Below are 94,146 nucleotides of genomic sequence, written 5' to 3'. Positions count from 1 at the left end.
GTGATCGTGGCCCCGGACACCGTGTCGATGTCCGCGCTCTGCGCCGCCAGCGTCTCCTCGATCAGCTTCGGCACGGCGGCGGTCGTCTGCGGATGATTCGGCTGCTGGAGCATCCGCACCGAGGCGATCTCATCGCCCTCGAAGGTCACCTCCACCTGCACGGGGCCCTTCTCCGTGTTCACGGTGGATCCGGCGACGGCCTCGGAGGCGGCTTCGGTGGGCGAGGGCGACGCCGACGCGGCCGCCCCCTTCTCGTCGATCGCGGCCTGCAGCGACTCTTTGTAGCCCTCGCTCGTGATCGTGGCCCCGGACACCGTGTCGATGTCCGCGCTCTGCGCCGCCAGCGTCTCCTCGATCAGCTTCGGCACGGCGGCGGTCGTCTGCGGATGATTGGGCTGCTGGAGCATCCGCACCGAGGCGATCTCATCGCCCTCGTACGTCAGCTCCACCTGCACGGGGCCCTTCTCCGTGTTCACCACCGTGCCCTCGACGACCAGGGCGGAGGAACCGGACGACGAGGTCGCCGAAGGGGCGGGGGCCGCGGCCTCGGCCGTGGCGGACGAGGTGTCCGTCGACGGCTCGTAGCGCCACAGCGGGACCAGACCGACGGCGGTCAGGACCAGGACGGGTATGGCTCGCTTCACGGTGTCCCTCTCATCCCGCCAGGCTGAAACGCTCGAAGTGGACCTGCGGCTTGGGCACGTTCAGCTCGCGCAGACTGCCCAGGACCGCGGTCATCATCGCGGGCGGTCCGCACAGGAAGACGTCCCGGTCCGCGATGTCCGGCACCAGCCTGACCAGTTCGGCGGGCGCCAGCTTGTCCGGGTGGACGGGCCCGGTCACCAGGTGCAGCTCGGCGCCCTTGGCGAGGGCCAGTTCGCGCAGCTCGTCGTAGAGGACGGCGTCGCGGTCCGCGGCGACCCGGTAGATGGCGACCGCGTGTCCGTGCAGTTCCTCCAGCAGCGCCCGGATGGGCGTGACGCCGACGCCGCCGGCGATGAGGACGGCCTCGGGGCGGGTGCGGTGCAGGGCGGTGAAGGCGCCGTAGGGGCCCTCGGCGAAGACCCGGGTGCCGGGCTTCAGATGGCGCAGGCCCGCGCTGCCGTCGCCGGCCGCCTTGGCGGTGAGCCGGAGCGTGCGGCCGTCGGGGGCGGCGGAGAGCGAGAAGGGGTTCGCCTGCCACCAGCGGTCCTTCGTCAGGAACCGCCACAGGAAGAACTGTCCGGCGCGGGCGGGCAGCCGGTCCAGGTCGCGTCCGGTGATGTAGACCGAGACCACGTCGTCGGACTCGGGGACGACCGCCGAGACGCGCAGCCGGTGGCGCCGGTTGCGCCACAGGGGCAGGACGGCACGGCCCACCAGCACCGAGCCGAGGGCGACGCCCCACAGGGCGTACCAGTACGTCGTGGCCGCCGACGAGGCCGTGAAGGTCGTACCGACCGCGACCTGGTGGGTGAAGGCCAGCACCACGGCGAGGTAGGTGTAGAGGTGGATGAAGTGCCACGTCTCGTAGGCGAGCCGGCGCCGGGCATAGCGGCCGGAGACCGCGCCGACCACGAGGATGATCACCAGCGCGGCGACGGCCCGCAGCACGCCCTCGACGGTCTCGGCGAGGTCGACCAGCTGGCTGACCGGGTCGAGACCGGAGGAGTCGGCGTAGCCGAAGGTGATGAAGACGGCGTGCGCGAGCAGCGTCCACAGGATGCCGAAGCCGATCCAGCGGTGCCAGGACGTGAGCCGGTCCATGCCGATCCGGCGGTCCAGCCACGGCAGCCGGGCCACCAGCAGCAGCTGGAACGCCATGAGCAGAGCGCCGTAGAGCCCGGCGAGGCGGCCGAGGACGAGCAGCGCGTTGGAGGCGCCGAAGCCCGCGTCGACGAAGAAGTAGGTCACCACGGCCACGTTCACGGCCAGCACGGCGTACAGGCCGGTGCGGGCCACCACCCTGGGGCGTATCGCCGTGGGGGGCGTGGGGGGTGATTGGACGGTCGTCACGGGCGGCAGCTCCTCATGGGGGTTTCAGGGGCCGGGGTACCGAGCTTGGCCGGGTGAAGCTGTCGATCACCTGTCGTACGTCTTTCAAGTGGTTATCGATGTGACAGGGGACGCACGACGGGGCTGTGGTGCGGAGGGCCGGGTGAAGCAGTATGAGCGGGTGGAAAAAGTACGACTCCTCGTCGTGGACGACGATCCGCCGATCGCCGACCTCGTCGCGACGGTCGCCCGCTACGAGGGCTGGGAAGCGGTCACCGCGAACTCCGGTGAGGAGGCGCTGCGCCGTGCCGCCGAGTTCCGTCCGGACATCGTCGTGCTCGACCTGATGCTGCCGGACGTGGACGGCTTCGGTGTGCTGGACCGGCTGCGCCGCTCCGGGACGATGGTGCCGGTGGTGTTCCTCACCGCCCGCGACGGCGTCGCCGACCGGGTGGCGGGGCTGACCCGGGGCGGCGACGACTACCTGGTCAAGCCGTTCGCGGTGGAGGAGCTGATGGCCCGGCTGCGGACCGTGCTGCGGCGCAGCGCCGGGCCCGGCTTCCAGCGCTCGGTGCTGCGGGTCGGCGACCTGACCATGGACGAGGACACCCGCGAGGTCCGCCGCGGCGAGAAGCTGCTCACGCTCACCCCGACCGAGTACGAGGTGCTGCGCTACCTCATGCGCAAGTCGCCGACCGTGCAGACCAAGGCGCAGATCCTCGACCACGTCTGGGAGTACGGCTTCGGCGGCCGCTCCAACGTCGTCGAGCTGGTCGTCAGCCGGCTGCGCCGCAAGCTCGACGACACCGGGCCGCCGATGATCCACACGGTGCGGGGCTTCGGGTACGTCGTGCGGCAGGCCGCGGAGTGATCGGGCGGCTGCGCGGGTCGTACGGCGGACTGCGGCTCGGCACCCGGCTCGCGCTGGGGGTCGGGGCGCTGGCCCTGGTGGTGTTCGCGGTGGTCGGCACCGCGCTGACGACGTACATGCGCGACTATCTCTCGGCCCAGCTCGACACCCAGCTGGCGCAGGCCCAGGTCGCCCAGTCCAAGAGCATCGCGGACCACGGGACACTGTCCGGGAAGAAGTACTACCGCTGGTACTACGCCGTGTACGACGTCTCGGCCGGCGCCCCCGAACTGCGCAGGCCCGAGGTGGCCACCGATCTGCCCGAGGACGTCGACGAGTTCACCACCGTCGCCGAGGAGCGGGTCGCCACCGGCGCGGAGGTGCTGCGCACCGAGGACCTCAAGGGCGAGGGCCGGTACCGGCTGCGGGCATGCGAGGTGGAGCCCGGGGTGGTCCTGGTCAGCGCCGCGCCGATGGACGACATCGACGACACCGTGGGGCAGCTGATCACCATCCAGGCGGTCACCTTCGGACTGGCCCTGCTGGCGCTGGTGGTGGCGGGACGGTCCCTGCTGCGGCGCGGTCTGCAGCCACTGAGCGACATGGCGCACACCGCGCGCGGCATCACCTCGCACGACCTGACGGACTCGGCGCGGCTGCCGGTACGGCATGCCGCGCGCGGCGGCGGGCCCGAGGTGGAGGAGCTGCGGACCGCGTTCAACACGATGCTGGAACACATCGACGAGTCCCTCGCGGTGCGCACGGAGGCGGAGCAGCGACTGCGCCGCTTCGTCGCCGACGCCTCGCACGAACTGCGCACCCCGCTGATGTCCGTGCGCGGCTACGCGGACCTCTTCCAGTACGCCGCCGCCAACGCCCCCGAGGAACGCGACAAGCACCTGGCCCGGCTGCGCGCCGAGGCGGCCCGCATGGGCTTCCTGCTGGACGACCTGCTGCTGCTGGCCCGCCTGGACGCGGCGGAGGTGGAGACCCCCTTGCGCCCTCGCGAGACGGACCTGGTGGAACTGGTGGCGGAGGCCGCGGACGCCTTCCGCGCGAGCCACCCGGACCATCCGCTGACCCGGCCTCCCGGCCCGTCGACGCTGCCCGCCCGCGTGGACCCGCAGCGCGTCCGCCAGGTCCTGGACAACCTCCTCACCAACGCGGCCGTGCACACCCCGCCGGGCACGGAGGTCTCGGTCACGGTGTCGGTCGCCCAGGACACGGCCCGCATCCGGGTCGCCGACGCCGGCCCCGGCATACCGGCGGCCGACCGCGCCCGCGTCTTCGACCGCTTCTACCGCGTCGACAAGGCCCGCAGCCGCGACCGCGGCGGCAGCGGCCTGGGCCTGGCCGTGGCGACCTCGCTGATCCGCGCCCACGGCGGCACGATCGACCTGACGAGCGAACCGGGCTCGACGGTCTTCACGGTGACGCTCCCGTCGGCCTCGGACCGGGCGGACCTTACGGACCCGTGACATGCCGGGTGGCGGGGCGCCGGAAACCCCGGTCGCCGTCCTAGCGTGGGGCCATGCGTGTACTGGTCACCGGCGGTGCCGGGTTCATCGGGTCGCAGGTCGTGCGGGTGCTGGCGGAGCGGGGGCACGAGCCGGTGGTGTACGACGTCCGCGCCGATCCGGAGTCGGACGTACGGGATCCGGACGCCGTCCGGCGGGCGCTCGCCGGGGTCGACGCGGTCTGCCATCAGGCGGCGATGGTCGGGCTGGGCACCGGCTTCGGGGACGCGGCGGAGTACGTGTCCCGCAACGACCTCGGTACGGCCGTCCTGCTCACGGCCATGGCGGACCTGGGCGTCCGGCGGCTCGTGCTGGCCGGGTCGATGGTGGTGTACGGCGAGGGGCGGTACACCTGCGTGCGGCACGGTGTCGTACGGCCGGGGCCGCGGGCAGTCGCCGATCTGGACGCCGGGCGGTTCGAGCCGCGCTGCCCGGAGTGCGGGGAGGAACTGGCGCCCGGGCTCGTCGGCGAGGACGCCCCGGCCGACCCGCGGAACGTGTACGCCACGACCAAGCTCGCGCAGGAGCATCTGGCGGCGGCCTGGGCACGCGTGACGGACGGTCAGGCGGTGTCCCTGCGCTATCACAACGTGTACGGCCCGGGCATGCCCCGGAACACCCCGTACGCCGGGGTCGCCTCCTTCTTCCGGTCCGCGCTCGCCCGTGGCGAGGCCCCCCGGGTCTTCGAGGACGGCCGTCAGCGGCGGGACTTCGTGCACGTACGGGATGTGGCGGCGGCCAACCTGGCGGCGCTGGAGGCCGGTTCGCCCGCGGGCGCGCTCGTCGCCTGCAACACCGGCAGCGGGGAGCCGCACACCGTCGGCGAGATGGCCCGCGCCCTGGCGAGCGCGTACGGCGGCCCCGAGCCGGTGGTGACCGGGGAGTACCGGCTCGGCGACGTACGCCACATCACCGCCGACTCCGCCCGGCTGCGGGACGGGCTGGGGTGGAAGCCGGAGGTCGGATTCGAGGACGGGATGCGGGAGTTCGCGCGGACCGAGTGACGCCTCAGCCCTCCGCCGCCGGCAGCGTCACCTCGAAACGGCAGCCCCCGGGGATGTTCCGTACCGTGGCTCTGCCCCGGTGGGCCTCCACGATGCCCCGGACGATCGCCAGGCCGAGTCCCGCCCCGGCGGGCGGGGTCCGCGCGTCCGTGCCCCGCCACCCGGTGTCGAAGACGCGCGGCAGGTCCTCCTCGGGAATCCCGCCGCAGCCGTCCGTCACCGACAGCACGACACCCGCGCCGTCGCGCTCGGCGGCGACCGCGACCGTCCCGTCGGACGGCGTCCGCCGGATCGCGTTGACCAGGAGGTTGCCGAGCACCCGGCTCATCTCCTTGCCGTCCACCTCGACCGGCACCGGGTCCACCATGTCGCCGATCAGCCGCACCCCGTGCTCCCGCGCCAGCGGATCCGCGCCGGCCAGCGCGTCGCCGACCAAGTCGTACAACGAGACCCGGGTGGGGCTCAGGGCCAGCGCGCCCGCGTGGATGCGGGACAGTTCGAAGAGGTCGCCGACCATGGCGTTCAGGCGCTCCACCTCGGTGCGGATCTGCTTCAGATAGCGGTCCGGGTCGGCGGCGACCCCGTCCTCCAGGGCCTCGGACATCGCCCGCAGCCCGGCCAGCGGGGTGCGCAGGTCGTGGGAGATCCAGGCGACGAGTTCCCGGCGCGAGGTCTCCAGGGCGCGTTCCCGCTCCCGGGACTCGGCGAGCCGGGCGCTGGTGGCCTCCAACTCGCGGCTCAGGTCGGCCAGTTCGGCCGCCGCTGGGCCGTCGGGGGAGGTGAAGGCGCCGCCGTCGCCGAAGGAGCGGGCGGCGAGCGCGAGGGCGCGGCTGCGGGCGACCACCCAGCGGCCCAGCAGGTGGGCGGTGGCGAGGGAGACCACGGCGGCCATGGCGACGACCAGCGTGACGACCTTCAGGTCGTGCTCGGACAGGAACATGGCCTGAGCGACGACGAGGGTGCCCGCGAGCATCGCGGTCACGGCGACGGCGGCGACCGCGGTCAGGTGCACGGCGAGCGACCGCCGCCGGATCAGCCGGAGGACACCCGCCCCGACGAGACCGGCCGCGGCGGCGCCGAGGAAGGCGCACAGGGCGATGAGGAGCGTGTCGTTCACGGTCGGCCGCCCTCCGTCGCGCCGGGGCCGTCGGAGCCGGGGCCGGAGCCGTCGGAGCCAGTGCCGGAGCCGTCAAAGCCGGAGCCGTCAGGGTCGGAGCCGGAGCCGTCAGGGCCGGAGCCGGAGCCGGAGCCGTCAGGGCCGGAGCCGGAGCCGGAGCCGTCGAAGCGGTAGCCGACGCCCCAGACCGTCTGGATCAGCCGCGGCCGGGCCGGGTCGTCCTCGACCTTGCCGCGCAGCCGCCGCACATGGACCGTCACCGTCGACAGGTCGCCGAAGTCCCAGCCCCAGACCTCGCGCATCAGATCCTCCCGGCCGAACACCCGGCCCGGGTGCCGCACGAAGTAGGTGAGCAGGTCGAACTCGCGGATGGTGAGGGCGAGTTCGGTGCCGTCCTTGACCGCGCGGCGGGCGACCGGGTCGACCGAAAGACCCCCGGCGCGCAGCGGTCCCGAGGGCTGCGCGGGGCGGGACCGGCGCAGGACGGACTCGACGCGCAGCACCAGTTCGCGGGGGCTGAAGGGCTTGGTGACGTAGTCGTCGGCGCCCACCTCCAGACCCAGGATGCGGTCGTCCTCGTCGCCGCGGGCGGTGAGCATGATGACCGGCACGGGTCCGCGTCCGCGCATCCGGCGGCACACCTCGAGGCCGTCCATGCCGGGGAGCATCAGGTCCAGGACGACGAGGTCCGGCCAGTGCTCGGCGGCCCGGGCGAGGGCGTCCGGGCCGTCACCCGCGCGGTCGACGACGTATCCGGCCCGGTCCAGGTACCCGGAGACGACCTCGGCGACGGTCGGGTCGTCGTCGACGACGAGGACCCGGGGCTGCTGCTGTTCCATGCCGCCAGCCTCGCACCACGCGCGCGCGGACGGGCCCCTCCCCTGTTGACGTCCTTGTTTCGTAAGCAGTCGAGGCCCGATATGCCCTTTTTGCACTCGTAGGGTGAACGCTGTGACGACCTCTTCCGCCGCAGAACCGCACCCGCCGTCCGTCGACGTCGTACTCCCCTGTCTCGACGAGGCCGAGGCCCTGCCCTGGGTGCTGGAGCGCATCCCGCCCGGCTGGCGCGCGCTCGTCGTCGACAACGGCTCCACGGACGGCTCGGCCGGGATCGCCCGCGCGCTCGGCGCGACGGTGGTGCGTGAGGAGCGGCGCGGTTTCGGCGCCGCCTGCCACGCGGGCCTGTCGGCGGCCACCGCCGACATCGTCTGCTTCTGCGACTGCGACGCCTCCCTGGACCCCGCTGACCTGGTCCCGTTCGTGGACCGGGTCCGCACGGGCGACTCCGACCTGGTGCTCGGCCGCCGCCGTCCGCAGGGCCGCGGCGCCTTCCCGGCGCACGCCCGCGCCGGGAACCTCGCGCTCTCCGTCCTGCTGCGCCGCCGCACGGGCCTGCGCCTGCACGACCTCGGCCCGCTGCGGGCCGCCCGCCGCGAGGGGCTGCTGTCGCTCGGTCTCACGGACCGGCGCAGCGGCTATCCGCTCCAGATGGTCGTGCGCGCGGCGGACGAGGGCTGGCGGATCTCCGAGTACGACGTCCCCTACCGCCCGCGCACGGGTGCCTCGAAGGTCACCGGCACCTGGCGCGGGACGTGGCAGGCGGTACGGGACATGAGCCGCGTGCTGTCGGACCGGGAGGCCCACGCATGACGGCAGCTGTCACGCTCCTGGTCATCGCCAAGGAGCCGCGGCCGGGCCGGGTCAAGACCCGTCTGACGCCTCCCTTCACCCCCGAGGAGGCGGCGGCACTGGCGGCGGCCTCGCTCGCGGACACGCTGGACGTCGTGGCCGCCACGCCCGCGCGACGCCGGGTCCTGGTCCTGGACGGGACACCCGGCCCCTGGCTCCCACCGGGGTTCGATGTCGTACCGCAGAGCGCGGGCGGCCTCGACGAACGTCTGGCCGCGGCCTTCGGCGCCTGCGACGGGCCCGCGCTCCTGATCGGCATGGACACCCCCCAGGTGACCCCGCCCCTCCTCACGGTGGACCTCACGACCTGCGACGCCTGCTTCGGCCCGGCGGAGGACGGCGGCTTCTGGGCCCTGGGCCTCGCCGACCCGGACCCCGCGCTGCTGCGGGGCGTGCCGATGTCGACCCCGTACACGGGCGCCGCCCAGCGGGACCGGCTCGCGGGTCTGCGGGTGCGGGACCTTCCGGTGCTGCGGGACGTGGACACCGCGGCCGACGCGCGCGCGGTGGCGGAGCAGGCGCCCGGCGGGCGGTTCGCCACTCTGCTGGAGCAACTCACCGCGGTGGGCCGCCGATGACCCCCGGCACCCGGACCCCGCCCACGCCCACGTGGTCGGCCGACCCCTACACCCACGCCCTGCGCACCGGCCGCGGGCCCTTGTTCCTGCGCAGGGCCGACGGCCGGCTGCTCCCCCTGGACATAGAGCGCTGGTGCGGGCGGGCGGACGCGGCGGACATGGAGGTGCTCCGGCACTGCGAGGGCGCCGTCCTGGACGTGGGCTGCGGCCCGGGACGCCTGGTGGCGGCCCTCGGTGAGCAGGGCCGCCCCGCCCTCGGCATCGACGTCAGCGCCGCCGCCGTGGCCCGCACCCAGCACCTGGGCGCCCCCGCCCTGCACCGCTCCGTCTTCGACCCGCTCCCCGGCGAGGGCCGCTGGGGCACCGCCCTGCTCATCGACGGCAACGTCGGCATCGGCGGCGATCCCGGCGCGCTCCTCGCCCGGATGGCCCGGATCCTGTGCCCCGGCGGCCTGTTGATCGTGGAGACCGTGCCGGGGCTCGACCTGGACGAGAGGACCCTGGTGCATGTCACGGACGCCCGGGGCGCCGAGGGGACCCCGTTCCCGTGGGCCCGCCTCGGCACCCCCGCCCTGCTGCGGCACGCGGGCCGGGCCGGCTGGCGTGCCGTGGGTCAGTGGACGGCCGGCGGCCGCTCCTTCGCCGCCCTGCGCAACCGCAGCGCGAACAGCACCGCCGACGCCCCGAACAGCACGGCCGTCACCAGCAGCCAGCGGGCGAGGAAGCCGTCCGGGGACAGTCCGGTCACGGAGCTGTAGCGCTCCGACACCCGGCCGGCGATCAGTGGGAACCACACGAGCAGCAACAGCAGCGACAGGCCGGCGGGGACCCGGACGTACATGACATGCCGGCCCGCCGCCGTCCCGAGCGCCCGGTCCGCCGCCGCGTACAGCGGCAGCAGCACCAGGTCGTGCACGAGGGCCGCGCCCACGAACCACAGCGCGATCTGAAGCCAGTCGTCCCCGTCCAGCAGCCGCACCCCCGCGTATCCGGCGAGCGCGAACGAGCAGGCCAGCAGCAGGATCTGGAACGGACTTCCCCACGGGATCCGGCGCATCACAGGTCTCCGAACGTCAGCCGGGCCACCCATTTGGTGTTGAGCACCCCGGGCGCCGCGGGCACGATGACCCGGGCCGGGTGGCCGTGGTCGGGGGACAGCTCCTCGCCGTTGACGAACAGGGCGAGCAGGGAACGCGGGTCGGCGGCCTGGTTGGCCCGCAGGGCGGCGCTGCGGAAGGCGCCGCGCCGCTGCAGGGACTCCACGAACACGTCGGGCGGATCGTCGTACCCGACGAGCGCGGCGAGGTCGCGCAGCCGTACGCCACGCCACCACTGGTCGGAGGTCGACCAGCCCTCGACGCAGGCGATGGGCAACGCGGCGTTGTGCAGGGGCATGCGCAGCAGGTCCGCGCGGCTGAGCCGGACGGTCCCGGTGCGGCCGGTGACCACCAGCCGCCAGGCCTCGTCCGAGGTCTCCGCCGGACGGATCCCCGCGTAGGCGGCCGTCTTGTTGATCTGGAAGCCGTTCGGCCCGTCGCCCGGGTCGGCGGGGCCGTGCGGGGCGAGGACGGCCGTCCAGCGCAGGCCGTCGAAGTTCTGTCCGACGCTCGTCGCGAACAGCAGCAGCGAGCCGCCCCCGACGAACCACAGCGCCCCGCGCCGCGAGACGGTCGGCTCGGCCGGCGCGGTGGGGACGAGGTCGTTCCGTTCCTCCCTCATCCGCCGCAGATTGCGCAGCACCGTCGGCGTCTTCAGCACGACGTGCGCGACGAACGCGGCGAAGAACACCCAGGCGCCGTAGAAGTGCAGCGGGTAGAAGGAGCCCGGGAAGAGGTAGTCGAGCTGGACGTTCAGCACGCCCGTCACGAACTCGAACAGCGCCCCGCCGACCAGGAGCAGCAGCGAGATCCGTTCCAGGGCGTGGGCCAGTGACCGGGCGGGCGGCAGCGTGAAGAGCCGCGGCACGACCGACCAGAGCTTGGCCAGCAGCACCGGGATCAGGGTGAGGCCGAGGGTGACGTGGACGCCCTGGTTGAGCCGGTACAGCCAGTGCGGATCGGTCGGCCAGGAGAAGAGGTAGAAGCCGAGGATCCCCTTGTCCGGGGTCTTGTCGTTCACCGGCGACAGATCCGGGTTGTAGGCGGCGTACGACACCAGGCCCGTCACGAACAGCACCGTGATCCCGCCGAGCAGGACCACGCCGAGCACCGAGGTGAGCCAGGGGCCGCGCAGGGGGCTGCGCCAGAAGCCGGGCGAGAAGGGAGACCGTTCCAGGGCCCGTGCCGGAGTCCGTTTCATGCCCCGACCGTAGGCCGCGGGCACCCCCTCGAAGGGCTCACGAACCATGACGAATCTCTGACGTCCACGCCTGTCAGCCGTCCGGTCGAGGCCGGCCGCCCTAGCGTGCAGAGGTGACCCGCGCACCCTCACCCGACCTGCCCCGTGACACCTCCCGCGATCTGCCCGGCACCCCTTCCCGAGACCTGCTCCGCGACCTGTACGCCGCCACGGCCGCCGCCCTGCTCTTCGCGACCGCCGCCCTGGTCGGCACCGCGGTCGAGCACCGCGACGGCACTCTGTTCGTCAACTGGCCGCCGCTGCTGGCGGACTGGGGCCCGCACGTCGGCCCCGGCACGGCGGCGGCGATCGTCGTCGCGGTCGCGGTGGTGGCGTACGGCCCGCCCCTCGCCGCCCGTCTGCCCTGGCGCGGGCTGCTGCTCGTCGTGTGGGGCGCGGGCACGGCCTGGACCTTCTCGCTCGCCCTGGTCGACGGCTGGCAGCGCGGCATCGCCCGCCGGCTGACGACCCGGTACGAGTACCTCCAGGTCATCGACCGCTTCCACGACATCCCGGCCACCCTGCGGGACTTCACGAACCACATCCTGATCGGCTCCCCCGACCACTGGCCCGCGCACATCGCGGGCCATCCTCCGGCGGCCACCCTCACCTTCGTCCACCTGGACCGGATCGGTCTGGGCGGCGGGGCCTGGGCGGGTGTGTGGTGCATCGTCACCGGCGCCACGGCGGCCCTCGCGATCCTCGTCACCGTCCGCACCCTGGCCGACGAGAGGCTCGCCCGCCGGGCCGCGCCGTTCCTGGTGCTGGCGCCGGGCGCGGTGTGGCTGGGCGCCTCGGCCGACGCCTGGTTCGCGGCGGTGGCCACCTGGGCGGTGGCACTGCTGGCACTCGCGGTCACGGGCCACCGACCGCGCCGGACCGGCCTCGCCTCAGGTCTCCTGTTCGGCCTGACGGTCTATCTGTCGTACGGCCTGACGCTCTACGTCGTCCTCGCGGCGGCGGTGCTGTTCCTGGGCTCGCGGCGGGTGCGGCCACTGCTGTTCGCGTCCGTCGGGTTCCTGGTGGTCCCGATCGTCTTCACCGCGCTCGGTTTCTCCTGGTGGGAGGCGTACGACCTGCTGGTCACCCGTTACCACCAAGGCGCCGGAGGCACCCGGCCGCAGGCCTACTGGGTGTGGGCCAACCTCGCCTGCCAGGTGCTCGTGGTGGGCCTCGCCTCGGCGGCGGGACTGCGGCGGGCCGGGGTGGCGCTGCTGCGCCGGGAGAGCACGCCGGAGTTCCGGCTCGGGGTGCTGGTGTTCGCCGGTCTGCTGGCGATGCTCGTCGCCGATCTGTCCGGGATGAGCAAGGCGGAGACGGAACGGATCTGGCTGCCGTTCGCGCTGTGGCTGCTGCCGTCGTGCGCGCTCCTGACCGGCCCGCGGGCCTGGCTCGCCGTACAGGCCGTGCTGGCACTGCTCGTCAACCACCTGCTGTGGACGGGGTGGTGACTGCTGGCGAGGTCTCACGGCAGGGGCTGTTCGGTCCAGATGACCTTGCCGTGCGGGGTGTAGCGGGTGCCCCAGCGCTCGGTGAGCTGGGCGACGAGGAACAGGCCGCGGCCGCCCTCGTCCTCGCTGCGGGCCCGGCGCAGCCTCGGCGAGGTGCCGCTGCCGTCGGAGACCTCGCAGATCAGCGCGCGGTCGCGGAGCAGGCGCAGCTGGACGGGGCCGGTGGCGTGCCGGATGGCGTTGGTGACCAGCTCGCTCGCGACGAGTTCCGTGGTGAACGCCAGCTCCTCCAAGCCCCAGACGGCGAGCTGCTCGGTGACCGCGGCCCGCGTGCGGGAGACGACCGCCGGGTCGCTCGGCAGGTCCCACTGGGCGACCCGGTCGGGTCCGAGGACATGGGTGCGGGCGACCAGCAGGGCCACGTCGTCGCTGGGCCGGGCCGGGAGCAGGGCGTCGAGGACGGCCTCGCAGGTGTCCTCGGGGGCGCGGCCGGGACGGGTGAGGACGTCGCGGAGCCGGTCGAGGCCGGTGTCGATGTCCCGGTGCCGGTCCTCGACGAGCCCGTCGGTGTAGAGCACGAGCTGGCTGCCCTCGGCGAGTTCGACCTCCGCCGTCTCGAAGGGCATCCCGCCGAGGCCGAGCGGCGGCCCCGAGGGCAGGTCGACGAACTCCACCGAGCCGTCGGGGGCGACGACGGCGGGCAGCGGGTGCCCGGCGCGGGTGAGGGTGCAGCGCCGGGACACCGGGTCGTAGACGGCGAACAGGCAGGTGGCGCCGATGCCGCCGGTCTCGGCGGGGGCGCTCGCCTCGTCCCAGCCCTCGCTCCGGTCGAGGCGGCCCACCAGGTCGTCGAGGTGGGTGAGGAGATCGTCCGGGGCCAGGTCGAGGGAGCAGAAGTTGTGCACGGCGGTGCGCAGCCGGCCCATCGTCGCGGCGGCGTGCAGCCCGTGCCCGACGACATCGCCGACGACCAGGGCGACCCGGGCGCCGGAGAGCGGGATGACGTCGAACCAGTCGCCGCCCACCTCGGCCTGGGCGGGCAGATACCGGTAGGCGACCTCGACGGCGTTCTGCTCGGGCCGGCCCCGGGGCAGCAGGCTGCGCTGGAGGGTGAGGGCGGTGTTGTGCTCGCGGGTGAAGCGGCGGGCGTTGTCTATGCACATCGCGGCGCGTCCGCCGAGTTCCTGGGCGAGGGAGAGGTCGTCCTCCTCGAAGGGCGTGGGGTTGCCGCAGCGGTAGAAGCTGACCACGCCGAGGGTGGCGCCGCGCGCCCGCAGCGGCACGGTGATCAGGGAGTGCGTCCCGGCGGCGAGCACCCGTTCCAGCCGTACCGGATCCTGCGCGAACCAGCCGCTCGCCTCGGACAGGACCGGTTCCAGCACGGCCCGGCCGCTCTCCAGGCTGCGGGCCTGGGGAGTGGAGGCGAGGTAGGCGAAGCCGTCGCCGACGTGGTAGAGCCGCGGCTCGTCGTTGCGGCTGCGCAGGGCGACGCGGCGCAGCGGCACGTCCGCCCCGAGCCGGTCCGGCTCCTCGCCGCTCAGTACGGCGTCGGGCAGGTCCAGGGCGGTGAAGTCGGCGAACCGGGGGACGGTGACCTCGGCCAGTTCCTCGGCGGTGCGGGTGACGTCGAGGGTGGCGCCGATCCGGGCCCCGGCCTCGTGCAGCAACTCCAGCCGCTGGCGCGCCAGTACGGCCAGCCGGCCGACCCCGGGCTCCCCGACCAGCACCACCCGTCCGTCGCCTCCGTCGGCGGGGGCGACGGCGAGGGGCGGGACCACGGGTACCGGTGGGGGCGGGGGTGCCGGCGGGGTGAGGGACACGGTGTCGCCGAGCACCCTCGCCTCGACGACGACGCCGTTCTCCCCGGCCGCGCCCACGACCTTGCGGCGCAGCAGGCTGGCGACCCGCCCTCCCGTCAGGGTCACCTCGTCCAGCGTGCGGTGGGGCGAGGCGAGCAGGGCCTCGGCCCGCTCGCGCAGCACCGCGAGGTCGATACGGTCGAGCCCGGCGCCGCCGTCCGGCACCGGGCCCCTCGGGTGACCGGCCCGTCGGTAAGCCGCGAGCAGCGCTCGCTCCCGCTCGGTGGCCTGGCCCAGCAGCCGGGCCTCGATGGCCTGGGCGGCCTCCCGGACCAGCCGGAGCATGACCGGGTCGCCGTCGTCGCGCAGACAGGTCAGGTCCAGCACCGCCTCGATCCGCCCGCTGAGCGGGTCCCGGACGGGGGCGCCGACGCAGGCGAAGGGCTGCAGGCAGTCGGCGAAGTGTTCCCGGCCGATGATCTGGACGGGCCCGCGCTCGACCAGCGAGGTGCCCACGCCGTTGGTGCCGGCCGACTGCTCCGAGGCGTCGAAGCCGGGGGCGAAGCTGACCGCGTCGAGCCGGGCGAGCAGGCGCCGGCCGCCGCCGAGCCGCTGGACCATCCGCCCCTGCCCGTCACAGAGCGCGATAGTCGTGCCGAGGTCGGTGAGGGTGTCGGCGAGCTTGCGCAGAACCGGTTCGGCGGCGCGCAGGAACCGCTCGTCGAGCGCCACGTCGGGCTCGTACGGGATGAACAGCCGGTGCGGCTGGAGCCCCGCGGATCGGCAGCGCTTCCAGGAGGCCAGCACGGCGTCCCGGACGTCCGAGTCGACGTGGACTCCGGCGAGGAAGCGTTGATGGGCATCGACGAGTCCGCCGATGTCGTCCCAGGCAACGGACAAAAGCCTCACTTCCCTCGAGCGCTTTCACCCTAGACCCTTTGTGACCCACATCACAACACACCGTGAAGGGGCCGAAGCGCTGGGCGAGTGTGACGCAGGACACGCCCGACGGAGGAGAGATTTTGCCCGTCACGATGATTGTTCCGCCCGACACGCCCGTATCTCCTGTTGTCCGAGCCGTTCGCCTACAGGAGGTCCGATGCGCATCTCGCGCAGCACGGCGGGAACCGTCTTCGTCGGCGGCGCCCTGGTGCTCACTCTCTCCGCCCTCGCGTACCCCGCGATGCTCGGGGTGGAGAACACCTCGTCCGACACGTCCCGCATCATCGCCAACACCCAGTGGGGCCCCCTCACCGAGGCGGACCGGGACTTCGTGGTGAAGGTACGGGCGGCGGGGCTGTGGGAGTACCCGCTGGGCGAGATGGCGCTGGAGCGTGGCACCACCACGGAGATGAAGGAAGTGGGCAAGCACCTGCTCGTCGGCCACTCCGGACTCGACGCGCTGTGCCGCAAGATCGCGCCCGACCTCGGCATCACCCTGCCGAACCAGCCGAGCCCGCAGCAGCAGCAGTTCGTGGCGACCGCGGACTCCAAGACCGGCAAGGAGTTCGACTCCACCGCGGTCACGATCATGCGGGTCGCCCACGGCCGGATCTTCCCGGCCGTCGCCAGCATCCGGGCCAACACGCAGAACTCGCTGGTGCGGCAGTTGGCGGACCTGACCAACGACACGGTCCTGGACCACATCACCGTGCTGGAGAAGACGGGCCTGGTCAACTACGAACAGGTCAACTTCCAGCAGACCTCGTCACCGAAGCTGCCCAACGAACAGCTCACCCCGCCCCCGCCGCAGCCCGGCTCCCCGGTCCTGGTCCTCAAGCCCCGCCCGGACCTGAACCTCAACACCGCGAACCCGACGCCGACCCCGGCCCCGAGCCCGAGCGGAACCGTCGGGTGAGCGGTGCTCACAGGGGCTTGGCCGGCCAGTCCAGCAGTCGGGCCCCGATCACCGCGGTCTGCAGGGTGTAGCGCTGCACCGGGTCGGCCGGGTCCGCACCGGTGAGCTGGCGGACCCGCTCCAGGCGGTAGGTGAGGGCGCGGACGCTGAGGGACAGCCGGCGGGCCGCCTCGGCGGCCACACAGCCGGAGTCGAAGTAGGCGGCGAGGGTGTCCAGCAGCGGCCGCGCGCCTCCACGGGCCTGCCGCAGCGGGCCGAGGACGCTGGCCACCAGGTCCGCCATCGCCTGCCGGTCCCGGGTGAGCACGGGGTAGACGAGCAGGTCGGCGGCGTGCAGCACCGGTTCGGTGAGCTCCAGGCGCTCGGCGAGGTCCAGCGCGTTCAGCGCCTCCTCGTAGGACTGGACGACGCCCACCGGTCCGGGGTGGGCGCGGCCGATCGCCACCTGGCCGCCGTCGGTGGCGGCATGGGCGTGCTTGGCGAAGTGGGTGAGCACCTCGGCCTGGTTGCCGGGGGCGATGCAGACCATCCGGCCGTCCTTGGTGGTCAGCAGGATGCTGCGGTCCCCGAACCGGCCGATCAGCGCGCGTTCCACCTCGCGCGGGACGGGGTCGCCGTCGTCGTAGCCGGTCCGCCCGCGGGCCACCGCGACCGCGTGGGCGTGCGAGAGCCGCAGCCCGTACCGCTCCGCGCGCTGCGCCAGCCGGCCGAGGTCGCTGCGGCCGTACAGCAGATCGTCCACGAACTCCCGGCGCGCGGCCTCCTCCTGGCGTACGGCGTCCCGCTGGGCCCGTTCGTAGCCCTCGCCGAAGGCGTCCAGGGCCTGAGCCAGGGCGGCGAGCACGGCGTCGGCGGAGTTCCCGGTCGGCCAGTACGCGCGGGTTTCGGCCAGGTGCGCGGCGACCATGGCGCGCAGTCCCAGCCCGGCCTCGGCGGCCCGTTCGCCCAGGCCCCGGCGGGAGTCGAGCTCGGCGCGGGTGAGCCGGCGGCCCGTCGCGGAGGCGTCGGCGAGGATGCCGGGGAAGCCGTCCAGGTACTCCACGAACACGTCCGGCCCCGCCATCCCTGGTACCCCGCTCTCCGCCGCGCCGTGCACCGGGCTGACCGACATCGTTTCCCCGCGTTGTTTCTGACGCCTTTCTAACGCATGGGGCGGGGCCGCGTTAAGCAGGACGACGGGGGCGGACCACACGTCCCGCACCGCGCTCAGCCGGTCTTCCAGCCGTTGCGGGTGTCGATCCGTTCCCACTCCAGGGCCCACTGCTCCAGCCGCCGCCGCTCCATGAACTGCCGGACGGCCCAGACCGAGCCGAGGACGAGACCGGCGGTGCACAGCGCCGCCAGCGTGCCGCCGGAGACGGCGTGCAGCCGGATCTCGCCGCCGCTCAGGGGCTCGGCCGTGACCTGGCCATGGCCGTCGGTCCAGACCCGGACCGTGGCCCCGGCCTTGGTCCTCGGGGCAACGCGCGCGTCGTCGGTGTGGGTCTGCCCGTCGGGGCCGGTCCAGCGCACCGTGGCCCACACCCGGTAGTCGGCCGGGACCCGGGCGGGCACCTTGTCGTCCGCGTTCTCCACCAGCACCGCCGACACCTGCCGGCTGCGCGACCGCTGCTCCTCGGCGGACCGCTCCACCACGCCGACCGCGACGAGGCCCGCCAGCGCCCCGCCCACCAGCGCCAGCACCCAGCCGCAGAGCACCAGCCAGGCCTCGACCAGGTCGCAGCGCCGCCTCAGCGGGCTGCGCCGCCACCGCCACATCCGTATCCGCTCGCACCGTGCCTCGTCCATCGGCCGACACCCCCTGGAGAGCACCGACAGCACATTCCCAGTGTGCGCCCGACCGGCCGACAGCGCGCTGGGGGGCGTCTGCGCCCGTGCCGGGACCGCGATCGAGGTGGCCGAAAATCGACTGTCCGCGGGGCTTCAACCGCCCAAGCCGCGTACGGCGAAAGTCAGTTCGCCTAAGTTGGGCTCCACCTGATCAACGAAGCCACCGCAGGAGGCCGCACCGTGTCGGACGTCGATCCCCAGATCCGCGCGTCGATGGAGATACGCGCCCGCATCGACACGACGAAGCCGCACTCCGCGCGCTTCTGGAACTACTTCGTCGGCGGCAAGGACAACTACGAGGTCGACCGGGAGATCGGCGACGAGATCAAGGAGATCTTCCCGGGCCTGGTCGACGTGGCCGTCACCAGCCGGCACTTCCTGGGGCGTGCCGTGCGCCATCTGGCCGGGGAGCAGGGCATCCGCCAGTTCCTGGACATCGGCACCGGGCTGCCCACCGCCGACAACACCCACGAGGTGGCCCAGCGCGTCGCCCCGGACGCGCGGATCGTGTACGTCGACAACGACCCGATCGTGCTGGCCCACGCCAACGCCCTGCTCACCAGCACCCCCGAGGGCCGCACGGCGTATCTGGACGCCAACCTGTACGACCCGAAGGCCGTGCTGGAGGCCGCCGCGGAGACCCTCGACCTCTCGCAGCCGGTCGCCCTGATGATCCTCAACACCCTGGGCCATGTCGCCGACCACGCGCAGGCCCGCGACCTGGTGCGGCAGCTCATGGCGGGCCTGCCCGCCGGCAGCTACCTGGTGATCAGCGACAGCACGGCCACCAGCGAGGGCATGATCGCCGCCTCGGAGGCGTACAACGCGAGCGGCGCGGTGCCGTACTACGTGCGCAGCGTGGGGGAGATCGGCGCCTTCTTCGACGGCCTGGAGCTGGTGGACCCGGGCGTCGTCCAGGTCACGAAGTGGCGGCCGGAGGAGACCGGCGCCCAGACCGCCGAGGTCGCCGTCGACGCGTACTGCGGAGTGGGCCGCAAGGTCTGACATCACAGCCGGAGGGGCCGTCCCACAGGCGCGGGGCGGCCCCTTCAGGACATGATCACCGGTGTCGCACGGGACGCCGCCGCGGGGGCGCGGCGCGCGTCCTGTTCCGTTTCTTCGGTGAAGCGTCGGTTTCAGGACTCCGCGACGTCATGTCGGGCGGGCACCTTTCGCTCGTCCCCACTGCTTCGCCCTGAGATCCGTCCGCCCTGCGCCGCGTGGGCGTGACGCGGAAGGACGACGTGCCCCATGTCCCTTCTCCCGCTCCCCGCCGCCGCTCCCGCCAGTGCCGCCCAGGTCCCCTCCCCGGCCCGCTGGTACGCCCCCTCCCCCACCCGTCTCGCCCGCCATGTGCTGACCGTCCTGCCGCTCCTGCTGATCGGCGTCTGGCTCGCGGCCGACTGGCGCGGCCTGTACGACGGGGCCGCCCGGCTGACCACGGCCGATCCCTGGTGGCTGCTGGTCGGCGTCGCCTTCACCTGTCTGACCTGGGTGGCCGCCGCCGTGGTCCGGCAGGGGGCGCTCCCCGAGCGGCTGCCGCCCCTGCTGCTGGTCGCCTCCCAGTTCGCCGCGGGCGCCGCCAACCATGTGCTCCCGGCGAGCATCGGCGCCCACGCCGTCACCCTGCGCTTCCTCCAGGGCCAGGGCATACCCCTGCCCCGGGCCGCCGCCTCGCTCGCCCTGTACTCCCTGGTCAAGCCGATCGCGAAGACGGTCGTCCTGCTCGGCCTGCTGCTGGCCGCCCCGGAGCTGATCCGCCTGGACGGCCTGGTCCCGGACGGCGGAACGCTGCTGCTGGTCGGCGTGATCGTGGGCACCGTACTGACCACCCTGGCCCTGCTCTTGGCCTTCGTACGGCCGCTGCGCCACGGCTGTCTCGGGTTCGTGCGCACCGCGCTGACCGACGCCCGGCGGCTGCACACCATGCCGAGCCGGGTGCTGGCGCTGTGGGGCGGGGCGGCCGCCACGCCGTTGCTCCAGGCGGGCGTGGTGGCGTCGGTCGGGGCCTCGCTGGGGCTGCCGCTGTCGTGGGCGCAGATGGTGTTCGCGTTCCTCGCCGCGAGTACCGCCGTCGGGGCCGTGCCGGCGCCGGGCGGGATCGGTCCGGTGGACGCGGCCCTGGTGTTCACGATGGTCGCCATGGGCGCGGCCCTGGGCCCGGCCACGGCGACCGTGATCGGCTACCGCGTCCTGACGGTGTGGCTGCCGCTGGTGCCGGGCGTGCTCATGCTGTCGGCGCTGGTGCACCGGAAGGTGCTCTGACTGAGTACGGGTACTCATCCGGCGCGGCGGAAGGCCCGGCACAATCGCCCCATGGCCACCTCGACTCCCTTGCGCCGCGCCTTTCTTGCCCTCGCTCTGACCCCCTGTCTCGCCCTGACCGCCTGCGGGGAGCTGCGGTCCCCCGACGCGGCGGCCACGCCCACGCCCAGCGCCTCGGGAGCCTCCCCGTACGTCGAGCCGGGCGCCGGGGACGGCGCCCCGCACTACAACGAGAACAACGCCCACCGTCAGCCCCGGGACATGTCCGCCGCGCACGAGGAGGACGCCCGGCGGGAGGCGGCGCGCATCGAGCCGGTGCTCGAGAAGCTGTGGAAGCAGGGGAAATGGGACCCCGAGTCGGTACGGGCGGCCCTGCTCCGGCTCGGCTACGAGGAGCGGCGCGTGACGCGAAGCGGCAAGCTGCTCGGCGGGACCCTCGAGGTGCGGGAGCTGCGCTCGCGGTACGAGAACGGTGAGTACGTCACCCCGGAGGGCGCCATGATCGGGCTGTGGGTCCATCCCGACGCCTGCGTCACGGCGTTCGTCCAGGAGTCGAACTACGGCGCCTCGGCCAACGGGCCCTACCTGGAGACCGGCTGTTTCACCCCGCCGGTCGGCCACTGACGGTCAGGGCGGCGCGGTGGGCCCCGAGCGGTGCTGGAGGCGGGCGGCGAGGACCGCGACGTCGTCCTCGGCGTGCCGGGCGTCGAGGCGGGCGAGCACGGTGTCGAGGACGTCCTGGACCCCGGTGGAGGGGGAGAAGCGGAGCCGGGCGAGCCGGTCCAGGGAGGCGTCGATGTCCTCGCCACGGCGCTCGACGAGCCCGTCGGTGAAGAGCACGAGCGCCTGGGAGGGGTCGAGACGGTGGGTGGCGGGTTCGTAGCCGCCGAGGCCGGTGCCGAGCGGCGGGCCGACGGGCACCGGGATCAGCGAGACCGTGCCGTCGGCGTCGATCACGGCGGGCGGCAGATGGCCGGCGCTGGCCAGGGTGACCAGGCCGCGCACGGGGTCCACGCGGGCGATGAGGCAGGTGGCCGGGCGGCGGTCCGGCTCTGCGGAGGCGATGTCGTCGAGCTGGCGCAGCACCCGGTGCGGCGGGAGGTCGGCGGAGGCTATGTAGCGCAGGGCCGACCGGTAGGCGGTCATGTCGTGCCCCATCACATCGCCGACGACGAGGAGCGTACGGCCGAAGTGCAGCCGTACGGTCTCGCACCAGTCGCCGCCGACCAGGGCGCGCCGGCCGACCGGCAGATAGCGGATGGCCACGTCGAGGTTGGGGTGCGGGCGGCCGGGTTCGGCGAGCAGAGCGCGCTGGAGCCTGCCGACGATGCCGCTGACGGCGTCGTGCTCGCGGGCGTGCCGGATGTTCGCGGCGGCGCGCTCGCCGAGGAACGTCACCAGTTCCTCTTCGGCGTGGGTGAAGGGTGCCCCCTCGCGGGCGCAGACCAGGATGCCGTAGCGGTGGGTGTGCACGGCGAGCGGGACGCACAGCGCGGGCCGGGAGCCGCCGGAGGTCAGCCGTACGGCGCCGCCCTTCTCGCCGGTCCTGCGGGCTACCTCGGCGGCCCAGCCGGGGTCGGGCAGCACCGCGGGGTTGCCGACGACGGCCTGGTACTCGCAGCCGGCCTCGCCGCGGTCGCGGAGCACCGCCACCGCGGCCCCCACCTGCCTGGCGACCTCCTGGGTCAGCTCGGCGCAGGTGGTGTCCTCGTCCAGGGTGGTGCCGATCCGGGCGGCGGCCGAGCGCAGCGCGCTCAGCTGGGATCCGCCGGCACCCCATGGGGCCGAGCCGGCGGAATCGGCCGGCTCGGCGGTCGCCGGACTCTGAAACGACTCGAACGATCGCGCCACAACTACCACCCTAAAAGCACCCCGAACCGGAACAGGTAACGACCAGATTTCTTCAGTTCGAACGCCTGTACGTTCTGGGGTGCCCTATGAGCCCTGCACGCCCTCCGAGTCCCGTCAGCCCTCGGCCGGCGTCAGCCGCAGCGAGATGCTGTTGATGCAGTACCGCTGATCGGTCGGCGTCGCATACCCCTCACCCTCGAACACATGCCCGAGGTGAGATCCGCACCGCGCACACCGCACCTCCGTGCGGACCATGCCGTGCGAGGTGTCGCTGAGCAGCTCCACCGCGTCGGTGTCCTTCGGGTCGAAGAACGACGGCCAGCCGCAGTGGGACTCGAACTTGGTGGCCGAGGTGAACAGTTCGGCACCGCAGGCGCGACAGGAGTACACGCCCTCGGTCTTGGTGTCGGTGTACTCACCGGTGAACGCCGGCTCCGTACCGGCCTGCCGCAGCACCGCGTACTCGGCCGGCGTCAGTTCCGCGCGCCACTGCTCGTCCGGCTTCTCGACGTCGTACGACATGAGCCTCAGCCCCTTACTTCGACAGGCGGTCCAGGATCTGCGGGCCGAGGTCCGTCACGTCGCCCGCGCCCATGGTGAGAACGAGATCACCGGGCTTCGCCATTCCCGCCACCACGGACGCCACTTCGCCCTTGTCGCGCACCGGCGTCACGTCGGCGCCCGCCACCCGGGCCGCGTCGATGATCAGCTCGCTGGTGACCCCGGGGATCGGGTCCTCCCGGGCCGGGTAGATGTCCAGCACCAGCGAGGCGTCCGCGAGGGCGAGCGACTGGCCCATCTCCTTGCCCAGCTCCTGCGTCCGGGAGAAGAGGTGGGGCTGGAAGACGACCAGGATCCGGGCGTCACCGGCGGCGGCACGCATGGCCTCCAGGTCCGCCGTCATCTCCGTCGGGTGGTGCGCGTAGGAGTCGATGACCTGCACCCCGGCGGCCTCGCCCTTGAGCTGGAGCCGCCGCTTGACGCCGGTGTACGCGGCGATCGCGGGCGCCAGCTCCGCGGCCGGCACGCCGAGCGCGGCGCCTGCGGCCAGGGCGGCGACGGCGTTGTGCGCGTAGTGCCGGCCGGGCACGGAGACGGTGAAGGTGAGCTCCTGACCGTCCAGCACGACGGTCACCTCGCTCCTGAGCCCCTGGGCGACGACGGAGAGCACCCGCACATCGGCGTCGGCGGACTCGCCGTAGGTCACCACCCGCACGCCCTCCAGGCGCCGGGTCAGCTCGCGCGCGCCCTCGTGGTCGGCGGAGATCACCAGGGTGCCGCCGGGCACGATCCGGCCCGCGAAGGTCTCGAAGGACTCGTAGATCTCGTCCATCGAGGCGTAGTTCGCGTGGTGGTCCAGCTCCACGTTGAGCACGATCGCCACCTCGGGCGCGTACTTGTGGAAGCTGCGGTCCGACTCGTCCGCCTCGGCGACGAAGATCTCGCCGTCGCCGTGCAGCGCGTTGGAGCCGGGCGCGTCCAGGTCCCCGCCGATCGCGTACGACGGGTTCAGCCCGAGCGCGCTCAGCGAGACGGCCAGCATCGAGGTGGTGGTCGTCTTGCCGTGGGTACCGGCGACCGCGATCGGCCGCAGCCCGTCCATCAGCGCGGCGAGCGCGTCGGACCGGTGCACCACCGGAATCCCCAGCTCGGCCGCGCGGACCAGCTCGGGGTTGTCGCTCCGGATCGCCGACGACACGACGACACAGCTCGCGTCGTCGGCGAGGTGCCGCGCGGCGTGCCCGATGTGCACGGTCGCGCCCAGCGCCCGCAGCGCCTCTGCGGTGGCCGACTCCTTGGCGTCACTGCCCGCCACGACGGCCCCACGCTGCGCCAGGATCTTCGCGATCCCCGACATTCCGGCGCCGCCGATGCCGATGAAGTGCGGTCGGTCCATGGCGGGGGGAAGGCCGGGTGCCATGTGCGTATCTCCCAAGATCCGGTACGACGATGAAGGTGCCCCCAGCCTATGGGGTGCGACGGCCCGCCGAGGACCTACGCCTTGCTGTGCGAGAACAGCTTCAGCACCGGCACTCCCACCTTGTGCCGGGCCCGGGAGGCCCAGTCCCGGTGGAAGAACTCCTCGACGTAGTGCGGATCGGTCAGGACGATCACCTCGTCCGCCCCGGTCTCCTCCACCAGGGACTTCAGCGCGTCCAGCGGGTGATCCTCGATCAGCCGTCCGTCCGCCTCGTTCCCGGAGCCCCGCAGCGCCTGGAGGGACACCTCCAGGGCGCGCTCCCCGAACCCCTTCGCCTCCTCGCCCTCCGGCGTCTCCCCCTCCCGTGCCGCCTCGTCCAGCTCCCCCAGCGCCACGTCGTCGATGGCCCGCAGCAGGCGATCGGCCTGGTCGCCGCGCGGCTGGAGCAGCACGTGGAAGGAGACCGGCTCGTCCCCGTGCAACGTGGTGACGAACTCCACGTCCGCGGACGTCAGGGCCTTCTCGATCATCAATACGCTTCTGAACACCAGGCGCCCCTTCTCCTGCAGGGCCGTGGAAGCCCTGCGGAAACCATCCTGCCCCGTGATCGCACGGGGACTGCGAGTTTTAGTGTGCCCGCCGGAAGCTAAACGGAACGGATGATTCCGCCGTTACGGGATCACGCCGTCGAAGCCGCCGTGCCGGAGCGCCCGTACCGGCTGAAGAGAAAGCCCTCCTCCTCCAGCAGGGACACCAGTGCGAAGGTGCGGGGCTCCGGCACCGCGGGACCGTCGGCGATGCGTTGCGCGTTCCCCGCCGTGAGCATCGGAGACACGGTCAGACAGATCTCGTCGAGCACGCCGGCCGCCACGAACTGCCCGAGCAGCCGGGGCCCGCCCTCGGTGAGCAGCCGCCGGTGTCCAAGGCCCGCGAGGGCCCGTACGGCACGGGCGGGCTCGACCCCGGCGCCGTCCCCGGCGATCACCACGCGCGCGCCCGCCCGCTCCGCCGCGATCCTCCGCTCCGCGGGCGCCGCGGCCCCGGTCAGGATGATCGTCGGCACCAGCGGCGAGGTGAACAGCGGAAGGGAGAAGTCCAGGTCGAGGCCGGCCGTGACCACCGCGATGGCCGGCGCGGGTGCCTGCCCGGCGGCCTCCCGCCGCGCCGCGAACTCCGCCCGCGCGCGGGCCGGCCGGTACCCCTCCTGCCGTACCGTCTGCGCCCCGACCACCACGACATCCGCCAGCGCCCGCAGGGTGCCGAAGATCCGCATGTCGGCCGCGCTGGAGATCGGCTGCGACTTGCCGTCGTACTGGGCGGCCCCGTCGAGCGTGGAGACCATGTTGGCGCGCAGCCAGGGCTCGTCGGAGCCGGGATAGGCGTAGGCCTCGGCGAGCTCGTCGAGACCCCACTCCCGGTCGGCGTTCGCGTCGGGGGCTGTCGGATCGGTCACAGGGAACAGGCGTCGCATGCGGGCAGTGTTCCACGGAGGGAAGCACACGTATCCGATGAAAATTTCACACGAGGAACGGACATGAAGGGGCGCGGGGCGGGCACGGGACGGAGCGCTCCTCCCCCCACCCTCTAAAATCGACAACCGTGACCGCCCGCATAGCCGAAGCCGCCCCGATCTCCCTCTGCGCCAGAGAACCGCACGTCCCCGCGGAAAGCCTGGTGGCCGAGATGGTCCCCCCACCCCGCTTCGACTCGGTCCGCTTCGGTACCTACCTCCCGGACCCGAACCAGCCCAGCCAGACCGAGGCGGTCCGGGTGCTGGAGACCTTCGCGGCCGGCCTCGGCGGAGCGCACGCGACCGGCACCGGCAAGCGCGGCTTCCTCGGCTTCGGCAGGCCCAAGGCCCCCAAGACCCCGGCGGGCCCCCGGGGCGTCTACCTCGACGGCGGCTACGGCGTCGGCAAGACCCATCTGCTCGCCTCCCTCTGGCACGCCACCCCCGCCGAGCCCTCCCTCAAGGCCTTCGGCACCTTCGTGGAGCTGACCAACCTCGTCGGCGCCCTGGGCTTCCAGCAGACGGTGAAGACGCTCTCCGGCCACCGCCTCCTGTGCATCGACGAGTTCGAGCTCGACGACCCCGGCGACACCGTCCTCGTCTCCACCCTGCTCGGCAAGCTGGTCGACGCCGGGGTCGCCCTGGCCGCCACCTCCAACACCCTCCCGGGCAAGCTGGGCGAGGGCCGCTTCGCGGCGGCGGACTTCCTGCGCGAGATCCAGGGCCTCTCGGCGCACTTCCGTCCGCTGCGCATCGACGGCGAGGACTACCGGCACCGCGGGCTGCCCGCGGCACCGGCGCCGTTCGGCGAGGACGAGGTGACCAGGGCGGCGCACGCCACCGAGGGCGCCTCGCTCGACGCCTTCCCGCGACTGCTGGAACACCTGGCACGGGTCCACCCGAGCCGGTACGGCGCCCTGACCGACGGCCTGAAGGCCGTGTGCCTGACCGGCGTGCAGCCGGTTCCGGACCAGTCGACGGCGCTGCGGCTCGTCGTGCTCGCGGACCGGCTCTACGACCGTGAAGTGCCGGTGCTGGCCTCGGGGCTGCCGTTCGATCAGCTCTTCAGCGAGGAGATGCTGAAGGGCGGCTACCGCAAGAAGTACTTCCGCGCGATCTCCCGGCTCACCGCGCTGGCCCGGGACGCGAAGGGACTCACCGAGGCCCCCTAGCCCGGCAACTCAGCCCGGTCAAGAGCCCGTTCCCGCCATTCGTGCGCGCATTTCAGGCTCTCTTCAGCACGAAACGTTAAGTTAACCCTGCAAACAACTTTGCAGGGTTAACGTGTTTCTTGACCAGCGGTTGACCAAGTGTTGGGGCGCACAAGAGGTGCGAACTGTCCGGAGGGGGGCGCATGTTCCGAGGTACGACCCCCTGGAGCGTGATGTCGGCCTTCGACGCCGCCCCGCTCCTCCTCCGGTTCTTCACTCCCGGCGCACCCTTCGCACAAGCGCACACGCCCAGTGATGCACAGGCCAGAGCCAAGCCCGGATTCATACGCGCGGCCGGCCAGGTCTTCCGCCGCTGAGAGGCGCAGCGGCACCCCACGTCCCGCTCCGCCGTGTCCTGCCCACACCGACGCGCCATCGCCGCGCGCCAGGAGGATCACCTATGCAGCCCCTCATCGACAACGCCCGTAGCTTCGGACAGCGCCCTGAGGAGTTCGCCAAACTCGCCGAAGGCCAGTCCCCGCAGGTCCTCTTCATCACCTGCTCCGACTCCCGGGTCGTACCGGCCCTGATCACGGGCGCCCGCCCCGGCCAGCTCTTCGAGCTGCGCACCGCGGGCAACATCGTCCCGCCGTACGCCTCCGAGCACCCCACCAGCGAGGCGGCCACCATCGAGTACGCCGTGGAGGTCCTCGGCGTCGACGACATCGTGGTCTGCGGCCACTCCCACTGCGGTGCCGTCGGCGCGCTGGTGCGCGGCGACGACCTGGACGCCGTGCCCGCCGTGCGCGACTGGCTCACCCACGCCACCCCGCGCCCGACCGGAGCGGCCGGGGACCCGGCCGTGGCCGAGGGCGTGCAGAGCCATGTCCTGGCCCAGGTACTGCGGCTGCGGTCCTACCCGTTCATCGAGAAGAAGCTGAAGGAACGTCAACTGACCCTGCACGCCTGGTACTACGAGGTCCACACCGGTGCCGTGCGCGAACACCGGTCGGACACCGACACGTTCGAGGCGCTGTGAGCACGGCGATGACCAAATACCCCCACCTGCGGCAGGACTTCGCCGCCTCCCTGGTCGTCTTCCTGGTCGCGCTCCCGCTCTGCGTGGGCGTGGCCGTCGCCTCCGGCGTCCCGGCCGAACTGGGCCTGGTCACCGGCATCGTGGGCGGCATCGTCACCGGTCTGATGCGGGGCAGCAGCCTCCAGGTGTCGGGCCCGGCGGCGGGCCTGACCGTGCTGGTCTTCGAGGCCGTGCGGGAGTTCGGGCTGCCGGCGCTCGGGGTGATCGTGCTGGCCGCCGGACTGCTCCAACTGGCCATGGGTGCCCTGAAGCTGGGGCGCTGGTTCCGCGCGATATCCGTGTCCGTCGTCGAGGGCATGCTCGCCGGCATCGGTCTGGTGATCATCGCCGGTCAGCTCTACGCGGCGGCCGGTCTCAAGGCACCCGCCTCCGGTCTCGACAAGATCCTCGGGCTGCCCGGCGCGGCGGCCGACGCGCTCGGCGACACCGAGGCCCTGGCCTCGCTCGCGGTCGGCGCGGGCACCGTCGCGGTGATGGTGCTGTGGAAGCGGCTGCCGGAGAAGGCGCGGATGGTGCCGGGAGCGCTCGCCGCGGTCGTCCTGGCCACACTGGCGGTCCTCGTCCTCGATCTGCCGACGGCCAGTGTGGAGGTGCGGGGTCTGCTCGATTCCATTCAGCCGCCCGGCGCCGAGGCCTTCGGGGAGCTCGCCGATCCGGCACTGCTCGGCACGGTGCTGGCGTTCACCCTGATCGCCTCCGCCGAGTCGCTGTTCAGCGCCGCCGCGGTGGACCGGCTGCACGACGGGCCGCGCACCGAGTACGACAAGGAGCTCATGGCCCAGGGCGTGGGCAACACGGTCTGCGGCGCCCTCGGCGCGCTGCCGATGACGGCGGTGATCGTGCGCAGCTCCGCCAACGTCCAGGCGGGCGCCCGGACGAAGGCCTCCCGGGTACTGCACGGCGTGTGGCTGCTGCTGTTCGCGGCACTGCTGCCCTCCGCGCTGGCGCTGATCCCGCTGCCCGCGCTGGCGGGCATCCTGGTCCACGCCGGATGGAAACTGATCCCCTTCCGCGGGGTCGTCTCGCTGTGGCGGGGGCACCGGGGTGAGGCACTGATCCTCGTGGTCACCGCCGTCTCGATCGTCGCGGTGAACATGTTCGAGGGCGTCCTGATCGGTCTGGCCCTCTCGGTCGCCAAGACCGCCTGGGAGGCCTCGCACCTCAAGCTGGAGATCGTCGACAAGGGAGCGGGCCCGGTCCAGGCGCATCTGTCGGGCAACGCCACCTTCCTCCGGCTGCCGAAGATCCTCGACAGCCTGGAGGCACTGCCCCAGGACCGTCCGGTGGAGCTGGACCTGTCGGGGCTGCACCACCTGGACCACGCCTGCCGCACGGCCCTGGAGAACTGGGCGGAACGGCACAGCGACGCCGATACGGAACCGGTGAAGGTCACCGCGCCCTGACCTGAGCGAACCGGCCCGGCGTCCGATCGCGGACCGCACGTGTCCTGAATCCGGGCGCCGGGCATATCGTTACAAGAAGGGCGCTTCGCAGGCCTCTGGACGAGGAGGTCGTCATGCTCGAAGAACTGCTGGTGGCGGCCGCGACGGCGGCTTCCGTGAGCGCGGTGTACCTCGCCGCGGCGGCCAGGGTCGTCAAGCAGTACGAGCGCGGAGTCGTCCTGCGCCTCGGCCGGCTCCGGGGCGATGTGCGACAGCCCGGCTTCACGCTGGTCGTCCCGGTGGTGGACCGGCTCCACAAGGTCAACATGCAGATCGTCACCATGCCGGTGCCGGCCCAGGAGGGCATCACCCGGGACAACGTCACCGTGCGGGTGGACGCGGTCGTCTACTTCAAGGTGATCGACGCGGCGAGCGCCCTCATCAAGGTCGAGGACTACCGCTTCGCCGTCTCCCAGATGGCACAGACCTCCCTGCGCTCGATCATCGGCAAGAGCGAGCTGGACGATCTGCTCTCCAACCGCGAGAAGCTCAACCAGGGCCTGGAGCTGATGATCGACAGCCCGGCGGTGGGCTGGGGTGTGCAGGTCGACCGGGTCGAGATCAAGGACGTCTCGCTGCCGGAGACCATGAAGCGCTCCATGGCCCGCCAGGCCGAGGCCGACCGTGAGCGTCGTGCCCGCGTGATCAACGCCGACGCGGAGCTCCAGGCGTCGAAGAAGCTCGCCGAGGCCGCGCAGCAGATGGAGGACACCCCGTCGGCACTCCAGTTGCGCCTGCTCCAGACGGTGGTGGCGGTGGCGGCGGAGAAGAACTCGACGCTGGTGCTGCCGTTCCCGGTCGAGCTGTTGCGCTTCCTGGAGAAGGCCCAGCACCCGCCGGAGCTCCGCGAAGGAAAGTGAACACGCTCTACGCGCGTGGTTCACCTGGCCGGAACCAGATGGTAGACACGGCGTCACCAAAGTCCTGTCCGCCAGCAGGAAGGTTCCGCCATGCCCGAGAACGGCAATCAGACCCGCCGTCAACTGCTCGCCCGCACCGGCGCCTTGGGCGTCTCGATCGGCTTCGCCGGAAGTCTCGGCGAACTCTTCGCCGGCACCGCGGCGGCGCAACCCCTGGGTCACACGGGCTACGGCCCGCTGGTCCCCGACCCGAAGGGTCTGCTGGACCTGCCGGAAGGTTTCCGCTACCGCGTGCTGTCCCGCGAGGGCGACCCCATGCGCTCCGGTGAGGGCAAGGTGCCCTCGAACCACGACGGCATGACCGCCCTGCCCGGCCGCCAGGGCCGGCTCCACCTGGTCCGCAACCACGAGAACCGCAACACCGCGAGGCTGCCCGTCCCCACGGCCGAGGGGCTGACGTACGACCCGGAGGGCAAGGGCGGCTGTACGGCGCTGACCCTGGACCCCCGTGGCCGGGTCCTGTCCGAGCGGGTCGCCATCGCCGGTACGGCCGTCAACTGCGCGGGCGGGCCGACCCCTTGGAACACCTGGCTGACCTGCGAGGAGACCGAGGACAAGGCAGGCACCAACGGTTACACCAAGGACCACGGCTTCATCTTCGAGGTGGACCCGGCCGACCCGCACCGCAGCGGCGCGGTACCGCTCACCGCGATGGGCCGCTTCCAGCACGAGGCGATCGCCGTGGACCCGGGAACGGGCATCGTGTACGAGACCGAGGACGCCTTCCAGAAGCCGTTCGGCCTGTTCTACCGCTTCCTCCCCGACCGGCCGCTGGGCGGCCGCGGTTCGCTGCGCGCGGGCGGCCGGCTCCAGGCGATGCGGGTGCCGGGCGTACCGGACCTGTCGTCGGTCCAGGAGCCGGGCACGAGCTTCGACGGCATCGAGTGGGCGGACGTACCGGACCCCCTGGCGGCCGAAACCCCCATCCGGCTCCAGGACTTCGGCCGCCGGGGCATCACCCACGCGCAGAAGCTGGAGGGCTGCTACTGGGGTGGCCGCTCGGTCTACTTCGTCTCGTCGTTCGCCCGCAGCTCCGAGGGCTCGGCGGCCGACCACTACGGCCAGATCTGGCGCTACGACCCCGCCCGGCGCCGGCTGACCCTCGTGATCGTCTTCGGCCCCGGCACGGACGTCCAACTCCCCGGCGAGTCCCCCGACAACATCTGCCTGGCCCCCAGCGGCGGCCTCATGGTCTGCGAGGACGGCAACGGCGCCCAGCACGTCTACGGGGTCACCCGGCACGGCGAGGTGTACGCCATGGCCCGCAACGCACAGAACATCGGCACCCCAGAAGCCCCCGAATGGGGTGAGTTCGCCGGGGTCACGTTCTCCCCCGACGGCGAGACGATGTTCGTCAACTGCTACACCCCGGGCACGACCTTCGCGGTCACGGGCCCCTGGCGGAGGTAGCCGGCACCCGGCCCGTCACGGACAATCTGCGTGACGCAGCCATCATGTCGCCCAGGGGTCAGTCATGCCGAACGGAATCCGCACCGCGGTCACGGCGGCCGCGCGGCGGCCGGACGCGCACGACCGGCGCAAGACGCTGGTCCGCCTCACCCCGGACCGCAGCCCGGAGATCGAGGCCGCCTGGGAGAACCCGGGCCAGGCCTTCGACCAGGCCCTGGAGGAGTTCACCGACGACGAACTCGCGGTGGTCGAGCGGTATCTCGAGCGCATGACCAGGGTCGGCGGCGAGCAGACGGAACGGCTGCGCGGACTGCCGGGCGGGTGATATCCACCCGCCCGGCAGTCGTCATACCCGGTATGGGTGATTAATCCTCTTATGTTCGTACGGTGATCACTTCCGTACGCCGTGTCACCGCCGTCGGTGTCCTCGGTGCCGCGCTCACCGCCCTCGCCGCCTGCGGGGCCGAGCCCGAGGCGCCCCGGGCCGCCCGTCCGGCCCCGTCCGCCACCTCCGCGGCACCGTCGAGGCCGCCGACGCTCGCACCGGGGCCCGCCGGTCTGACGCCGGTCTTCAGCAACGGTCCCCGGACGCCGGACAAGACCGTCGCCCTCACCTTCGACGCCGACATGACGGCCGATCAGGGGCCCCGGGCGGCGGGTGGGGAGCGGTTCGACAACCCGGGGCTGATCTCGGCGCTGCGCGAGCTGAAGGTGCCGGCGACCGTGTTCATGACCGGACGATGGGCCGAGGAGTACTCCCGGCAGGCACGGGAGATCGGACGGGACCCGCTCTTCGAGGTGGCCAACCACTCCTACAGCCACTACGCCTTCACCGACGACTGCTACGGGCTGCCGACCGTCTCCGAGGGCCGGATGCGGGCCGACGTCGAGCGGGCCTACGCCGCCTTCCGCGCGGCCGGGGTGCCGGACGCGATGCCGTACTTCCGGTTCCCCGGCGGGTGTTACGACCGGCGGGCGCTGAAGGCGCTGACCCCGGCCGGGGTGACCGCGGTGCAGTGGGACGTGGTGAGCGGGGACGCGTTCGCCACGGACGCCGGTGCCGTGGCCCGGCAGGTGCTGGAGGGGGTGCGGCCGGGGTCGGTCGTCGTCATGCACTGCACTCGCAGCGCCGCCCCGGCCACCGAACGCGCCGTCCGCACGATCGTGCCCGAGCTGCGGCGCCAGGGCTTCCGGTTCGTCAAGGTGTCCGAGCTGGTCGGGGCCGCCCAGGACCGGCGCTGATCGCCCTACGCTGGACGCATGAGCGATAGCGACTACTGCACGATCGCCGACGCGACCAAGCCGCCCAAGGCGGACGGGCCGCCGTACGCGGAGTGTGTGCTGTGCCGGGAGCCGACCGAGTACCCGGAGTCGTACAAGGGCATCACGTTCTGTCCCGTGTGCGAGTGGCGGGAGGCCGAGCGGACCTCCTGCTCAGGGTGACCGGCGGGAGCTGAGCGCGCAGGCCGCGGCGATCGCCGCGGCCGTGAACAGGGCCGCCCCGGCCAGCGGGAGCAGAGGCAGCGGGACCGTGCCCGAGCGGGATCCGGTGACCAGTCCGCTGACCGCCGCCTGCGCCGGGGAGCCGGTCATCACCACGGACAGCAGGGCGGCCAGGAGCATCGCGGGCACCGCGCGGCCGGTCGTGCGCAGCAGCGGCCGGTTCGTGAGAGCGCCGACGGCCGTGCCGAGCAGGGCGCAGACCCACGCGGCGAGCAGTCCGGCGGCGCCCGCGGGCAGCCGGGGCACGGCGGTCCGGTGGTCGGCCGTCGTCGGGGCACTGATCAGCGTCACCGCGACGGTCGCGAGGGTGCCCAGGAGCGCCGCCGCGAGCAGTGCCACCAGGAGCGGGGCCAGGTGCGCCCGCCCCGGTCCCACGGCCGCGGACACACAACTGCGCGCGGCGGGCGGCTCGTTGGTGACGCAGACCCGTACCAGCCAGGCGGCGACCGGCAGCAGGGCCGCGCACGCGTAGCCGAGCGAGTCCAGGACCGGCTCGCCGCCCTGGACGCCCACGGCCAGGAACACGGCGTACAGCAGGAACGGCGGCAGCCAGCGCTGGGAGCGCAGGAGCAGGGCGGTCTGGTAGCGCAGAAGTGCTGTCATTCGGTGTCCTCGCTGCCCACGGCCACCACGTGCCACGGCGGGCGGGCCGTCAGCAGGGCTCGGAGCAGGACGTCGGAGTGGGAGGCGGGGACCGCGAGGCGGTACGTGCCCGGGGTCGTCTCCTCGATGGACGTGAGCGGGAGCCGTAGGGCCTCGGCGGGGAGCGCTCCGCCGCTCGGGCCCCGGGCCAGGACGACGCTCCGCGGGCCGGATTCCGGCGAAGCCGGCTGCTGGGTACGGCGGTCGACGGCACCGTCGCGGACCGTGCAGATCACGTCCGGGACTCCGGCGAGGCGGCGCGGGTCGTGGTCGACGAAGACCACGGATGCCCCGGCGGCGGTGCGCTCCGCCACGGCTCGTTCCAGTTCGGCGCGGGCGTCGGTGTCGAGGCCGGTCCAGGCCTCGTCCAGGACGAGCAGCTCGGGGTCGGCGAGCAGGGCCTGGGCGACGGCGACCTTCTGACTGCTGCCCTTGGAGAGCTGGGCCATGGGCGTACGGGCGTAGCCGGCCGCGCCGAAGCGCTCCAGCCAGTCGCCCGCGGCGCGTTTGGCCGACGCACGGGACAGGCCGTGGACCGTGCCCAGGTGGGTGAGGTAGCCGAGGGCCGTGAAGGGGAGGGCCGTGGGGAAGCGCTCGGGGACGTAGGCCGTGCTCGGCCGGCCACTGATGCGGCCCTCCGTCGGTCTGTCGATGCCGGCGAGCAGGCGCAGGAAGGTGGACTTCCCGGTGCCGTTCGCTCCTTCCACCCGAGTCAGGGTGCCCGGGGCCACGGCCAGGGTGACCGCGCGTAAGACCCACGGGCCGCGCAGGCCGTAGCGGCGGCCCACGTTGTCCAGACGAAGATCGCGTCGCATGCGGTCATCCTGTCGTACCGCGTCGGGCGTCGATCTTCGGACTGGCAGACTGGGAGGGGTGAGCCATGAAACCGACGCCCGCGATGACGCGCCCCAGTTCGTCCTGCCCCTCGTCGTCCGTATCGAGCGGGACGCTCCGCCCGCCCGGACCGACGCTCTGGAGACCGCCGCCCGCGCCGTGCTGGTGATGCTCGCGGACGAGCGGTCCGTCGGGGACGGGGAATGGGCCTCGGCCGTGCGGGACTGGCAGGACGCCCGGATTCGCAAGGTCGTACGGCGGGCTCGCGGGGCCGAGTGGCGGCGGGCCGAGGCCCTGCCCGGGATCACCGTGACGGGGAAGTCGGCTCAGGTGCGGGTGTTTCCGCCGGTGCCGTTGGACGGCTGGCCCAAGGAGCTGGCCAAGCTGCAGGTATCCGGCACCGAGCTCGACGACCCGGAGCCGCCGGTGGCCGCGGACGCCACGGCGCCGGTGCTCTGGCTCAACCCCGAGCTCGGCATGTCGGCGGGGAAGGCGATGGCCCAGGCCGGGCACGGGGCCCAGCTCGCCTGGTGGGAGCTGTCCGACGAGGAGCGCGCGGCCTGGCGGGACGCGGGCTTCCCGCTCGCCGTACGCGCGGCCGCCCCGGACCGCTGGCCGGGCCTGACCACGAGCGGCCTGCCCGTCGTCCGGGACGCGGGCTTCACGGAGATCGCCCCGGGTTCGTGCACGGTGGTCGCCGATCACCCGGCGCTGCGCTAGCGGCCAACCTCAAATGTTGCTCTGAAGCCCCGGCCCGGGGGATTCACCGCCCTCGGGCGCGGCCATACCCCTTCCACGCGCGTGAAGAAGGGGGACGATCATGAGGCGACTGGGTACGGGGATCGGGTGGCGGCCGGAGATCGCGGACGCCGTGGAGCGGATGCCGGGGATCGACTGGGTCGAGGTCGTCGCCGAGAACGTGTGCCCCGGGCATCTGCCCGAGTCGCTGCTACGGCTGCGCGAGCGCGGGGTCACCGTCGTCCCGCACGGAGTCTCGCTCGGACTCGGTGGCGCGGACCGGCCCGACGAGGGACGCCTGACCGCCCTCGCCGAGCGGGCCGAGGCGCTGGGCGCGCCGCTGGTCACCGAGCACATCGCGTTCGTCCGGGCGGGCGGCCCGCTCACCGCCTCCCCGCCGCTGGAGGCGGGCCATCTGCTGCCGGTGCCGCGCACCCGGGACGCGCTCGACGTGCTGTGCGAGAACGTCCGGATCGCCCAGGACGCGCTGCCCGTCCCGCTCGCCGTCGAGAACATCGCCGCGCTGATCTCCTGGCCGGGCGAGGAGATGACCGAGGGGCAGTTCCTGTACGACCTCGCCGACCGCACCGGCGTACGGCTGCTCATCGACGTCGCCAACCTGCACACCAACCACGTCAACCGGGGCGAGGACCCCGCCGTGGCGCTCGCCGAACTCCCCCTGGAGGCCCTCGCGTACGTCCATGTCGCGGGCGGTTTCGAGCGGGACGGAGTCTGGCACGACAGCCACGCCCACCCGGTCCCGCGCCCCGTTCTGGACATCCTCACCGACCTGGCCTCCCGGATCGCGCCGCCCGGCGTCCTGCTGGAGCGCGACGAGAACTTCCCGGAACCTGCCGAGCTGGAGCGGGAGCTGGCGGACATCCGGGCGGCCGTCGACAAGGGCGGCGCTCCCCGAGGCGTCGCGCGGACCGCATCCGCATCCGCGTGCGCTGCCGCTGCCGCACCCGCCACCAAGGTCGAACCGGCCTCCCCCGCCGCCCGGGACCGTCTCGCCCTCGCCCAGACCGCGTTGCTCTCCGCGCTGGTCGCCGGGACGCCCGTGCCCGAGGGGTTCGACCGCACCCGCCTCGGCGTGCAGGCGCGGGCGCTCGCCGGGAAGCGGGCGGACGTGGTGGCGAAGGTCGCGCCCGAACTGCCCGTGATCCTCGGCCCGAAGTACCGTCCGACCTTTCTCGCCTACGCCCAGCGCACCCCGATGACCAGCGGCTATCGACGCGACGCGCTCCACTTCGCCGGACAACTGCTGGACCGCGAAGGGACGTTGGACGCCACGGTCCGCGAGGACCTGCGGGAGTGGTGGCTGGACCGCTCGGGCCCGGCCCCGCGTTCGCCCTCGCGGCTGGCGCGGATACGGCGGTCCCTGAGCCGCCGGTGAGACGGCCTCCGGAGGACTGACCGGAACGTCACATCCCCGCAACGCTCCGTCCGTATCGTGAATAAGGCATGGCGTTCAAACAGGCCTTTGGCATAGAAACACGGCATGTTCTGGGTCCTTCTCCTGCTGCTGGCCTGGGCCGTCGCCGGCACCGCCTGCACCCGGCTGTGCCTGGCCGCCGTACACGCGGCGGCCGCGGACGTGAACGCGGGCCGCGAACACGATCTGACGCTGTACGAGGCCGCGTTCCTGTCGGGCGGGCCCCGGCGGGTCGCCGACCTGACCCTGGTCTCCATGGCCCGCCAGCAGCGGCTGCTGCTCGCGCACACGGGCTGGGCGACGGTGGTCGACCCGCGCGGCCGGGACGACATCGAACGCTCCGTCATAGGCGCCATCGGGCCCGAGGGCCAGTCCCGGATAGCCCCGGTGCGGGACGCCGCCGCGGGCGCGGAAGCCGTGGGCAGTCTCGCGGAACGGCTCGTGCGGGCGGGCCTCGCGGTGCCCGACGGAGCCCGCACCGGTATCGCGGCGGCGGTCCGCCAGGTGCAGTTCGCCGCGGCGGCCGTCCTCGTGCTCGGCGCGACCGCGCTGCTCATGCCGGGCGCCGCCGACATGCCCCGCCATCTGGTCGCCCTCTGGTTCGGGCTGCCGCTGGCGCTCTCCCTGAGCTGCCTGGCCATCGCGCGCGTCGAGATCCACCCGTACTCGCGCTGGGCCTCCCCGGCCGGACAGCGGCTGCTGGGCACCCTCGCCCGGCACACGGGCGGCGCGGACGACCGGACGTACCTCACCACGGTCGCCGTACGCGGCGTCCGCGCGATCGGGGAGCCGGACCTGCGGGCGGCGTTCGAGCACCGCGAGCCCATCTGGCGCGGCTGACGGCGCGGCTGACGCGCCAGGGGGCGCGCAGGGGGCATTGGTGCCGACACCGGCGGGGCGGTGCTTGCCTTCGCCGACCTCCGAACGAAACATCCCTTTTGATGCGTCCGCGCACCGAAGGGACACGCGATGAGAGCCCCCGCCCTCTACTCGGCCGCCGGGTCGTTGCTGCTGACCACCCTCACGGCCGGTCCGGCCGCCGGCGCGGAGGACGTCCCCGGTCTCGCCGAACTGCGCGGCACGGCGGTGGCCGCCGCGCGCGCGAAGGCGGCCGGCGTCGACTTCGGCTCCTGCGCCGAGGAGCAGGACATGCCGGGCGGCTTCCAGTGCGGCACGGTGAGCGTTCCGCTCGACTACGCCGATCCGCGCGGCAAGCAGATCCGGCTGACGGTCAGCCGGGTGCGGGCCACCCACAAGGACCCGCACAACAGCAAGCGCCGGGTGCCGCGGCAGGGCGCCCTCGTCTTCAACCCCGGCGGCCCCGGCGCCTCGGGCCTGTACTTCCCGCTGATCGGTTTCCTGCCCGAGTGGAAGCGCCTCGGGGCGGCCTACGACCTCGTCGGCTACGACCCGCGCGGGGTGGGCCGCAGCGCGCCCCTGTCGTGCCAGGACCCCAAGAAGTTCTTCAAGGGCCCCTCGCCGGCGCCCACGCACCCCTCGGAGACGTACAAGCGCGAACGCGTCGCGCAGGCCAAGGCGTACGCGCGCGGCTGCGTCCAGCGGTCCGGCAGCGCGCTGCGGCACTACCACTCCCTCAACAACGCCCGGGACCTGGACGTGCTGCGGGCCGCGCTGGGCGAGGAGAAGCTGACGTTCATGGGCTCGTCGTACGGCACGTACTACGGCGCCCTGTACGCGGCCCTCTTCCCCTCGCACGTCCGGCGCATGGTCTTCGACGCGGCGGTGAACCCGGACCCGGAACAGGTCTGGTACCGCAACAACCTCGACCAGTCGGCGGCGTTCGAGGGCCGCTGGGCGGACCTGCGGGAGTGGATCGCCCGGCACCACGAGGTGTACGGCCTCGGCGACACCCCGGCGAAGGTGCTGCGCAGCTACGAGCGGGCGAGCGCCCGGCTCGCCGAGCGGCCGGCGGGCGGAAAGGTGGGCCCGGGGCAGTTGCAGGGGATGTTCCTCCAGGCCGGTTACTACGACGACTACTGGCCGCACCGTGCCGAGGCCCTGTCGGCGTATCTGAAGGGCGACCCGCAGCCGCTGATCGACATCGCGTCGCCGGTGACGGAGGCGGCCGCCGAGGCGGAGAACGGCAAGGCGGTCTACACGGCCGTCGAGTGCAACGACGCGCCCTGGCCGACCGAGTGGAGGGTGTGGGACCGGGACAACACCCGGCTCGCGCGGGTGGCGCCGTTCGAGACCTGGGACAACGTGTGGACGAACCTGCCCTGCGCGTTCTGGCCCGTGCCCCGTCAGCGGCCGCTCGATGTCCGGACGTGGCCGGGTGAGCTGCCGCCGACGCTGATCCTGGCGGCCGAGCGGGACGCGGCGGCGCCGTACGAGGGGGCGCGGGAGCTGCACCGCCGGTTGTGGGGCTCGGTGCTGGTGACCGAGCGGGACGCGGGAACGCACGGGATCGCGGGCGGGCCCAACAAGTGCGTCAACGCCTATGTGGACGCCTATCTGCTGGAGGGGCGGCTGCCGGTGCGGCGCGCCGCGTGCGCGCCGCGTCCGGAGCCGCGTCCCGCCCGGGACGCGGGTGCCTAGGCCAGCCCGGCGACCAGGTCGCCGACCGACTTCCTGCGGCCCGTGTAGAACGGGACCTCCTCGCGCACGTGCATCCGCGCCTCCGACGCCCGCAGGTGGCGCATGAGGTCGACGATGCGGTACAGCTCGTCCGCCTCGAAGGCGAGGATCCACTCGTAGTCGCCCAGCGAGAACGAGGCGACCGTGTTGGCGCGGACGTCGGGGTAGCCGCGGGCCATCTTGCCGTGGTCGGCGAGCATGCGGCGGCGGTCCTCGTCGGGCAGCAGGTACCAGTCGTAGGAGCGCACGAAGGGGTAGACGCTGACGTAGTCGCGGGGCGTCTCGTCGGCGAGGAACGCCGGGATGTGCGAGCGGTTGAACTCGGCGGGGCGGTGCAGCGCCATGTTCGACCAGACCGGCTCCAGCGCGCGGCCCAGCCTGGTGCGGCGGAAGAGGTTGTACGCCTCCTGCAGCTGGTCGCTGGTCTCGGCGTGCCACCAGATCATGACGTCGGCGTCGGCGCGCAGTCCGGACACGTCGTACGTGCCGCGGATCGTCACGTCCTTGGCCGCGAGCTGGTCGAACAGCTCCTGGACCTCGTCGGCGTAGCCCGAGCGGTCCTCGGGGAGCGCGTCCTTCAGCTTGAAGACGGACCAGAGGGTGTAGCGGATGACCTCGTTGAGGTCCTTGGCCAGCTTGCCCTTGTTCGGGATCCTGCCGGACTCGGTGGTGGGGGCGTCGTCACTCATGTCCCTCATTCTCCTGCTCCTCCGTGCAGACTCTGCACCGGGTGGGCGGTGAGTTCCCGCACCGCGCGCAGGTCGCCGTGGATCTGGTCGACGGCCGCGTACGCGCTCGCGACACAGGCCGGGATGCCGACGCCGTCGTAGGCGGCCCCGCACACGGCCAGTCCGGGGACGCGGCCGATGTGGTCGCGGATGCGGGCCACGCGCGCGTGGTGGCCGACGGGGTACTGGGGCAGGCCGTCGGTCCAGCGGGTGACCCGGCTCTCGACGGGGGTGGCGGCCAGGCCGGTCGCGGCCTTCAGGTCGTGCCGGGAGACCTCCACGAGGCCCGCGTCGTCGCGCTGGAGGATCTCCGTCTCGCCGTACCGCCCGACCGAGGTGCGCAGCACGAGCAGGTCCGGGTTCTCGTCGGCGATCCAGCCCCACTTCTGGGAGGCGAAGGTCGAGGCCTTGATCGTGCGGCCGTCGACGGGCGGCACCAGGAAGCCGCTGCCTTCGGGGAGGGCGAGGTCGGCGCGGCGGTAGGCGAGGGTGACCAGGGCCATGGAGGCGTATTCGACGACGGACAGCTCGGCCGCGGCGGCCGGGGCCTCGGCGCGCAGCAGCTCGGCGGCGGCCGGGGCGGGGAGCGCGACGATCACGGCGTCCGCGCGCAGCGTCCGGTCGCCGGTGACGACCCGCCAGCCCTCCTGGTCGCGGCGCAGCTCCGTCACCCGCGCGCCCGTGACGATCTGGCCGCCCCTGGCCCGCACCGACTCCGCGACCGCGAGCGGCAGCCTGCCGATGCCGCCCTCGATGCCCATGAACACCGGGCCGGTCTGCTGAGCCGTCGCGGCCCTGGCCTGGATCTCGCGGACCGCCTCGGTCAGGGAGTCATGGCTCCGGGCGGCCTGGAAGAGCTGCGGGACGGCCGAACGCATCGAGATGCGGTAGGCGTCGCCCGCGTACACCCCGCCCAGCAGCGGCTCGACCAGGCGGTCGACGACCTCGCGGCCGAGGCGTTCGGCGACGTACGCCCCCACCGCCACGTCGTCGCCGATCTCGGTGCGGGGCAGTTCGGCGTCGCGCCCGATCCGGGCGAGGCCCTCGTCGGAGAGCACCCCGGCCAGCGCGGCGGCGGTGCCGGGCACGCCCATGACGTGGCCCTTGGGCATGGGGCGCAGGGCGCCTCGGGTCCACAGGGAGGCACTGGCGGTGGCGGGCGGCTGGAGGCGCTCGGCGAGACCGACCTCGCGGGCCAGACCGACGGCCTCGGGGCGGCGGGCCAGCATCGACTCGGCGCCGAGGTCCACGCGGACGCCCGCGATCTCGCCGGGCAGCAGCTTGCCGCCGATCCGGTCGGCGGCCTCCAGGACGGTCACGCGTCTGCCCTCGCCCACCAGCCGGTGGGCCGCCGCGAGGCCGGCGATCCCGGCGCCGATGACGACGACCTGTGCCTGTTCCGCTGGAATGTCCGCTGCGTGCATGATCCCACTCTCTCAAACACCACTGACAGTCCCGCCAGGGCCGTCGGGCCCAAGGCGCCCCGGCCGTGTGCCCGGCCCGAGTCCCGACCGTGACCGCATCGGAACCGGCCGGGCCCAACGTCCGGGACCCCTCCGGCGTCGAAGGAGCGTCAAGTCGTCACGACCCTCGGGGGGTTACGCCTCATGCGATCACGACGTTCCGTACGACCCGTCCATGCCGTCGCCGGTCTCCTGCTGGCCGCGGCCCTCGCGCTGACCGGGTGCAGCGGGGCCGCCGACACCGACTCCGGTGGCGACTCCGCGGGCGGCAACGAGGCCGCCAAGTCCCAGGCGGACGGCGCCGCGGCCGCGGACTCCGGCCACTCCGGTGCCAAGGCGGACGCCCCGCCCAAGGTCACCGCGAGCCACATCATCCGCACCGCCTCACTGACCGTGCAGGTCAAGGACGTGCCGAAGGCTCTCGACGAGGCCCGTACGACCGCCGAGAACGCCGGCGGCTTCGTCGGCAACGAGACCACGACCCGGGACAGCGGGGGCAACGAGCGCACCCGGGTGGTCCTGCGCGTGCCCGTCGACTCCTACGCGGACGTCCTCGCCGACCTCGAGGGCACCGGCAAGCTGATCGACCGCACCGCCAAGGCGCAGGACGTCACCGAGCAGGTCGTCGACGTGGAGAGCCGGATCAAGTCGCAGCGGGCCAGCGTGGCCCGGATCCGGGAGCTGATGGACCAGGCCACCAAGCTGAGCGACGTGGTGACCCTGGAGGGCGAGCTGAGCACCCGCCAGGCCGACCTGGAGTCGCTGCTCGCCCAGCAGGCCTCCCTGAAGGACCGCACGAGCCTCGCCACCATCACCCTCTCGCTGTCCGAGACCCCGGTGAGGAAGGCGGTGGCCGAGGACGACGACCCGGGTGTCGCGGACGCGCTGACGGGCGGCTGGGACGCCTTCGTGACGATGCTGCGGTGGATCGTCATGGCGGTCGCGGCGGTGCTGCCGTTCGCCGTGGGGGCGGCCCTGCTGTTCGTGCTCTGGTGGTGGCTGGTCCGCCCGCGGCTGGCCCGCCGCCCGGAGCCCGCGCCCGCGGCGACCGCGTTCGGCCCGCTGCCGACGGCCCGCCGGGCACCGGAACCGAGCGGCCGCGAGGAGGACTGACGCGAGCCCGAAATGATCGGCGCCCGTAGCGTGTTCGCATGAACATGAGCCATGGGCGGGGTACGAGGGAACGGCTGGTCGTGATCGGTGGCGACGCCGCGGGGATGTCCGCGGCGTCGCAGGCACGGCGGATGAGGAGCGCGGAGGAACTGGAGATCGTGGCCTTCGAGCGCGGTCACTTCTCCTCCTACTCGGCGTGCGGCATCCCGTACTGGGTCGGCGGCGAGGTCCGGGAGCGGGACGAGCTGATCGCCCGTACGCCCGAGGAGCACCGCGCGCGGGACATCGATCTGCGCATGCGCACCGAGGTCATGGAGATCGACGTGGCGGGGCAGCGGGTACGCGCGCGTGACGTCGATTCCGGGGCCGAGTCCTGGACGTCGTACGACAAGCTCGTGATCGCCACCGGTGCCCGCCCGATCCGGCCCGACATGCCCGGCGCCGACGCGCCGGGGGTGCACGGCGTGCAGACCCTCGACGACGGGCAGGCGCTGATCGACACGCTGGCACGCACGCGTGGCCGCCGCGCGGTCGTGGTCGGCGCCGGTTACATCGGTGTGGAGATGGCCGAGTCGCTCATCAACCGCGGCTACGAGGTGACCGTCGTCAACCGCGGCCAGGAGCCGATGTCGACGCTCGACCCGGACATGGGCCGGCTGGTGCACGAGGCCATGACCGGCCTCGGCATCACCATGGTCGACGACGCCGAGGTCACCAAGATCCTCACCGGTGACGACGGCCGGGTCCGCGCGGTGGTGACGGAGGACGCCGAGTACCCGGCGGACGTCGTCGTCCTCGGCATCGGGGTCCGCCCGGAGACGGCGCTGGCCCGCGCGGCCGGCCTGCCGCTCGGCGAGCACCAGGGCCTGCTCACGGACCTGGCGATGCGGGTGCGCGGCCACGAGAACATCTGGGCGGGCGGCGACTGCGTGGAGGTCCTCGACCTGGTCTCGGGCCGGGAGCGGTACATCGCCCTCGGCACCCACGCCAACAAGCACGGCCAGGTCATCGGCACCAACGCCGGCGGCGGCTACGCCACGTTCCCCGGGGTCGTCGGCACCGCGGTCAGCAAGGTCTGCGACCTGGAGATCGCCCGTACCGGCCTGCGCGAGAAGGACGCGCGCCGGGCGGGCCTGCAGTACGTCACCGCCACCGTGGAGTCGACCAGCCGGGCCGGCTACTACCCCGGCGCCGGTTTGATGACGGTCAAGATCCTCGCCGAGCGCCGCACGGGACGGCTGCTGGGCGTGCAGATCGTGGGCCGGGAGGGCGCGGCGAAGCGCGTGGACATCGCCGCCGTGGCCCTCACCGCGGGCATGACGGTGGAACAGATGACAGCCCTGGACCTCGGTTACGCCCCGCCGTTCAGTCCGGTGTGGGACCCGGTCCTGGTGGCGGCCCGCAAGGCCACGAAAGCGGTCGCGGGCTCATAGGCGGTCGCGGGCGCATGGGCGGTCGAGGGCTCGCAGGCGGTCGCGGGCTCGCAGGCGGTCGCGGGCCGGGAGGCCCGGCGGGTGCCTAGGCCGTCCCGCTGATCCTCGGCAGCGAGGCCACGGAGGCGCTCGGCTGGGCGGCGGCCACCGGCTGCTCCCCGGTCCCCGCTCCCGACCCCGACCCCGTCGTCGTCCCCGGCCTGGCGTGCGCGGCCGAGGCCCGCACGGTCCGCAGCCGGTGGCTCACCGCCTCGTCCAGCGTCACCGGCCGCCCCGCCTGCGCGGCGAGCCGCCCGGCCTCCTGGCCGAGCCGCGCCACGTCCTCCCACGGCAGCCGCACCACCACGGAGAGCTCCGCCTCACCATCAGGCAGCGCGTGCATCGAAGGAGCAACTCGATCGTTCATCGCCCGTCCTCACGTAGACCCGGTTGTCGACCCGGCTGAGAAGCCATACGCGCGCGGGGACACCGGTGTTCACCGATTCCCCGACCCCATCCGGGGAAGAAGGAAATCGTGGTCATACCCGTCCATGACGTGAACCCCGTACGCGGTACCCCTTGGGTGACGTACGGCCTGATCGCCGCCAACGTCCTCGTGTTCCTCGCCATGCCGGGCACGTTCACGGTGCCCGGGGCGAGCCGTCTGGCCCAGACCTGTGAACTGCACGCGTTCCTGGACCACTACGCGGCGGTGCCGCGGGAGTTGATCCACGACCAGCTGCCCCGCCTGGTGCCGACCGGCGATGTCGCGGTCGGCCCGCAGGGCCCCGGCTGTGTCATCGGCGAGCCGGGCTACGACAAGTCGCCCCTGCTGTCGGTCTTCACGGCGATGTTCCTGCACGGCGGCTGGCTGCACCTGCTCGGCAACATGCTCTTCCTGATGATCTTCGGCAACAACATCGAGGACCGCATGGGCCATGTGCGGTTCTTCGTTTTCTACGTCGTCTGCGGCTACGCGGCCGGTTATGGCTTCGCGCTGCTCAACGACGGCTCCACAGACCCGCTGATCGGCGCCTCGGGGGCCGTCGCCGGGGTGCTGGGCGCCTATCTGGTGCTGTATCCGAAGGCCAGGGTGTGGGTCCTGGTGCCGTTCCTGATCTTCCTGCCGCTCCGGCTGCCGGCCTGGCTGGTGCTGGGCTTCTGGTTCGGGCTGCAGGCGGTGTACTCCTCCGGCGAGGGCATCTCCGACGCCGGGACCGTGGCGTACACGGCGCATGTCGTGGGCTTCCTCGCGGGCATGCTGCTCGCCTGGCCGCTGAAGCCCGGCACACCACCGCCGCCGGAGCCGCGCGGCCTGCTCTTCGGCAGACGGGCCCGGCCCCGGGAGACGTGGTGAGTCAGCGCGCGGTGCGGGTGTGGACGTACTCCACGAGCCGGGTCAGCGAGTCCGGGTCGGTGTTCGGCATGACGCCGTGGCCGAGGTTGAAGACATGGCCCTCGAGGCCCGCCGCCGCGTCCAGGACCTCCTGCGTCTTGGTCTCGACTGCCTGCGTGGTGGAGAACAGCACGGTCGGGTCGAGGTTGCCCTGGAGGGCCTTGCCGGGGCCGACCCGGCGGGCGGCCTCGTCGAGCGGGACGCGCCAGTCGACGCCGACGACGTCCGCGCCGGCCTCGCCCATCAGGCCGAGCAGTTCGCCGGTGCCGACGCCGAAGTGGATGCGCGGGACGCCGTAGCCCTCGACCGCCTTGAAGACCTTCGCCGAGGCGGGCATCACCGAGCGGCGGTAGTCGGCCGGGGCGAGCGCGCCGACCCAGGAGTCGAAGAGCTGGACCGCGGAGGCGCCGGCCTCGATCTGGACCTTCAAGAAGCCGGCCGTGATGTCCGCGAGCCGGTCGAGCAGCTCGGCCCACAGCTCGGGGTCGCCGTACATCATCGCCTTGGCGTTCTCGTACGTACGCGACGGACCGCCCTCGACGAGGTAACTCGCGAGGGTGAAAGGCGCGCCCGCGAAACCGATCAGCGGGGTGGCGCCGAGCTCGCGGGTGAGCAGGCCGATGGCCTCGGTGACGTAGGAGACGTCCTCGGGCGTGAGGTCGCGCAGCCGCGCCAGGTCGGCGCGGGTGCGGATCGGGTTCTCGACGACCGGGCCGACGCCGGGCTTGATGTCGAGGTCGATGCCGATGGCCTTGAGCGGGACGACGATGTCGCTGAAGTAGATCGCCGCGTCCACGTTGTGCCGGCGCACGGGCTGGAGGGTGATCTCGGTGACCAGCTCGGGGCGCATGCACGACTCGAGCATCGGGATGCCCTCGCGCACCTTGCGGTACTCCGGCAGGGACCGGCCGGCCTGCCGCATGAACCACACGGGAGTGTGCGGCACGGGCTCGCGGCGGCAGGCCTTGAGGAAGGCGGAGTCGTGCGTGGCGGTCGGCGTCGTCTCGTGTGCACTCACGCGGAAAGTCTCGCACGGCGGCGCGGGTGGGCCGTTCCCACCCGGGCCGCACGGAACAGAGCGGGTGTCTAGGCCAGCGCGGCGGCTCGGTTCCCCTTAACCTTCCCGCATGGCTGCGGCTCAGGGACGACTGTCGGACGGCACTGGTGGGATGGACGACGCGCAGGAGGAGGACCGGGAGGGAAGCGGAGCGGGGGCTCCGCCGGCTTTCCAGGCCGCGGTCCAAGCCCTGCGCGGCAGCCGGCTGAGGCCGCAGATCGAGGTGGAGGCCACCCGCCCGCCGCAGCGGCTCGCCCCGCACGCGTACGCGCTGGAGGCGACCGTCCTCGACGGCGACCAGGACCTGGCCGACGGCCGGCTGGTGCTGCTGCACGACCCGGCCGGGCACGACGCCTGGCGGGGCACGTTCCGGCTGGTGACGCTGGTACGGGCGGAGCTGGAGCCGGAGATGGCGGCGGACCCGCTGCTGCCGGAGGTGTGCTGGTCGTGGCTGACCGGTGCGCTGCAGGCCCGCGGACTGACGTACGGAGAGCCGAGCGGCACCGTCACGCGCGCGAGTTCGCACTACTTCGGCGGTCTGTCCGAACGCCCGTCGGCCTCGCAGATCGAGATCCGCGCGTCCTGGACCCCGCGCGAGGGCCTGGGCGGCGTACCGGACACCGCGGGGCATCTGGCGGCGTGGGCGGACCTGCTCGCGCAGATCGCCGGGCTGCCGCCGGCGGGCCCGGGCGACGCGGCGGTGGTGACGCTGCCGCAGCGGCGCGGACCGCAGTCGCGCTAGGAGCACGGCGGCGCTTGGAGCAGGGCGGCGCCTGGAGCACGGTCGCGCCGGGAGCGCGGCCGACTGTCACAAGTACGACGAGTGAAGCGGCTCGTGTCCGGGAAGCGATCGGCATGTATTTGTCGATACGGCCACTTTCAGTCACGAGCAGGCACTCGAACGAACCGATTCGTTCCCGAACGATCGACCGTACGTCCGAATTGCACCAATTGTTACTCACTAGATCGTGATCATTCTCTAAAGGATGCCGGGTTCGGTGCCGAAGACGTCTGTGACCTTCAAAGCCGTCCCGCCCCCAGGAGGCCTGGTGTCCGTTCTCCTCGAGCAGCCCGCAAGCCTGGTCGCCTACCGCCCGAACAAGCCGACCGCCATGGTGGTCGTGGCCGATCCCCGCGTCCGCTCCACCGTCACCCGCCACCTGTGGGCGCTCGGTGTGCGCGACGTGATCGAGGCCTCGTCCGTCGCGGAGGCCCGCCCCCGTATCGGCAACCCCCGTGACATCTGTGTCGCCGACGTCCACCTGCCCGACGGCTCCGGCCTGACCCTGCTGTCGGAGACCCGCGCCGCGGGCTGGCCCAACGGCCTCGCCCTCTCCGCCGCCGACGACATCGGCGCCGTCCGCAACGCCCTCGCCGGGGGCGTGAAGGGCTACGTCGTCACCGGCACCCGCACCAACGTCGGGCTCCCCACCCGGCCCGGTGCCGCCCCCATCGGTTCCGCCGCGGCGCGTATGCACCGCCGCCCCCCGGGTGCCCCGAGCCACCCGGGCGGCTACCGCGAACTGTCCGGCCGTGAGGTCGAGGTGCTGCGGCTGGTGGCGGAGGGCCAGTCGAACAAGGCCATCGGCGTCTCGATGGGCCTGTCCGCGCTGACCGTCAAGAGCCACCTCGCCCGCATCGCCCGCAAGCTCGGCACGGGAGACCGCGCCGGCATGGTCGCCGTCGCCCTGCGCACCGGCATCATCCACTGACCCGAGCCCCCACCCCTGACCCCGAGCCCCCACCCTTCACGGACGTGAACGGACCGGCCCACGGCCCGCCCCGTCCCTGCCCCGTCCGTCGTGAGCCGGACGATTCACTTACCTGACTGGTTTACGACCCCAAGGCGCCCGTCGACGGAACGTTCCGTCGACGGGCGCTGTCCATACACAGATACCCTTGACAGGTGACCGACGCCCAAGAGACCGCAGCAGACAGCCCACTGCGAACCACCGGAGGCGCCCCTCCGGACGACGGCGGATCGTCTGTTACGGGGGCGCCGGACGGGGCTCCGAGCCCTGAACCGACTCCTTTGCTCGAACCGCGTGAGGGCATTCCGCCCGTGATCGCCGACGAGGAGTCCCTCGCCCGGGTGATCGCCGCCTTCGCTGCCGGCTCCGGACCCGTCGCCGTCGACGCCGAACGGGCGTCCGGCTACCGCTACGGACAGCGCGCCTATCTGGTGCAGCTGCGGCGGCAGGGGGCCGGCACCGCGCTGATCGATCCGGTGGCCTGTCCTGATCTGTCCGGTCTCGGTGAGGCGCTCGCCGACACGGAGTGGGTGCTGCACGCGGCCACCCAGGACCTGCCCTGCCTCAGGGAAATAGGCATGGTGCCGACGCGGCTGTTCGACACCGAGCTGGCCGGGCGCCTCGCCGGGTTCCCCCGGGTCGGGCTCGGCGCGATGGTCGAGAGCGTCCTCGGGTTCGTCCTGGAGAAGGGGCACTCCGCCGTCGACTGGTCCACCCGCCCGCTGCCCGAGCCGTGGCTGCGCTACGCCGCGCTCGACGTCGAGCTGCTGGTGGATCTGCGGGACGCGCTGGAGAAGGAGCTGGACCGGCAGGGCAAGCTGGAGTGGGCCCGCCAGGAGTTCGACGCGATCGCCTCGGCGCCGCCCGCCGAGCCCCGCAAGGACCCCTGGCGACGGACGTCCGGGATGCACAAGGTGCGCCGGCGCCGGCAGCTCGCTGTCGTCCGGGAGCTGTGGGAGACCCGGGACCGCATCGCCCAGCGGCGGGACGTCTCCCCGGGCAAGGTGCTCTCCGACGCGGCCATCGTGGAGGCCGCGCTCGCCCTTCCGGCGAACGTGCACGCGCTGGCCGCCCTGAACGGCTTCGGCCACCGGATGGGCCGGCGTCAGCTGGAGCAGTGGCAGGCCGCCGTGGACCGGGCCAAGACGCTCTCCGAGTCGCAGTTGCCGCAGCCGGGGCAGCCGGTGACGGGGCCGCCGCCCCCGCGGGCCTGGGCCGACAAGGACCCGGCCGCAGCGGCTCGGCTCTCCGCCGCCCGGGCCGGGGTCTCCGCGCTCGCGGAGCGGCTCGCCATGCCCCAGGAGAATCTGATCACTCCGGACACCGTGCGGCGGGTGTGCTGGGAGCCGCCCCTGGAGGTGGACGCCGAGACGGTGGGCGCCGCCCTCGCGGGACACGGGGCCCGGCCGTGGCAGGTGGAGCAGGTGACGCCCGTTCTGGTGGCCGCGCTCTCCGCCTGACGGCGGCGGGACCCCGCGGCGGCACAGCGGCGTCGAGATCACGCCAAGGTCTTCGGAGGGCGGGACACCGCCCGAGGTGTGACCTTCGCCGCTTGGACCCGTGGGGCTGGGCAGCTACGTTACTCATAAGTAGCATGGTCGTAAGCGCGCGCTCAGTGCATGCGTGCCGCAGCAGTGCAGTCCCGCACCCTGGAGGAGAGCCATCGTGCCTCGTACCGTCAGGGACGTCGTCTTCGTCGACGGCGTCCGCACCCCGTTCGGCAAGGCGGGCCCGAAGGGCATCTACCACGAGACCCGCGCCGACGACCTCGTCGTGAAGGCGATCCGGGAGCTGCTGCGCCGCAACCCCGGCCTGGAGCCCGCCAAGATCGACGAGGTCGCCATCGCCGCGACCACGCAGATCGGCGACCAGGGTCTGACCATCGGCCGCACCGCGGGCATCCTCGCCGGTCTGCCGCAGTCCGTGCCCGGTTACTCCATCGACCGGATGTGCGCCGGCGCGCTGACCGCCGTCACCTCCGTCGCCGGTTCCGTGGCCTTCGGCGCGTACGACGTCGCCATCGCCGGCGGTGTCGAGCACATGGGCCGCCACCCGATGGGCGAGGGCGTCGACCCGAACCCGCGGTTCGTCAGCGAGAAGCTGGTCGACGAGTCGGCGCTGTTCATGGGCATGACCGCCGAGAACCTGCACGACCGCTACCCGACCATCACCAAGCAGCGCGCCGACGAGTACGCCGTGCGCTCGCAGGAGAAGGCCGCCAAGGCGTACGCCAACGGCAAGATCCAGGCCGACCTGGTCCCGGTCTCGGTGCGCCGCACCAACCCCGAGGCCGGCGAGACCGGCTGGGGCCTGGTCACCGCCGACGAGCCGATGCGCCCGGGCACCACCCTGGAGAACCTCTCCGGTCTGAAGACCCCGTTCCGTGTCCACGGCCGGGTCACCGCCGGTAACGCGGCCGGTCTGAACGACGGCGCCACCGCCTCCCTCATCGCCTCCGAGGACTTCGCCCGGGAGAACAACCTCCCGGTCAAGATGCGCCTCGTCTCCTACTCCTTCGCGGGTGTGGAGCCGGAGGTCATGGGCTACGGCCCGATCCCGGCCACCGAGAAGGCGCTCGCCCAGGCGGGCCTGACCATCGACGACATCGGCCTGTTCGAGATCAACGAGGCCTTCGCCGTCCAGGTGCTCGCGTTCCTGGAGCACTACGGCATCGCCGACGACGACGCCCGCGTCAACCAGTACGGCGGCGCCATCGCGTTCGGTCACCCGCTGGCCTCGTCGGGCGTGCGTCTCATGACGCAGCTGGCCCGTCAGTTCGAGGAGCAGCCTCAGGTCCGCTACGGCCTGACCACCATGTGCGTCGGCTTCGGCATGGGCGCGACGGTCATCTGGGAGAACCCGCACTTCGAGGGGGACAAGTGAGCACCACCGCTGAGCTTTTGAAGGGTGCGGCCGAGCTGTTCCCCGACGAGGTCGTGACGTCCGCGCACGTACGCCACCTCGACCTGCCGTTCGGCGCCGGGCGCTTCGCGCTCATCACGCTGGACAACGGCTTCGACCACACCAAGCCGACCACCTTCGGCCCGGCCTCGCTGGCGAACCTCAACGCCGCCATCGACCAGGTCGAGAAGGAGGCCGCGGACGGCGACATCGTCGGCGTCGGTGTCACCGGCAAGCCGTTCATCTTCGCCGTCGGCGCGGACCTGAAGGGCGTCGAGCTCCTCAAGGAGCACAAGGACGCGCTGGCCATCGGCAAGGGCGGCCACGAGGTCTTCAAGCGCCTCGCGGGCCTCGCGGTGCCGACCTTCGCGTACTACAACGGCGCCGCGATGGGCGGCGGTGTCGAGGTCGGTCTGCACTGCCGCTACCGGACCGTCTCCGCGGCGCTCCCGGCGTTCTCGCTGCCCGAGGTCTTCCTCGGCCTGGTGCCCGGCTGGGGCGGCTGCACGATCCTGCCGAACCTGATCGGCGCCGAGAAGGCCGTCTCGGTGATCATCGAGAACAGCCTCAACCAGAACAAGCAGCTCAAGGGCGCGCAGGTCTACGAGCTCGGCATCGCCGACGCGATCTTCGAGGGTGCCGACTTCCTGGAGCAGTCACTCCTGTGGACGGCCTCCGTCCTCAAGGGCGAGATCGTCGTCGAGCGCCCGGCGATCGACCGCGGCGAGGCCTGGGACCAGGCCGTCGCCAAGGGCCGCTTCATCGCCGACTCCAAGGTGCACGGCGCCGCCCCGGCCGCCTACCGCGCCCTGGACATCATCGCCGCCGCCAAGAACGGCGACCTCCAGCAGGGCTTCGACGCCGAGGACGTGGCGCTCGCCGACCTGATCATGGGTGGCGAACTGCGCGCCGGCATCTACGCGTTCAACCTGGTGCAGAAGCGCGGCAAGCGTCCCGCGGGCGCCCCGGACAAGAACCTGGCCCGCCCGGTCACCAAGGTCGGTGTCGTCGGCGCCGGTCTGATGGCCTCCCAGCTCGCGCTGCTCTTCCTGCGCCGCCTGGAGGTGCCGGTCGTGCTGACCGACATCGACCAGGAGCGCGTCGACAAGGGTGTGGGCTACGTCCACGCCGAGATCGAGAAGCTGCTCGGCAAGGGCCGTATCAACCAGGACAAGGCCAACCGCCTGAAGGCCCTGGTCACCGGTGTGCTGGACAAGGCCGAGGGCTTCGCGGACGCGGACTTCGTCATCGAGGCCGTGTTCGAGGAGATCGGCGTCAAGCAGCAGGTGTTCGCGGAGGTCGAGGCGGTCGCCCCGGCGCACGCCATCTTCGCGACGAACACCTCCTCCCTGTCGGTCACCGAGATGGCGTCGAAGCTGAAGAACCCCGAGCGGGTCGTCGGCTTCCACTTCTTCAACCCGGTCGCGATCCTGCCGCTGCTGGAGATCGTCCGCGGCGAGCAGACCGACGACGCCTCGCTGGCCACGGCCTTCGCCGTCGCCAAGAAGCTGAAGAAGACCGCGGTCCTCACCAAGGACGCCCCGGCGTTCGTCGTGAACCGCATCCTCACCCGCTTCATGGGCGAGATCCAGAACGTCATCGACGAGGGCACCCCGGTCGAGGTCGCCGAGAAGGCCATCGAGCCGCTCGGTCTGCCGATGTCCCCGCTGGTGCTCCTGGAGCTGGTCGGTCCCGCGATCGGTCTGCACGTCTCGGAGACCCTCAACCGGGCCTTCCCGGACCGCTTCACGGTCTCCCCGAACCTCGCGGCCGTCGTCAAGGCGGGCAAGCGCGGGTTCTACGTCTACGACTCCGGCAAGCCGGAGCTGGACCCCGAGGTCGCCGCGCTGCTGAAGCAGGGCGATGTCGTCCTGACCGAGGAGCAGGTCCGCGACCGCGTCCTCGACGCCGTGGCCCAGGAGATCGGGCTCATGCTCGACGAGGGCGTCGTCGCCGAGGCCCAGGACATCGACCTCTGCCTGATCACGGGCGCCGGCTGGCCCTTCCACCTGGGCGGCATCACGCCGTACCTGGACCGCGAGGGTGTCTCCGAGCGCGTGAACGGCAAGAAGTTCCTGGCCCCGGGTGTGGCGTCGGTTCCGGCGTAACGTCTCGTACGGCTGTGAAGAGGGCCTCCGCCTCGGCGGGGGCCCTCTTCCCGTCGCTCAGACGGTCTGCCAGGCCGCCAGCGCGAGTCCCGGCTCGTCCTTCTGGCGGGCCAGGCGCAGAACGCCGTCCGGGGTGAGGCTGGCGGCCACCACCCGGCCCTCGGCGTCCTCCGCCACGGCGACCCGGGTGCCCACCGGCAGCGCCGGTCCCGACTCCGTCCACCACAGGCCCGCCGACTCCCGCTCCGTCGGATACGCGGCGAACGCCACGCGGCCGGAGGAGGAGCGCTGGGCGAGCAGGGTGCAGTCGTGACCGCCCAGGACGCAGCGGACGGCGGAGACCGGCCCCGGGCCCGCGACGGCGATGAGCGGGACCGGGTCGCCGTCCGGACGCCAGGCGTGCAGCATGCCGTCGGGGTCCGCGAAGAAGAGGGTCGTGTGCTCCTTCGAGGTGGGCAGCGCGCTGAGCGTCCCCGGGGCGACCTCGGCGGTCAGCGGGTCCGCCGCCACCGGCCGGGCGCCGGGTTCCTGCTGGAGCCAGCGCAGGACCCCGGCGGGGCCGACGGCGTACACCTCGACCAGGCCCGACTCCGCGCTGACGGCGACGAGTTCCTCACCGACCCTGGAGCCCTTCAGGTCGTGCCAGGTGTTCCAGCCGCCGCGCTCCTTCTGGTTGATGGTGTGCACGCCCTTGCCGCGATTGCGTACGAAGAGGTACACGCGGCCCTCGGTGTCGACGGCGACGGCCGGGGTGCCGGTGCGCTCGCCGGTCTTGTTGGGGTGGCCGATGGGGATCCAGTCCAGCGCCGCGAGCCGGGGGCGGAAGTGGGTGGAGTGCACCAGGCCGGATTCACCTGAACGGGTGGGCCGCCAGGCGACCAGTTGGGCGTAGCCGTCGGCGCCCTGGCCCAGGGCGAAGCCCGCCTGGACCTTCTGGTCACCGCCCACTCGGCGGGGCGCGTCCCAGCTGCCGCCGGGGACATGTTCCGCACGGCACAGGACGGCGTCCTGGGTGTGCCAGTAGACGCTGAGGCGGCCGTCTCGGCCGCGTATGAGCCAGTCGCCGTTCACCGGATCACTTTAAACGGGGGCGTCCCTGGCAGCGCGTGCGACCCTGGGGCCATGGAGGCTCCTTTGCTGGTGATCGTCGATGCCGCGAACGTCGTCGGGTCGGTGCCCGACGGGTGGTGGCGGGACCGGCGGGGGGCGGCGGAGCGCCTGCGGGACCGGCTGGCGGCGGACGGGGTGCCGGGGCGGGCGGGGCCGGTCGAGATCGTGCTCGTGGTGGAGGGGGCGGCTCGGGGGGTCCCTTCGGTCGACGGCGTGCACGTGGAGTCCGCGCCGGGGAGCGGTGACGACCACATGGTGCGGCTGGTCGCCGACCGGGCGGACGGACGTCCGTGCCTGGTGGTGACGGCGGACCGGGAACTGCGGCGGCGGGTGACGGAGTTGGGCGCGGAGGTGGCGGGACCGCGGACGGTACGGCCGTGAGGCCAGGAGCGTTTGTGGAGCACGGCTCCGCCCACCGTCGCCACCTCCTCGTACCCCTCCAGCAGCCGTCGTAGCGGGCGGATCCGGTCCGGGGCGTACGGCTTGCCGCGGGAGTCGTCGACGATCAGGGCCGGGGGGTCGGCCAGTTCGGTGCGGAAGGTGGTCCAGGCGCCCGCCACGGCGTACCGCTCCCCCACCCCCGGGCCGTCCCGGCCGCCGCTGTAGTTCGTCAGGAGGCCCGCCGTCAGGTACCGGGTCGCCGGGGTGCGGTCGGCGAGCCAGTACGTCTCCGGGTGTATCCCCCACAGCAGGATCCGGTCGCCGGGAGCGGTGTGCGCGGTGATCGCCCGCGCCAGGCGCTCGGCGTGGGTCAGTTCCGGGCGGGGGGCGAGCAGGCCCCAGGCCAGGAACAGGGCGCAGGCGCAGGCCGAGGCCGCCGCCGCGCTCCGGGCCCGGGTGCCGCGCAGGGCCGCCGCCGCCAACAGGGCCAGCGGGGGTGTCAGTTGCAGGTAGTAGTGGCCGAAGAAGTGGAAGCCGAGCACCACCGCCCCGGCCGACGAGAGCAGCCACAGCAGGGCGTCCGCCGTCCCGGTACGCCGGGTGCGCACGGCCCGTACGACCGCCGGGAGCAGGCCCGCGCAGGCCACCGTCAGGATCGCCGTGTTCGTCAGCGCCCTGGCCAGGACGTGGAGTTCGGACCCCGTGAAGGACGCGTACGCCCCCGATCCGGTGACCGTCCAGAACAGGAAGCCGCCCGGCGTCGTCAGCACCGCCGCGGTCAGCACCGGCGTCGCCGCGCCCACCCCCAGCCGCAGCAGCCCGCCCCAGGAGGCGCCGCACAGCCACAGCACCGGCACCAGGACCGCCCCGCCGGTCTGTTTGGCGAGGAACGCGCAGCCGACCGCCGTACCGGCCGCGGCCCAGCGCCGCCGGTCCGCGCACCACATCGCGGCCGCCGTGCAGGGCAGCATGAACACCTCGAAGGTGGCCGCCTGCGCGTCCTCGGGGTTGAGGCCGACGGAGATCAGCAGGTACAGCACCCCGGCCGTGCGGCCCGCCGGGTCGCCCCAGCGGCGGCGGGCCAGCGAGGCGAGCAGGACCGCCGTCAGCAGCTGGGCCAGCACCGCCAGCACCCGCACCGACGTGAGCGAGTCCGAGCCGGCCAGCGCGAACGCGCCCTGGTACAGCCACGGCACGAGCGGCGGCTTGCGGTCCACGACCGTCTCGTACAGCTCCCCGCCGGCCGCCAGCATCCGGGCCTGTACGGCGAGATAGCCCTCGTCGGGGTTCCACAGGGGCCGTGTGAAGGACGGGACGCGGGTCAGGCAGGCCAGGAGCGCGAGGACGGGCAGCAGGCGGCTCCAGTAGCCGTGGCCCGCTCGCCGCGCGGATACGGAGCGTTGCGGGGCGAAGGGCTCGGCGTACATGGAAGTGCACGCTATCCGGCCCCGCAGTCCCTACCTAAGCGGGACATACGGGGCCGGGGCGTCAAACAGAACGGACTACTCCGCGTCGCCTCGGGGAGGCTGCACCGTACCGCCGACCGAGGCCTGCTCCTCCCGCCCGAGGCGGCTGTGGGAGCGGCCGTAGAGGAAGTACACGACGAAGCCCGCGGCCATCCAGATCGCGAACCGGACCCAGGTCTCGGCGGGCAGGTTGATCATCAGCCACAGCGAGGCGCACACCGACAGGATCGGGATGACCGGCACCCACGGGGTGCGGAAGGCCCGGTGCAGGTCGGGGCGCGTCCTGCGGAGGATGATCACGCCGATCGAGACGACCACGAAGGCGAACAGGGTGCCGATGTTCACCAGGGCGGCGAGTTCGGTCAGCGGGGTGAAGCCGGCGAGCACCGCGATGATCACACCGAGCAGGATGGTCGGCCGGTGCGGGGTCTTGAACCGCGGGTGGACGTGGGAGAAGAAGCGCGGCAGCAGTCCGTCCCGGCTCATCGCGAAGAAGACCCGGGTCTGGCCGAGCAGCAGGATCATGCAGACCGTCGTCAGGCCGACCGCGGCGCCGAAGCTGATGAAGCCCGCGAACCAGGGATGCCCGGTGGCCTTGAAGGCGTCGGCGAGCGGCGCGTCCACGGACAGCTCGCTGTAGTGCTGCATGCCCGTGACGACGATCGACACGGCGACGTACAGCGCGGTGCAGATGAGGAGGGAACCGATGATGCCGCGCGGCATGTCGCGCTGCGGGTTCTTGGTCTCCTCGGCGGCCGTGGCCACCACGTCGAAGCCGATGAAGGCGAAGAACACGACCGAGGCGGCGGTGAAGATGCCCATCACGCCGAAGTTGGAGGGAGCCCAGCCGAACATCAGCTGGATCAGCGGGGCCTGGAGACTCTCCCCCGCCTCCACGGCCTGCGTCTTCGGGATGAAGGGGTCGTAGTTGTCGCCGTCGATCAGGAAGGCGCCCGCGATGATCACGGTCAGCACGACCGTCACCTTGATGGCGACGACGAGCGAGGTGATCCGCGCCGACAGCTTCATGCCGAGCACGAGGATGAAGGTGAGGACGAGGACGAGTGCGGCGGCGAGGATGTCGAAGCCGAAGGCGTCGGCGCCCTCTCTGCTGCCCAGGCCCGCGGGCATCTCCCAGCCCGCGTTGTCCATGAGCGACTGGACGTAGCCCGACCAGCCGACGGCCACCACCGCCGTGCCGAGCGCGAACTCCAGGACCAGGTCCCAGCCGATGATCCAGGCGGGCAGTTCCCCGAGGGAGGCGTACGAGAAGGTGTAGGCGGACCCGGCGACCGGCACCGTGGAGGCGAACTCGGCGTAACAGAGCGCGGCGAGCGCGCAGGCGACGCCGGCCGCCACGAAGGCCAGGGCGACGGCGGGCCCGGCGTTGTTCTTGGCGACGGTGCCGGTCAGGACGAAGATGCCGGTGCCGATGATGACACCGACGCCGAAGACCGTCAGATCGAGCGCGGACAGGGATTTCTTGAGCGCGTGCTCCGGTTCCTCGGTATCGAGGATGGACTGCTCGACCTTCTTCGTCCGGAAGAGGGTGTTGCTCATGGGCGTACCTCCGACGCTTGTCGTCCTCGACATGATCGAGAGGGGGCGTGGTGCGTATGCCCTGACACAAGCGATGTCACACGGACGGGCCGGTTCCACCACCGCAAAGGGGGTGTGGAACCGGCCCATTCGGCGGTACTCAGTCGCGCGCGGATTCCACCTGGTCGACCTCCGCGGCCGTACGGTCGAACCGGCCGTCCAGCTTGGAGACCAGCCCGGTGACCTGGCGGGCGATGTCCGGGGCCGTGAGGCCGATCTCCGCCATGACCTCGGCGCGCGAGGCGTGGTCGAGGAAGCGCGGCGGGATGCCGAAGTCGCGCAGCGGGACGTCGACGCCAGCGTCCCGCAGCGCCTGGGCCACGGCGGAGCCGACGCCGCCGACGCGGGAGTTGTCCTCGACGGTGACGACCACCCGGTGCCGCTCGGCGAGCGGGGCCATGGCCTCGTCGACGGGCTTGACCCAGCGCGGGTCGACGACGGTGGTGGTGATGCCCTGCTTGTCGAGGAGGTCCGCGATCTCCAGGCACATCGGCGCGAGGGCGCCGACGGAGACGAGCAGCACGTCGGGCCGGTCGGTGCCGGGCTCGCGCAGCACGTCCATGCCGCCGACGCGGCCCACGGCCGGTACGGCGGGGCCGACGGCGCCCTTGGAGAAGCGGACCACGGTCGGCGCGTCCGTGACCTCGACGGCCTCCCGGAGCTGGGCGCGGACCTGGTCGGCGTCGCGCGGGGCGGCGAGCCGGAGGCCGGGCACGACCTGGAGGATCGACATGTCCCACATGCCGTTGTGGGAGGCGCCGTCGGTGCCGGTGATGCCGGCCCGGTCCAGGACGAAGGTCACCCCGCACTTGTGCAGGGCCACGTCCATCAGGACCTGGTCGAAGGCGCGGTTGAGGAAGGTGGCGTAGACGGCGAAGACCGGGTGCAGTCCGCCGGTGGCGAGGCCGGCCGCGGAGACGGCGCCGTGCTGCTCGGCGATGCCGACGTCGTAGACCCGCTCCGGGAAGGCCTTGGCGAACTTGTCGAGGCCGACCGGCTGGAGCATGGCGGCGGTGATGGCGACGACGTCCTCGCGCTCCTTGCCGAGCGCGACCATCTCCTCGCCGAAGACGGACGTCCAGTCGGCCCCGGAGGAGGCGATCGGCAGTCCGGTGTCGGGGTGGATCTTGCCGACGGCGTGGAAGCGGTCCGCCTCGTCCTGGAGGGCGGGCTGGTAGCCGCGGCCCTTCTCGGTGAGGCAGTGCACGATGACCGGGCCGCCGAAGCGCTTGGCGCGGGCCAGGGCGGACTCCAGGGCCTCGATGTCATGGCCGTCGATGGGGCCGACGTACTTCAGGCCGAGGTCCTCGAACATGCCCTGCGGGGCGATGAAGTCCTTCAGGCCCTTCTTGGCGCCGTGCAGGGTCTCGTAGAGCGGCTTGCCGACGACCGGGGTGCGGTCCAGGATCTCCTTGGTGCGGCTCAGGAAGCGCTCGTAGCCGTCGGTGGTGCGCAGCGTCGCGAGGTGGTTCGCCAGGCCGCCGATGGTGGGCGCGTAGGACCGCTCGTTGTCGTTGACGACGATGACGAGGGGGCGGTCCTTGGCCTCGGCGATGTTGTTCAGCGCCTCCCAGGCCATACCGCCGGTGAGGGCGCCGTCCCCGATCACGGCGACGACGTGGTCGTCGCGTTTGCGGATCTCATTGGCCTTCGCCAGGCCGTCGGCCCAGCCGAGGACCGTCGAGGCGTGGCTGTTCTCGATGACGTCGTGCTCGGACTCCCCTTGCGAGGGGTAGCCGGACAGGCCGCCCTTCATCTTCAGCCGGGAGAAGTCCTGGCGGCCGGTGAGGAGCTTGTGGACGTAGGACTGGTGGCCGGTGTCCCACAGCACCTTGTCCTTCGGCGACTCGAAGACCCGGTGCAGGGCGATGGTCAGCTCCACCACACCGAGGTTGGGGCCGAGGTGGCCGCCGGTCTTGGACACGGCGTCGACGAGGAAGGTCCGGATCTCCTCTGCCAGCTGGTCCAGCTGCTCCAGGCTGAGCCGGTCCAGATCGCGCGGTCCCCTGATGCGGGTCAGCAGCGGCACCCGTGCCTCCTTGCAGTAGAGCTGTTCGAGCTGTTGCCGGGCTTGTCGAGTCTAATGTTCCGTCTTCGCGGACCGCGCCCGGGCGGTGCGTCGTAGGTCACGCAAGCCGCTGTACCCACAATGCGGCGTTCCTACGACATGACTGTTGCCCGGTACCCCCATTGGTACCGGGCAACAGGTCTCACGGGATGCGCTAGGCGCGGCCGGCGGTCTTCTGGGTCTTGCGGGTGACCGCGTCGATGACGACGGTCGCCAGCAGCACACCACCGGTGATCATGTACTGGACCGGGGAGGCGATGCCCTCCAGGGCCAGGCCGTACTGGATCGAGACGATCACGAGAACACCGAGCAGGGCGTTCCACGTGCGGCCCCGGCCACCGAACAGCGAGGTACCGCCGATGACTGCCGCCGCGATGGCGTTCATCAGCAGGTCACCGGCGCCGGCGCCCTGGTTCGCCGAGGCGATCTTGGACGCGATGAACAGACCGCCGATGGCGGCGAAGGTGCCGGAGATCGCGAAGACCGAGATCCGGACCATCTCCACGTTGATGCCCGCGCGGCGGGAGGCCTCGACGCTGCCGCCGAGCGCGAACACCTTGCGGCCGTAGGCGGTGCGGCGCAGCACGAAGTCCGTCAGCAGCAGGACCGCGATGAAGAGCACCACGGCCAGCGGCAGGCCCTTGTAGGAGTTGTAGACGGCGGCCACGGCGAAGGAGACGATCGCCAGCAGCACGGTGCGCAGGATGGTGTCGCTCAGCGGCCGGGACGGCACACCCGCGGCCTCGCGGCGGCGGTTGCCGTAGAAGGAGCTGAGGAAGAACAGCGCGGTCGCGGCGATGGCGAGACCGTAGGCGGCGGCCACATCGGAGAAGTAGTAGCTGGTCAGCTTGGCGACGATGCCGTCGCTGTCCAGGTTGATGGTGCCGTTGTCGCCCAGGATCTTGAGCATGAAGCCGTTCCAGAACAGCAGACCGGCCAGGGTCACGGCGAAGGCGGGGACGCCGATCTTCGCGAAGAAGAAGCCGTGGATGGCGCCGGCGGCCGTACCGGTGAGGATGGCCAGCACGAAGGCGAGCCACTCGTTCATGCCGTTGGTGACGTTCAGCACCGCGAAGCTGGCGCCCGCGACACCGGAGACCGAGCCGACCGACAGGTCGATCTCGCCGAGCAGCAGGACGAACACGATGCCGACGGCGATCATGCCCGTGCCGACCATGGCGACGGAGATGTCGGACAGGTTGCCGGCCGTCAGGAAGTTGGAGTTCAGGCTCTGGAAGATGATCCAGATGACCGCCAGACCGATGACGACCGGGATGGAACCCAGGTCGCCGGCCTTCATCTTGCGCTTGAACTCGCTGACGTAGCCCGCGAAGCCCTTCTCGCGCACCAGCAGCCGGGGGTCGACGGCGACGTCGGAGCCGCGCGCCGCCTCGGGGTTCTCCACCGCGAGGTCCTCGGGAGGCGTGGAGGTCTTGTCGATGCTCACTTCTGAGCCTCCCCATTGCTGCGCGCCGCACGACGGGTCACGGCGTTGTCCGTGGCACCGGTGATGGCGGAGATGATCTCTTCCTGCGAGGTCGACTTGACCTCGAAGACGCCGTTGTTGCGCCCGAGGCGCAGGACGGCGACCTTGTCGGCCACCGCCTTCACATCGGCCATGTTGTGGCTGATGAGGATGACGGCGTGGCCGCGCTCGCGCAGCCGCTCGACCAGGTCGAGGACCTGGGCGGTCTGCTCGACACCGAGGGCCGCGGTGGGCTCGTCGAGGATGACCAGCTTGGGCTCGCCCAGCATGGAGCGGGCGATGGCGACCGTCTGGCGCTGACCGCCGGAGAGCGAGGCGATCGGGATACGAACGCTGGGGATGCGGATCGACAGCGTGTCCAGCAGCTCGCGGGAGCGGCGCTCCATCTCCACCTCGTCCAGGACGCCGCGCTTGCGCACTTCCCGGCCCAGGTAGAGGTTGCCGACGACATCGATGTTGTCGCACAGCGCGAGGTCCTGGTAGACCGTCGCGATGCCCAGGGCCTGGGCGTCGTGCGGCCGGTTGATCGTTACGGCCTTGCCGTCCCACTCGATGACGCCGTCATCGATGGGGTGCACGCCGGCGATCGTCTTGACCAGCGTGGACTTTCCGGCGCCGTTGTCGCCGACCAGGGCGACCACCTCACCGGCGTGGACCTCAAGCTCTACGTCGGTGAGCGCCTGGACGGCACCGAATCGCTTGGAGACCCCGCGCAACGCCAGCACGGGCGTAGCGGACACGTGAACCATCTCCTTCGCCGCCTGACCCGGCGGGAGGTTGTGCAAAGAATGAGGGGGAGTTCCGTCCGGCGCCCCGCGCCGAGCTTTGCGGGGCTGTCGAATGCGCGGAGCGCCGGAGGGAGCCTGGAGCCTGCGAGTCCTTCGGGAGTTTCCGGTAACGGGATTCAAGGACGAATTCCGTTACCGGGGAAGGGACTTGCGGCTGATTACTCGAGGCCGATCTTCTCGCAGGCCGCCTTGTACTTGGCGGTGCAGATCTCGGCGACCGTGTAGACGCCGTCCTTGACGACGGTGTCGTTGATGTTCTCCTGGGTCAGCGAGGTGACGTCGACCAGGACGGACGGGATGCCCTTGTTGGTGGGGCTGTCGACCTTGTCCTTGGCGACGGAGTCGAGCGACTTGCCCTGGGCGAGCGCGACGGCCATCTCGGCGGCGGCGTCGGCCTCGGGGGCGTACGGCTTGTAGACGCTCATGTACTGCTCACCCGTGACGATGCGCTGCACACCGGCGAGCTCGGCGTCCTGACCGGTCACCGGGACGTCGTCGATGCCGGCGGCCTTGAGGGCGGTGATGATACCGCCGGCCATGCCGTCATTGGCGGAGTAGACGCCGATGATCTTGTCCTTGCCGATCGCCGAGATCGCGCCCTCCATGTTGGCGTTGGCGTTCTCCGGCTTCCACTCCTTGGTGTCGTACTCCTTGCCGATGTTCACCTTGCCGTCGAGGACGGAGTGCGCGCCCTCCTTGAACTGGGCGGCGTTCGGGTCGGTGGAGGAGCCGTTCATCATGACGATCTGGCCGTCCTTGGCCTTGTCGCCGAGGGCCTTCAGGAGGGCCTCGCCCTGGGTCTTGCCGACCGTCACGTTGTCGAACGAGGTGTAGGCGTCGATCGGGCCCTGCGCCAGGCGGTCGTACGCGACGACCGGGATGCCCGCGTCCTTGGCCTTCTGCACGGAGGACTTGATGGCCGCGGAGTCCACCGCGTCCAGGATGATCACGTCCACCTTGTTGGTGATCATCGAGTCGACCTGCTGGCTCTGCGTGCTGGCGTCCTGCTTGGCGTTGGCGTAGACGACCTCGCCCTTGCCGTTCGTCAGCTCACCGATCTTCTTCTCGATGAGCGGGCGGTCGAACTTCTCGTAACGCGCGGTCTGGTTCTCCGGCAGGAGCAGACCGACCTTGATGTCGTCGCCCTTCTTGGCGCTCGACTCGGTGGATCCGTTGTCGCCCGCTTCATCGGCGCTGCCACAAGCGGCGAGCGAGATGGCCATTGCACCTGCGGCAACGGCGACGGCGGCACGACGCATACGCGTGTTCACTCTAGAAACCTCCCTGACGAGGCCGCGTCGTTGCGGCCGAGGTGGCTGGAAGTCAACTCGGCCACGCGTGCGACGTCAAGAAGTAAATCCTTAACGGGTTGGCAACGGTGCCATCCGTTCTCTAAGTGAAGGCGGGTGCCGCAGCGTGCAGGGTGCCGTCCAAAAGGGTCGAATCGCCCATCTCGCTGAGTGCGAGAGCAAGCGCTCCGAGCACCTCCGCACGGCCTCCAAGGGCCCCTGGGAGAACGGAGAGTTGACGTGCCGCGCTGGGGATCGCGTACCGGCTCACGGACTCCCTGATGGGCCCGAGAACCAGCTCGCCGGCCTCGGCGAGATCGCCGCCGAGGACCACCCGGCTCGGGTTCAGGAGATTGCAAAGATTGGCCACTCCACTGCCGATGTGTCGGCCGACGTCGGCGATCACCCGACGGCAGCCCGGGTCTCCGTCCCTGGCCAGCCGCACGACGCCTTCCATGGTGAGATCCGTGCCGTGACTGGACTGGAGGAGCGGGAGCACATAGCGCGCGGCAGCGAAGGTCTCCAGGCAGCCCCGGTTTCCGCAGCGGCAGACCGGGCCGGACTCATCAAGTGTAATATGTCCGATTTCACCTGCTGTGCCGCCGGGCCCCCGGTAGATCTTCCCGTTGATCACCAGACCCGCGCCGACACCGCTCGCGACCTTGATGTACGCCAGGTCCCGCACCCCCCGGCCGCTCCCCCAGACCAGCTCTCCGAGGGCGCCGAGGTTGGCGTCGTTGTCCACGTGCACCGGCACCCCGAGCCGTCCGCCCAGCTCCTCGGCGGGTTTGGTGCCGGTCCAGCCCGGCAGGATGGCGGTCGAGCCGAGCGTCCCGGACTCCACGTCGATCGGACCCGGCACACCGAGGCCCACGCCCGCGACCTTCGAGCGATCCACCCCCGTCGCCGCGATCAGGCGGTTGACCAGCTCTTCCGCCCGGTCGAAGCCCTGTGTCGAGGAGGCGTCCACGTCCAGCGGCTCGGACTCCTCGGCCAGCACCTGGTGGGCGAGGTTGCCGATCGCGACGCGCAGGTGGGCGTGGCCGAAGTCGACGCCGATGACGATGCCGGCGTCCCCGCTCAGCGAGACGCTGCGGGCCCGGCGGCCACCCGCCGAAGTGGGCGTGACCTCGACGGTCCCGCCGTCCTTCAATTCCCGGACGATATTGGATACCGTCGCCGCCGACAGACCCGTCGTCCTGGCGATCTCCGCCTGGGTGAGCGAGCCGGCCAGCCGTACGGCCCGGACGACCCGTTCCAGGTTGGCTCGGTGCAGCGACGACTGCGACCCCGGAGTCTCCACGACGACCTCCTGCGCGCGGGACCGCTTCAGCGAGGCCCCGTCTATGTCCAACTAGTGAACTCTAAGCTGAGCCGTTCGGGTTGCCTCCCGTCAAGAGGTTGAACAGTATCCGGGGCCTTGGACACACCGACGCACGCCGCTCCCAGGGACGGGAACGGCGTGCGTACGAGCGACTGCCGAGGGTTACTTCAAGGTGGCGGAGGTCAGACCGGCCTGCACCTGGCGCTGGAAGGACAGGTACACGACCAGCATGGGGATCATCGCGATGGTGACGCCCGCGAAGAGCACCGGAAGGTCGGAGGCGTACCCCTGCTGCTGCTGGAGCTGGATGAGCCCCTGGGTGAGCACATAGCGCTCGGGATCGTCACCGCTCTGCGGCTGCATCAGCACCGTCGGCAGGATGAACTGGTTCCACTGGCCGAGGGTGTTGAAGATGCCGACGCTGAGCAGTCCCGGCTTCGCCATCGGCAGCATGACCTGGAAGAAGGCCCGGCTGTGGGAGGCGCCGTCCAGGACCGCCGCCTCGAACACCGCCGTCGGCAGGGTCCGGAAGAAGGCGTGCATGAAGAACACCGTGAACGGCATCGAGTAGGCGATGTAGACCAGGATCAGGCCCTGGTAGGTGTTCAGCATGTCGAGGCGTTTGACCATGAAGAACAGCGGGACCAGCGCCAGGAACACCGGGAACATCGCGCCCGCGACGAAGAAGTAGTAGAGGAAGCGGTTCCCCCAGAACTGGTAGCGGGCCAGCACGTAGGCCGCCATCGAGCCGAACAGCATGGTCAGCGGGACCGAGAAGATCAGCACGATGACGGTGTTGACGAAGTAGTCCCCGATGCCCTTGTCCCAGGCCCGGGAGAAGACGTCGAACGACCAGTTCTCCGGCCAGCCGAAGGCCGAGGAGCCGATCTGCACGTCGGTCTTGAAGGAGCTGAGCACCAGCCACAGCAGCGGCAGCACGATCAGCAGCGCCCACAGGGCGAGGAAGCCGTGCGAGAAGACGTTCAGTACGACGCCCTCGCTGCGCTCGTCGCCCGGTCGGGCCGGGGTCTTGTCCGCGGGCCGCCCGGTGGGCGGGGCGGATTCCTTGATGGGTGCGCTCATCGTCGTCTCTCCCCGCTCAGAACTCGATGCGCTCGCGGCGGGTGGCGCGCAGCGTGACCACGGACACGATCAGGGTGAGCAGCAGCATGATCACGCCCATGGCGCAGGCGTAGCCGCTCTTGCCGTACAGGAGGAAGTTGCGCATCATCACCGTCGCCATGACCTCGCTGTGGTGGTCGGGCCCGCCGCCGTAGTCGCCGGAGGTCATGGTCGACACCAGGATGAACATGTCCATCGCGGCGATGCCGAGGTAGACCCAGGCGGTCTGCACGGAGTCCCACAGCAGCGGCAGGGTGATGCGGAAGAAGGTGTGGGCCCGGCCGGCGCCGTCGATCAGCGCGGCCTCGTAGATGTCCCGTGGGATGGACTGCATGGCGGCGGAGAACAGCACCAGGTAGAAGCCGACGCCGTGCCAGACGACCACCGCCATCAGCGCCCACAGCACGATGTTGGGCTCGTTCAGCCACTCCACCGGGGTGCCCTCGTCGACCAGACCGAGCTTGATGAGGAAGCCGTTGAGCATGCCGCCGCCGTCGCTGCGGTACACGGCGCCGAACAGCACCGCCATGATGGCCAGCGACAGCACTTGCGGGAAGAAGTAGACGATCTTGTAGAACCTGGATCCGGCGACCCCGGAGACCCCGCCGGCCCGCCCGCGCCCGCCCGCGTTCAGCATGAACGCGAAGAACAGCGCCAGCAGAATGGTGATCGCCGGGATGAAGATCAGGAACAGGATGTTGTGCCAGATGGCACTCATGAAGATGTCGTCCTTGAACAACGCCACGTAGTTGTCCAGGCCGACGAAGCTGAAGGTCTGCGACTGACCCTTCCAGTCGGTCAGCGAATAGCCGAACGTCTGGATGTACGGCCAGATCACGAAGATCACATACAGCGCCACGGGGACGAAGAGAAACCCCGCGACGAACCGGTACTGCCCTTTGCGCATTGGCGTTTCCTGCCCTGAAGTCCCGTTCCGGGCCGGAGTTCTCGCTCCGGCCCGGAGTGCGGTCGGTCGAGATCAGTCCCGTCGGTTCTTCTTGGACTCCGGGTCCTTGGCCTGCTTGTCCACCGCGGCCTGCGCCCGCTTCAGCCACTCCTTGGGCTGGATGCGCTTGGCCATCAGCTCGTTGGAGGCGTTCTCGATGGCCGTGTTCATCTCGCTGTACCACTCGGTGTACAGGAAGCGGAAGGTGTTCTCGCCGGCCGCCTTGGACGCCTCGACGGTCGACTGGGTGCCGGGACGCAGCTGGACGCTCGCGTCCACGCCGTCCTGGAGGATGGTCAGCGAGTTCGCCTCCTTGGCGAACAGCGTCGACCACTCCTTGGAGAGCATCGACCGCATGAACTCCTTGGCCGCGGGCAGGTTCTTCGCCTTGGCCGGGATGATGAACGGCTCGCCGGAACCGGCCCGGATCGCCTCGAACGGCAGCTGGCTGTCGGGCAGCAGCGGCATCGGCAGGAACTTCATGTCGAAGTCCTCGGGCGTCTGCTTCAGCTGCTCGTTCTCCAGCCAGGAACCGCTGGTGATGAAGGCCGCCTTGTACTGGTTCCACCGGGTCTGGGACTCGGTGTGGGTCAGGCCGTTCGTACCGGGCATCAAGTAGCCCTTCTCGACGACCTCGTAGATCGCCTCGACGGCGGCGGTCGCGGCGTCCGAGCCGACGAACGCCTTGGGGTCGAGGTTGTCGATCGCCTTCATCGCGTCCAGGCCGCCGGTCTTGGCGATCAGGTCCATGATGGCGACGTTGATGTAGTACGGGTACTTGCCCTGGTGGGCGAGGCCGCCGATGCCCTGGGACTTGGCGTCCTTGCACAGGGCCAGGAAGTCGTCCCAGGTCTTCGGCGGCTCCCAGCCCTTCTCCTGGAAGAGCTTGCCGGAGTACCACAGGCCCCACACCGTGTAGATGTAGTTGAGCGCGACGACCTTGCCGCTCTGCATGCCCGCGTCCAGCGTGCCCGGGATCAGGGTGTCGCGGACCGTCTTGCCCGGGTCGTCGATCGACGGGGCGTCCAGGACCTCGGCGAGGTCGAGGAGCTGGCCGTTCTTGGCGAGCACGTCGATCGGGATCTGCTGGGCGCCGGAGTTGTCGACGATGTCCGGCGGGGTGTTGGCGTTGAACCGCGGCTGGAGCTTGCCGGTGATCTCCTGGGTGCCGGTGTGGGTCGAGGTGACCCCCCACTTCTTCTTGAAGGACGCCTCCCACGCCTTGGCGTAGTCGTCGCCGTAGCCGCCCTTGAAGACGACGACGTCGAGCTTGCTGCCCTTCTTCACGCCGAAGGGGTTGTCCTTCGACGTCTTGCCCTCGTTCTCGGTGCCCGAGTCTTCGTCCCCGCCGCCGCTCGCGCAGGCGGACAGGAAGCTCATCGTGGGTACCGAGATCAGGCCGAGCGCGGCGGACCGCTTGATCAGATCGCGGCGGTTCGTGCCCACAACTGTGCTGTTCGGGTCGGTGTTGGATCCCATGCTCAAGTCCTCGCCTTCTCCAGGACTCAGGCGGTGAACCGGATCCTCCCCGGCACCGCGGTCAGGTCAAGCAGGGTCATGCAGGAAGTACCGTGAATCGCCGACAGGTATAGTCCACTTCCCGCCAGGGGAGCAAGATCGAATGCAAGGTTGGCCGGTGGTCTTTTCCGAGTTGAGACCTCTCGGAAATATGAGCGGGCTGTGTACGGCCTGACGGAAATATCCGCGCCATCACCCCCGAATGCCGCAGCCAACACCCTTGACACAACAGGCGACTTGAGCCACAACTAATCCTTGCGCACCGAAGCTGACAACGTTGTCCAGAGCGCGGGGAGAGTGCTTGCCGATGAGTTCGCCGATGAGGCACAGACGTGGCACGGCGGTCGCGTGGACGACCGCCTTCGCTTTGGCAGTGGGCTCCCAGGGCGTCGCGGTCGCCCTGCCCGAGGCCCCCACCGCCGACCGGGAGTTCAGCTCCTCCTTCGAGTCCGGCGACCCGGCCCCGGACTGGCTCAACACCGTCGACACCGCGCCGGACGGCAGCAAGCGGACCGCCGGCGTGGACGGCGGGTACAGCACCGGCATTCCGGGCAATGTGACCGATCAGGTCACGGACGTCCGCGCGAGCGGGGAGAACACCGGCGCCCGCGAGGTGAAGGAGAACCTCGTCGACGTCGAGCCGAGCACCAAGTGGCTGACCTTCACCCCCACCGGCTGGGTGGAGTTCGACCTGGCCACACCGGTCAAGGTGGTCACCTACGCGCTCACGTCGGCCAACGACCACGAGGAGCGCAACCCGCGGGACTGGACTCTCCAGGGCTCCACGGACGGCACGAACTGGACCACGGTGGACACCCGCTCCGGGGAGTCCTTCTCCGAGCCGTTCCAGACGAAGACGTACGACATCGCCAATCCCGGTGAATACCGGCATTTCCGGCTGAACATCACCAAGAACAACGGCGGTGACATACTCCAGCTCGCCGACGTCCAGTTCTCCAAGGGCGGGGGCGCCGACCCGATCCCGCAGGACATGCTCTCGCTCGTCGACCGCGGCCCGACCGGCTCGCCGACGGCGAAGGCGGGCGCCGGCTTCACCGGCAAGCGGGCGCTGCGCTACGCCGGCCGGCACACCTCGGACGACCGGGCGTACTCGTACAACAAGGTCTTCGACGTCGATGTGGCCGTCGGACGCGACACCCAGCTGTCGTACCGGATCTTCCCGTCCATGGCGGACGGGGACCGCGACTACGACGCCACGAACGTCTCCGTCGACCTCGCCTTCACCGACGGCACGTATCTGAGCGATCTGAAGGCGACCGACCAGCACGGCTTCCCGCTGACCCCGCAGGGGCAGGGAGCCGCCAAGATCCTGTACGTCAACCAGTGGAACAACGTGGCCTCGCGGATCGGGTCGGTCGCGGCCGGCAAGACCGTCGACCGGATCCTGGTGGCCTACGACTCCCCCAAGGGCCCGGCGAAGTTTAGGGGCTGGCTGGACGACGTGGCGCTGAAGGCCGTACCGCGGGAGCGGCCGAAGGCGCATCTGTCGGACTACGCGGTGACGACCCGCGGCACCAACTCCAGCGGCGGCTTCTCGCGCGGCAACAACTTCCCCGCGACGGCCGTGCCGCACGGCTTCAACTTCTGGACGCCGGTGACCAACGCCGGCTCGCTGAGCTGGCTCTACGACTACGCGCGGTCCAACAACGCCGACAACCTGCCGACGATCCAGGCGTTCAGCGCGAGCCACGAACCGAGCCCGTGGATGGGCGACCGGCAGACCTTCCAGGTGATGCCGTCCGCCGCGTCCGGCACGCCCGAGCTGGGCCGTGAGGCCCGGCAGCTGGCCTTCCGGCACGAGAACGAGACGGCTCGGCCGTACTACTACGGCGTGCGCTTCGAGAACGGCCTCAAGGCGGAGATGGCGCCGACCGACCACGCGGCCGTCATGCGCTTCACCTACCCCGGCGACGACGCGAGCGTGCTCTTCGACAACGTCACCGACCAGGCGGGGCTGACGCTCGACAAGGAGACCGGGACGTTCACCGGCTACTCCGACGTGAAGTCGGGGCTGTCGACGGGGGCGACCCGGCTGTTCGTGTACGGCGTGTTCGACGCGCCCGTGACGGAGGGCAGCTCGGCCGGGGTCAAGGGCTACCTGCGGTTCAAGCCCGGGAACAGGACCGTCACCCTGCGGATGGCGACCTCGCTGATCAGCGTCGACCAGGCGAAGGACAACCTGCGCCAGGAGGCCCCGGAGGGCACGTCCTTCGACGCGGTGAAGAACCGGGCCCAGCGCCAGTGGGACCGGATACTCGGCAAGGTCGAGGTGGAGGGCGCCACGCCGGACCAGCTGACCACCCTCTACTCCAGTCTGTACCGGCTGTACCTGTATCCCAACTCCGGTTTCGAGAAGGTCGGTTCGAAGTACCAGTACGCCTCGCCGTTCTCGCCGATGCCGAACCCGGACACCCCGACCCACACCGGCGCGAAGATCGTCGATGGCAAGGTGTACGTCAACAACGGCTTCTGGGACACCTACCGGACGACCTGGCCGGCGTACTCGCTGCTGACACCCGGTCAGGCGGGCGAGATGGTCGACGGGTTCGTGCAGCAGTACAAGGACGGCGGCTGGACCTCCCGCTGGTCCTCCCCCGGCTACGCGGACCTCATGACCGGCACCTCCTCGGACGTCGCCTTCGCTGACGCCTACGTCAAGGGCGTCGACTTCGACGCGAAGTCGGCGTACGACGCGGCCGTGAAGAACGCGACCGTGGTGCCGCCGTCGTCCGGCGTGGGCCGCAAGGGCATGGCGACCTCGCCCTTCCTCGGCTACACCAGCACCGAGACGCACGAGGGCCTGTCGTGGGCGCTGGAGGGCTACCTCAACGACTACGGCATCGCGAAGATGGGCCAGGCCCTCTACAAGAAGACCGGCGAGAAGCGCTACCAGGAGGAGTCGGAGTACTTCCTGAACCGCGCCCAGGACTACGTCAACCTCTTCGACTCCAAGGCCGGCTTCTTCCAGGGCCGTGACCTCAAGGGCGACTGGCGGGTGGAGTCGGAGAAGTACGACCCGCGTGTGTGGGGCTACGACTACACCGAGACCAACGGCTGGGGCTACGCCTTCACGGCCCCCCAGGACAGCCGGGGCCTCGCCAACCTGTACGGCGGGCGCGGCAAGCTGGGTGACAAGCTGGACGAGTACCTCGCCACCCCGGAGACGGCGTCGCCGGAGTTCAAGGGCTCCTACGGCGGCGTCATCCACGAGATGACCGAGGCGCGGGACGTGCGGATGGGCATGTACGGCCACTCCAACCAGGTGGCCCACCACGCCCTGTACATGTTCGACGCGGCCGGGCAGCCGTGGAAGACGCAGAAGAACGTCCGCGAGGTGCTCGCCCGCCTCTACACCGGCAGCGAGATCGGCCAGGGCTACCACGGCGACGAGGACAACGGCGAGCAGTCGGCCTGGTTCCTGTTCTCCTCGCTCGGCTTCTATCCGCTCGTGATGGGCAGCGGCGAATACGCGGTCGGCTCCCCGCTGTTCACCAGGATGACCGTCCATCTGGAGAACGGCGAGGACCTCGTCGTCAAGGCGCCGAGGAACAGCGCCCGCAACGTGTACGTGCAGGGCCTGAAGGTCAACGGCAAGACCTGGACGTCGACTTCGCTGCCGCACAAGCTGCTCGCCAAGGGCGGGGTCCTGGAGTTCGACATGGGTCCGCGGCCCTCTGCCTGGGGCAGCGGCAAGAACGCGGCGCCCGTCTCCATCACCCGGGACGACCAGGTGCCCACCCCCCGGGCGGACGTGCTCAAGGGTGACGGCGCCCTGTTCGACAACACCTCCGCGACCACCGCGACGGTGACCTCCGTGGACCTGCCGACCCAGCGGGCGGCCAAGGGCGTCCAGTACACGCTGACCTCCTCGGACCGCGCGAAGGCGCCGACCGGCTGGACCCTCCAGGGCTCCGCCGACGGGACGGAGTGGACGACGCTGGACCGGCGGACCGGTCAGTCCTTCGCATGGGACCGGCAGACCAGGGCGTTCTCGGTGCGGACTCCGGGGACGTACGCGAAGTACCGCCTGGTGCTGGACGGCGAGGCGACCGTCTCGGAGGTCGAACTGCTCGCGGACTGAGCGGAGTTGGCTCCTGAAGTGACGGAGCCTTGGGCACGGCTCGGGGGCGGCGTCGAGCGTGACGCCGCCCCCGGGACATGCCGGGGTGCCGGACGGCCGGGGCGAATCCCTGCTGACAGATCGTGATCGCGGTGCTTATGATGCGGGCGATGAAGAACTTCTCCTCTCGTGGATTGGGGGAATCGTCCGCGCAAGGTGAGTGCTGATGGCACCTCACTTCGCGCCCGCGATTCCGACCCGCCTGTCGATGTGGCAGCGCGTACGCGAGTACGCCGTGCCGCCGTCCATGATCGAGACCGCGACCGCCCGGCGTACGGCCGGTGACTGGGCCGGTGCCTGCGCCGCCGCCCGTGTCGACGTCGATCTCGATCTGCGCGCCGTGCGCCACCGCCACGGCACCGAACTCGTCAACCGTCTCCGCGCCGATCTGCGCAGGCTGGCGCCGGATCTGCTGCGCTGGCACATGCCCCGCATCGCCCCCGACGGACGGCTCCGGCCCGGCCTCACCCTCTCCCTGGCCCATTACCCGGGTCCACTGCGCCTGGTGGTGCGGACGCCGCCCGCCTGGGCGGACGCCGGGCAGCGGATGTCACTGTCCCTGTGGGACGAGTCAGGGAGCGGCGCCGACCCCGGGCACCATCCGCATCCGCATCCCGACCGGCGGTTCCGGCTCGATCTGCATCGGCATCTGTGGGACGCGGGGCGGAGTGGGGAGCTGGCGGGGCGGAGTGGGGAGCCGGCCGGGCGAAGTGGGGAACCGGCCGGGCGGAGTGGGGAACTGACCGGGCGAAGTGGGGAACCGGCCGGGCGGAGCGGGGAACCGGCCGCACGGAGTGGGGAACCGGCCGGGCGGAGTGGGGAGCCCGCGGGGTGGCATGAGAGCCCTGTGGCTTCCGACTCCTGCTGGGCCACCGCGAGTTGGGCCGCCGAGGCCGAGCTGTTGCTGCGGTCCGAGGGCCGTACTCGTGGGGCCTTCACCGTGCGGCTCGGCGCGCGCAGCCGTGCGGTGCTGGAGCTCTACGCCCCTGACGACAGCCATGTTCCGGCCGTCCGGCCGGTGCGCCGGGCGCTGCCGCCGCAGGAGGTCGCGGCGCTTCCGCTGCTGCCGGAGGCGGCGGCCCGGGTCCTGCCGGACCTGGAGCTGTTGCGGGCCGGACTGATCAGTGCCGACCGGCTGCATCCGCTCGTCGCCGCGGCCCTCCCGATGTACGGGTTGGCGCCGGAGATCCGCCCGGGTCCCGAACCCACCGATCCGCATCGGGTGGAGTGCCGGGGCGCGGTGCACCGGATCGCCTTGCGGGACGGAGTACTGACGGCGGTCGACCACGACCCGGCCGAACTGCGCCGGGAGGAACTGCTGGTGGCGCTCGGCGGGCCCGCGTTGCCCTGTCTGCGGGCGATCGACGCGGTGCACCGCAGTCCGGAGGAGCTGCCGGCGGTCCGGGAACGGCTCGGTCACGGTGATGTCGCCGGGGCGCTGGCCGTCGTCGAAGGACTGCTCGGCCCCCGGGCGATGCTGCGCGACGGGCCGCTCCGGGAGGAGCTGGAGTCGGCCGCGGCCGGCCGCATCGAGCACGGCCTGTTCCGGTCGGGACTCGTCCCCGTGCATCCCGCCGCCGGTGGCGGGGCCGACGCGGGCGCGCCCCGGCTCGGTCGGCGTACACCCCCGGTATGGCGCAACAAGCGCGCCCACCGGACCCGGCCCCGCACCGGCTTGGCCTCCTGACCGGACGTTCTCGTCCCCTCTTCCTCTTCGGCCCTCGCGGCTGTCCTGTTCCTCCGACACACCCAGGTGATGCCTCATGACTTCTCGCACGCTGCTGCCCGTCGACCCCCAACTCGCCCACGCCGACGACCTCCTGACCCTCCTTCGCACCACGACCACCGAACCGCGCCCCGACGAGCAGCTCGAAGCGCTCACCCTGGCCGTCGCTGCCGATCTGCCGGTGCTGCTCTGGGGCGAGCCGGGCATCGGCAAGACGGCGGCCCTGACGCAGCTCGCCGAGTCCCTGGATCTGCCGCTGACCACCGTGATCGCCAGCGTCCACGAGCCGACCGACTTCTCCGGGCTGCCGATCGTGGGGGACGACCCGGCGGTGCGGGGCGTTCCGATGGCACCGCCGCAGTGGGCCGTGGAACTGGTGCGCGCCGGGCGGGGCCTGCTCTTCCTGGACGAACTGTCCACCGCCACCCCGGCCGTCCAGGCCGCGCTGCTCCGGGTCGTGCTGGAGCGGCGGGTCGGGGCGCTGCAACTGCCGCCGGGCGTACGGATCGTGGCCGCCGCCAATCCGCGCGCGTCGGCGGCGGACGGGTGGGAGCTGAGCCCGCCCCTGGCCAACCGGTTCGTGCATCTGTACTGGGTGCACGACAAGGACGTCGTCGTACGGGGTCTCGGCGGGGTCTGGCCCCGGGCCGAGCTGCCCCACCTGGACCCGGAGCGGCTGCCGGAGGCGGTGGCCTTCGCCCGGCGCGCGGTCTGCGGCTTCCTGAAGGCCCGGCCGACGCTGATCCACCGGCTGCCGAGCACCGAGACCCGGCGCGGGGGCGCCTGGCCCTCGCCCCGGAGCTGGGAGGCCGCGCTGACCCTGCTGGCCTTCGGTACGGCGGCCGCGGTGTCCCGGGACGTGCTGGCGCTGCTGGTGCGGGGCGCGGTGGGCGACGGGCCCGGTCTGGAACTCCTCGCCCACCTAGACCGGATGGACCTGCCGGACCCGGAGCTGCTGCTCGCCGATCCGGCCCGCGCCGAGCTGCCGGAGCGGGGTGACCTTCGGCAGGCCGCGCTGGAGGCGGTGGTGGCCGCCGTCGGAGCGCGGCCGGAACGGGAGCGCTGGGAGGCGGGGTGGGCGGTGCTGGTCCGTGCCCTGGAGACGGGTGCGCCGGACCTGTTGGTCGCCCCCGCCAAGGCACTGGCGGCCGTGCGGCGCGACGACTGGGAGGTGCCGCAGGCGGTGGAACGACTCGCGGCGATCGTCGGCCTGTCCGAACGCGCCACCCGCTCGGTGGAGGCCGCCCGCACCCCGGCGGCACGCCGATGACCGGGCCCACGCGACACCCGCAGCCTGCCGGCGCACCGAGCACGGAGACCCCGCCTCGCCCGACCCTGCCCACCGCGCCGGGCACGGGGGCCGTTCACCGCCCGGACCCGGCCACCGCGCCGGGTACCGGGGTCGGTCACCGCCCGGACCCGGCCACCCCGCCGAGTACCAGGACCACGCACCGCCCGAACCCGGCCACCCCGCCGAGTACCGGGGCCGTTCACCGCCCTGACCCGGCCACCCCGCCGGGTACGGGGGTCGGTCACCGCCCGGACCTGGCCACCCCGCCGAGTACCAGGACCACGCACCGCCCGAATCCGGCCGCCGCGTCGGCTCTCGGGGGCGCTCGGCGCCCGAAGCCCGCCGCCGTAGCCTCGTCCCGCGCCGCGCCGCGCCCGTTGCCGCGGCCCATGTCGCCTCCTCCCGCGCCGCGCCCGGTGCGGGCGGCGCCGGGCGGGCGCGGCGGGCCGGACAATCCGGCCGGACTCCGGCTGGACATGGAGAAGTTGCTGGCCGCCCGGCTGCACGCGGTCGAGGTCCGCCCGTACCTGGCCGTGGCGCTCTTCGCGCTCCAGGTGGTGGAGGACCGTTCGGTGCCGACGATGGCGGTCGACGCGCACTGGCGCTGCTACGTCTCCCCCGGCTTCGTGGCGCGCACCCCGGTGGAGGAGCTGGCGGGCGTCTGGGTGCACGAGGTCTCCCATCTGCTCCGGGACCACCATGCGCGGGCTGAGCGGTACGTGCGGGAGAACGAGAAGGACGGACCCGGCGAGCGTCTGCGGCTGAACATCGCCGCCGACTTCGAGATCAACGACGACATCTACGGCGAGGGCCTGCCCCGGCCCACCGGGGCGGTGCTCCCCTCCCTGCTGCGGCTGCCCGACGGGCTGCTGATGGAGGAGTATCTGCGGCGGGCGTCGCTGTCCGGCCTGGCCTGGCTGGACTGCGGCGGCGGTGCCCACGGCCAGCCACGGCCGTGGGAGCTGGGGGCCGACGGATCCCACGGGCTGACCAGGCAGCAACGGGACGCGGTGCGGTTCCGGGTCGCCGAAGGGATCAAGGCCCGGCCGGGTGACAGCCCGGAGGGGTGGCGCCGATGGGCCGACGAGGCTTTTCATCCGCCGCAGCCGTGGCGGCAGTTGCTGGGCGCGGCGGTGCGCTCCGCGGCCGGTGCGCCGGGCGCGGGCGAGAACCACAGCTACCGGCGTCCGTCCCGGCGCTCGGCCGCTCTGCCCGGGGTGGTGCTGCCGAGCCTGCGCCGTCACCCGCCGCGGGTCTGCGTGGTGATCGACACGTCCGGGTCGGTGAGCGACGCCGAACTGGGCAGCGCGTTGTTGGAGGTGGCGGCGATGGCGCGCGCGGTGGGCGGTCGGCGCGATCTGGTGTCGGTGATCTCCTGCGACGCGGCGGCCGGGGTCGCCGGGCCGATCTGCCGCGCCGAGGACATCGAGCTGATCGGCGGCGGTGGCACGGATCTGCGCTCCGGCTTCGCCTCGGCCCTCCGCTCCCGGCCCCGCCCGGACGTGATCGTCGCCCTGACGGACGGCCAGACCCCCTGGCCGTCCGAGCAGCCGTCCTGCCGGACCGTCGTAGGGCTCTTTCCCCGCCCGGCCGGCGCGGCGAACGAGGACGACCCCGACTACGTACCGGACGCGCCCCCGTCCTGGGCCCGTGTCGTCACGATCGGTTGAAGAGGCGGGACCGCCACGGCGAGCGGGTCGAGGGTGAACGGGAGGTTCTCCTCGACCCTGGTGGACGTGCCCCGGGGAAGCGGGCTTCGTACGGTACGCAGCGGGGGCGGACCCACGACATCGGCGGCGGCATCCGGGTCCACTCGACGGCCGGCCGGCGATCACCGCCGGAAGCGTCCAGGACATGCGGGGCCCGACCAAGAGCGATGCCGGCGGCAGCGCGGTGCTCGACGCCCTCACCCAGGTCACCGGGAACACCGCCAATCACTCCGGCGGCGGCATGACTTGCCGAGCGACTGCGCCGGCTGAGGGACGTCCGCGTCGATCAGCCCACGGCCAACGTGAACACACGTCGCGCGGCAGCGTCACGCTCCGGACGGTCCTGCCTTCGGGTGCCGGGAAGGGCTTCGTGGCGAACACGTACGACGCCACCGGGTCCCGGTCAGCGCCCGCGACATTCCGGTACGGCGTCCGCGCGACAACCTCGTTGCCGTACCGGATGCCGCCGCCACCGCCACCGACGGTCCAGTCGGTGAGGCCGAGCGGAACGGACTCGGTGCCGCCGTCGGCGTAGGTGACGATCGCCGCCGCCTGCCGGCTGCCGTTGACGACGCTGCCGATGAAGGACAACCGGCGCGTGTCGATGGGCACTTGGATGCTCTGGGCGTTGGCCGCCCGTGTTGTCGTAGGGGCGGCCAGGATGCCCGGCGCGGCCACGGTCAGCGCCACGGGCTGCGCGGAGGACGCCACCGCGACCTTCACGTCGTAGAAGCCCTGCCGGAGGTCCTCGGCGGCGGAGAGGGTGATCTCCCGCGCACCCTCGACGACCGTCCCCTCGGCGGGTGTCGCCGTCACACCCTCGGGTGTCTCCACTCGGAAGCGCACCTCGGGTCCCGAACCGCCGCCGCTCATCGCCAGCGCCCGGACGGCGACCTTCGTACTGCCGCCCATCTGGTACGGCTGCTCACCCTCGCGGAAGGACGGCGGGGCGTCGGCGGGACCACTCCCCCAGGCTTCTGGCTGGTAAGGCCGTTGACCTTCAGGGAGGGATGTACGGCGCGTCCGCGGCGGCGCCTCGCGCGCGGACGGAGATGTCGTTGCCGCGCGGGCGGTCGATCTCGATCCGGGGGAACAGCGGCGAGCCGAGGACGAGTTCGGCGCGGGAGGGTGCCGGGGATGCCGCCCGGCCGCGCGGACCAGAGCCGCCGGGGCGTCGTAGTGGCAGCCGCCGGGGGCGGCGGTGTTGGTGGCGTCGCCCCGGGTGTTCTCGAGGCTGAAGGAGAACATGCCGAACGGGGTGACGGCGCCGGGGAAGACATGGCCGGCGTTCCTGGTGCCGATGAGCGGGTCGACGTAGGCGGTCGGATCGTCGACCAGGGCGGGTCGTCGTCGGCCCCGGGCACAGGCACGCACGTCCGCCACCCGGACGGCTCTGCTCCGCAACTGGGTTGGCATCGTTGTCCGTTGAAGCGGTAACATCATCAACAGGGCGACTCGACAACGTTGTCGCACACTTCTCCGTCCCACAAAATCTCCCTCCCCCAGACCAAGCACCACCCGGACCGGCCATTCCCCCGTAGCCGGCCCGGCTCGCGGACCCGGTGGACGTCGGCTCAGCTCCCACCGGGTCCGCCCGGAGCGCGGTCGTAGCCGAGGGCCTTGCTCTCGCCGGGGAGCGCCCAACCGCGCACCGGGACGTCGCCGGAGTCGGTGACGGGCAGGTGCCGGGAACGGCTGCATACGGGCCGGACGGGTTGGGTGCGCGTGGAGGCGTGGGATGGGAGCGCCCCGGGCGGGTTCCGGTCCACCGAGTGTGGGAGCGCTCCCATCCCACTAGGCGGAAAGTAGCGCCGGGGGACGCGAAAGTAAACGGTTGGCGCAGGGGTGCACGAGTCAGCGGCTCAGCGCCGGCACCCAGAAGGGCCCGCTCCCGGGCAAGGGCGTGCTCCGGCGCATGCGTTCCATCGGCGTGGAGATCGAGACCGTGGTCGAGCTGCCGCGTCCGGCCCGGGCCACCCGGGAGCAGGCGCATCTCCTGGGGATCGGTTTCGGGGATCTGGTGCTCCGGATCGAGCGGATCATCCACGACACCGGCGGGCGTCCGGTCGAGACCGCCGACATCGTCATTCCCGACGTACGCAGGGAAGTGGCCTACGAGTTCGGGCTCCGGATCGCTGTGCGGCGGGCATGACGCTGAGCGTGCTGCCGGTCCTGCTGTCGCTGCTCGCGCGGTCAGCGGCTCCTCGCGCGGTACGCACCTGACAGCGCCGCCGGGGGCTCCCCCGCGAGGGGCAGTCGTACGGTGAACTCGGTGCGGCCGGGTTCGCTGTGCACGTCGATCCGGCCGCCGTGGGCCGTCGTGATCGCCGCGACGATGGCGAGGCCGAGACCGGAGCCGCCGGAGCGGCCGGGGGCGCGGGTGCGGGAGACGTCGGCCCGGGTGAAGCGCTCGAAGACCGTGGGGAGCAGGGCCGGTGGGATGCCGGGACCGTCGTCCGTGACGCGTACGACGCAGTCGGCGCCCCGGGTCTCCACGGTGGCCACGACCCGCGTGCCCGACGGGGTGTGCACGCGCGCGTTGGCCAGCAGGTTGGCCACCACCTGATGGAGCCGCGCCTCGTCGCCGAGGACCAGGGCCGGGGCGTCGACATCGAGCGCCAGGTGCCAGTCGTGGCCGTCGCCCGCCGCCCGCGCGTCCCACACCGCCTCGGCGACCAGGGCCGCGAGGTCCACCTCGGCCGACTCCAGCGGACGTCCTTCGTCCAGGCGGGCCAGCAGGAGCAGGTCCTCGACGAGGCCGGTCATCCGGGCGGACTCGGCGGAGACGCGCCGCCAGGCCAGTACCGGCTCGATGCGGTCCGTGCCCCGGTTCATCAGCTCGGCGTAGCCCGCGATGGAGGCGAGCGGGGTGCGCAGTTCATGGCTGGCGTCGGCGAGGAAGCGGCGCATGCGTTCCTCGGTGCGCCGGCGCTCGGTGAGGGAGGACTCGACGTGGTCGATCATCCGGTTGAGGGCGGCACCCACCTGGCCCGCCTCGCTGCCGGGGTCGGTGTCGCGCTCGGGCACCCGGGTGAGGGCGGTGACCTCACCGCGGTTCAGGGGCGCGCGGGAGACCTCGACGGCGGTGGCGGCGACCCGGCCGAGCGGGCGCAGCTGACGCCGTATCACGACCGCGCAGGCGCAGCCCGCGACGACGAGTCCGGCCGCGGCGACGGCGGCCTCGGCGACCACCATGCCGCTGATCATTCCCTGCACGTCGTCCATCGGCAGCCCGGTGAGCACGCGCACTCCGTCGGCCTGGAGCGCGGCGACGCGGTAGGTGCCGAGGCCGGGGACGGTCCGGGTGTGCCGGGAGCCGTCGGCCGCGATGCCCTCCAGGGCCGCGCGTTGGGCCGCGGTCAGGTCCTTCGGGGCGGCGTCCCGGCCGACGACGGCCGCGGAGAGGATGTCGCCGTCCGCGTCGAGCCGGGCGGCGAGGAGGCCCGCGGGGTGGCCGTTCTCGTGGAGGAAGCCGAGGCCGTCGGTGAGCTCCGGGCCGAGCATGGCGCCGCCGAGGCTGCGTTCGGCGGCGTCGGTGACCCGGTCGTCGAGGTGGCCGAGCAGGGCGGAGCGCTGCACGAAGGCGGTGGTGAGGGCCATGGCGGCGCACACCACGACGAGGGTGGCGCTGATGAACAGCACGAGACGGGCGCGGATGGAGCGGGCGCGCGGGCGCCGGGTCATGGTCATCCGCCGTCCTGCCCGGGCCTGATGGCGTAGCCCAGGCCGCGCACGGTGTGGATCATCGGGGCCCGGCCCTTGTCGATCTTGCGGCGCAGGCTGGAGACGTAGACCTCCACCAGGTTGCCGCCGCCGTCGAAGGAACCGCTCCAGACGCGGTCCAGGATCTGCGCCTTGCTGAGCACCTGGCGCGGGTGGTCCAGGAACAGGCCGAGCAGCTCGAACTCCTTGGCGGTGAGCCGGACGGGGGTGCCCGCGCGGTGCACCTCGCGGGTCTCCCGGGTCAGCACGAGGTCGCCGAGGACGCGTACGGAGTCCTCGGAGCGGGCGCGCTCGCCGCCCGCCCGGCGCAGCAGCCCGCGCAGCCTGACGACGACCTCCTCCAGGGAGAAGGGCTTGGTGACGTAGTCGTCGGCACCGGCCTCGAGTCCGTCGAGGCGGTGTTCGAGCGCGTCCCGCGCGGTGAGCATCAGCACGGGCAGGTCGGGCCGTTCCGCGCGCAGCCTGCGCAGCACCTGGAGGCCGTCCAGGTCGGGCAGCATGCCGTCCAGCACGACGGCGTGCGGGGCGCAGGCGCGGGCGAGCCGCAGCGCGCCGTACCCGTCCGGCGCCGTGTAGGGCTGCCAGCCCGCCTCGGTGACGGCGACGGACAGCAGTTCGGTGAGACCGGGCTCGTCGTCGACGACGAGCACCCGGACCCGACCGGTTCGAGACCCCCAGGTGCCAGACATGTCTCGATGCTGTCCCGGTCCGCTGAGGGAACCCTGTGTTCCACCTGAGCTGCGCCGATGTCCTGCGCCCCGGTGGCGCTCCGCCGGACGGCGCGAAGGGCCGCACCCCCGTCGCCGGGAGTGCGGCCCTCCAGGAGCGGGACCTACTTGCGGATCAGGTTCCGCAGCACGTACTGCATGATGCCGCCGTTGCGGTAGTAGTCGGCCTCACCGGGGGTGTCGATGCGGACGACCGCGTCGAACTCGACACCGGTGTCGGTGGTGACCTTCACCGTGCTCGGGGTGGGGCCCTCGTTCAGCTCGGTGATGCCGGTGATGGAGAAGGTCTCCTCGCCGGTCAGGCCGAGCGAGTCGGCCGACTGGCCGGCCGGGAACTGCAGCGGCAGGACGCCCATGCCGATGAGGTTCGAGCGGTGGATGCGCTCGTACGACTCGGTGATGACGGCCTTGACGCCGAGGAGCGCGGTGCCCTTGGCGGCCCAGTCGCGGGACGAGCCGGAGCCGTACTCCTTGCCGCCCAGGATGACCAGCGGGATGCCGGCGGCCTGGTAGTTCTGCGAGGCGTCGTAGATGAACGACACCGGCGCGTCGGCCTGCGTGAAGTCGCGGGTGTAGCCGCCCTCGGTGCCCGGCGCGATCTGGTTGCGCAGGCGGATGTTGGCGAACGTGCCGCGGATCATGACCTCGTGGTTGCCTCGGCGCGAGCCGTAGGAGTTGAAGTCACGACGCTCCACACCGTGCTCGGTGAGGTACTTGCCGGCCGGGGTGTCGGCCTTGATGGCACCGGCGGGCGAGATGTGGTCGGTGGTGACCGAGTCGCCCAGCTTGGCCAGGACGCGGGCGCCCGAGATGTCGGAGACCGGGGTGGTCTCCATCGTCATGCCCTCGAAGTACGGGGGCTTGCGGACGTACGTGGACTCGGCGTCCCACTCGAAGGTGTTGCCGGTCGGGATCGGCAGGGCCTGCCACTGGGCGTCGCCCGCGAAGACGTCCTGGTAGGACTTGTTGAACATGTCCTCGCCGATGGCGTTGGCCACGACGTCGTTGACCTCGGCCTCGGAGGGCCAGATGTCCTTCAGGTAGACGGCGTTGCCGTCCTGGTCGACACCGAGGGCGTCCTTGGTGATGTCCACCTTCATGGAGCCCGCGATGGCGTACGCGACGACCAGCGGCGGGGAGGCCAGGTAGTTCATCTTGACGTCGGGGTTGATCCGGCCCTCGAAGTTCCGGTTGCCGGAGAGGACCGAGGTGACCGCGAGGTCGTGGTCGTTGACGGCCTTGGAGACCTCCTCCGGCAGCGGGCCGGAGTTGCCGATGCAGGTGGTGCAGCCGTAACCGACCAGGTTGAAGCCGACCTTGTCGAGGTACGGCGTCAGACCGGCCTTGTCGAAGTAGTCGGTGACGACCTTCGAACCGGGGGCGAGGGTGGTCTTGACCCACGGCTTGCGGGTCAGGCCCTTCTCCACGGCCTTCTTCGCCACGAGCGCGGCGGCGACCATGACGTAGGGGTTCGAGGTGTTGGTGCAGGAGGTGATCGCGGCGACCGTCACGGCGCCGTGGTCGATCTCGTACGTCGAGCCGTCGGGGGCGGTCACGGTGACCGGGTTGGACGGGGCGCCGTTCGGGGCGACGGCCGGGGCGTCGGAGGCCGGGAAGGACTCCTGGCCGGCCTCGTCGACGACGTCGACGTAGTTGCGGACGTCGCTCTTGAACTGCTCGGCGGCGTTCGCGAGGACGATACGGTCCTGCGGGCGCTTCGGGCCGGCGATCGACGGGACGACCGTGGAGAGGTCGAGCTCCAGCTTCTCGGAGAAGTCCGGCTCGGCCTTCGGGTCCAGCCAGAGGCCCTGCTCCTTGGCGTACGCCTCGACGAGCGCGACCTGCTGCTCGGAGCGGCCGGTGAGCTTGAGGTAGTTCAGGGTCTCGTCGTCGATCGGGAAGATCGCGGCGGTGGAGCCGAACTCCGGCGACATGTTGCCGATGGTGGCGCGGTTGGCGAGGGAGGTGGCGGCCACGCCCTCGCCGTAGAACTCGACGAACTTGCCGACGACGCCGTGCTTGCGGAGCATCTCGGTGATGGTCAGCACGAGGTCGGTGGCGGTGGTGCCGGTGGGCAGCTCGCCGGTCAGCTTGAAGCCGACGACGCGCGGGATGAGCATCGAGACCGGCTGGCCGAGCATCGCGGCCTCGGCCTCGATACCGCCGACGCCCCAGCCGAGGACGCCGAGGCCGTTGACCATCGTGGTGTGCGAGTCGGTGCCGACGAGTGTGTCGGGGTAGGCCTGGCCGCCTCGGACCATGACCGTGCGCGCCAGGTGCTCGATGTTCACCTGGTGGACGATGCCGGTGCCCGGGGGGACGACCTTGAAGTCGTCGAAGGCGGTCTGGCCCCAGCGCAGGAACTGGTAGCGCTCCTTGTTGCGGCCGTACTCCAGCTCGACGTTCTGCGCGAACGCGTCGTTGGTGCCGAACTTGTCGGCGATGACGGAGTGGTCGATGACCAGCTCGGCCGGGGAGAGCGGGTTCACCTTCGCCGGGTCGCCGCCGAGCGCCTTGACGGCCTCACGCATGGTGGCGAGGTCCACGACACACGGCACACCGGTGAAGTCCTGCATGATCACGCGGGCGGGCGTGAACTGGATCTCCTGCGAGGGCTGGGCCTGGGAGTCCCAGCCGCCGAGCGCGCGGATGTGGTCGGCGGTGATGTTCGCGCCGTCCTCGGTGCGCAGCAGGTTCTCCAGCAGCACCTTCAGGCTGTACGGAAGGCGGGCCGAGCCTTCCACCTTGTCCAGCCGGAAGATCTCGTACGACTCGTCGCCCACCTGCAGCGTGCTGCGGGCGTCGAAGCTGTTCGCCGACACGACAGTCTCCTTCTTTGATGTGCGCGTTCCCACCGCATCCTGCCGCCACGACGACTTGGCCGATCCGCTAAGGTCAGGCTAAGTTAGGTAACCCTTACCAAGGTGGCGGCTGCGGTACGCCTCGGCAGATATCTCGATGTCGAGATAACTCTAGTACATGGGGCCGGGATGGTCATGCCCGGCCTCCGTGTGATGTCCTCCTTCCACCATGAAGCGAGGCGATTTCCACCGGCATGCCAGCGGCTGGACACGTTGGGTCCCCCTGCCGACGAACGCATGGACGACCCTGAGCCCCGGGCGCGCCCCGCTGCGCTGCCCCCTGCTGAGCGACGCCGACCTGGCCCGCGCGGCCTGGACGGCCGAGCATCTGCCCGACCTGTTCGACGCGTTGCGGCACGCGGTGTGCGCCCACCTCGGGAGCTTCCCGCAACGGCTGGACGTGCACGCGGTCCACGTCCACCCGATAGCGCGGGACGGCACGCCGTACGTGGGCATCGACTTCCGCGAGTACGGCGCCGTCCTGCACGGCAGGCGCGTGGTGGACCTCGGCGGACCCGAGATCGCCACCCAGCGCCGGATCGCCGAGGAGGACGCCGCGAACCCGCGGACCGGCCTGGACGAGGCACTCCTCGGCCACTGGAGCAGCATCCCCTTCGACTACGGCGTGATGGAGTCCTCGGAGTTCGAGCTGCGCGCCAACGGACAGGGCTGGAGCAATCTGGCCAACGCCCTCGGCGACAACGTCACCCGGCTGACCTGGCGGTGCCCGGAGCCGGGAATGCTGGAACTGCTGACGGAGTACGGGGTGGTGTCACGGCACGCGTACGTCGTCACCGGCGACCCCGTGCCGACGGTCACCTTCGACGAAACGGTGGAGTTCTGCCATCAGTTCGCCAAGTCGGGGTAGCCGAAAGGCATCCGTACACCTGCGACGGGAGGCGAGCATGCCCCTCACATTTCGCAAGAGCTTCCGAATCCTGCCCGGGGTTCGGCTGAACATCAACCGGCGCTCCTGGTCCATCACGACCGGCGGCAAGAACGGCCCTCGGCGTACCCACAGCAGCACCGGACGTCGTACGACATCGGTGGATTTGCCCGGACCTTTCGGGTGGCGTCGTACCCGTACCGCCAGGCGGCGTTGACGGCCCGTCACCCGGACGGACCCCTCAGGAGGCGCCATCTCATATCTGAGATAGCCTCAACCTCATGGCAGACGACTACCTCGTACGCATCGGCAAGCTCATCCGTGACGCCCGGCAACACCGTGGCTGGACACAGGCGCAGCTGGCCGAGGCGCTCGGCACCTCTCAGAGCGCCGTCAATCGGATCGAGCGCGGCAATCAGAACATCAGCCTTGAGATGATCGCCCGAATCGGTGAAGCCCTGGACAGCGAAATCGTCTCTCTGGGCTACGCGGGGCCGATGCATCTGCGGGTGGTGGGCGGCCGTCGGCTGTCCGGCGCGATCGATGTGAAGACGAGCAAGAACGCGTGCGTGGCCCTGCTGTGCGCCTCGCTGCTCAACAAGGGGCGCACGGTGCTGCGCCGGGTCGCGCGCATCGAGGAGGTCTACCGTCTGCTGGAGGTCCTCCAGTCCATCGGGGTGCGCACGCGCTGGATCAACGACGGTGTCGACCTGGAGCTGGTGCCCCCGGCGGAGCTGGACATGGGCGCCATCGACGCCGAGGCGGCCGTGCGCACCCGCTCCATCATCATGTTCCTCGGCCCGCTGCTGCACCGGATGGACGCCTTCAAGCTGCCCTACGCGGGCGGTTGCGACCTCGGTACGCGCACCATCGAACCGCACATGATCGCGCTGCGCCGGTTCGGTCTGGACATCGCCGCGACCGAGGGCCTGTACCACGCCCGGGTGGACCGCGCGATCTCACCCGACCGCCCCATCGTGCTGACCGAGCGCGGGGACACGGTCACCGAGAACGCGCTGCTGGCCGCGGCCCGGCACGACGGCGTGACGACGATCCGCAACGCCTCCTCCAACTACATGGTCCAGGACCTGTGCTTCTTCCTGGAGGCGCTCGGCGTCAGGGTCGAGGGCATCGGCACCACCACGCTGATCGTGCACGGCGTGCCGACCATCGACGTGGACGTGGACTACTCCCCCTCCGAGGACCCGGTCGAGGCGATGAGCCTGCTCGCCGCGGCCGTGGTCACGGAGTCGGAGCTGACGGTGCGCCGGGTGCCCATCGAGTTCCTGGAGATCGAGCTCGCGGTCCTGGAGGAGATGGGCCTCGACCACGACCGCACGCCGGAGTACTACGCGGACAACGGCCGTACGCGCCTGGTCGACCTGACGGTCCGCCCGAGCAAGCTCGAAGCGCCGATCGACAAGATCCACCCGATGCCGTTCCCGGGCCTGAACATCGACAACGTCCCGTTCTTCGCGGCGATCGCGGCGGTGGCCTCGGGCAAGACCCTGATCCACGACTGGGTCTACGACAACCGGGCCATCTACCTCACCGACCTCAACCGCCTGGGCGGCCGCCTCCAACTCCTGGACCCGCACCGCGTGCTGGTGGAGGGCCCCACCCGCTGGCGCGCGGCGGAGATGATGTGCCCGCCGGCCCTGCGCCCCGCGGTGGTCGTCCTGCTGGCGATGATGGCGGCGGAGGGCACGTCCGTGCTCCGCAACGTCTACGTCATCAACCGCGGCTACGAGGACCTCGCCGAACGCCTGAACTCGATCGGCGCGCAGATCGAGATCTTCCGGGACATCTGACCACCACGGAGTGCGCCGGGCGGTTCCCCCGCGGCGCCGTAGTGATCGCCGGGGCCGAGGGCCGCAGTGGTCGCCGGGGGCCGCACGTGCGTTGACGGCCCCCGGGCCGTGCGGGGGTGGTCAGCTCTCGACCAGGGTGACGTCCTGCTCGCGTGCCGCGTGGAAGGCGGGCAGCGGCAGGCCGCCGCTCGTGTCCAGTTCCATGACGGTCGCCTCGACGTGGGCCTCCCCCGGCTTGACGGCGCCCGGGGTCGGCTTGCCGCTGTTCTCCCAGCGCCGCTCGGTGCCGTCGCAGATCGCGCGGGTGCCGCCGATGCCGTACCGGACCGAGGAGCCGTCGCCCACCGAGGAGCTGACGAACACCGGTCCCGTGCCGCCGGTGCAGCGGTAGGTGCCGGAGAGGGTGACGGTGCCGTCGGCGGCGATACGGCCCGTCGGGTCGACGGTCACCGTCTCGTAGGGGTCCGCCGGGGCGGCGGGGGCGGTGAGCAGGAGGAGGGCGGCACCGGCGATCACGCCGAGAGCGGTGCGTACGGACATGGGGGGCCTTCCAGGTGAACGGTGTTCCGGGGAGCTCCACCAGTACCGGGCGCGCGCGCCCACGCGCGTGACCGTCACTCCTTCGGTGGCGAGTCCGGCCCGACCGTCCGGGAACCGTCCGGGAGTTGTCCCCGTGTTGTCACACTCACGGGCCGCCCGTGGCGATGAGTTCACCGCGGGAGCATGGTCTACCCATACGAAGAGCCCAACCTATGTGGAGGTGCGCCATGAACGCTCACCAGCCTTCGTGTTCCCGGTCCGGTGCACACGCTCCGCGCGTGGTCTCGGCCCACCCGGAGCAGGGGTGGAGCCTGCTGTGCGACGGGACGATCGTCTTCGACGACACGGGTGCGCTGCTGCCCGACGGCTCCGTGGTCGTGCCGCACCGCGGGACGGTCGGACCGCTCGCGATGGCCGCGTGAGTTCTCCCGGCAGCACCGCCGTGTGAGTTCTCACGGCAGCACCGCGAAGCCGTCCAGTTCCACCATCGCCTGCTTGTCCCACAGGCGTACGACCTCCACCACCGCCATCGCCGGGTAGTCCCGGCCCGCCAGCCTCCGCCATACGGCGCCCAGTTCGCGGGCGTGCGCGCGGTACGTCTCGATGTCCGTGGCGTAGACCGTGACGCGGGCGAGGTCGGCCGGGGTGCCGCCGGTGGCGCTCAGGGCCGTGAGCAGGTTGGTGAGGGCCTTCTCGAACTGCTCGGGCAGGGTGTCGCCGACGATCTCGCCGGCCGTGTCCAGGGCGGTCTGCCCGGCCAGGAACACCACCCGGGTGCCGGTGGCCACGACCGCGTGGGAGAAGCCGGTGGGCGGGGACAGTTCGGGCGGGTCGACTCGTTCGATGCTCATGCCTCGGCCTCCGGTTCGCCGTCCGACGCCTGCAGTTCGCCGTCCAACGCCTGCAGTTCGCCGTACAACTCCTTGGCGATGATGCCGCGTTGGACCTCGCTCGCGCCTTCGTAGATGCGCGGGGCCCGCACCTCTCGGTAGAGATGCTCCAGCAGATGGCCCCGGCGCAGGGCCCGGGCGCCGTGCAGCTGGACGGCCGTGTCGACGACGTACTGCGCGGTCTCGGTGGCGAGCAGCTTCGCCATCGCCGAGCGCCGCGGGACGTCCGGGGCGCCTTCGTCGTACGCCGTCGCCGCCGCGTAGACCATCAGCCGGGCCGCCTCCGTGCGCAGGGCCATCTCGGCGACCTGGTGGGCGACCGTCTGCAGGTCCCGCAACTTCCCGCCGAACGCGTCCCGTCGGGCCGTGTGGCCGAGGGTCGCGTCCAGCGCCGCCTGGGCCATGCCGACCGCGAAGGCGCCGACGCTGGGGCGGAACAGGTTCAGGGTGTCCATCGCCACCCGGAAGCCCCGGTCGGGCTCGCCGAGGACGTCGTCGGCGGTGACCGGGACGGCGTCGAAGGTCAGCGTGCCGATGGGGTGCGGGGAGAGCATGTCGAGCGGCTCCCCGCCGAGGCCGGGGCGGTCGGCGGGGACCAGGAACGCGGTGACGCCACGGGAGCCCGCGCCGGGCGTGGTGCGGGCGAAGACGGTGCAGAAGTCGGCGTCGGGGGCGTTGGAGATCCAGCACTTCTCGCCGGTCAGCCGCCAGCCGTCGGTGCCGTCGGGCTCGGCGGCCAGGGACAGGGCCGCCGCGTCCGAACCCGCCCCCGGCTCGCTGAGCGCGAAGGCGGCCACGGCCGTGCCCTCGCCCACCCTTGGCAGCCAGCGCTCCCGCTGCGCCGGGGTGCCATGGGCGTGCACCGGGTGGGCGCCCAGGCCCTGGAGGGCGAGCGCGGTCTCCGCCTCGGTGCAGCCATGAGCGAGGGACTCGCGCATCAGGCAGAGGTCGAGGGCGCCGGAGGTGAACAGCCGGGGCAGCAGTCCGAGGCTGCCCAGTTCGGCCACGAGCGGGCGGTTGACCTGGCCCGGCTCGCCCTTGTCGGCCAGCGGACGCAACCGCTCGGCGGCCAGCAGGCGCAGCTCGGCACACCAGGCGGTCTGTTCCGGTTCGAGCGAGAATGCGGGCATCGCCGTCCTCTCTCCCCGCGGCTGTCGGAGCCGCTCTGGCTGCGGCTGCCGGGGCCACTCCCCGACCGTATCGCGCACAGTTGACTGCCGTCACCAACACGATACGCTCGTCGAGCGAGCCCACCAGGGAGCCCACCAGGCAAGGGGGCGCACCGCCATGAACCTCTCGGCGCATCTCGACACCTTCGCGCGCGACCACCTCCCGCCGTCCGACCAGTGGCCCGAGCTCAGCTTCGACCTGCCGGAGCTGCGCTACCCCGAACGGCTGAACTGCGCGGCCGAGCTGCTGCACGGCCCGCCGGACGACCGCCCGGCCTTCCGCACCGCGACCGGCCCCGGCTGGACCTACGGCGAGCTGCGCGCCCGGGTCGACCGGCTCGCGCATCTGCTGACCGGCGACCTCGGTGTCGTCCCCGGCAACCGCGTGCTGCTGCGCGGCCCCACCACCCCCTGGCTCGCGGCCTGCTGGCTGGCGGTGCTGAAGGCGGGCGCGGTCGCCGTCACCGTCCTGGCCCAGCAGCGCCCGCAGGAGCTGCGCACGATGTGCGAGATGGCCGAGGTGGGCCACGCCCTGTGCGACATCCGCGCGGTCGACGACCTCGCCAAGGCGGAGATACCGGGGCTGCGGATCGCCACCTACGGCGGTGACGCCCCGGACGACCTGCTGAAACGGCCGGCGCCGGGCACGCCGTACACGGCCGTGGACACCGCCTCCGACGACGTGGCGCTGATCGCCTTCACCTCCGGGACCACCGGACGGCCCAAAGGGTGCATGCACTTCCACCGGGATGTGTTGGCGATAGCGGACACCTTCTCCAAATATGTGCTCCAGCCCCATGTGGGCGATGTCTTCACCGGCAGTCCCCCGCTCGGCTTCACCTTCGGGCTCGGCGGGCTCGTGGTCTTCCCGCTGCGTGCCGGGGCCAGCGCCCTGCTGCTCGAACAGGCCGGTCCCAAGCAGTTGCTGCCCGCCATCGCCGAGCACCGGGTGACGGTGCTGTTCACCGCGCCGACCGCCTACCGGGCGATGCTCGGCGAACTCGACGGGCACGACGTCTCCTCGCTGCGCCGCTGCGTGTCGGCCGGCGAGAACCTGCCCGCCGCCACCTGGCGGGCCTGGCACGAGCGGACCGGGCTGCGGATCATCAACGGCATCGGCGCCACCGAGCTGCTGCACATCTTCGTGTCCGCCGCCGACGAGCACATCAGACCCGGTACGACCGGCGTCCCGGTGCCGGGCTGGCACGCGCGCGTGGTCGACGACGAGGGCCGGGAGAAGCCCGACGGGGAACCGGGGCTGCTCGCGGTGCGCGGACCGGTCGGCTGCCGCTATCTCGCCGACCCCCGGCAGCGGGACTACGTACGGCACGGCTGGAACATCACCGGCGACACCTACGTCCGGGAGAGTGACGGCTACTTCCGCTACGTCGCCCGCGCCGACGACATGATCATCTCCGCCGGGTACAACATCGCGGGCCCCGAGGTCGAGGAGGCGCTGCTGCGCCATCCGGACGTGCTGGAGACGGCGGTCGTGGGCCGGCCCGACCCGGACCGCGGACAGGTCGTGGTGGCCTTCGTGGTGGCCGCGCCGGGCGCGCGACGGGACGCGGGGGCGCTGCGGGCCTTCGTCCGGGAGGAGCTCGCGCCGTACAAGTGCCCGCGCGAGATCGTCTTCCTGGACGCGCTGCCGCGCACGGCGACCGGCAAGCTCCAGCGGTTCAAGCTGCGCGTCGCGGCGGACGCCGAGGGGAAACAGCGGTGATCGGGCGGGGAAACGGCACTGATCCCGACGACCTAAGATGATCAACGTGTCCGACCAGCATGCACCACGGTCCCTGATCGTCACGCTCTACGGCGCCTACGGCCGCCATGTGCCCGGCCCGGTGCCCGTCGCCGAACTGATCCGGCTGCTGGCCGCGGTCGGTGTGGACGCCCCCTCCGTGCGCTCGTCGGTGTCCCGGCTCAAGAGACGCGGACTGCTGGTCCCCGCCCGCACCGCCGAGGGCGCGGCCGGATACGAACTCTCTCCCGACGCCCGCCAGTTGCTCGACGACGGCGACCGGCGCATCTACGCCACCGCCCCGCCCGACGAGGAGGGCTGGGTGCTCGCGGTGTTCTCGGTGCCGGAGTCGGAGCGGCAGAAGCGGCACGTGCTGCGCTCCCGGCTCGCGGGCCTCGGCTTCGGCACCGCCGCCCCCGGCGTGTGGATCGCGCCCGCGCGGCTGTACGAGGAGACCCGGCACACCCTCGCGCGGCTGCGCCTGGAGGCCTACGTCGACTTCTTCCGCGGCGAGCACCTGGGCTTCGCGCCGACCGTCGAGGCCGTCACCCGCTGGTGGGACCTCGCGGCCGTGGCCAAGGAGCACGAGGCGTTCCTCGACCGGCACGCGCCCGTGCTGCACGACTGGGAGCAGCGGTCCGACACCCCGGCCGAGGAGGCGTACCGCGACTACCTGCTCGCCCTGGACTCCTGGCGCCATCTGCCCTACGCCGACCCCGGCTTGCCCGCCCGGCTGCTGCCCGAGGACTGGCCGGGGGTGCGCTCGGCGGCGGTGTTCCGGGCCCTGCACGAGCGGCTCAGGGACGCGGGGGCGGCCTTCGCCGGGCTCTGAGGCACCCGCGCCGATGTGATCCCACCCACAACACGCGTCACTAATGGAACCCTCAGCTTCCTCTGTCGCTCCTCTCAAGGTTCTTACCTAGCGTCCACTCAGCACGCCAGGTAACGAAAGAGGATCTGACGCATGACCACCACGGCAAGGGCTCGGGGAGCCACGATCTGGCTCACCGGGCTGCCGAGCGCGGGCAAGACGACGATCGCCCGCCTGCTCGGTGACCGGCTGAAGGCCGCGGGACATCGCGTCGAGGTGCTGGACGGCGACGAGATACGCCGCTTCCTCTCGGCGGGTCTCGGCTTCTCCAAGGAGGACCGCAACACCAACGTCCAGCGCATCGGCCTGGTCTCCGAGGTGCTGGCCCGCAACGGCGTCCTCTCGGTCGTCCCGGTCATCGCCCCCTACGCCGACAGCCGCGAGGCGGTGCGCGTACGGCACGAGGCGAGCGGGACGCCGTACATCGAGGTGCATGTCGCCACCCCGGTCGAGGTGTGCAGCGAGCGGGACGTGAAGGGGCTGTACGCCAGGCAGGCCTCGGGCGAGCTGTCCGGGCTGACCGGTGTGGACGACCCGTACGAACCGCCGGTGGACCCGGCGCTGGTGCTGCGGACGCAGGAGCAGAGCCCGGGCGAGTCCGCGGACGCCGTGTACGCGGTGCTGATGGAGCGGGGGCTCGTGTGACCGCCCTGTCCCATCTGGACGCGCTGGAGTCCGAGGCCGTCCACATCTTCCGTGAGGTGGCGGGCGAGTTCGAGCGGCCGGTGATCCTGTTCTCCGGCGGCAAGGACTCCATCGTCATGCTGCACCTGGCGCTGAAGGCGTTCGCGCCCGCGCCGGTGCCGTTCTCGCTGCTGCACGTCGACACCGGGCACAACTTCCCCGAGGTGCTCGACTACCGCGACCGCGCGGTGGCCAAGCACGGCCTGCGGCTGCATGTGGCGTCCGTGCAGGAGTACATCGACCTCGGGGTGCTCAAGGAACGCCCGGACGGCACCCGTAACCCGCTGCAGACGCTGCCGCTGACGGAGAAGATCCAGGAGGAGCGGTTCGACGCGGTCTTCGGCGGCGGACGCCGGGACGAGGAGAAGGCGCGCGCCAAGGAGCGGGTCTTCTCGCTGCGCGACGAGTTCTCCCAGTGGGACCCGCGCCGCCAGCGGCCCGAGCTGTGGAACCTCTACAACGGACGGCACGCCCCCGGTGAGCACGTCCGCGTGTTCCCGCTGTCCAACTGGACCGAGCTGGACGTCTGGCATTACATCGCCCGCGAGGGCATCGAACTGCCCGAGATCTACTACGCCCATCACCGCGAGGTGTTCGCGCGGGGCGGCATGTGGCTGACGGCGGGCGAGTGGGGCGGCCCGAAGGACGGCGAGACCGTCGAGAAGCGGCAGGTCCGCTACCGCACGGTCGGGGACATGTCGTGCACGGGTGCGGTGGACTCCGACGCCGACACCATCGAGAAGGTGATCGCCGAGATCGCCGCCTCCCGGCTCACCGAGCGCGGCGCGACCCGCGCCGACGACAAGCTGTCCGAGGCCGCGATGGAGGACCGTAAGCGCGAGGGGTACTTCTAAGCATGAGCACGACCATCGACACCCCGCGTTCCGCGACGGCCGGCATCGACACGCTGCGGTTCGCGACGGCCGGTTCGGTCGACGACGGCAAGTCCACGCTCGTCGGACGGCTGCTGCACGACTCCAAGTCGGTCCTCGCCGACCAGCTGGAGGCCGTCGAGCACGCCTCCCG

At 71.9% G+C, this 94,146-nt stretch carries 80 protein-coding genes and 5 pseudogenes; 45 read left to right on the top strand and 40 right to left on the bottom strand.

Annotated features, from left to right (window positions below; translation table 11 throughout):
• A partial coding sequence (locus AC068Z_RS38340) for an FMN-binding protein (protein WP_478566972.1) occupies positions 1-644 on the bottom strand: 644 nt, incomplete at its 3' end.
• A 10-nt stretch (positions 645-654) separates the two neighbouring features.
• The gene (locus AC068Z_RS38335) at positions 655-1,995 is read right to left on the bottom strand and encodes a ferredoxin reductase family protein (RefSeq protein WP_478566969.1); all 1,341 of its coding nucleotides are present in this window, start codon (positions 1,993-1,995) and stop codon (positions 655-657) included.
• Between the two features lie 160 nt (positions 1,996-2,155).
• On the opposite strand from AC068Z_RS38335, the gene AC068Z_RS38330 reads away from it, so the two are divergent.
• From AC068Z_RS38330 to AC068Z_RS38320, 3 genes are read left to right on the top strand one after another with little or no spacing between them, the layout of a single operon-like run.
• Positions 2,156-2,845, top strand: coding sequence for a response regulator transcription factor (locus tag AC068Z_RS38330; protein ID WP_478567140.1), 690 nt, complete (start codon positions 2,156-2,158; stop codon positions 2,843-2,845).
• Entirely contained in the window at positions 2,842-4,302 is a 1,461-nt protein-coding gene (locus AC068Z_RS38325; protein ID WP_478566966.1) for a sensor histidine kinase, read from the top strand. The genes AC068Z_RS38330 and AC068Z_RS38325 overlap by 4 nt, the downstream gene beginning before the upstream one ends.
• A gap of 53 nt (positions 4,303-4,355) precedes the next feature.
• Complete coding sequence (locus AC068Z_RS38320; RefSeq protein ID WP_478566963.1) at positions 4,356-5,345, top strand: NAD-dependent epimerase/dehydratase family protein; 990 nt, start codon at positions 4,356-4,358, stop codon at positions 5,343-5,345.
• A gap of 4 nt (positions 5,346-5,349) precedes the next feature.
• Here AC068Z_RS38320 and AC068Z_RS38315 read toward each other — a convergent pair whose 3' ends face one another.
• Positions 5,350-6,462: a sensor histidine kinase gene (locus AC068Z_RS38315; protein ID WP_478566960.1), complete on the bottom strand. Its 1,113-nt coding sequence runs from the start codon at positions 6,460-6,462 to the stop codon at positions 5,350-5,352.
• A complete protein-coding gene (locus AC068Z_RS38310) occupies positions 6,459-7,301 on the bottom strand; it encodes a response regulator transcription factor (protein ID WP_478566957.1) in 843 nt (280 codons plus the stop codon). Before AC068Z_RS38310 ends, AC068Z_RS38315 begins: the two co-directional genes overlap by 4 nt.
• A gap of 103 nt (positions 7,302-7,404) precedes the next feature.
• On the opposite strand from AC068Z_RS38310, the gene AC068Z_RS38305 reads away from it, so the two are divergent.
• The 3 genes and pseudogenes from AC068Z_RS38305 to AC068Z_RS38295 all read left to right on the top strand — a co-directional run.
• Positions 7,405-8,112 carry a glycosyltransferase family 2 protein gene (locus AC068Z_RS38305; RefSeq protein WP_478566954.1) on the top strand — a complete coding sequence of 236 codons (708 nt, stop codon included), beginning with the start codon at positions 7,405-7,407 and terminating at the stop codon, positions 8,110-8,112.
• Positions 8,109-8,729, top strand: a complete 621-nt coding sequence (locus tag AC068Z_RS38300; protein ID WP_478566951.1) for a TIGR04282 family arsenosugar biosynthesis glycosyltransferase — start codon at positions 8,109-8,111, stop codon at positions 8,727-8,729. Before AC068Z_RS38305 ends, AC068Z_RS38300 begins: the two co-directional genes overlap by 4 nt.
• Positions 8,726-9,163: pseudogene (locus tag AC068Z_RS38295) on the top strand (methyltransferase domain-containing protein); the annotation flags it as partial. The gene AC068Z_RS38300 and the pseudogene AC068Z_RS38295, both read left to right, overlap by 4 nt.
• 179 nt (positions 9,164-9,342) lie before the next feature.
• On the opposite strand, the gene AC068Z_RS38290 reads toward AC068Z_RS38295, so the two are convergent.
• Positions 9,343-9,786: a hypothetical protein gene (locus AC068Z_RS38290; protein WP_478566949.1), complete on the bottom strand. Its 444-nt coding sequence runs from the start codon at positions 9,784-9,786 to the stop codon at positions 9,343-9,345.
• Entirely contained in the window at positions 9,786-11,027 is a 1,242-nt protein-coding gene (locus AC068Z_RS38285; protein ID WP_478566946.1) for a molybdopterin-dependent oxidoreductase, read from the bottom strand. Before AC068Z_RS38285 ends, AC068Z_RS38290 begins: the two co-directional genes overlap by 1 nt.
• Before the next feature lie 137 nt (positions 11,028-11,164).
• Here AC068Z_RS38285 and AC068Z_RS38280 point away from each other — a divergent pair, with 137 nt between their 5' ends.
• Positions 11,165-12,517, top strand: a complete 1,353-nt coding sequence (locus AC068Z_RS38280; protein WP_478567138.1) for a hypothetical protein — start codon at positions 11,165-11,167, stop codon at positions 12,515-12,517.
• 14 nt (positions 12,518-12,531) lie between these two features.
• On the opposite strand, the gene AC068Z_RS38275 is transcribed toward AC068Z_RS38280, so the two are convergent.
• A complete protein-coding gene (locus tag AC068Z_RS38275) occupies positions 12,532-15,216 on the bottom strand; it encodes a SpoIIE family protein phosphatase (protein WP_478566943.1) in 2,685 nt (894 codons plus the stop codon).
• Positions 15,217-15,415: 199 nt separating this feature from the next.
• Here AC068Z_RS38275 and AC068Z_RS38270 point away from each other — a divergent pair, with 199 nt between their 5' ends.
• The gene (locus tag AC068Z_RS38270; RefSeq protein ID WP_478566940.1) at positions 15,416-16,174 is read left to right on the top strand and encodes a DUF4142 domain-containing protein; all 759 of its coding nucleotides are present in this window, start codon (positions 15,416-15,418) and stop codon (positions 16,172-16,174) included.
• Between the two features lie 7 nt (positions 16,175-16,181).
• Here AC068Z_RS38270 and AC068Z_RS38265 read toward each other — a convergent pair whose 3' ends face one another.
• Together AC068Z_RS38265 and AC068Z_RS38260 are read right to left on the bottom strand one after the other, a co-directional pair.
• A complete protein-coding gene (locus AC068Z_RS38265) occupies positions 16,182-17,237 on the bottom strand; it encodes a PucR family transcriptional regulator (protein WP_478567136.1) in 1,056 nt (351 codons plus the stop codon).
• Between the two features lie 143 nt (positions 17,238-17,380).
• A complete protein-coding gene (locus AC068Z_RS38260; protein WP_478566937.1) occupies positions 17,381-17,962 on the bottom strand; it encodes an Rv1733c family protein in 582 nt (193 codons plus the stop codon).
• A 255-nt stretch (positions 17,963-18,217) separates the two neighbouring features.
• Between AC068Z_RS38260 and AC068Z_RS38255 the strand changes: the two genes are divergently transcribed.
• The 3 genes from AC068Z_RS38255 to AC068Z_RS38245 all read left to right on the top strand — a co-directional run bounded on the left by AC068Z_RS38255 (position 18,218) and on the right by AC068Z_RS38245 (position 20,893).
• On the top strand, positions 18,218-19,009 hold the full coding sequence (locus AC068Z_RS38255; RefSeq protein ID WP_478567133.1) for an SAM-dependent methyltransferase: 792 nt from the start codon (positions 18,218-18,220) through the stop codon (positions 19,007-19,009).
• Positions 19,010-19,255: 246 nt separating this feature from the next.
• Positions 19,256-20,269: a lysylphosphatidylglycerol synthase transmembrane domain-containing protein gene (locus AC068Z_RS38250; RefSeq protein ID WP_478566934.1), complete on the top strand. Its 1,014-nt coding sequence runs from the start codon at positions 19,256-19,258 to the stop codon at positions 20,267-20,269.
• Between the two features lie 51 nt (positions 20,270-20,320).
• A complete protein-coding gene (locus tag AC068Z_RS38245; protein WP_478566931.1) occupies positions 20,321-20,893 on the top strand; it encodes a hypothetical protein in 573 nt (190 codons plus the stop codon).
• A 3-nt stretch (positions 20,894-20,896) separates the two neighbouring features.
• Here the strand turns inward: AC068Z_RS38245 and AC068Z_RS38240 are convergent, their stop codons facing one another.
• The 5 genes from AC068Z_RS38240 to AC068Z_RS38220 all read right to left on the bottom strand — a co-directional run bounded on the left by AC068Z_RS38240 (position 20,897) and on the right by AC068Z_RS38220 (position 25,512).
• Positions 20,897-22,120, bottom strand: coding sequence for a PP2C family protein-serine/threonine phosphatase (locus AC068Z_RS38240; protein WP_478566928.1), 1,224 nt, complete (start codon positions 22,118-22,120; stop codon positions 20,897-20,899).
• A gap of 114 nt (positions 22,121-22,234) precedes the next feature.
• The gene (msrB, locus tag AC068Z_RS38235) at positions 22,235-22,642 is read right to left on the bottom strand and encodes a peptide-methionine (R)-S-oxide reductase MsrB (protein ID WP_478566925.1); all 408 of its coding nucleotides are present in this window, start codon (positions 22,640-22,642) and stop codon (positions 22,235-22,237) included.
• Between the two features lie 13 nt (positions 22,643-22,655).
• Positions 22,656-24,041 carry a UDP-N-acetylmuramate--L-alanine ligase gene (gene murC / locus AC068Z_RS38230; protein WP_478566922.1) on the bottom strand — a complete coding sequence of 462 codons (1,386 nt, stop codon included), beginning with the start codon at positions 24,039-24,041 and terminating at the stop codon, positions 22,656-22,658.
• A gap of 74 nt (positions 24,042-24,115) precedes the next feature.
• A complete protein-coding gene (locus tag AC068Z_RS38225) occupies positions 24,116-24,589 on the bottom strand; it encodes an indole-3-glycerol phosphate synthase (RefSeq protein ID WP_478566920.1) in 474 nt (157 codons plus the stop codon).
• A gap of 131 nt (positions 24,590-24,720) precedes the next feature.
• Positions 24,721-25,512, bottom strand: a complete 792-nt coding sequence (locus AC068Z_RS38220) for a pyrimidine reductase family protein (protein ID WP_478566917.1) — start codon at positions 25,510-25,512, stop codon at positions 24,721-24,723.
• 128 nt (positions 25,513-25,640) lie between these two features.
• On the opposite strand from AC068Z_RS38220, the gene zapE reads away from it, so the two are divergent.
• From zapE to AC068Z_RS38180, 8 genes are all read left to right on the top strand, one after another.
• A complete protein-coding gene (zapE, locus tag AC068Z_RS38215) occupies positions 25,641-26,723 on the top strand; it encodes a cell division protein ZapE (RefSeq protein ID WP_478566915.1) in 1,083 nt (360 codons plus the stop codon).
• 439 nt (positions 26,724-27,162) lie between these two features.
• A complete protein-coding gene (locus AC068Z_RS38210) occupies positions 27,163-27,741 on the top strand; it encodes a carbonic anhydrase (protein WP_478566912.1) in 579 nt (192 codons plus the stop codon).
• A gap of 8 nt (positions 27,742-27,749) precedes the next feature.
• Positions 27,750-29,204: a SulP family inorganic anion transporter gene (locus AC068Z_RS38205; protein ID WP_478566910.1), complete on the top strand. Its 1,455-nt coding sequence runs from the start codon at positions 27,750-27,752 to the stop codon at positions 29,202-29,204.
• Between the two features lie 113 nt (positions 29,205-29,317).
• Complete coding sequence (locus AC068Z_RS38200) at positions 29,318-30,103, top strand: slipin family protein (protein ID WP_478566908.1); 786 nt, start codon at positions 29,318-29,320, stop codon at positions 30,101-30,103.
• Positions 30,104-30,193: 90 nt separating this feature from the next.
• Positions 30,194-31,573, top strand: coding sequence for a PhoX family protein (locus AC068Z_RS38195; RefSeq protein WP_478566905.1), 1,380 nt, complete (start codon positions 30,194-30,196; stop codon positions 31,571-31,573).
• 64 nt (positions 31,574-31,637) lie between these two features.
• Positions 31,638-31,898, top strand: coding sequence for a hypothetical protein (locus tag AC068Z_RS38190; protein ID WP_478566902.1), 261 nt, complete (start codon positions 31,638-31,640; stop codon positions 31,896-31,898).
• A 62-nt stretch (positions 31,899-31,960) separates the two neighbouring features.
• On the top strand, positions 31,961-32,815 hold the full coding sequence (locus tag AC068Z_RS38185) for a polysaccharide deacetylase family protein (protein ID WP_478566899.1): 855 nt from the start codon (positions 31,961-31,963) through the stop codon (positions 32,813-32,815).
• Positions 32,816-32,833: 18 nt separating this feature from the next.
• The gene (locus AC068Z_RS38180) at positions 32,834-33,016 is read left to right on the top strand and encodes a hypothetical protein (protein ID WP_478566897.1); all 183 of its coding nucleotides are present in this window, start codon (positions 32,834-32,836) and stop codon (positions 33,014-33,016) included.
• Here the strand turns inward: AC068Z_RS38180 and AC068Z_RS38175 are convergent.
• Both AC068Z_RS38175 and AC068Z_RS38170 read right to left on the bottom strand, forming a co-directional pair.
• Positions 33,008-33,679 (bottom strand): ABC transporter, encoded by a 672-nt coding sequence (locus tag AC068Z_RS38175; protein WP_478566894.1) that lies wholly within the window; start codon positions 33,677-33,679, stop codon positions 33,008-33,010. The two genes, AC068Z_RS38180 and AC068Z_RS38175, sit on opposite strands and share 9 nt — an antisense overlap.
• Positions 33,676-34,533: an ABC transporter ATP-binding protein gene (locus AC068Z_RS38170; RefSeq protein ID WP_478566891.1), complete on the bottom strand. Its 858-nt coding sequence runs from the start codon at positions 34,531-34,533 to the stop codon at positions 33,676-33,678. The genes AC068Z_RS38175 and AC068Z_RS38170 overlap by 4 nt, the downstream gene beginning before the upstream one ends.
• Before the next feature lie 58 nt (positions 34,534-34,591).
• Between AC068Z_RS38170 and AC068Z_RS38165 the strand changes: the two genes are divergently transcribed.
• The 4 genes from AC068Z_RS38165 to AC068Z_RS38150 all read left to right on the top strand — a co-directional run bounded on the left by AC068Z_RS38165 (position 34,592) and on the right by AC068Z_RS38150 (position 39,284).
• Positions 34,592-35,272, top strand: coding sequence for an aminoacyl-tRNA hydrolase (locus AC068Z_RS38165; protein WP_478566888.1), 681 nt, complete (start codon positions 34,592-34,594; stop codon positions 35,270-35,272).
• A 100-nt stretch (positions 35,273-35,372) separates the two neighbouring features.
• The gene (locus AC068Z_RS38160; RefSeq protein WP_478566885.1) at positions 35,373-36,686 is read left to right on the top strand and encodes an MbnB/TglH/ChrH family RiPP precursor modification enzyme; all 1,314 of its coding nucleotides are present in this window, start codon (positions 35,373-35,375) and stop codon (positions 36,684-36,686) included.
• Between the two features lie 105 nt (positions 36,687-36,791).
• Positions 36,792-37,565 carry a TIGR04222 domain-containing membrane protein gene (locus tag AC068Z_RS38155; protein WP_478566882.1) on the top strand — a complete coding sequence of 258 codons (774 nt, stop codon included), beginning with the start codon at positions 36,792-36,794 and terminating at the stop codon, positions 37,563-37,565.
• A gap of 129 nt (positions 37,566-37,694) precedes the next feature.
• Positions 37,695-39,284 (top strand): alpha/beta hydrolase, encoded by a 1,590-nt coding sequence (locus AC068Z_RS38150; protein ID WP_478566879.1) that lies wholly within the window; start codon positions 37,695-37,697, stop codon positions 39,282-39,284.
• On the opposite strand, the gene hemQ is transcribed toward AC068Z_RS38150, so the two are convergent.
• A complete protein-coding gene (gene hemQ, locus AC068Z_RS38145; protein ID WP_478566876.1) occupies positions 39,281-40,012 on the bottom strand; it encodes a hydrogen peroxide-dependent heme synthase in 732 nt (243 codons plus the stop codon). The two genes, AC068Z_RS38150 and hemQ, sit on opposite strands and share 4 nt — an antisense overlap.
• Before the next feature lie 5 nt (positions 40,013-40,017).
• Positions 40,018-41,475, bottom strand: coding sequence for a protoporphyrinogen oxidase (hemG, locus tag AC068Z_RS38140; RefSeq protein WP_478566873.1), 1,458 nt, complete (start codon positions 41,473-41,475; stop codon positions 40,018-40,020).
• Positions 41,476-41,658: 183 nt separating this feature from the next.
• Here hemG and AC068Z_RS38135 point away from each other — a divergent pair, with 183 nt between their 5' ends.
• Positions 41,659-42,627 carry a DUF4349 domain-containing protein gene (locus AC068Z_RS38135; RefSeq protein WP_478566870.1) on the top strand — a complete coding sequence of 323 codons (969 nt, stop codon included), beginning with the start codon at positions 41,659-41,661 and terminating at the stop codon, positions 42,625-42,627.
• Between the two features lie 38 nt (positions 42,628-42,665).
• Positions 42,666-44,060 carry an FAD-dependent oxidoreductase gene (locus tag AC068Z_RS38130; RefSeq protein ID WP_478566867.1) on the top strand — a complete coding sequence of 465 codons (1,395 nt, stop codon included), beginning with the start codon at positions 42,666-42,668 and terminating at the stop codon, positions 44,058-44,060.
• An 85-nt stretch (positions 44,061-44,145) separates the two neighbouring features.
• On the opposite strand, the gene AC068Z_RS38125 is transcribed toward AC068Z_RS38130, so the two are convergent.
• Positions 44,146-44,466 (bottom strand): hypothetical protein, encoded by a 321-nt coding sequence (locus AC068Z_RS38125; protein WP_478566864.1) that lies wholly within the window; start codon positions 44,464-44,466, stop codon positions 44,146-44,148.
• A 108-nt stretch (positions 44,467-44,574) separates the two neighbouring features.
• Here AC068Z_RS38125 and AC068Z_RS38120 point away from each other — a divergent pair, with 108 nt between their 5' ends.
• Positions 44,575-45,396, top strand: coding sequence for a rhomboid family intramembrane serine protease (locus tag AC068Z_RS38120; RefSeq protein ID WP_478566861.1), 822 nt, complete (start codon positions 44,575-44,577; stop codon positions 45,394-45,396).
• A 1-nt stretch (position 45,397) separates the two neighbouring features.
• Here the strand turns inward: AC068Z_RS38120 and hemE are convergent, their stop codons facing one another.
• On the bottom strand, positions 45,398-46,453 hold the full coding sequence (gene hemE, locus AC068Z_RS38115) for a uroporphyrinogen decarboxylase (protein WP_478566858.1): 1,056 nt from the start codon (positions 46,451-46,453) through the stop codon (positions 45,398-45,400).
• Positions 46,454-46,562: 109 nt separating this feature from the next.
• Between hemE and AC068Z_RS38110 the strand changes: the two genes are divergently transcribed.
• The 5 genes from AC068Z_RS38110 to AC068Z_RS38090 all read left to right on the top strand — a co-directional run bounded on the left by AC068Z_RS38110 (position 46,563) and on the right by AC068Z_RS38090 (position 53,252).
• Positions 46,563-47,234 (top strand): DUF3000 domain-containing protein, encoded by a 672-nt coding sequence (locus AC068Z_RS38110; protein WP_478566855.1) that lies wholly within the window; start codon positions 46,563-46,565, stop codon positions 47,232-47,234.
• A gap of 307 nt (positions 47,235-47,541) precedes the next feature.
• Positions 47,542-48,204 carry a response regulator transcription factor gene (locus AC068Z_RS38105; protein WP_019073943.1) on the top strand — a complete coding sequence of 221 codons (663 nt, stop codon included), beginning with the start codon at positions 47,542-47,544 and terminating at the stop codon, positions 48,202-48,204.
• Positions 48,205-48,398: 194 nt separating this feature from the next.
• A complete protein-coding gene (locus AC068Z_RS38100; RefSeq protein ID WP_478566847.1) occupies positions 48,399-49,703 on the top strand; it encodes a ribonuclease D in 1,305 nt (434 codons plus the stop codon).
• Positions 49,704-49,908: 205 nt separating this feature from the next.
• Positions 49,909-51,126 carry a thiolase family protein gene (locus AC068Z_RS38095; RefSeq protein ID WP_478566844.1) on the top strand — a complete coding sequence of 406 codons (1,218 nt, stop codon included), beginning with the start codon at positions 49,909-49,911 and terminating at the stop codon, positions 51,124-51,126.
• On the top strand, positions 51,123-53,252 hold the full coding sequence (locus tag AC068Z_RS38090; RefSeq protein WP_478566842.1) for a 3-hydroxyacyl-CoA dehydrogenase NAD-binding domain-containing protein: 2,130 nt from the start codon (positions 51,123-51,125) through the stop codon (positions 53,250-53,252). Before AC068Z_RS38095 ends, AC068Z_RS38090 begins: the two co-directional genes overlap by 4 nt.
• Before the next feature lie 57 nt (positions 53,253-53,309).
• On the opposite strand, the gene AC068Z_RS38085 is transcribed toward AC068Z_RS38090, so the two are convergent.
• On the bottom strand, positions 53,310-54,323 hold the full coding sequence (locus AC068Z_RS38085; protein WP_478566839.1) for a DUF8189 domain-containing protein: 1,014 nt from the start codon (positions 54,321-54,323) through the stop codon (positions 53,310-53,312).
• Between the two features lie 51 nt (positions 54,324-54,374).
• On the opposite strand from AC068Z_RS38085, the gene AC068Z_RS38080 reads away from it, so the two are divergent.
• On the top strand, positions 54,375-54,743 hold the full coding sequence (locus AC068Z_RS38080) for a PIN domain-containing protein (RefSeq protein WP_478567130.1): 369 nt from the start codon (positions 54,375-54,377) through the stop codon (positions 54,741-54,743).
• Between the two features lie 5 nt (positions 54,744-54,748).
• Here AC068Z_RS38080 and AC068Z_RS38075 read toward each other — a convergent pair.
• The 10 genes and pseudogenes from AC068Z_RS38075 to ngcE all read right to left on the bottom strand — a co-directional run.
• Positions 54,749-56,170 (bottom strand): annotated as a pseudogene (locus AC068Z_RS38075) (ArnT family glycosyltransferase); the annotation flags it as partial.
• A 75-nt stretch (positions 56,171-56,245) separates the two neighbouring features.
• Positions 56,246-57,769, bottom strand: coding sequence for an amino acid permease (locus AC068Z_RS38070; RefSeq protein WP_478566837.1), 1,524 nt, complete (start codon positions 57,767-57,769; stop codon positions 56,246-56,248).
• A 139-nt stretch (positions 57,770-57,908) separates the two neighbouring features.
• Positions 57,909-59,837, bottom strand: coding sequence for a 1-deoxy-D-xylulose-5-phosphate synthase (gene dxs / locus AC068Z_RS38065; protein WP_478566834.1), 1,929 nt, complete (start codon positions 59,835-59,837; stop codon positions 57,909-57,911).
• 193 nt (positions 59,838-60,030) lie between these two features.
• The gene (locus AC068Z_RS38060; protein ID WP_478566831.1) at positions 60,031-61,323 is read right to left on the bottom strand and encodes a sugar ABC transporter permease; all 1,293 of its coding nucleotides are present in this window, start codon (positions 61,321-61,323) and stop codon (positions 60,031-60,033) included.
• Positions 61,320-62,111 carry an ATP-binding cassette domain-containing protein gene (locus AC068Z_RS38055; RefSeq protein WP_478566828.1) on the bottom strand — a complete coding sequence of 264 codons (792 nt, stop codon included), beginning with the start codon at positions 62,109-62,111 and terminating at the stop codon, positions 61,320-61,322. Before AC068Z_RS38055 ends, AC068Z_RS38060 begins: the two co-directional genes overlap by 4 nt.
• Positions 62,112-62,308: 197 nt before the next feature.
• Positions 62,309-63,409: a substrate-binding domain-containing protein gene (locus AC068Z_RS38050; protein ID WP_478567127.1), complete on the bottom strand. Its 1,101-nt coding sequence runs from the start codon at positions 63,407-63,409 to the stop codon at positions 62,309-62,311.
• A 133-nt stretch (positions 63,410-63,542) separates the two neighbouring features.
• Positions 63,543-64,742 carry an ROK family transcriptional regulator gene (locus AC068Z_RS38045; protein WP_451725814.1) on the bottom strand — a complete coding sequence of 400 codons (1,200 nt, stop codon included), beginning with the start codon at positions 64,740-64,742 and terminating at the stop codon, positions 63,543-63,545.
• A 183-nt stretch (positions 64,743-64,925) separates the two neighbouring features.
• Complete coding sequence (locus AC068Z_RS38040) at positions 64,926-65,846, bottom strand: carbohydrate ABC transporter permease (RefSeq protein WP_478566825.1); 921 nt, start codon at positions 65,844-65,846, stop codon at positions 64,926-64,928.
• A gap of 16 nt (positions 65,847-65,862) precedes the next feature.
• Positions 65,863-66,792: a carbohydrate ABC transporter permease gene (locus AC068Z_RS38035; RefSeq protein WP_478566822.1), complete on the bottom strand. Its 930-nt coding sequence runs from the start codon at positions 66,790-66,792 to the stop codon at positions 65,863-65,865.
• Between the two features lie 72 nt (positions 66,793-66,864).
• Positions 66,865-68,310 (bottom strand): N-acetylglucosamine/diacetylchitobiose ABC transporter substrate-binding protein, encoded by a 1,446-nt coding sequence (gene ngcE / locus AC068Z_RS38030; protein ID WP_478566819.1) that lies wholly within the window; start codon positions 68,308-68,310, stop codon positions 66,865-66,867.
• Between the two features lie 346 nt (positions 68,311-68,656).
• On the opposite strand from ngcE, the gene AC068Z_RS38025 reads away from it, so the two are divergent.
• From AC068Z_RS38025 to AC068Z_RS38015, 3 genes are all read left to right on the top strand, one after another.
• The gene (locus tag AC068Z_RS38025; RefSeq protein WP_478566816.1) at positions 68,657-72,451 is read left to right on the top strand and encodes a GH92 family glycosyl hydrolase; all 3,795 of its coding nucleotides are present in this window, start codon (positions 68,657-68,659) and stop codon (positions 72,449-72,451) included.
• Positions 72,452-72,656: 205 nt separating this feature from the next.
• Positions 72,657-74,177, top strand: coding sequence for a hypothetical protein (locus tag AC068Z_RS38020; RefSeq protein ID WP_478566813.1), 1,521 nt, complete (start codon positions 72,657-72,659; stop codon positions 74,175-74,177).
• A 76-nt stretch (positions 74,178-74,253) separates the two neighbouring features.
• A complete protein-coding gene (locus AC068Z_RS38015; RefSeq protein WP_478566810.1) occupies positions 74,254-75,486 on the top strand; it encodes an AAA family ATPase in 1,233 nt (410 codons plus the stop codon).
• Positions 75,487-75,748: 262 nt separating this feature from the next.
• Here the strand turns inward: AC068Z_RS38015 and AC068Z_RS38010 are convergent, their stop codons facing one another.
• Positions 75,749-75,898 carry a hypothetical protein gene (locus AC068Z_RS38010; protein WP_478566807.1) on the bottom strand — a complete coding sequence of 50 codons (150 nt, stop codon included), beginning with the start codon at positions 75,896-75,898 and terminating at the stop codon, positions 75,749-75,751.
• An 85-nt stretch (positions 75,899-75,983) separates the two neighbouring features.
• On the opposite strand from AC068Z_RS38010, the gene AC068Z_RS38005 reads away from it, so the two are divergent.
• A complete protein-coding gene (locus AC068Z_RS38005) occupies positions 75,984-77,177 on the top strand; it encodes a vWA domain-containing protein (protein WP_478567122.1) in 1,194 nt (397 codons plus the stop codon).
• Between the two features lie 264 nt (positions 77,178-77,441).
• Here the strand turns inward: AC068Z_RS38005 and AC068Z_RS38000 are convergent.
• Both AC068Z_RS38000 and AC068Z_RS37995 read right to left on the bottom strand, forming a co-directional pair.
• Positions 77,442-78,306: pseudogene (locus AC068Z_RS38000) on the bottom strand (glycoside hydrolase family 92 protein); the annotation flags it as partial.
• Positions 78,307-78,398: 92 nt separating this feature from the next.
• Positions 78,399-78,632: pseudogene (locus tag AC068Z_RS37995) on the bottom strand (hypothetical protein); the annotation flags it as partial.
• Positions 78,633-79,116: 484 nt separating this feature from the next.
• Between AC068Z_RS37995 and AC068Z_RS37990 the strand changes: the two are divergent.
• Positions 79,117-79,368: pseudogene (locus tag AC068Z_RS37990) on the top strand (UTRA domain-containing protein); the annotation flags it as partial.
• Positions 79,369-79,409: 41 nt separating this feature from the next.
• Here the strand turns inward: AC068Z_RS37990 and AC068Z_RS37985 are convergent.
• The 3 genes from AC068Z_RS37985 to acnA form a co-directional block, all read right to left on the bottom strand.
• Positions 79,410-80,900 (bottom strand): sensor histidine kinase, encoded by a 1,491-nt coding sequence (locus AC068Z_RS37985; RefSeq protein WP_478567119.1) that lies wholly within the window; start codon positions 80,898-80,900, stop codon positions 79,410-79,412.
• Between the two features lie 2 nt (positions 80,901-80,902).
• Positions 80,903-81,628 (bottom strand): response regulator transcription factor, encoded by a 726-nt coding sequence (locus tag AC068Z_RS37980; protein WP_478566804.1) that lies wholly within the window; start codon positions 81,626-81,628, stop codon positions 80,903-80,905.
• Between the two features lie 143 nt (positions 81,629-81,771).
• A complete protein-coding gene (gene acnA, locus AC068Z_RS37975) occupies positions 81,772-84,489 on the bottom strand; it encodes an aconitate hydratase AcnA (RefSeq protein ID WP_478566801.1) in 2,718 nt (905 codons plus the stop codon).
• A gap of 208 nt (positions 84,490-84,697) precedes the next feature.
• Here acnA and AC068Z_RS37970 point away from each other — a divergent pair, with 208 nt between their 5' ends.
• From AC068Z_RS37970 to AC068Z_RS37960, 3 genes are all read left to right on the top strand, one after another.
• Complete coding sequence (locus tag AC068Z_RS37970; RefSeq protein ID WP_478566798.1) at positions 84,698-85,396, top strand: hypothetical protein; 699 nt, start codon at positions 84,698-84,700, stop codon at positions 85,394-85,396.
• Between the two features lie 37 nt (positions 85,397-85,433).
• Entirely contained in the window at positions 85,434-85,631 is a 198-nt protein-coding gene (locus AC068Z_RS37965; RefSeq protein WP_478566795.1) for a DUF4236 domain-containing protein, read from the top strand.
• 64 nt (positions 85,632-85,695) lie between these two features.
• Positions 85,696-87,225 (top strand): helix-turn-helix domain-containing protein, encoded by a 1,530-nt coding sequence (locus AC068Z_RS37960; RefSeq protein ID WP_478566792.1) that lies wholly within the window; start codon positions 85,696-85,698, stop codon positions 87,223-87,225.
• Between the two features lie 120 nt (positions 87,226-87,345).
• Here the strand turns inward: AC068Z_RS37960 and AC068Z_RS37955 are convergent, their stop codons facing one another.
• Positions 87,346-87,765, bottom strand: coding sequence for a DUF6299 family protein (locus tag AC068Z_RS37955; RefSeq protein ID WP_478566789.1), 420 nt, complete (start codon positions 87,763-87,765; stop codon positions 87,346-87,348).
• A gap of 227 nt (positions 87,766-87,992) precedes the next feature.
• Here AC068Z_RS37955 and AC068Z_RS37950 point away from each other — a divergent pair, with 227 nt between their 5' ends.
• Complete coding sequence (locus AC068Z_RS37950; protein WP_478566786.1) at positions 87,993-88,187, top strand: DUF5999 family protein; 195 nt, start codon at positions 87,993-87,995, stop codon at positions 88,185-88,187.
• A gap of 30 nt (positions 88,188-88,217) precedes the next feature.
• Here the strand turns inward: AC068Z_RS37950 and AC068Z_RS37945 are convergent, their stop codons facing one another.
• Together AC068Z_RS37945 and AC068Z_RS37940 are read right to left on the bottom strand one after the other, a co-directional pair.
• Positions 88,218-88,616: a RidA family protein gene (locus tag AC068Z_RS37945; protein ID WP_478566784.1), complete on the bottom strand. Its 399-nt coding sequence runs from the start codon at positions 88,614-88,616 to the stop codon at positions 88,218-88,220.
• Complete coding sequence (locus tag AC068Z_RS37940; RefSeq protein ID WP_478566781.1) at positions 88,613-89,785, bottom strand: acyl-CoA dehydrogenase family protein; 1,173 nt, start codon at positions 89,783-89,785, stop codon at positions 88,613-88,615. The genes AC068Z_RS37945 and AC068Z_RS37940 overlap by 4 nt, the downstream gene beginning before the upstream one ends.
• A gap of 157 nt (positions 89,786-89,942) precedes the next feature.
• Here AC068Z_RS37940 and AC068Z_RS37935 point away from each other — a divergent pair, with 157 nt between their 5' ends.
• The 4 genes from AC068Z_RS37935 (at position 89,943) to cysD (ending at position 93,974) form a co-directional block, all read left to right on the top strand.
• Positions 89,943-91,547: an AMP-binding protein gene (locus tag AC068Z_RS37935; protein WP_478566778.1), complete on the top strand. Its 1,605-nt coding sequence runs from the start codon at positions 89,943-89,945 to the stop codon at positions 91,545-91,547.
• Positions 91,548-91,584: 37 nt separating this feature from the next.
• Positions 91,585-92,397, top strand: coding sequence for a PaaX family transcriptional regulator (locus tag AC068Z_RS37930; protein ID WP_478566775.1), 813 nt, complete (start codon positions 91,585-91,587; stop codon positions 92,395-92,397).
• Between the two features lie 132 nt (positions 92,398-92,529).
• Positions 92,530-93,081 (top strand): adenylyl-sulfate kinase, encoded by a 552-nt coding sequence (gene cysC / locus AC068Z_RS37925; protein ID WP_478566772.1) that lies wholly within the window; start codon positions 92,530-92,532, stop codon positions 93,079-93,081.
• Positions 93,078-93,974, top strand: a complete 897-nt coding sequence (cysD, locus tag AC068Z_RS37920; RefSeq protein WP_478566769.1) for a sulfate adenylyltransferase subunit CysD — start codon at positions 93,078-93,080, stop codon at positions 93,972-93,974. Before cysC ends, cysD begins: the two co-directional genes overlap by 4 nt.
• The last annotated feature ends 172 nt before the right edge of the window (positions 93,975-94,146 follow it).

It is taken from the genome of Streptomyces sp. NPDC043726 (assembly GCF_056436565.1).
Note: the sequence above shows the minus strand (reverse complement) of the source record. Positions and strands in the feature narration are given on the sequence as shown.

What these genes read in the sequence shown, in the direction of transcription:
- AC068Z_RS38320 (WP_478566963.1), top strand. Translation starts at nt 4,356, where the DNA reads ATGCGTGTACTGGTCACCGGCGGTGCCGGGTTCATCGGGTCGCAGGTC.
- AC068Z_RS38310 (WP_478566957.1), bottom strand. Translation starts at nt 7,301, where the DNA reads ATGGAACAGCAGCAGCCCCGGGTCCTCGTCGTCGACGACGACCCGACC.
- AC068Z_RS38300 (WP_478566951.1), top strand. Translation starts at nt 8,109, where the DNA reads ATGACGGCAGCTGTCACGCTCCTGGTCATCGCCAAGGAGCCGCGGCCG.
- AC068Z_RS38290 (WP_478566949.1), bottom strand. Translation starts at nt 9,786, where the DNA reads ATGCGCCGGATCCCGTGGGGAAGTCCGTTCCAGATCCTGCTGCTGGCC.
- AC068Z_RS38285 (WP_478566946.1), bottom strand. Translation starts at nt 11,027, where the DNA reads ATGAAACGGACTCCGGCACGGGCCCTGGAACGGTCTCCCTTCTCGCCC.
- AC068Z_RS38270 (WP_478566940.1), top strand. Translation starts at nt 15,416, where the DNA reads ATGCGCATCTCGCGCAGCACGGCGGGAACCGTCTTCGTCGGCGGCGCC.
- AC068Z_RS38265 (WP_478567136.1), bottom strand. Translation starts at nt 17,237, where the DNA reads ATGGCGGGGCCGGACGTGTTCGTGGAGTACCTGGACGGCTTCCCCGGC.
- AC068Z_RS38260 (WP_478566937.1), bottom strand. Translation starts at nt 17,962, where the DNA reads ATGGACGAGGCACGGTGCGAGCGGATACGGATGTGGCGGTGGCGGCGC.
- AC068Z_RS38255 (WP_478567133.1), top strand. Translation starts at nt 18,218, where the DNA reads ATGGAGATACGCGCCCGCATCGACACGACGAAGCCGCACTCCGCGCGC.
- AC068Z_RS38250 (WP_478566934.1), top strand. Translation starts at nt 19,256, where the DNA reads ATGTCCCTTCTCCCGCTCCCCGCCGCCGCTCCCGCCAGTGCCGCCCAG.
- AC068Z_RS38245 (WP_478566931.1), top strand. Translation starts at nt 20,321, where the DNA reads ATGGCCACCTCGACTCCCTTGCGCCGCGCCTTTCTTGCCCTCGCTCTG.
- msrB (WP_478566925.1), bottom strand. Translation starts at nt 22,642, where the DNA reads ATGTCGTACGACGTCGAGAAGCCGGACGAGCAGTGGCGCGCGGAACTG.
- murC (WP_478566922.1), bottom strand. Translation starts at nt 24,041, where the DNA reads ATGGCACCCGGCCTTCCCCCCGCCATGGACCGACCGCACTTCATCGGC.
- AC068Z_RS38220 (WP_478566917.1), bottom strand. Translation starts at nt 25,512, where the DNA reads ATGCGACGCCTGTTCCCTGTGACCGATCCGACAGCCCCCGACGCGAAC.
- AC068Z_RS38210 (WP_478566912.1), top strand. Translation starts at nt 27,163, where the DNA reads ATGCAGCCCCTCATCGACAACGCCCGTAGCTTCGGACAGCGCCCTGAG.
- AC068Z_RS38205 (WP_478566910.1), top strand. Translation starts at nt 27,750, where the DNA reads ATGACCAAATACCCCCACCTGCGGCAGGACTTCGCCGCCTCCCTGGTC.
- AC068Z_RS38200 (WP_478566908.1), top strand. Translation starts at nt 29,318, where the DNA reads ATGCTCGAAGAACTGCTGGTGGCGGCCGCGACGGCGGCTTCCGTGAGC.
- AC068Z_RS38195 (WP_478566905.1), top strand. Translation starts at nt 30,194, where the DNA reads ATGCCCGAGAACGGCAATCAGACCCGCCGTCAACTGCTCGCCCGCACC.
- AC068Z_RS38190 (WP_478566902.1), top strand. Translation starts at nt 31,638, where the DNA reads ATGCCGAACGGAATCCGCACCGCGGTCACGGCGGCCGCGCGGCGGCCG.
- AC068Z_RS38180 (WP_478566897.1), top strand. Translation starts at nt 32,834, where the DNA reads ATGAGCGATAGCGACTACTGCACGATCGCCGACGCGACCAAGCCGCCC.
- AC068Z_RS38175 (WP_478566894.1), bottom strand. Translation starts at nt 33,679, where the DNA reads ATGACAGCACTTCTGCGCTACCAGACCGCCCTGCTCCTGCGCTCCCAG.
- AC068Z_RS38170 (WP_478566891.1), bottom strand. Translation starts at nt 34,533, where the DNA reads ATGCGACGCGATCTTCGTCTGGACAACGTGGGCCGCCGCTACGGCCTG.
- AC068Z_RS38160 (WP_478566885.1), top strand. Translation starts at nt 35,373, where the DNA reads ATGAGGCGACTGGGTACGGGGATCGGGTGGCGGCCGGAGATCGCGGAC.
- AC068Z_RS38155 (WP_478566882.1), top strand. Translation starts at nt 36,792, where the DNA reads ATGTTCTGGGTCCTTCTCCTGCTGCTGGCCTGGGCCGTCGCCGGCACC.
- AC068Z_RS38150 (WP_478566879.1), top strand. Translation starts at nt 37,695, where the DNA reads ATGAGAGCCCCCGCCCTCTACTCGGCCGCCGGGTCGTTGCTGCTGACC.
- hemQ (WP_478566876.1), bottom strand. Translation starts at nt 40,012, where the DNA reads ATGAGTGACGACGCCCCCACCACCGAGTCCGGCAGGATCCCGAACAAG.
- hemG (WP_478566873.1), bottom strand. Translation starts at nt 41,475, where the DNA reads ATGCACGCAGCGGACATTCCAGCGGAACAGGCACAGGTCGTCGTCATC.
- AC068Z_RS38135 (WP_478566870.1), top strand. Translation starts at nt 41,659, where the DNA reads ATGCGATCACGACGTTCCGTACGACCCGTCCATGCCGTCGCCGGTCTC.
- AC068Z_RS38130 (WP_478566867.1), top strand. Translation starts at nt 42,666, where the DNA reads ATGAACATGAGCCATGGGCGGGGTACGAGGGAACGGCTGGTCGTGATC.
- AC068Z_RS38125 (WP_478566864.1), bottom strand. Translation starts at nt 44,466, where the DNA reads ATGAACGATCGAGTTGCTCCTTCGATGCACGCGCTGCCTGATGGTGAG.
- AC068Z_RS38110 (WP_478566855.1), top strand. Translation starts at nt 46,563, where the DNA reads ATGGCTGCGGCTCAGGGACGACTGTCGGACGGCACTGGTGGGATGGAC.
- AC068Z_RS38080 (WP_478567130.1), top strand. Translation starts at nt 54,375, where the DNA reads ATGGAGGCTCCTTTGCTGGTGATCGTCGATGCCGCGAACGTCGTCGGG.
- AC068Z_RS38070 (WP_478566837.1), bottom strand. Translation starts at nt 57,769, where the DNA reads ATGAGCAACACCCTCTTCCGGACGAAGAAGGTCGAGCAGTCCATCCTC.
- AC068Z_RS38055 (WP_478566828.1), bottom strand. Translation starts at nt 62,111, where the DNA reads ATGGTTCACGTGTCCGCTACGCCCGTGCTGGCGTTGCGCGGGGTCTCC.
- AC068Z_RS38050 (WP_478567127.1), bottom strand. Translation starts at nt 63,409, where the DNA reads ATGCGTCGTGCCGCCGTCGCCGTTGCCGCAGGTGCAATGGCCATCTCG.
- AC068Z_RS38040 (WP_478566825.1), bottom strand. Translation starts at nt 65,846, where the DNA reads ATGAGCGCACCCATCAAGGAATCCGCCCCGCCCACCGGGCGGCCCGCG.
- AC068Z_RS38035 (WP_478566822.1), bottom strand. Translation starts at nt 66,792, where the DNA reads ATGCGCAAAGGGCAGTACCGGTTCGTCGCGGGGTTTCTCTTCGTCCCC.
- ngcE (WP_478566819.1), bottom strand. Translation starts at nt 68,310, where the DNA reads ATGGGATCCAACACCGACCCGAACAGCACAGTTGTGGGCACGAACCGC.
- AC068Z_RS38025 (WP_478566816.1), top strand. Translation starts at nt 68,657, where the DNA reads ATGAGTTCGCCGATGAGGCACAGACGTGGCACGGCGGTCGCGTGGACG.
- AC068Z_RS38020 (WP_478566813.1), top strand. Translation starts at nt 72,657, where the DNA reads ATGGCACCTCACTTCGCGCCCGCGATTCCGACCCGCCTGTCGATGTGG.
- AC068Z_RS38015 (WP_478566810.1), top strand. Translation starts at nt 74,254, where the DNA reads ATGACTTCTCGCACGCTGCTGCCCGTCGACCCCCAACTCGCCCACGCC.
- AC068Z_RS38010 (WP_478566807.1), bottom strand. Translation starts at nt 75,898, where the DNA reads ATGGGCCGCGGCAACGGGCGCGGCGCGGCGCGGGACGAGGCTACGGCG.
- AC068Z_RS38005 (WP_478567122.1), top strand. Translation starts at nt 75,984, where the DNA reads ATGGAGAAGTTGCTGGCCGCCCGGCTGCACGCGGTCGAGGTCCGCCCG.
- AC068Z_RS37985 (WP_478567119.1), bottom strand. Translation starts at nt 80,900, where the DNA reads ATGACCCGGCGCCCGCGCGCCCGCTCCATCCGCGCCCGTCTCGTGCTG.
- AC068Z_RS37980 (WP_478566804.1), bottom strand. Translation starts at nt 81,628, where the DNA reads ATGTCTGGCACCTGGGGGTCTCGAACCGGTCGGGTCCGGGTGCTCGTC.
- AC068Z_RS37970 (WP_478566798.1), top strand. Translation starts at nt 84,698, where the DNA reads ATGAAGCGAGGCGATTTCCACCGGCATGCCAGCGGCTGGACACGTTGG.
- AC068Z_RS37965 (WP_478566795.1), top strand. Translation starts at nt 85,434, where the DNA reads ATGCCCCTCACATTTCGCAAGAGCTTCCGAATCCTGCCCGGGGTTCGG.
- AC068Z_RS37960 (WP_478566792.1), top strand. Translation starts at nt 85,696, where the DNA reads ATGGCAGACGACTACCTCGTACGCATCGGCAAGCTCATCCGTGACGCC.
- AC068Z_RS37955 (WP_478566789.1), bottom strand. Translation starts at nt 87,765, where the DNA reads ATGTCCGTACGCACCGCTCTCGGCGTGATCGCCGGTGCCGCCCTCCTC.
- AC068Z_RS37950 (WP_478566786.1), top strand. Translation starts at nt 87,993, where the DNA reads ATGAACGCTCACCAGCCTTCGTGTTCCCGGTCCGGTGCACACGCTCCG.
- AC068Z_RS37945 (WP_478566784.1), bottom strand. Translation starts at nt 88,616, where the DNA reads ATGAGCATCGAACGAGTCGACCCGCCCGAACTGTCCCCGCCCACCGGC.
- AC068Z_RS37940 (WP_478566781.1), bottom strand. Translation starts at nt 89,785, where the DNA reads ATGCCCGCATTCTCGCTCGAACCGGAACAGACCGCCTGGTGTGCCGAG.
- AC068Z_RS37935 (WP_478566778.1), top strand. Translation starts at nt 89,943, where the DNA reads ATGAACCTCTCGGCGCATCTCGACACCTTCGCGCGCGACCACCTCCCG.
- AC068Z_RS37930 (WP_478566775.1), top strand. Translation starts at nt 91,585, where the DNA reads ATGATCAACGTGTCCGACCAGCATGCACCACGGTCCCTGATCGTCACG.
- cysC (WP_478566772.1), top strand. Translation starts at nt 92,530, where the DNA reads ATGACCACCACGGCAAGGGCTCGGGGAGCCACGATCTGGCTCACCGGG.